This is a genomic window from Pseudomonas sp. G11 (assembly GCF_029457515.1).
GTDB classification, from domain to species: domain Bacteria; phylum Pseudomonadota; class Gammaproteobacteria; order Pseudomonadales; family Pseudomonadaceae; genus Aquipseudomonas; species Aquipseudomonas gorinensis.
Genome location: NZ_CP120377.1, coordinates 857,078 through 972,420 on the forward strand (window position 1 = coordinate 857,078; position 115,343 = coordinate 972,420).

98 protein-coding genes, 2 tRNA genes, 1 pseudogene and 1 riboswitch (2 of these 102 running past the window's edge) are annotated in these 115,343 nt (G+C 61.4%); of the genes and pseudogenes, 73 read left to right on the plus strand and 28 right to left on the minus strand.

Features of this window, described 5'->3' with window-relative positions; all coding sequences use genetic code 11:
• The 14 genes from glnE to P2T68_RS03895 form a co-directional block, all read left to right on the plus strand.
• Window positions 1-1,968: the 3' portion of a bifunctional [glutamate--ammonia ligase]-adenylyl-L-tyrosine phosphorylase/[glutamate--ammonia-ligase] adenylyltransferase gene (glnE, locus tag P2T68_RS03830; protein ID WP_069075122.1), read on the plus strand. It extends 972 nt beyond the left edge of the window; only the last 1,968 of its 2,940 coding nucleotides appear in the window; its start codon lies beyond the left edge, outside the window; it ends in the stop codon at window positions 1,966-1,968.
• 54 nt (window positions 1,969-2,022) lie between these two features.
• Window positions 2,023-3,057 (plus strand): lipopolysaccharide heptosyltransferase II, encoded by a 1,035-nt coding sequence (gene waaF, locus P2T68_RS03835; protein ID WP_024073029.1) that lies wholly within the window; start codon window positions 2,023-2,025, stop codon window positions 3,055-3,057.
• Between the two features lies 1 nt (window position 3,058).
• Window positions 3,059-4,120, plus strand: a complete 1,062-nt coding sequence (gene waaC, locus P2T68_RS03840) for a lipopolysaccharide heptosyltransferase I (protein ID WP_024073030.1) — start codon at window positions 3,059-3,061, stop codon at window positions 4,118-4,120.
• Window positions 4,120-5,244 (plus strand): glycosyltransferase family 4 protein, encoded by a 1,125-nt coding sequence (locus P2T68_RS03845; protein WP_277379077.1) that lies wholly within the window; start codon window positions 4,120-4,122, stop codon window positions 5,242-5,244. The genes waaC and P2T68_RS03845 overlap by 1 nt, the downstream gene beginning before the upstream one ends.
• Window positions 5,241-6,047, plus strand: a complete 807-nt coding sequence (gene rfaP / locus P2T68_RS03850) for a lipopolysaccharide core heptose(I) kinase RfaP (protein WP_024073032.1) — start codon at window positions 5,241-5,243, stop codon at window positions 6,045-6,047. The genes P2T68_RS03845 and rfaP overlap by 4 nt, the downstream gene beginning before the upstream one ends.
• The gene (locus P2T68_RS03855) at window positions 6,047-6,781 is read left to right on the plus strand and encodes a lipopolysaccharide kinase InaA family protein (RefSeq protein ID WP_168232235.1); all 735 of its coding nucleotides are present in this window, start codon (window positions 6,047-6,049) and stop codon (window positions 6,779-6,781) included. The genes rfaP and P2T68_RS03855 overlap by 1 nt, the downstream gene beginning before the upstream one ends.
• Entirely contained in the window at window positions 6,778-7,530 is a 753-nt protein-coding gene (locus tag P2T68_RS03860; RefSeq protein ID WP_069075126.1) for a lipopolysaccharide kinase InaA family protein, read from the plus strand. The genes P2T68_RS03855 and P2T68_RS03860 overlap by 4 nt, the downstream gene beginning before the upstream one ends.
• The gene (locus P2T68_RS03865; protein WP_150292199.1) at window positions 7,530-8,987 is read left to right on the plus strand and encodes a lipopolysaccharide kinase InaA family protein; all 1,458 of its coding nucleotides are present in this window, start codon (window positions 7,530-7,532) and stop codon (window positions 8,985-8,987) included. The genes P2T68_RS03860 and P2T68_RS03865 overlap by 1 nt, the downstream gene beginning before the upstream one ends.
• Before the next feature lie 333 nt (window positions 8,988-9,320).
• Complete coding sequence (locus P2T68_RS03870; protein ID WP_277379078.1) at window positions 9,321-9,677, plus strand: YceK/YidQ family lipoprotein; 357 nt, start codon at window positions 9,321-9,323, stop codon at window positions 9,675-9,677.
• Between the two features lie 153 nt (window positions 9,678-9,830).
• Entirely contained in the window at window positions 9,831-11,588 is a 1,758-nt protein-coding gene (locus P2T68_RS03875) for a carbamoyltransferase (RefSeq protein ID WP_024073039.1), read from the plus strand.
• A complete protein-coding gene (locus P2T68_RS03880; protein WP_069075132.1) occupies window positions 11,589-12,485 on the plus strand; it encodes an antimicrobial resistance protein Mig-14 in 897 nt (298 codons plus the stop codon).
• A complete protein-coding gene (locus P2T68_RS03885) occupies window positions 12,482-13,888 on the plus strand; it encodes a PIG-L family deacetylase (protein WP_024073041.1) in 1,407 nt (468 codons plus the stop codon). Before P2T68_RS03880 ends, P2T68_RS03885 begins: the two co-directional genes overlap by 4 nt.
• 54 nt (window positions 13,889-13,942) lie before the next feature.
• Window positions 13,943-15,091 (plus strand): glycosyltransferase, encoded by a 1,149-nt coding sequence (locus P2T68_RS03890; protein ID WP_024073042.1) that lies wholly within the window; start codon window positions 13,943-13,945, stop codon window positions 15,089-15,091.
• On the plus strand, window positions 15,088-15,969 hold the full coding sequence (locus tag P2T68_RS03895) for a glycosyltransferase (RefSeq protein WP_024073043.1): 882 nt from the start codon (window positions 15,088-15,090) through the stop codon (window positions 15,967-15,969). The genes P2T68_RS03890 and P2T68_RS03895 overlap by 4 nt, the downstream gene beginning before the upstream one ends.
• 55 nt (window positions 15,970-16,024) lie before the next feature.
• Here the strand turns inward: P2T68_RS03895 and P2T68_RS03900 are convergent, their stop codons facing one another.
• Window positions 16,025-17,881 (minus strand): bifunctional O-antigen ligase/aminoglycoside phosphotransferase family protein, encoded by a 1,857-nt coding sequence (locus P2T68_RS03900; RefSeq protein WP_277379079.1) that lies wholly within the window; start codon window positions 17,879-17,881, stop codon window positions 16,025-16,027.
• 157 nt (window positions 17,882-18,038) lie between these two features.
• Here P2T68_RS03900 and msbA point away from each other — a divergent pair, with 157 nt between their 5' ends.
• The 3 genes from msbA to P2T68_RS03915 all read left to right on the plus strand — a co-directional run bounded on the left by msbA (window position 18,039) and on the right by P2T68_RS03915 (window position 22,314).
• Window positions 18,039-19,844 carry a lipid A export permease/ATP-binding protein MsbA gene (gene msbA, locus P2T68_RS03905; protein ID WP_150292205.1) on the plus strand — a complete coding sequence of 602 codons (1,806 nt, stop codon included), beginning with the start codon at window positions 18,039-18,041 and terminating at the stop codon, window positions 19,842-19,844.
• 117 nt (window positions 19,845-19,961) lie between these two features.
• A complete protein-coding gene (gene hldE / locus P2T68_RS03910; RefSeq protein WP_024073046.1) occupies window positions 19,962-21,386 on the plus strand; it encodes a bifunctional D-glycero-beta-D-manno-heptose-7-phosphate kinase/D-glycero-beta-D-manno-heptose 1-phosphate adenylyltransferase HldE in 1,425 nt (474 codons plus the stop codon).
• On the plus strand, window positions 21,379-22,314 hold the full coding sequence (locus tag P2T68_RS03915; RefSeq protein ID WP_069075137.1) for an NAD-dependent epimerase/dehydratase family protein: 936 nt from the start codon (window positions 21,379-21,381) through the stop codon (window positions 22,312-22,314). The genes hldE and P2T68_RS03915 overlap by 8 nt, the downstream gene beginning before the upstream one ends.
• A gap of 73 nt (window positions 22,315-22,387) precedes the next feature.
• Here the strand turns inward: P2T68_RS03915 and P2T68_RS03920 are convergent, their stop codons facing one another.
• The 4 genes from P2T68_RS03920 to P2T68_RS03935 form a co-directional block, all read right to left on the minus strand.
• The gene (locus tag P2T68_RS03920) at window positions 22,388-23,356 is read right to left on the minus strand and encodes a hypothetical protein (protein ID WP_024073048.1); all 969 of its coding nucleotides are present in this window, start codon (window positions 23,354-23,356) and stop codon (window positions 22,388-22,390) included.
• Window positions 23,357-23,397: 41 nt separating this feature from the next.
• Window positions 23,398-24,210, minus strand: a complete 813-nt coding sequence (locus P2T68_RS03925) for an aldo/keto reductase (RefSeq protein ID WP_150053974.1) — start codon at window positions 24,208-24,210, stop codon at window positions 23,398-23,400.
• Entirely contained in the window at window positions 24,207-25,382 is a 1,176-nt protein-coding gene (locus P2T68_RS03930; protein ID WP_024073050.1) for an FAD-dependent oxidoreductase, read from the minus strand. The genes P2T68_RS03925 and P2T68_RS03930 overlap by 4 nt, the downstream gene beginning before the upstream one ends.
• A gap of 86 nt (window positions 25,383-25,468) precedes the next feature.
• Window positions 25,469-25,804 (minus strand): multidrug efflux SMR transporter, encoded by a 336-nt coding sequence (locus P2T68_RS03935; protein WP_024073051.1) that lies wholly within the window; start codon window positions 25,802-25,804, stop codon window positions 25,469-25,471.
• A 103-nt stretch (window positions 25,805-25,907) separates the two neighbouring features.
• Between P2T68_RS03935 and P2T68_RS03940 the strand changes: the two genes are divergently transcribed.
• The gene (locus tag P2T68_RS03940; protein ID WP_024073052.1) at window positions 25,908-26,798 is read left to right on the plus strand and encodes a LysR family transcriptional regulator; all 891 of its coding nucleotides are present in this window, start codon (window positions 25,908-25,910) and stop codon (window positions 26,796-26,798) included.
• 23 nt (window positions 26,799-26,821) lie between these two features.
• Window positions 26,822-28,099 (plus strand): lipid IV(A) 3-deoxy-D-manno-octulosonic acid transferase, encoded by a 1,278-nt coding sequence (waaA, locus tag P2T68_RS03945; RefSeq protein ID WP_277379080.1) that lies wholly within the window; start codon window positions 26,822-26,824, stop codon window positions 28,097-28,099.
• A gap of 123 nt (window positions 28,100-28,222) precedes the next feature.
• On the opposite strand, the gene P2T68_RS03950 is transcribed toward waaA, so the two are convergent.
• The gene (locus tag P2T68_RS03950; RefSeq protein ID WP_024073054.1) at window positions 28,223-29,662 is read right to left on the minus strand and encodes a TolC family outer membrane protein; all 1,440 of its coding nucleotides are present in this window, start codon (window positions 29,660-29,662) and stop codon (window positions 28,223-28,225) included.
• 196 nt (window positions 29,663-29,858) lie between these two features.
• A riboswitch (TPP riboswitch) is annotated at window positions 29,859-29,964 on the plus strand.
• A 148-nt stretch (window positions 29,965-30,112) separates the two neighbouring features.
• On the opposite strand from P2T68_RS03950, the gene thiC reads away from it, so the two are divergent.
• Together thiC and cytX are read left to right on the plus strand one after the other, a co-directional pair.
• On the plus strand, window positions 30,113-32,017 hold the full coding sequence (thiC, locus tag P2T68_RS03955; RefSeq protein ID WP_024073055.1) for a phosphomethylpyrimidine synthase ThiC: 1,905 nt from the start codon (window positions 30,113-30,115) through the stop codon (window positions 32,015-32,017).
• Window positions 32,018-32,197: 180 nt separating this feature from the next.
• Window positions 32,198-33,487 carry a putative hydroxymethylpyrimidine transporter CytX gene (gene cytX / locus P2T68_RS03960; RefSeq protein WP_150292209.1) on the plus strand — a complete coding sequence of 430 codons (1,290 nt, stop codon included), beginning with the start codon at window positions 32,198-32,200 and terminating at the stop codon, window positions 33,485-33,487.
• On the opposite strand, the gene P2T68_RS03965 is transcribed toward cytX, so the two are convergent.
• Window positions 33,456-34,202, minus strand: a complete 747-nt coding sequence (locus tag P2T68_RS03965; protein WP_102623809.1) for an RsiV family protein — start codon at window positions 34,200-34,202, stop codon at window positions 33,456-33,458. The genes cytX and P2T68_RS03965 overlap by 32 nt on opposite strands.
• Before the next feature lie 193 nt (window positions 34,203-34,395).
• Between P2T68_RS03965 and P2T68_RS03970 the strand changes: the two genes are divergently transcribed.
• From P2T68_RS03970 to P2T68_RS04005, 8 genes are all read left to right on the plus strand, one after another.
• Window positions 34,396-35,013 carry an NUDIX domain-containing protein gene (locus P2T68_RS03970; protein ID WP_024073058.1) on the plus strand — a complete coding sequence of 206 codons (618 nt, stop codon included), beginning with the start codon at window positions 34,396-34,398 and terminating at the stop codon, window positions 35,011-35,013.
• The gene (locus tag P2T68_RS03975) at window positions 35,004-35,453 is read left to right on the plus strand and encodes a DUF1249 domain-containing protein (RefSeq protein WP_024073059.1); all 450 of its coding nucleotides are present in this window, start codon (window positions 35,004-35,006) and stop codon (window positions 35,451-35,453) included. The genes P2T68_RS03970 and P2T68_RS03975 overlap by 10 nt, the downstream gene beginning before the upstream one ends.
• A gap of 98 nt (window positions 35,454-35,551) precedes the next feature.
• Entirely contained in the window at window positions 35,552-36,367 is an 816-nt protein-coding gene (gene cpdA / locus P2T68_RS03980) for a 3',5'-cyclic-AMP phosphodiesterase (protein ID WP_277379081.1), read from the plus strand.
• Between the two features lie 111 nt (window positions 36,368-36,478).
• On the plus strand, window positions 36,479-37,087 hold the full coding sequence (locus P2T68_RS03985; RefSeq protein WP_024073061.1) for a YqiA/YcfP family alpha/beta fold hydrolase: 609 nt from the start codon (window positions 36,479-36,481) through the stop codon (window positions 37,085-37,087).
• Between the two features lie 54 nt (window positions 37,088-37,141).
• Window positions 37,142-39,046, plus strand: coding sequence for a DNA topoisomerase IV subunit B (gene parE, locus P2T68_RS03990; RefSeq protein WP_024073062.1), 1,905 nt, complete (start codon window positions 37,142-37,144; stop codon window positions 39,044-39,046).
• Window positions 39,046-40,041: an esterase-like activity of phytase family protein gene (locus tag P2T68_RS03995; protein ID WP_277379082.1), complete on the plus strand. Its 996-nt coding sequence runs from the start codon at window positions 39,046-39,048 to the stop codon at window positions 40,039-40,041. Before parE ends, P2T68_RS03995 begins: the two co-directional genes overlap by 1 nt.
• Before the next feature lie 73 nt (window positions 40,042-40,114).
• A complete protein-coding gene (gene parC / locus P2T68_RS04000) occupies window positions 40,115-42,379 on the plus strand; it encodes a DNA topoisomerase IV subunit A (protein WP_024073064.1) in 2,265 nt (754 codons plus the stop codon).
• A 305-nt stretch (window positions 42,380-42,684) separates the two neighbouring features.
• Entirely contained in the window at window positions 42,685-43,392 is a 708-nt protein-coding gene (locus P2T68_RS04005; protein ID WP_024073065.1) for an ABC-type transport auxiliary lipoprotein family protein, read from the plus strand.
• Between the two features lie 371 nt (window positions 43,393-43,763).
• Here P2T68_RS04005 and P2T68_RS04010 read toward each other — a convergent pair whose 3' ends face one another.
• A complete protein-coding gene (locus P2T68_RS04010; protein ID WP_024073066.1) occupies window positions 43,764-45,278 on the minus strand; it encodes an AhpA/YtjB family protein in 1,515 nt (504 codons plus the stop codon).
• Between the two features lie 133 nt (window positions 45,279-45,411).
• Here P2T68_RS04010 and serB point away from each other — a divergent pair, with 133 nt between their 5' ends.
• Window positions 45,412-46,626 (plus strand): phosphoserine phosphatase SerB, encoded by a 1,215-nt coding sequence (gene serB / locus P2T68_RS04015; protein ID WP_277379083.1) that lies wholly within the window; start codon window positions 45,412-45,414, stop codon window positions 46,624-46,626.
• A 141-nt stretch (window positions 46,627-46,767) separates the two neighbouring features.
• On the opposite strand, the gene asd is transcribed toward serB, so the two are convergent.
• The 3 genes from asd to P2T68_RS04030 are packed head-to-tail and all read right to left on the minus strand — an operon-like array spanning window position 46,768 to window position 50,053.
• On the minus strand, window positions 46,768-47,628 hold the full coding sequence (gene asd / locus P2T68_RS04020) for an archaetidylserine decarboxylase (RefSeq protein WP_277379084.1): 861 nt from the start codon (window positions 47,626-47,628) through the stop codon (window positions 46,768-46,770).
• A 16-nt stretch (window positions 47,629-47,644) separates the two neighbouring features.
• A complete protein-coding gene (locus tag P2T68_RS04025; RefSeq protein WP_024073069.1) occupies window positions 47,645-48,460 on the minus strand; it encodes a rhodanese-like domain-containing protein in 816 nt (271 codons plus the stop codon).
• Window positions 48,461-48,517: 57 nt separating this feature from the next.
• Window positions 48,518-50,053 carry an HDOD domain-containing protein gene (locus P2T68_RS04030; RefSeq protein ID WP_069075147.1) on the minus strand — a complete coding sequence of 512 codons (1,536 nt, stop codon included), beginning with the start codon at window positions 50,051-50,053 and terminating at the stop codon, window positions 48,518-48,520.
• Between the two features lie 167 nt (window positions 50,054-50,220).
• On the opposite strand from P2T68_RS04030, the gene motA reads away from it, so the two are divergent.
• Window positions 50,221-51,072: a flagellar motor stator protein MotA gene (gene motA / locus P2T68_RS04035; RefSeq protein WP_024073071.1), complete on the plus strand. Its 852-nt coding sequence runs from the start codon at window positions 50,221-50,223 to the stop codon at window positions 51,070-51,072.
• Between the two features lie 3 nt (window positions 51,073-51,075).
• Window positions 51,076-52,098 (plus strand): flagellar motor protein MotB, encoded by a 1,023-nt coding sequence (motB, locus tag P2T68_RS04040; RefSeq protein ID WP_277379085.1) that lies wholly within the window; start codon window positions 51,076-51,078, stop codon window positions 52,096-52,098.
• A gap of 277 nt (window positions 52,099-52,375) precedes the next feature.
• Here the strand turns inward: motB and rsgA are convergent, their stop codons facing one another.
• Window positions 52,376-53,407 (minus strand): small ribosomal subunit biogenesis GTPase RsgA, encoded by a 1,032-nt coding sequence (gene rsgA / locus P2T68_RS04045; RefSeq protein ID WP_024073073.1) that lies wholly within the window; start codon window positions 53,405-53,407, stop codon window positions 52,376-52,378.
• A gap of 108 nt (window positions 53,408-53,515) precedes the next feature.
• Between rsgA and orn the strand changes: the two genes are divergently transcribed.
• Together orn and P2T68_RS04055 are read left to right on the plus strand one after the other, a co-directional pair.
• Window positions 53,516-54,058: an oligoribonuclease gene (gene orn / locus P2T68_RS04050; RefSeq protein ID WP_024073074.1), complete on the plus strand. Its 543-nt coding sequence runs from the start codon at window positions 53,516-53,518 to the stop codon at window positions 54,056-54,058.
• A 179-nt stretch (window positions 54,059-54,237) separates the two neighbouring features.
• Entirely contained in the window at window positions 54,238-54,852 is a 615-nt protein-coding gene (locus P2T68_RS04055; protein ID WP_012721908.1) for a trimeric intracellular cation channel family protein, read from the plus strand.
• Here P2T68_RS04055 and queG read toward each other — a convergent pair.
• Complete coding sequence (gene queG / locus P2T68_RS04060) at window positions 54,831-55,913, minus strand: tRNA epoxyqueuosine(34) reductase QueG (protein WP_024073075.1); 1,083 nt, start codon at window positions 55,911-55,913, stop codon at window positions 54,831-54,833. The two genes, P2T68_RS04055 and queG, sit on opposite strands and share 22 nt — an antisense overlap.
• A 63-nt stretch (window positions 55,914-55,976) precedes the next feature.
• Here queG and P2T68_RS04065 point away from each other — a divergent pair, with 63 nt between their 5' ends.
• The 12 genes from P2T68_RS04065 to P2T68_RS04120 all read left to right on the plus strand — a co-directional run bounded on the left by P2T68_RS04065 (window position 55,977) and on the right by P2T68_RS04120 (window position 70,323).
• Window positions 55,977-56,837 carry an NAD(P)H-hydrate dehydratase gene (locus tag P2T68_RS04065; protein ID WP_024073076.1) on the plus strand — a complete coding sequence of 287 codons (861 nt, stop codon included), beginning with the start codon at window positions 55,977-55,979 and terminating at the stop codon, window positions 56,835-56,837.
• Window positions 56,825-57,295 carry a tRNA (adenosine(37)-N6)-threonylcarbamoyltransferase complex ATPase subunit type 1 TsaE gene (gene tsaE / locus P2T68_RS04070; RefSeq protein WP_024073077.1) on the plus strand — a complete coding sequence of 157 codons (471 nt, stop codon included), beginning with the start codon at window positions 56,825-56,827 and terminating at the stop codon, window positions 57,293-57,295. The genes P2T68_RS04065 and tsaE overlap by 13 nt, the downstream gene beginning before the upstream one ends.
• Before the next feature lie 15 nt (window positions 57,296-57,310).
• Window positions 57,311-58,732, plus strand: coding sequence for an N-acetylmuramoyl-L-alanine amidase (locus P2T68_RS04075; RefSeq protein ID WP_034105712.1), 1,422 nt, complete (start codon window positions 57,311-57,313; stop codon window positions 58,730-58,732).
• Entirely contained in the window at window positions 58,732-60,645 is a 1,914-nt protein-coding gene (gene mutL, locus P2T68_RS04080) for a DNA mismatch repair endonuclease MutL (protein ID WP_150053710.1), read from the plus strand. Before P2T68_RS04075 ends, mutL begins: the two co-directional genes overlap by 1 nt.
• Entirely contained in the window at window positions 60,645-61,616 is a 972-nt protein-coding gene (gene miaA / locus P2T68_RS04085; protein WP_069075151.1) for a tRNA (adenosine(37)-N6)-dimethylallyltransferase MiaA, read from the plus strand. Before mutL ends, miaA begins: the two co-directional genes overlap by 1 nt.
• A gap of 94 nt (window positions 61,617-61,710) precedes the next feature.
• Entirely contained in the window at window positions 61,711-61,971 is a 261-nt protein-coding gene (gene hfq, locus P2T68_RS04090) for an RNA chaperone Hfq (protein WP_003171355.1), read from the plus strand.
• A gap of 12 nt (window positions 61,972-61,983) precedes the next feature.
• A complete protein-coding gene (gene hflX / locus P2T68_RS04095; protein ID WP_024073081.1) occupies window positions 61,984-63,285 on the plus strand; it encodes a ribosome rescue GTPase HflX in 1,302 nt (433 codons plus the stop codon).
• A 96-nt stretch (window positions 63,286-63,381) separates the two neighbouring features.
• The gene (gene hflK / locus P2T68_RS04100; protein ID WP_024073082.1) at window positions 63,382-64,557 is read left to right on the plus strand and encodes an FtsH protease activity modulator HflK; all 1,176 of its coding nucleotides are present in this window, start codon (window positions 63,382-63,384) and stop codon (window positions 64,555-64,557) included.
• On the plus strand, window positions 64,557-65,423 hold the full coding sequence (gene hflC / locus P2T68_RS04105; RefSeq protein WP_010213607.1) for a protease modulator HflC: 867 nt from the start codon (window positions 64,557-64,559) through the stop codon (window positions 65,421-65,423). Before hflK ends, hflC begins: the two co-directional genes overlap by 1 nt.
• Window positions 65,424-65,717: 294 nt before the next feature.
• Window positions 65,718-66,905 carry an ATP phosphoribosyltransferase regulatory subunit gene (locus tag P2T68_RS04110; RefSeq protein ID WP_024073083.1) on the plus strand — a complete coding sequence of 396 codons (1,188 nt, stop codon included), beginning with the start codon at window positions 65,718-65,720 and terminating at the stop codon, window positions 66,903-66,905.
• A 54-nt stretch (window positions 66,906-66,959) separates the two neighbouring features.
• A complete protein-coding gene (locus tag P2T68_RS04115; protein WP_024073084.1) occupies window positions 66,960-68,249 on the plus strand; it encodes an adenylosuccinate synthase in 1,290 nt (429 codons plus the stop codon).
• A gap of 139 nt (window positions 68,250-68,388) precedes the next feature.
• Window positions 68,389-70,323 carry a methyl-accepting chemotaxis protein gene (locus P2T68_RS04120; protein WP_024073085.1) on the plus strand — a complete coding sequence of 645 codons (1,935 nt, stop codon included), beginning with the start codon at window positions 68,389-68,391 and terminating at the stop codon, window positions 70,321-70,323.
• A gap of 75 nt (window positions 70,324-70,398) precedes the next feature.
• Here P2T68_RS04120 and P2T68_RS04125 read toward each other — a convergent pair whose 3' ends face one another.
• The 4 genes from P2T68_RS04125 to P2T68_RS04140 all read right to left on the minus strand — a co-directional run bounded on the left by P2T68_RS04125 (window position 70,399) and on the right by P2T68_RS04140 (window position 73,486).
• The gene (locus tag P2T68_RS04125; RefSeq protein WP_277379086.1) at window positions 70,399-71,964 is read right to left on the minus strand and encodes an iron ABC transporter permease; all 1,566 of its coding nucleotides are present in this window, start codon (window positions 71,962-71,964) and stop codon (window positions 70,399-70,401) included.
• On the minus strand, window positions 71,964-72,989 hold the full coding sequence (locus P2T68_RS04130) for an iron ABC transporter substrate-binding protein (RefSeq protein WP_024073087.1): 1,026 nt from the start codon (window positions 72,987-72,989) through the stop codon (window positions 71,964-71,966). The genes P2T68_RS04125 and P2T68_RS04130 overlap by 1 nt, the downstream gene beginning before the upstream one ends.
• A 144-nt stretch (window positions 72,990-73,133) precedes the next feature.
• Window positions 73,134-73,220: transfer RNA gene (locus P2T68_RS04135), tRNA-Leu, on the minus strand.
• Window positions 73,221-73,399: 179 nt separating this feature from the next.
• Window positions 73,400-73,486 (minus strand) — tRNA-Leu (locus P2T68_RS04140).
• Between the two features lie 225 nt (window positions 73,487-73,711).
• Here P2T68_RS04140 and rnr point away from each other — a divergent pair.
• From rnr to P2T68_RS04210, 14 genes are all read left to right on the plus strand, one after another.
• Window positions 73,712-76,348: a ribonuclease R gene (rnr, locus tag P2T68_RS04145; RefSeq protein ID WP_277379087.1), complete on the plus strand. Its 2,637-nt coding sequence runs from the start codon at window positions 73,712-73,714 to the stop codon at window positions 76,346-76,348.
• Window positions 76,345-77,100, plus strand: a complete 756-nt coding sequence (rlmB, locus tag P2T68_RS04150) for a 23S rRNA (guanosine(2251)-2'-O)-methyltransferase RlmB (protein ID WP_024073089.1) — start codon at window positions 76,345-76,347, stop codon at window positions 77,098-77,100. The genes rnr and rlmB overlap by 4 nt, the downstream gene beginning before the upstream one ends.
• Window positions 77,101-77,409: 309 nt before the next feature.
• Window positions 77,410-77,826, plus strand: a complete 417-nt coding sequence (gene rpsF, locus P2T68_RS04155) for a 30S ribosomal protein S6 (RefSeq protein WP_005784250.1) — start codon at window positions 77,410-77,412, stop codon at window positions 77,824-77,826.
• A gap of 28 nt (window positions 77,827-77,854) precedes the next feature.
• Window positions 77,855-78,085 carry a 30S ribosomal protein S18 gene (gene rpsR / locus P2T68_RS04160; protein ID WP_002551829.1) on the plus strand — a complete coding sequence of 77 codons (231 nt, stop codon included), beginning with the start codon at window positions 77,855-77,857 and terminating at the stop codon, window positions 78,083-78,085.
• Window positions 78,086-78,121: 36 nt separating this feature from the next.
• Window positions 78,122-79,015, plus strand: coding sequence for a hypothetical protein (locus tag P2T68_RS04165; protein WP_024073090.1), 894 nt, complete (start codon window positions 78,122-78,124; stop codon window positions 79,013-79,015).
• Window positions 79,016-79,033: 18 nt separating this feature from the next.
• Window positions 79,034-79,480, plus strand: a complete 447-nt coding sequence (rplI, locus tag P2T68_RS04170) for a 50S ribosomal protein L9 (protein WP_010563337.1) — start codon at window positions 79,034-79,036, stop codon at window positions 79,478-79,480.
• A 110-nt stretch (window positions 79,481-79,590) separates the two neighbouring features.
• Entirely contained in the window at window positions 79,591-80,988 is a 1,398-nt protein-coding gene (gene dnaB, locus P2T68_RS04175; protein WP_024073091.1) for a replicative DNA helicase, read from the plus strand.
• Window positions 80,989-81,084: 96 nt separating this feature from the next.
• The gene (locus P2T68_RS04180) at window positions 81,085-83,388 is read left to right on the plus strand and encodes a YgiQ family radical SAM protein (protein WP_024073092.1); all 2,304 of its coding nucleotides are present in this window, start codon (window positions 81,085-81,087) and stop codon (window positions 83,386-83,388) included.
• Window positions 83,389-83,599: 211 nt separating this feature from the next.
• Complete coding sequence (locus P2T68_RS04185) at window positions 83,600-84,520, plus strand: hypothetical protein (RefSeq protein ID WP_024073093.1); 921 nt, start codon at window positions 83,600-83,602, stop codon at window positions 84,518-84,520.
• Window positions 84,517-84,975, plus strand: coding sequence for a hypothetical protein (locus tag P2T68_RS04190; protein WP_024073094.1), 459 nt, complete (start codon window positions 84,517-84,519; stop codon window positions 84,973-84,975). Before P2T68_RS04185 ends, P2T68_RS04190 begins: the two co-directional genes overlap by 4 nt.
• Window positions 84,976-85,025: 50 nt before the next feature.
• Entirely contained in the window at window positions 85,026-85,268 is a 243-nt protein-coding gene (locus P2T68_RS04195) for a hypothetical protein (RefSeq protein ID WP_051448914.1), read from the plus strand.
• Window positions 85,269-85,455: 187 nt separating this feature from the next.
• Window positions 85,456-88,746 (plus strand): transglutaminase family protein, encoded by a 3,291-nt coding sequence (locus P2T68_RS04200; RefSeq protein WP_024073096.1) that lies wholly within the window; start codon window positions 85,456-85,458, stop codon window positions 88,744-88,746.
• A gap of 158 nt (window positions 88,747-88,904) precedes the next feature.
• A complete protein-coding gene (locus P2T68_RS04205) occupies window positions 88,905-91,391 on the plus strand; it encodes a circularly permuted type 2 ATP-grasp protein (protein ID WP_024073097.1) in 2,487 nt (828 codons plus the stop codon).
• On the plus strand, window positions 91,391-92,281 hold the full coding sequence (locus tag P2T68_RS04210; RefSeq protein ID WP_024073098.1) for a transglutaminase family protein: 891 nt from the start codon (window positions 91,391-91,393) through the stop codon (window positions 92,279-92,281). The genes P2T68_RS04205 and P2T68_RS04210 overlap by 1 nt, the downstream gene beginning before the upstream one ends.
• A gap of 46 nt (window positions 92,282-92,327) precedes the next feature.
• On the opposite strand, the gene P2T68_RS04215 is transcribed toward P2T68_RS04210, so the two are convergent.
• Window positions 92,328-92,510, minus strand: a complete 183-nt coding sequence (locus tag P2T68_RS04215) for a hypothetical protein (protein ID WP_024073099.1) — start codon at window positions 92,508-92,510, stop codon at window positions 92,328-92,330.
• A gap of 334 nt (window positions 92,511-92,844) precedes the next feature.
• Between P2T68_RS04215 and azu the strand changes: the two genes are divergently transcribed.
• Complete coding sequence (gene azu / locus P2T68_RS04220; RefSeq protein ID WP_069075154.1) at window positions 92,845-93,291, plus strand: azurin; 447 nt, start codon at window positions 92,845-92,847, stop codon at window positions 93,289-93,291.
• Window positions 93,292-93,415: 124 nt separating this feature from the next.
• Here azu and nadE read toward each other — a convergent pair whose 3' ends face one another.
• From nadE to P2T68_RS04235, 3 genes are all read right to left on the minus strand, one after another.
• Window positions 93,416-94,243: an ammonia-dependent NAD(+) synthetase gene (nadE, locus tag P2T68_RS04225; RefSeq protein ID WP_024073103.1), complete on the minus strand. Its 828-nt coding sequence runs from the start codon at window positions 94,241-94,243 to the stop codon at window positions 93,416-93,418.
• A gap of 3 nt (window positions 94,244-94,246) precedes the next feature.
• On the minus strand, window positions 94,247-95,461 hold the full coding sequence (pncB, locus tag P2T68_RS04230) for a nicotinate phosphoribosyltransferase (RefSeq protein ID WP_024073104.1): 1,215 nt from the start codon (window positions 95,459-95,461) through the stop codon (window positions 94,247-94,249).
• A 206-nt stretch (window positions 95,462-95,667) separates the two neighbouring features.
• The gene (locus tag P2T68_RS04235) at window positions 95,668-96,558 is read right to left on the minus strand and encodes a LysR family transcriptional regulator (protein ID WP_024073105.1); all 891 of its coding nucleotides are present in this window, start codon (window positions 96,556-96,558) and stop codon (window positions 95,668-95,670) included.
• 154 nt (window positions 96,559-96,712) lie between these two features.
• On the opposite strand from P2T68_RS04235, the gene P2T68_RS04240 reads away from it, so the two are divergent.
• From P2T68_RS04240 to P2T68_RS04285, 10 genes and pseudogenes are all read left to right on the plus strand, one after another.
• A complete protein-coding gene (locus P2T68_RS04240; RefSeq protein ID WP_024073106.1) occupies window positions 96,713-98,203 on the plus strand; it encodes an aldehyde dehydrogenase family protein in 1,491 nt (496 codons plus the stop codon).
• A gap of 17 nt (window positions 98,204-98,220) precedes the next feature.
• Window positions 98,221-98,310: pseudogene (locus P2T68_RS04245) on the plus strand (outer membrane lipoprotein carrier protein LolA); the annotation flags it as partial.
• A gap of 50 nt (window positions 98,311-98,360) precedes the next feature.
• Entirely contained in the window at window positions 98,361-99,644 is a 1,284-nt protein-coding gene (locus P2T68_RS04250; RefSeq protein WP_024073107.1) for an FAD-binding oxidoreductase, read from the plus strand.
• Window positions 99,645-100,018: 374 nt separating this feature from the next.
• Window positions 100,019-101,155 (plus strand): branched-chain amino acid ABC transporter substrate-binding protein, encoded by a 1,137-nt coding sequence (locus tag P2T68_RS04255; protein WP_024073108.1) that lies wholly within the window; start codon window positions 100,019-100,021, stop codon window positions 101,153-101,155.
• A 206-nt stretch (window positions 101,156-101,361) separates the two neighbouring features.
• Window positions 101,362-102,276, plus strand: coding sequence for a branched-chain amino acid ABC transporter permease (locus P2T68_RS04260; protein WP_024073109.1), 915 nt, complete (start codon window positions 101,362-101,364; stop codon window positions 102,274-102,276).
• 2 nt (window positions 102,277-102,278) lie between these two features.
• Window positions 102,279-103,556, plus strand: coding sequence for a high-affinity branched-chain amino acid ABC transporter permease LivM (gene livM, locus P2T68_RS04265; RefSeq protein WP_024073110.1), 1,278 nt, complete (start codon window positions 102,279-102,281; stop codon window positions 103,554-103,556).
• On the plus strand, window positions 103,553-104,428 hold the full coding sequence (locus P2T68_RS04270; protein WP_024073111.1) for an ATP-binding cassette domain-containing protein: 876 nt from the start codon (window positions 103,553-103,555) through the stop codon (window positions 104,426-104,428). Before livM ends, P2T68_RS04270 begins: the two co-directional genes overlap by 4 nt.
• Window positions 104,425-105,141 (plus strand): ABC transporter ATP-binding protein, encoded by a 717-nt coding sequence (locus P2T68_RS04275; RefSeq protein WP_024073112.1) that lies wholly within the window; start codon window positions 104,425-104,427, stop codon window positions 105,139-105,141. The genes P2T68_RS04270 and P2T68_RS04275 overlap by 4 nt, the downstream gene beginning before the upstream one ends.
• An 805-nt stretch (window positions 105,142-105,946) precedes the next feature.
• Window positions 105,947-106,714, plus strand: a complete 768-nt coding sequence (locus P2T68_RS04280) for an SDR family oxidoreductase (RefSeq protein ID WP_024073113.1) — start codon at window positions 105,947-105,949, stop codon at window positions 106,712-106,714.
• 217 nt (window positions 106,715-106,931) lie between these two features.
• Window positions 106,932-107,837: a cation diffusion facilitator family transporter gene (locus P2T68_RS04285; RefSeq protein ID WP_041160827.1), complete on the plus strand. Its 906-nt coding sequence runs from the start codon at window positions 106,932-106,934 to the stop codon at window positions 107,835-107,837.
• Between the two features lie 58 nt (window positions 107,838-107,895).
• Here the strand turns inward: P2T68_RS04285 and P2T68_RS04290 are convergent, their stop codons facing one another.
• The 5 genes from P2T68_RS04290 to ureE all read right to left on the minus strand — a co-directional run bounded on the left by P2T68_RS04290 (window position 107,896) and on the right by ureE (window position 111,608).
• Complete coding sequence (locus tag P2T68_RS04290) at window positions 107,896-109,017, minus strand: AGE family epimerase/isomerase (RefSeq protein WP_277379088.1); 1,122 nt, start codon at window positions 109,015-109,017, stop codon at window positions 107,896-107,898.
• A gap of 171 nt (window positions 109,018-109,188) precedes the next feature.
• Window positions 109,189-109,761 carry a HupE/UreJ family protein gene (locus P2T68_RS04295; protein ID WP_024073116.1) on the minus strand — a complete coding sequence of 191 codons (573 nt, stop codon included), beginning with the start codon at window positions 109,759-109,761 and terminating at the stop codon, window positions 109,189-109,191.
• Between the two features lie 21 nt (window positions 109,762-109,782).
• Window positions 109,783-110,397 (minus strand): urease accessory protein UreG, encoded by a 615-nt coding sequence (ureG, locus tag P2T68_RS04300; protein WP_012721947.1) that lies wholly within the window; start codon window positions 110,395-110,397, stop codon window positions 109,783-109,785.
• A 39-nt stretch (window positions 110,398-110,436) separates the two neighbouring features.
• Window positions 110,437-111,111 (minus strand): urease accessory protein UreF, encoded by a 675-nt coding sequence (locus P2T68_RS04305; RefSeq protein ID WP_069075156.1) that lies wholly within the window; start codon window positions 111,109-111,111, stop codon window positions 110,437-110,439.
• Window positions 111,108-111,608: an urease accessory protein UreE gene (gene ureE / locus P2T68_RS04310; RefSeq protein WP_024073118.1), complete on the minus strand. Its 501-nt coding sequence runs from the start codon at window positions 111,606-111,608 to the stop codon at window positions 111,108-111,110. Before ureE ends, P2T68_RS04305 begins: the two co-directional genes overlap by 4 nt.
• A 336-nt stretch (window positions 111,609-111,944) precedes the next feature.
• Between ureE and P2T68_RS04315 the strand changes: the two genes are divergently transcribed.
• Entirely contained in the window at window positions 111,945-112,466 is a 522-nt protein-coding gene (locus tag P2T68_RS04315) for a C40 family peptidase (RefSeq protein ID WP_024073119.1), read from the plus strand.
• Between the two features lie 5 nt (window positions 112,467-112,471).
• Here the strand turns inward: P2T68_RS04315 and P2T68_RS04320 are convergent, their stop codons facing one another.
• Window positions 112,472-113,104 (minus strand): TetR family transcriptional regulator, encoded by a 633-nt coding sequence (locus P2T68_RS04320; RefSeq protein WP_024073120.1) that lies wholly within the window; start codon window positions 113,102-113,104, stop codon window positions 112,472-112,474.
• A 162-nt stretch (window positions 113,105-113,266) separates the two neighbouring features.
• Window positions 113,267-113,710 (minus strand): hypothetical protein, encoded by a 444-nt coding sequence (locus P2T68_RS04325; protein ID WP_168232248.1) that lies wholly within the window; start codon window positions 113,708-113,710, stop codon window positions 113,267-113,269.
• A gap of 358 nt (window positions 113,711-114,068) precedes the next feature.
• On the opposite strand from P2T68_RS04325, the gene P2T68_RS04330 reads away from it, so the two are divergent.
• Window positions 114,069-115,343 carry the 5' portion of an AsmA family protein gene (locus tag P2T68_RS04330; protein WP_024073122.1) on the plus strand. It continues 795 nt past the right edge of the window, so 1,275 of the gene's 2,070 nt are visible here — the first part of the coding sequence; its start codon is at window positions 114,069-114,071; the stop codon falls past the right edge of the window.

The window sequence follows — 115,343 nt, forward strand, 5'->3', positions numbered from 1 at the left end:
GTGCGGCGCAAGGGCATGGCCGAAAACATCAAACTGGGCTCGGGCGGCATCCGTGAAGTGGAGTTTATTGCCCAGGCGTTCCAGTTGATCCACGGTGGTCGCGACCTCAGCCTGCAGCAGCGGCCGTTGCTCAAGGTCCTCGGCACCCTGGAAGGCCAGGGCTACCTGCCACCGGCGGTGATCGCCGAGTTACGCAATGGCTATGAATTCCTGCGTTACACCGAACACGCGATCCAGGCGATTGCCGACCGTCAGACGCAAATGCTTCCGGACAGCCCCGAAGACCAGGCGCGCATTGCCTTTATGCTCGGGTTTTCCGATTGGGCCACCTTCCATGCGCGCTTGATGTATTGGCGTGGTCGCGTGGATTGGCATTTCCGCCAGGTGATTGCCGACCCGGATGAAGAAGAAGGCGAAGAGAGCGAATTGGTCGTCGGCGGAGAATGGCTGCCGCTGTGGGAAGAGTCCCAGGATGAAGATGCCGCCTGCCGCCAGCTCGCCGAAGGCGGTTTCAGCGACGCCCCCAAGGCCCTCAAAGCCTTGGCCGGCCTGCGCGGCAGTCCGCAACTGCGTGCCATGCAGCGCCTGGGTCGCGAGCGCCTGGATGCGTTTATCCCGCGCCTGCTGGCCCAGGCTGTCGAGCACGCCAACCCCGACCTGGTGCTGGAACGTGTACTGCCGCTGGTGGAGGCCGTCGCGCGGCGTTCGGCTTACCTGGTCTTGCTCACGGAAAACCCCGACGCCTTGCGCCGCCTGCTGACCCTGTGCGCCGCCAGCCCGTGGATCGCCGAGCAGATCACGCGCTTTCCGCTGCTATTGGATGAGTTGCTCAATGAAGGTCGCCTGTTCAAGCCGCCCTTGGCGCCCGAACTCGCCGCCGAGCTGCGCGAGCGCCTCACGCGCATTCCCGAGGATGACTTGGAGCAGCAGATGGAAGCCTTGCGCCACTTCAAGCTGGCCCACCGCCTGCGCGTCGCCGCCTCGGAAATCGCCGGCAGCCTGCCCTTGATGAAAGTCAGCGACTACCTGACCTGGCTCGCCGAAGCCATCCTCGAACAGGTGCTGGCCCTGGCCTGGCGCCAGACCGTCGCGCGCCACGGCTCGCCGCAACGGCTGGACGGCACCCTGTGCGATCCTGGGTTCATCATTGTCGGTTATGGGAAAGTCGGCGGTATCGAACTGGGGCATGGTTCGGATCTGGACCTGGTGTTTATCCACGACGGCGACCCGCAGGCCGAAACCGACGGTGCCAAGCCGATCGACGGGGCGCAGTTCTTTACGCGCCTGGGCCAGCGGATCATCCACCTGCTGACCACCCAGACCAACTCCGGCCAACTATATGAAGTAGACATGCGCCTGCGACCGTCCGGCGCATCCGGCCTGCTGGTGAGTTCGCTTGGGGCGTTCGCGCGCTATCAGGAGAACGAAGCCTGGACCTGGGAGCATCAGGCGCTGATACGTGCGCGGGTGCTGGTGGGCAGCCCGGATGTCGGCCAGGCCTTCGAGCAAGTGCGGGCCAAGGTGCTGGGGCGTGAACGGGACCTGGTGAAGCTGCGCCAGGAGGTCAGCGAGATGCGCGCCAAGATGCGTGACAACCTGGGGACCAAGTCGACGGTGGCCGGTACCGGCGCCAATGCCTTCGAACCCACGGTGGTGTTCGACCTCAAGCAGGACGCTGGAGGTATCGTGGATATTGAATTTATGGTGCAATACGCCGCTTTGGCGTGGTCTGCGCAACATCCATCGTTGCTGCGCTACACCGACAATATCCGCATTCTGGAGGGCTTGGAGCAGGTAGGGTTGATGCCTGCCGCCGATGCCCATTTGCTGCGCGAGGTGTATAAAGCCTACCGTTCCGCCGCGCATCGCCAGGCCTTGCAGAACGAGGCCGGCACGGTGACCGGGGATCAGTTCGCCGACGAACGGCGCCAGGTGATGCGAGTCTGGCAGGAGCTGGGGTTGAGCTGAAACACTATTAGGGCGGGGAGGCATAAGCCTCCCCGCATCGTTTGTGGAAACTACATGAATATTCTGATCGTTGGGCCCAGTTGGGTCGGTGACATGGTGATGGCACAGACACTGTTCCAGTGCCTGAAACAACGTCATCCCGACTGCCAAATCGATGTGCTCGCCCCTGAGTGGAGCCGGCCGATCCTCGAGCGCATGCCCGAGGTGCGCAAGGCCCTGAGCTTCCCGCTCGGCCACGGTGCCCTCGAGTTGGCGACTCGCCGTCGTATCGGCAAATCCCTGGCCGGCCAGTATGACCAGGCGATCCTGTTGCCCAACTCGATGAAGTCGGCCCTGGTGCCGTTTTTTGCCGGCATCCCGAAACGTACCGGCTGGCGCGGCGAGTTTCGCTACGGCCTGCTTAACGACGTGCGCAAGCTCGACAAGGCGCGCTACCCCCTGATGATCGAGCGTTTCATGGCCCTGGCCTACGCGCCCGGCGCCGAGTTGCCGACGCCGTACCCGCGCCCGCGCCTGCGGATCGACCCGGTGACCCGCGACGCAGCCCTGGCCAAGTTCGGCCTGGCCCTTGACCGTCCGGTGCTGGCGCTGTGCCCTGGCGCCGAGTTTGGCGAGTCCAAGCGCTGGCCGTCGGAGCACTACGCCAAGGTCGCCGAGATGAAAATTCGCGAAGGCTGGCAGGTGTGGCTGTTCGGTTCGAAAAACGACCATGGGGTGGGCGAAGATATTCGCCAGCGCCTGATCCCCGGCCTGCGCGAGGAAGCGGTGAACCTCAGTGGCGACACGTCGTTGGCCGAGGCCATCGATCTGCTCTCCTGCGCGGATGCCGTGGTGTCCAACGACTCCGGGTTGATGCACGTGGCGGCGGCGCTGAATCGCCCGCTGGTGGCGGTGTATGGTTCTACGTCCCCAGGCTTTACCCCACCGTTGGCCGACCAGGTCGAAGTGGTACGCCTGGGTCTGGATTGCAGCCCGTGCTTTGAGCGCACCTGCCGTTTCGGTCACTACAACTGCCTGCGCCAGTTGCTGCCGCAGCCGGTGAGCGATGCCTTGCAGCGGTTGCAGGGCTCTGTGGTCGAGGTTCACTGAGTTGCGGGTACTGGTAATCAAGACCTCATCCCTGGGCGACGTGATCCACGCCTTGCCGGCATTGACCGACGCTGCGCGGGCGATCCCCGGTATTCAATTCGACTGGGTGGTGGAAGAAGGCTTCGCCGAAATCCCCACCTGGCATCCGGCCGTCGACAAAGTGATCCCGGTGGCGATCCGCCGCTGGCGCAAAAATATCTGGCAGACCCTCAAGAGTGGTGAATGGCGACGCTTCAAACAGCGCATCCAGTCGACCAAATACGACCTGGTGATCGATGCCCAGGGCCTGCTCAAAAGCGCCTGGCTGACCCGTTACGTGCGCGCGCCAGTGGCCGGTTTCGACAAAAACTCCGCCCGTGAACCGATTGCGGCGCGCTTCTATTCCCGGCGCCTGGCCGTGGCCCGCGGGCAGCACGCGGTGGAACGCCTGCGCCAGCTGTTTGCCGTGGCACTCGGTTACGACCTGCCCAAGGGCTTGGGCGACTACGGCCTGAGCGTCGACAAACTGCTCGGCCTGCCGCCGAAAAAACCCTTCGTATTGCTGCTGCACGGCACCACCTGGGACACCAAGCACTGGCCCGAAGCCTACTGGCGTGAGCTGGCCGAGCGCATGGGGCGCCTGGGGGTGGACGTGAAGTTACCCTGGGGCAACGCCATCGAAAAGGCGCGGGCCGAACGCCTGGCCCAGGGCCTGCAACACGCCGAAGTGCTACCCAGGTTGAACCTGGCCGGCGTCGCCCGTGTGTTGGCCAGTGCCCGTGCCTGTGTGGCGGTCGACACCGGCCTCGGTCACCTGGCGGCCGCGCTGGATGTGCCGACCATTTCCCTGTTCGGGCCGACTAATCCCGGCCTGACCGGCGCCTATGGCAAAGGCCAGATTCACCTGGCCAGTGATTTCCCGTGCGCGCCGTGCCTGCAAAAACAATGCACCTATCAACCCACGGCCGACGACCTGCGTCGGTTCGACATCAAGCGCGAGTCGCCCCTGTGCTTCACGCGCCTGAACCCTGAGCGTGTGGCAACCCGGCTAAGCACGTTGTTATTGGCTGAGGAGCTGCACTGATGCAACTGGCTTTTGTTCTGTACAAATATTTCCCCTTCGGCGGCCTGCAACGGGATTTCATGCGCATCGCCCTGGAATGCCAGCAGCGCGGCCACCAGATCCGTGTCTACACGCTGATCTGGGAAGGCGACATCCCACCGGGCTTCGAGGTGCTGGTGGCGCCGGTCAAGGCGTTCTTCAATCATCGGCGCAACGAAAAGCTCAGCGCCTGGATGGAAGCCGACCTGGCCAAGCGCCCGGTAGACCGCCTGATCGGTTTCAACAAGATGCCCGGCCTGGATGTGTATTACGCCGCCGATGGCTGCTTTGAAGACAAGGCACAAAACCTGCGCCATTCGCTGTACCGCAGCTTCGGTCGCTACCGCCACTTTGCCGAGTACGAACGCGCGGTGTTTGCCAAGGATGCCAAGACCGAGATCCTGATGATCTCCGAAGTGCAGCAACCCTTGTTCATCAAGCATTACGACACGCCGCTGCAGCGCTTCCACCTGTTGCCACCGGGCATTGCCCAGGACCGCCGCGCACCGCCGAATGCCGCCGAGATCCGCGCAGGGTTCCGCAAGGAATTCAACCTGACCGATGACGAACTGCTGCTGGTGCAAATTGGCTCCGGCTTCAAGACCAAGGGGGTCGACCGCAGCCTCAAGGCCGTGGCCGCACTGCCGGCAGAGCTGAAAAAACGCACGCGCCTGTTTGTAATCGGCCAGGACGACCCCAAAGTATTCCAATTGCAGAGCGCCACCCTGGGCTTGGGCGACAACGTGCAATTCCTCAAGGGGCGCAGTGATATTCCGCGCTTCCTGCTGGGCGCCGACCTGTTGATCCACCCGGCGTACAACGAAAATACCGGGACCGTGCTGCTCGAAGCCCTGGTGGCCGGGCTGCCGGTGCTGGTCTCGGCGGTGTGTGGTTATGCCCATTACATCGCCGAAGCCGACAGTGGCCTGGTGCTGGATGAGCCGTTTGAACAAGCCCAACTCAACCAGTACCTGGCGCAGATGCTCAGCGATTCTGCACAGCGCATGGCCTGGGGTCGCAACGGGTTGGCGTTCGCCGAGACGGCCGACCTCTACAGCATGCCGCAGCACGCGGCGGATGTGATTCTGGCGGAGCCAAAACGATGAAGTTGATACTTGCCGAACCGTTCAAGACCCTCTGGGCTGGGCGTGACGCCTTCGCCGAAGTCGAGAAACTGCAAGGCCAGGTATTTCGCGAGCTGGCGGCCCGTCGCACGTTGCGCACCGAGGTCGACGGCCGTCCGTATTTCGTGAAAATCCACCGTGGCATTGGCTGGGGGGAGATCTTCAAGAACCTGATCACCGCCAAGTTGCCGGTACTGGGGGCGGGCCTTGAATGGGCCGCCATCCATCGCCTGCAGGCCCTCGGCGTACCGACCATGACCGGCGTAGCCTTCGGCGAAAAAGGCAGCAACCCGGCGGACCAGCATTCGTTCATCATCACCGAAGAACTGGCACCGACCCTCAGCCTGGAAGACCTGACCGTCAACTGGGTCGCCGAACCCCCGGCACCTGCACTGCGTCATGCCCTCACCGCCGAACTGGCGCGGATGGTCGGCGACATGCACCGTGGCGGCGTGAACCATCGCGACTGCTACCTCTGCCATTTCCTGCTGGACACCGCGCAGCCGATTGACGCGCGCAACATCAAGCTTTCCGTCATCGACCTGCACCGTGCCCAACTGCGTGCCCATCTGCCGATGCGCTGGCGCGACAAGGACCTGTCGGCGTTGTATTACTCGGCGCTGGAGATTGGCCTGACGCGGCGTGACAAGCTGCGTTTTCTCAAGGGTTACTTCCGCCAGCCGCTGCGCCAGATCCTGGCTGAGCAATCGGCGTCCCTGAGCCTGATACAGCGCAAGGCCGACAAGCTGTATGCACGCAAACAACGCTACGGGGATGCGCTCTGATGGCGGGTTGGAACCTGGAACCTGCTTACGCCGCCCTGGCGGATGATTTCGGAAGCCTTGCAGCAGTGTTCGCCCTGCAAGGCGAGCGCTTGACCCGCGACCCCCTCTCGGAGGTGATCCGCGTGGAGCGCGGTGGGGTCAATTATTACGTGAAGCGCTATGTCGGGGCCGGCAAGGGCCTGCGGCGCTACCTGGGCAAGCCACGGGTGAAGTCCGAGTGGCAGAACCTCAAGCGCTTCGCCAAGTGGGGCATTCCCACCGCCGACGTGGTGGCCTGGGGCCTGGAACGCAAGGGCCTGGCCTACGCACGGGGGGCGATGATCACCCGCGAGTTGCCCAAGACCGAAGATTTGTCGGCGCTGGCCGAGCGCAACGATGCGCGCCTCAAGGACCCCAAGTGGGTCTATGCCGTGAGTCGCCAGCTCGCCGAATACACGCGCACCATGCATGATCATCGCTTCACCCATAACGACTTGAAGTGGCGCAACCTGCTGATCGACGACCAGCAGACGCTGTATTTGATCGACTGTCCCAACGGTGATTTCTGGCGCGGTTTCTGGCTCAAGTACCGCATCACCAAGGACCTGGCCTGCCTGGATAAGGTGGCCAAATATCACCTGTCGGCCACCCAGCGCCTGCGCTTCTACATGCAATACCGCCAACGCTCGCATCTGACGGCGTCGGATAAACAGCGAATTCGCCATGTGGTGAAGTTTTTCGAGGGACGCGAATGAGTGATTTCCTGGCGGCCGACGACCGCGCTTTACTTGAGCGCAACGGCCTCGCGACTTTCGACGCCCTGTGGGCCAAGCAATTGGACGCGGTGGATGAGCCGAACACCAGCCGGGGCGGCTGGAGCAGCGTGTTTCGCCTGGAGCTCGATGGCCAGGGGTATTACCTCAAGCGCCAGAGCGACTACCTGACGCGCACCCTGCATCGCCCGTTTGGCGAGCCAAGTTTTGCCCGCGAATTTCGCAATATCAGCCGCTATCGCCAGTTGGGGATCCCGGCCCTGCAGGCAGCGTTTTTCGGCCAGCGCAAGGTCAATGGCGAGCATCGCGCGATGTTGCTGACCCGTGCCCTGGACGGCTGGAATGACCTGGAGTCATTGCTGGAGCAGTGGCCTTCACTGAGCGATGCCCAGCACCGCGCCATCCTGCAAGCCAGCGGCCAGTTGGCTCGGCGGCTGCACAGCGTTGGCCAGGTGCACGGCTGTTTTTATCCCAAGCATATTTTCCTGCAGGCGACGGGCGACGGTTACGCCGCGCAGCTGATCGACCTGGAGAAAACCCGCCCGCTGTTGTTCGGCTGGCGGGATCGGGTCAAGGACCTGGAGCCGCTGTTGCGCCGTGCACCGCAGTGGTCGGATGAGCAGGTGCGCCAACTCCTGGCGGCGTACCTCGAACAGCCTGAGGACAGCGCGCTGCTCGCCACCTGGCACCAGCGCTTGACCGCGCGGCGTAGCCACAAGGAGAACCGCTGATGCGTTTGTCCGAGTTGAAAAAAGCCGGGCGTACCCCCGGCCTGCCACTGACTCTTGACCTGGCGGACGCTGCTGGCCCTGGGCAGTTGCAACTGCTGAGCCTGTTGCGTGTATTGCCGGGCGAGCGCTACGTCGGCGCAGCGGTCTGGCGCGGGCGTCCGGTACTGGCCAAGTTGCTGGTAGGCAGTAAGGCCGCGCGACATTTTCAGCGTGAACTCGGCGGCGTGCGCCTGCTCGCCGAACACGGCTTGACCACACCGCTGCTGCTGGCCGATGGGTTGCAGGAAGGCGAGGGCGGCTGGCTGTTGTTCGAGTTTATCGAAGGCGCTGAGAGCCTGGCGGATGCCTGGCACGCGGTCGAAGGCTTGCCGCCGCTGGCGGATGAGCAAACCGCCGTGCTGGCCGAAGCGTTGGGTGCGATTGCCCGGATGCACGCCAAAGGGCTATGGCAGGAAGACCTGCACCTGGACAACCTGCTGCGCCAGGGCGAAAAGCTGTATCTGATTGACGGTGCCGGGATTCGTGCCGAAGAGGCAGGCAAGCCGCTGTCGCGCAACCGGGTGCTGGAGAACCTCGGGGTGTTTTTCGCCCAGTTGCCGAAAAACCTCGAGCCGTTTACCGAGGAACTGCTGGTGTATTACCTGCTGGGCAATGGTGAGCACGCGTTGCCGCTCGAGGCCCTGGAGAAGCAGGTGCGCAAGGTCCGCGCCTGGCGCCTGAAGGACTATTTGAACAAGGTCGGCCGTGAATGCACGCTGTTCAGCGTGGTGCGCGGTGCCTTCGGCCTGCGTGCGATTCGGCGCGAGGAAGAGCCGGCCATGCTGCCGGTGCTGGCACAGGCTGACGCATTGCTGGATCAAGGCCACCTGTACAAGACCGGTGGTGCGGCCAGTGTGGCCAAGGTCGAGGTGGCCGGCCGACCGCTGGTGATCAAACGCTACAACATCAAAGGCTTCACCCATTGGCTCAAGCGCTTCTGGCGCCCGAGCCGCGCCTGGCATTCCTGGCGCGAAGGCAATCGCCTGGCGTTCCTCGGCATTGCCACGCCCACGCCGCTGGCTGTATTGGAAAAGCGTTTTTTCTGGCTGCGCAGCCGGGCTTATCTGGTCACCGAGTACCTGCCGGGGCCGGACATCATCGAGCGTTTCGCACCCTATGTTGAGCACGGCGACGCGCCTGAAAACGAACTGCTGGCGCTGGACCATCTGTTCGCCGAGCTGATTCGCGAGCGCATCAGCCATGGCGATTTCAAAGGCCACAACCTGTTCTGGGATAACGATCGCTGGTCGCTGATCGACCTGGACGCGATGTGTCAGCACAGCTCTGCCGCCAGCTTCGCCCCGGCGTATGCCAAGGACCGTGCGCGGTTTATGCGCAATTGGCCCGAGAGCAGTGCGTTGTATCAGTTGATCGATCAGCGTTTGCCCAAAGGGATCGAGATTGGTGGCTCCCTGTAGCAGGGCGCGAGGGCAATATGAACGTAGATGGGCAACCCGGAAGAGCCTGAAACCTAGGATTGAATATCCCATGGCAGATGAAAAACTAATCCCTCCGCAGTTTCTGCTCTTTGAAAGCGAGAGTGAGGTGGTTCATGAGTCGGCCGGAATCCGTGGCGCTTGGTGTGTAAACGCGCAAAAGGTCGCGAGTTCAGTGAGTCGGGCGATTTTTATCATTTAGGAATCAGCCTACGTTGCAAATCGGTGTTACTACGCTGGGGCTCCAGGTTCGTCGATGTTAGCGTGACCCGCTTCGCCAAATGACAACGGCCGATGGCTTAAAAGGAGTGGTTCGTGAGGATTGCATCGAAAGTCTTGTGGCTGGCCGCCGGGGTGGCGCTGGCCGGTTGCGGAACCATCAATACCGTTTTCCGCCCGGATGTCGTGACCAGCCAGAACCTCAAGGACTCGCGCAGCCACTGCGAAAACGTGCCGCGTATCTACAGTGGGGTGATGTACGGGTTTTGTACCCTCAGTGGCGAACCCAAGCCTGAAAAAAGCCTGAACGACATAAGCCTGATCGACCACGGGCCCGGCGCCGTCCCTGTCATCGCCATCGAATTCGTGGCCTCCGGGGTGCTGGACACGCTGCTGCTGCCCTACACGATCTACCGTCAGTCCAAGGACGGCAGCATCGAGATCTTCCGTTAGCGCGCAGTGACAACCGGTCGCCACATTCCCTAGATCATCCCGCCGCATGTTTACGCTATAATCCCGCCCTTTAGCTGTTTCCTGCCCAGGCGGGAAGCACACTTTTTTCAGGCGCAACCCGCCTGCATGCAGACTAAAAGAGGCTAGACCCCTGTGGCATTGACGATTCTTGGCCTGTCCGGCGCCCTTAGCCATGATCCTTCCGCAGCCCTGTATATCGACGGCAAGCTGATCGCGGCCGCCGAAGAAGAGCGCTTCGTACGCGACAAACATGCAAAGAACCGCATGCCCTACGAGTCGGCGAAGTTCTGCCTGGAACAGGCCGGCATCAAGCCTTCCGACGTTGACGTGGTGGCGATCCCGTTCGCCCCGATCAGCCTGTTCGGCGAGGCGCGCTGGCACTACGCCAAGCGTTACTGGTACGCCCCGGATCGCGCCCTCGACGCGATCCTGATGGGCAACCGTCGCTACAAGCGCTACCGCAACAAGATCGTCTGGTGCCTGGAGCAACTGGGCTTCGATCCGAAGAAAATCAAGATCGAGCCGGTTGAACACCACCTGGCCCACGCTTCCAGCGCCTACCACTGCTCCGGCTTCCAGGAGAAGACCGCGATCCTCGGGATCGACGGCAAGGGTGAGTACGCCACGACGTTCTTCGGCTACGGCGAGAACGGCAAGATCCACAAGATCAAGGAATTCTACGATCCGGACTCCCTCGGTGGCCTGTACGGCGCGATCACCGAGTTCCTCGGTTTCGAGATGCTCGACGGTGAGTTCAAGGTCATGGGCATGGCGCCGTACGGCGACGCCAGCAAATACGATTTCTCGCGGCTGGCCTCGTTTGAAAACGGCGAGCTGGTGATCAACACCGACTACGCCAACGTTATCGGCCTGCGCCGTTACAAAGAGAAGGGCAAGGGCTTCTACTTCTCGCCAAAACTGATCGAGTGGCTGGGCCCCAAGCGCGAAGGCGACATCGCCGACGAGCCGTACATCCACTACGCCGCCAGCATGCAGGCGCTGTTTGAAAAGCTGGCCTTGCAGATGATCGACCATTACCTGGGCGACATCCTCAAGGACACCGGCAAGCTGGCCTTCGCCGGCGGCTGTGCGCTGAACGTCAAGCTGAACCAGAAGATCATTGCCCGTGACGACGTCAAGGAGCTGTTCGTGCAGCCGGCGTCCGGCGATGCCGGCACCGCTGTCGGCGCCGCCGCTTACGTGTCCCACGCCCGTGGTGTACCGGTGGAGAAGATGGAACACGTCTATCTCGGCCCGTCCTACAGCAACGAAGACGTGATCGCAGCCTGTGCCAAGCACGAGAGCAAGCCGAACTGGCGCAGGATCGAAAACATGCCCAAGCGCATCGCCAGGATCATGGTCGACGGCAACCCGGTGGCCTGGTTCCAGGGCCGCATGGAATTTGGCCCGCGCGCCCTGGGCGGTCGTTCGATCATCGGTTGCCCTAGCGCCACGGGCGTGGCTGACCGCATCAACCACCAGATCAAGTTCCGCGAGCGCTGGAGGCCTTTCTGCCCGTCGATGCTCGACACCGTGGCCCCGCAGATGATCAAGGTCGATCACCCGGCGCCGTTCATGACCTTCACCTTTGAAGTGTCGGAAGAGTGGAAGACCCGCGTACCGGAAGTGGTGCATGAAGATGGCACGTCCCGCGCCCAGGTGCTCAAGCGCGAATACAACCCTCGCTACTACGACATGATGAAAGAGCTGGAAGTGCTGACCGGTAACGGCGTGTCCCTGAACACTTCGCTCAACCGTCGTGGCGAAGCGATGATCTGCTCGCCGACCGACGCACTGAACATGTTCTTCGGCTCGGACCTGCAGTACCTGATCATGGAAGATATTCTGGTCGTCAAGGATGGCGTGGACCCTTATGACGCTGTGGTTTAAATGCTGAACCGCTTCCAGGCTTGGCGTGAACGTGGCTGGGCGCCTGTCGAGGCCGAGGTTTACGCCCAGGCCTGGCTGCGGTTTGGTGGCAGCGTGGCGACCCATCCGCAGGTCGTCGAGCGCTTGGCCACGCTGGCGCAGATTCCGGTGCGCTACCTGGGCTGGGAGCAGGACGGCGAGCTCAAGGGGGCGATTGCCACCTGGGGACGCGACCTGGCCCTGTCCAAGGACGTGCTCAAGCGCAGTGGCAAGAAAGGCCTGTTTGACCTGGGCAATGCCGAGATCATCCTGCCCATTGCTGCCGATGCGCAGGTGCCGGTGCGCCATCGTGGGCGCTACCTGTCGGCGCTGAATGAAGGCCGCGTCAGCACCCTCAAGCCCCAGGCCGAGCAACTGGCCATGGCCCGTACCCCCGAAGACCTGTCGAAGAAATTTCGCTACAACCAGCGCCGCGAGCTGCGTCTGCTGGAAGAGGCGGGCGGTGTGGTGCGCGCGGTCAGTGAGTTCTCCAGCAGTGAGCTGGCGGCGATCTACTGCGATCTGTTCCAGCGTCGTTGGGGGTTCCCGGCGACCGGGGCCGAGCGCCTCGCCGAGGTGCTGGCATTGCTCAAGGAGTTCCTGATCGGTTCGGTGTTGTTTCTCAACGATGCCCCCATTGCCGTGCAATTGGTGTATCGCGTCGAATCACCTGAATGGATCAGCATTGAATACGTCAACGGCGGGGTCGACCCTGAAACCCGCGCGTTCAGCCCTGGCAGTGTGTTGAGTTTCCTCAATACGCAAAGTGCCTGGGAGCAGGCCCGGGCCGTGGATAAACCGCTGCGTTTTTCTTTTGGGCGTGCCGACCGTGAATACAAGGAGCGCTGGTGCACGCCAGTGCCGGTGTTCAGCCTATGAGCCGCAAACAGCAACTGCTCAAGCGCCACCGACGCAACAAGCGCATTGCGCTGCTGATGGGCTTGCTGGTGTTGGTCGTGGCCGGTGTGCTGGTGGCCTGGTGGCTGCCGTTGATCCTGGCGGTGCTGCTGTGGGTGGCCCACGAAGCCTGGTTCGCCGACCATTTGTTCTATTCGCCCAAGGATGACTACCAGTACCGCTTTGCTCCCGGTGGCCAGTCGGTCGGTGTGCGCCTGGACGCCGGGCGACTGGTGCCACAAGCGCCTTTGGAACTGGCGGGCGATGAAACACTGATCGTCGAAGTGCAGCTCAAGAGCAGTTGGTTGGGGCGCTTCTTGGATCCAGCGGTTGAATTGTCCGGGGATCGCCAGGCGTTCGAGCGTGGTGTGGCCGGCAAGCGTTACCTCAACCTCACCGGTTCCGCGACGGCACTGGCCGGCGGTGAGCTGCACCTGCGCGGTCGCTATTGCCGCGTGATCGGTCAGCCGGTGCTGTGGGTCTTCCGGCAACCGGACCTGGCCCGCCAGCGAGTGATGGTGATCGCGCCCCATGCCGACGACGCTGAACTGGCTGCATTCGGCCTGTATGGCCAGGCGGACGAAAGCTGGATCGTGACCCTGACCGCCGGCGAAATCGAGGCCGAGCACTATCAGCAGATGGGCCTGCCCAAGGCCGACGCCGCGCGGATCAAAGGACGCCTGCGTGCCTGGGACAGCATTGCCGTACCGCGCTGGGCCGGCGTGCCCGAGGCGCGGTGCGTGCAACTGGGTTACTTCTGCCTGCAACTGCCGGCCATGCGTGACGCTCCCGATCAGCCCCAGGCGTCCCGCGAAGCGCAACTGGACGATACGCGGCTGTTCCGCCAGTTCAATGCCCTGGCGCTGCCCAGTGATGCGGACGGCGCGCCGACCTGGAACAACCTGATTGCCGACCTGCGCGCGGTGTTGCTCAAGGCGCGCCCCGAGGTCATCGTGGTACCGACCCCGGTGCTTGATCCTCACCCGGACCATATCTGTGCCCACGCCGCGGTGGTGCAGGCATTGGAAGGGCTTGAATGGCAGCCGACCACGCTGCTCGGTTATGCCAACCACCTGCATGATAATGACCGCTGGCCCATGGGCGATTCCGGTGCCGGCGTGGCGTTGCCGCCGCAGTTCGATGCGACCCAGGTGCTTGAGCCTTATTGCCGGGTGCTGACCCTCGGCCAACAGCGGGACAAGGCGATGGCGCTGGGCATGATGCATGACCTGCAACCCCGCGCGCCGTTCAAGCGTCGGGTGCGCCGCCTGTTGCAGCAATGGCTGGCCGGTCGTGGTCCATCGCCTTATGGTGAGAATGAATTCTTCCGCAAGGCCGTGCGCCGTCACGAGCTGCTTTGGGTATTGAAGCCGGACCGGGATTGACTATTTTTCGTTGGGCCGCTCGCGCGTAGCGGCCTGATTGCCCCATGGAGTGATATGAAGCCTCGTTTCAAGGTTTTGCAGTTGCAGCCGGACTACAACGTCAAGCTCAATGATTTCGCCGACCTCGGCGAGCAGATCGTCAAGTCGTTGCCGGTCGAGCGTTTCGAGGTCACGTCGGCCTTCCTCAGCGGGCGCCCGCGGCCGGGCCAACCGTTGAGCGTGGCCGCGCACTCCAAGTATTTCGAGTTTCCCGAAAAGGCCCTCAAGGGCATTCGCCTGGGCGCCATGTGGCAAATCTACAAGTACTGCCGCGAGCAGAAGTTCGACGTGGTCATCTGTAACCGTTTCAAGTCGGTGAACATGATGCTGTCGCTCAACCGCTGGTTGAAGATCCCGCTGTGCATCGGCATCTCCCATGGGTTTGGCGAGTACGAGCGGGCTTACCGTCGGCGCCAGACGCGCCGTCTGGTGAGCCCGGCCTGGCGCTTCGTCGGCGTGTCGGCAGCGGTCCGTGACTATCTGGTCGGCCTCAATTGCGGCTTTACCCGCGAGAACACCACCTTCGTCACCAATGCCATCGACATTCCCCAGGCCGAAGCTTTGCAACTGCCGCGCGACCAGGCGCGCCAGGAACTTGGCCTGCCCCTCGATGCACGAATCATCGGCGCCCTGGGGCGCCTGGTGCCGATCAAGGGCCACACGCACCTGTTGCAGGCGTTTGCCCGGCTCAAGGACAAATACCCCAACGCCCAGGTCGGCATCATCGGCTCTGGCCGTGCCGAAGCGGACTTGCGCGCGGACATCGAGCGCCTCGGCCTCACCGGCCGCGCGCACTTGCTGGGCTTTCGTGAAGATGGCCTCAAATACGTGCGTGCCTTCGATATCTGGACCATGCCTTCGTTGCTGGAAGGGCTGGGGCTGGCGCTGCTGGAAGGCATGAGCGGGCGCCTGCCAGTGATTGCCTCCAATGGCCCGGCCATGTTGCCATTGGTGGAGGGGGCGGGTGGTTTGTCCCACGAGCCCGGCAATGTCGAGCAACTGACAGCCGCCTTGGATATCTACCTGGCGATGAGTGACGAACAATTGCGTGCCAAAGGTGAACAGGTGTTCCGCTACCTGGAAGAAAACCACGCCCTGGCCGAATTCCAACAGAAATACCTGGACTTGATCGAAAGCGGTTTAAAGGAAGTAGGAAGAGCATGACTCAGCAGCAACCCCTGGTCTCGGTGATTATCGCGTCCTACAACCATGGCCGGTACATCGAAGAGAGCATCCTCAGCGTGCTCGCCCAGACGTACCCGAATATCGAACTGCTGGTGGTGGACGACGGCTCCAAGGATGACAGTGTCGAACGTATCCAGCGCCTGCAGGCCGAGCACGGCTTTGATTTCCAGGTACAACAGAACCAGGGGCTGACCGCCACGCTCAACGGCGCCATCGCCCGTGCCAAGGGCAGCCTGATCGCACCGTTCGGCTCCGATGACATCATGCTGCCTGATCGTATTGCCATTCAGGTGGCGTACATGCAGGACAAGCCGAAAGTGGGCATCTGCGCCGGCAACATCGAGCTGATCGATGGCGACGGTCACCTGCACCCGGAGAAGAAACAGCGCCGCGACGTCCCGTTTCGCAGCCTGGATTTCGATGATCTGTTCATGGATCGCAAACCCTTCCCGCCGGCGCCGACCATGCTGATTCGTCGCGAAGCGCTGGAGCAAGTGGGCGGCTTCGATCCGCTGATTCCCCTGGAAGATTTGCTGATCCAGTTGAAGATCACTGCCGCGGGCTACACCATCGACGCCCTCGACGTGGTGATGGCGCGCTATCGCCAGCACGCGAGCAACACCTACAAGAACCACCGCTACATGATCCAGAACATCCTCAAGACCTACGCCAAGTTCAGCGAGCACCCGGCTTATGACGCGGTGCGCTACAAATTCCTGAACTCGATGTTCCTCAAGACCGCCGACCGGGACCGGCCGCTGGCGCGGGAGATCCTCAAGCAGATCCCATTGAAGTTCTGGGGGCGCAAGACCTTGCGTGGCCTGGTGCGTCTGTACCTGATGCCCCTCAGGAGCTGAGGCGGCGAGGGGGGTAAAAAAAGGCGACTATCAGCGGTGATAGTCGCCTTTTTTATCAGGCGCTGGGAATCGCCAAAGCCTGCACCTGTGCCCGAATCTTCGCGGTGGCACCTTGGCTGGCAACGGCCGCATAACCTTTGGCCAGCTGTTCGAAGTGAGTCTCGAACAACCAGGCGCGGTCCTGGGGGTAGCGCTGCATATGGCGCAGGTTGCGCTGGCGCAGGGCGTTGCGCAGCGGCGAAGGGAAGATGCGCAGGTCGGCGATATCGATCAGGCCGAACTCACCGTCATCCATCAGCAGCACGTTCCCCAGGTGCAACGAACGGAAGTACACGCCGCGCTCATGCAACTGGGCCATGAACTGGCCGAAGCGCTCGATCAGCGACTCGCGCAGGCTGCTGTCCAGGCTTTGCAGGGCCTGGCGCAGGGTCAGGCCGGGTAGCGGCGAGTAGATCACGGCGCTGCTGCCGTCGTGCAGCCCATACAGGCCAAGAATCTGCGGCGTGGGGATACCCAGGGTACGCAATTGCTCGGCGTTACTGGCAAACCGCTCGGAGTAGGGGTTGAAGCTGCCCGAGGTGTACCAGCGCCGCGGGCGGAAGACCTTGAGGAAACGGCCGTCAGCCAGGCGCAGGACTTTCGGGCCCAGGCCGTCGGCTTCGATGACGTGTGCATGGCTGCACAGTTGCTCGAAGGCGGCTGGCTTGAGGGCTTGTACCGGCATGCGCAGCACGCTGCGACGACGCTGGGCGATGCTCAGGCCGGCGATGAGAGCCAGTGGGATCCACAAGACAAACCAGTGCTCCTTGGGTCGCGACAGGATGCCACCGCCTTCGGTCAGGCCGGCGCCGATGCCGTACATCAACAGGGAAGACGCCAGGATAAACAGCGGCTGCGCACGTTCCTTGAGGCCTTTGTACAGGCCCCAGCCGAGCATGAAGATCCACGGGATAAACCCGATGATGCCGACGTAATACAGCACGCCCAGGGCGAAGCTGTGGGGCTCGCGCAGTTGGTAGCCATCGGCCAGGGTCAGGTACAGCTCCGAATCGTAGCTGTGGCCAATCCACGGGTGTTCGGCGATGCGTTGCAGTGACATGCCCCACAGTTCAAAGCGGAACGAGCTGCCACGGTTGGTGATCAGTTCCGGGTAGAACAGCAGGAGCCCTGCGGCGCCCACGACCATGCCCGCGATCAGCAGTGCCGAGCGGCGATTACGGCTGATAAAGGTCATCCAGAGGATGGCCAGCGTCAGTGCCACCAGTGGCGTGCGCGAGCCGGTGGCCAGGACCGTCGCGGTCATGATAGCCAGGGCGGGTACGCTGAACCACAGCACGCTCAGGCGCTGGGTGGTCATGCAGACATACAGCCAGTAAACGCAGAAGAAGCCGAATACGTGGGAACTGAGCAGGGGGTTATCGAGGGCGCCGCGGCCGCCGATCATGCGCATGCCCGGCTCGAAACCCTTGACGAATGCCACGAGGTTGCACAGGCAGACCACCAGTGCGATCACCGCCGCACTGAAGAAAATCGGCTTGAACAGTTCATTGCGGTAATGCAGCAACAGCCCGCAGCCGGCAAACAGCATGAACGTGTGCAGGGGACGCTTGAACAGGTCCGTGTCCGGGTGTTGCTCCGGGCTCCAGAACAGGCTGATCAGGGCCCAGGCGGAAAACACCAGGAATGCGATCGCCAGCGGCTCGCGCAACAGTTCCTTGAATTCCCGCGGGCGCAGGCACAGCAGCAGCAAGGTCGGCGCACTGAACAGGGCGTAGTAGAACTTGTGCAGCACATTGCGATTGGTGACGAAGAACAACGAGCTCAGCAACAACAACAAGCCAATGGGCAAAATCCAGAGAACCAGAAAGTCGAAAACGCGATTTGAGCCATACATCAGGCGCTTGGAGTGCATACGCAAAGCCATTCCAGATTGAGAAAGCCGACCATCTTAAAGTAGTGGCTATATAATGTCGCCGGTTGGATCCAACCGGGTTGTGGGTCATGCCGGGTGCAAGTACAACAGAGAAGCTGTGCTAAAGTCAGCCTCCTTTTTCAAAACGCCGCGTGATATGACCGACTCCAGTCCGAGCGCAAGCCCTTCGAGCTTGAAAATATACTTCCGCCTGCTCAGTTACGTCAGGCCCTACGCGGGCTTGTTCGCGCTGAGTATCGTCGGATTTCTGATTTTCGCGTCGACCCAGCCAATGCTGGGTTACATCCTCAAGTACTTTGTCGACGGCCTTTCCAATCCGGAAGCTGTGCTGTTCCCCAGCGTGCCGTTCCTGCGTGACCTGCAGTTGCTGCAAGCCGTGCCGCTGCTGATCATCCTGATCGCGGCCTGGCAGGGCCTGGGTTCGTTCCTGGGCAACTACCTGCTGGCCAAGGTGTCACTGGGCCTGGTCCATGACCTGCGCGTGCAGTTGTTCAATAACCTGCTGACCCTGCCCAACCGCTATTTCGACAATCACAATTCCGGGCACCTGATTTCGCGCATCACCTTCAACGTGACCATGGTCACGGGGGCGGCGACCGATGCGATCAAGGTGGTGATACGCGAAGGCATGACGGTGATCTTCCTGTTTGCCTCGCTGCTGTTCATGAACTGGCGCCTGACGCTGGTGATGATCGCCATCCTGCCGCTGATCGCGGTGATGGTCAGCACGGCCAGCAAGAAATTCCGCAAGCAGAGCAAGAAGATCCAGGTTGCCATGGGCGACGTCACCCACGTGGCCTCGGAAACCATCCAGGGCTACCGCGTGGTGCGCAGCTTCGGCGGCGAAGTCTACGAGGAAAAGCGCTTCCTCAAGGCCAGCCAGAGCAACACCAACAAACAGTTGAGCATGACCCGCACCGGGGCGATCTACACCCCGGCCCTGCAACTGGTGATCTACACCGCCATGGCGGTGCTGATGTTCCTGGTTCTTTATCTTCGCGGTGATGCGTCGGCCGGTGACATGGTGGCCTACATCACCTTGGCCGGTTTGCTGCCCAAGCCGATCCGCCAGCTTTCGGAAGTCAGCTCGACCATCCAGAAGGGCGTGGCCGGCGCCGAAAGCATTTTCGAGCAGTTGGACGAAGAAGTTGAAGTCGACCGCGGCACCATCGAGCGTGACCATGTCAATGGGCGCCTGGAAGTGCGCAACCTGAACTTCACCTACCCCGGTACCGAGCGCCATGTCCTCAAGGACATCAGCTTTACCGCCGAACCTGGGCAGATGATCGCCCTGGTCGGGCGCTCGGGCAGCGGCAAGTCGACCCTGGCCAGCCTGATCCCGCGTTTCTACCACCATGAAAGCGGGGAAATCCTGCTGGATGGCGTCGAGATCGAAGACTACAAGCTGCTCAACCTGCGCAAGCATATTGCCCAGGTGACCCAGCATGTGACGCTGTTCAGCGACACGGTGAACAACAACATCGCCTACGGCGACCTGGCCGGCGCGCCCCGGGCCGACGTTGAAGCGGCGGCGGCGGATGCCAATGCCAAGGACTTCATCGACCAGTTGCCCAAGGGCTTCGATACCCAGGTCGGCGAAAATGGCGTGCTGCTGTCCGGTGGTCAACGCCAGCGCCTGGCCATTGCCCGTGCCTTGCTGAAGAACGCGCCGCTGCTGATTCTCGACGAGGCCACCTCGGCCCTCGACACCGAGTCCGAGCGGCATATCCAGGCCGCCTTGGACAAGGTCATGCAAGGCCGCACCACTCTGGTGATCGCGCACCGCTTGTCCACCATCGAGAAGGCCGACCTGATCCTGGTGATGGACGACGGTCGCATTGTCGAGCGTGGCACCCACAGCGAACTGCTCGCGCAGAATGGCTACTACGCCCGCTTGCATGCCATGGGCCTGGATGCGCCGGTTACTGCTGATATCACCTGATCCTGTGGGAGCCGGCTTGCCTCGACAAGCCGGCGCCCACATTGCAACCCTCCCGCAAACCTCCCGCAACCCTGTGCTAATATCGCGCCCCTGTTCATTTTGTATGTGGGTTGCTCCATGAAGTTGTCCATGCCGCGATTCGATCAAGCCCCTGTCTTGGTGGTCGGCGATGTCATGCTCGACCGTTACTGGCATGGCGGTACCTCACGGATTTCCCCTGAGGCGCCGGTACCGGTAGTCAAGGTCGAGCAAATCGAAGACCGTCCAGGCGGCGCTGCCAACGTTGCCCTTAATATTGCCGCCCTCGGCGCCCCAGCTTCTCTGGTGGGTGTGACCGGCGACGACGAAGCCGCCGACAGCCTGGCCAACAGCCTGCGTGGCGCCGGTGTACGCGCGGTGTTCCAACGCATCGCCCATCAGCCGACGATCGTCAAGTTGCGGGTGATGAGTCGTCACCAGCAATTGCTGCGTATCGATTTTGAAGAACCCTTCGCCACCGACGCCCAGGCCCTCAGCAGCCAGGTCGACGCGTTGCTCGAAGGCATCAAGGTGCTGGTGTTGTCCGACTACGGCAAAGGCGCCTTGAGGAACCACCAGGTACTGATCCAGGCCGCCAAGGCCCGCAACATTCCGGTATTGGCCGATCCCAAGGGCAAGGACTTCTCGATCTATCGGGGCGCCAGCCTGATCACCCCGAACCTCAGCGAGTTCGAAGCCATCGTTGGCGGTTGCGCCGACGAACATGAGCTGGTGAGCAAGGGCGCAACGCTGATGGCCGAGCTTGATTTGGGCGCCTTGCTGGTGACCCGTGGCGAGCACGGCATGACCTTGCTGCGCCCCGACCACCCGGCGATGCACCTGCCGGCACGGGCCCGTGAAGTGTTCGACGTCACCGGCGCCGGTGACACCGTGATTTCCACCCTGGCCGCGTCCATTGCGGCCGGCGAGGAACTGCCCCACGCGGTAGCCCTGGCCAACCTGGCGGCGGGCATCGTGGTCGGCAAGCTGGGGACTGCGGCCATCAGCGCGCCTGAATTGCGCCGGGCGATCCAGCGTTCCGAAGGTTCGGAGCGTGGCGTGCTGACGATCGAGCAATTGCTGCTGGCGATCGACGATGCGCGAGCCCACAACGAAAGCATTGTGTTCACCAACGGTTGCTTCGACATCCTGCACGCCGGCCACGTGACCTACCTGGAGCAGGCGCGCGCCCAAGGCGATCGCCTGATCGTCGCGGTCAACGACGACGCTTCGGTCAGCCGTCTCAAAGGCCCTGGTCGTCCGATCAACAGTGTTGACCGGCGCATGGCGGTGCTCGCTGGCCTGGGCGCGGTAGATTGGGTCATCAGCTTCCCGGAAGCCACGCCGGAGAACCTGCTGGCCCAGGTCAAGCCGGACGTGTTGGTCAAGGGCGGTGATTATTCCGTCGACCAGGTCGTGGGAGCCGATATCGTGAGTGCCTACGGCGGTAAGGTCAAAGTGCTGGGTTTGGTCGAGAACAGCTCGACCACGGCCATCGTCGAGAAGATCCGCAACAATGAGTAACGCTGATAAGCGGGTCCTGATTACCGGGGGGGCGGGCTTTATTGGCTCGCACCTGGTCGATGCCTTGCTCGCCAAGGGTTATGCCGTGCGGGTGCTGGATGACCTGTCCACCGGCAAGCGCAGCAACCTGGCGCTGGACAATCCTCGCGTCGAACTGGTTGAGGGCGATGTTGCTGACGCAGCGCTGGTGGCGCGTGCGGCGGTCGGCGTTTGTGCAGTGGTCCACCTGGCTGCCGTGGCCTCGGTCCAGGCGTCGGTGGATGACCCGGTCAGTACGCACCAGAGTAATTTCGTCGGCACCTTGAATGTGTGCGAAGCCATGCGCAAGGCCGGTGTGAAGCGTGTGGTGTTTGCCTCCAGTGCCGCGGTGTATGGCAACAACGGCGAGGGCGCTTCGATTGACGAAGAGACCACCAAGGCACCGCTGACACCCTACGCCTCGGACAAGTTGGCCGGTGAGCACTATTTCGACTTCTACCGCCGCCAGCATGGCCTGGAGCCGGTGATCTTCCGTTTCTTCAATATCTTCGGGCCACGCCAGGATCCGTCCTCGCCGTATTCCGGGGTGATCAGTATCTTCAGTGAGCGTGTGCAACAGGGCGTGCCGATTGCCGTGTTCGGCGACGGTGAGCAAACCCGCGATTTCATGTACGTGGAAGACCTGGTGGACGTGCTGGTGCAGGCTATCGAGGTCGAGGATGCACCGCTGGGGGCGATCAACGTGGGCTGGAACCGCACCACCACGCTCAAGCAGGTGTTGCAGGCGCTGGAAGAGGTGGTTGGCGCGCTGCCGGTTATCACTTACGGGCCGGCGCGCTCGGGGGATATCCGGCATTCGCGGGCGAATAACCAGAGGTTGTTGGCCAACTTCAAACTGCCAGAGCCCACCCCATTGAAGGTAGGACTCGAGCGGCTGCTTAACGGCTGATCTGATCGAATGTGGGGGCTCGAGGGCTCCCATATTCGTCCTGCTCCATGAAGCGTTCTGCGTTCCTTGGGCGCTAGCGACTGGCCTTTTTCTTCGGCACGATCTTGCGCAGCATCTGCCGCGCCTTGCCGGTCAGGGCTTTCAATTTCGACTCTTTTTCAGGTTGTGACAGGCCTTGCTGCCTGAGCCAATCCTTCCAGCGAATGCGCTCGTCACGCACCACCCAGCCCTCCTGCTGAGCGAAGCTTTCGGCCAGGTACAAACCCCGAGTGCTCGCCGGGTACAGTTGGTCTTTCTTGACCGTGTACAGCTCGGGCAGCGGCTGGCCGTCCTTAAGCGGCATGAGGTACAGGTCCGGACGCTGGCGATCCAGGCGTGCGACCAGTTGGTCGCCTTCCAATCGTTCATCCACATGGAACAGGCTCAGGGACTTGGCTTCCTTCGGCACTTCCAGGCGCAAGTCATAGATCAGTTGCAGCGACGCCGTGGGCAGGTGCACGTAGGCTCGTGGGCGTTCGATCAATTGGGTTGTCGCACAGCGCACCGGGCGTGCCGCGCCGGACAGTGGGCTGAGGCGAAACGGCAGGGCTTCGCGGTAGTGCAGGGCTGAGGAGTAGGGGGCCGGTAGCCAGGTATCGTTGAAACGTCCGCTCAGCCAGCCTTCGGGGGTTTCCAGCAGGCATTCTTCGGCAATTTCCTGGATGGCGGTGTGCAGCGGCAGGTTCAGTTCATGGGCGGGGACGTAGCCGGAGATCAGCTTGAGCACCACATCGCCCCGATCCTGGCGGCGCTGGCGCACCAGTACCCAGTAATCCTTGTTTTGCCAATGCAGGGTCAGGCGCACTGATACCCCGAGGTTCGCCAGTTCCAGGACAAAACGCTCGGGGTCTGCCACCTCGACCGGCTTGCGTCGTTGCAGGGTCTGGGCGAAGTTGAGCGGCATGCCGACGCTCTGGTAACTCAAACCTTCGGGGGTCGCTTCGACGTGCAGCGGCAGTGTCTTGAAGTTGCTGGGGTTTTTTCTTATGAGGGTTCGCGGCATGTCGGCTCCTTCCTGCGACGGGGTCGGCCGCGTCGGCGGCATCAGAGTTGACGAATGACCTGGGCAGCGGTCGCCACGTTATGAGCCAGGTGCAGCGGATTAATGGTCCCGACAATAGCACTGGCGACGCCCGTTTGCGCAAACAACAACATGAAACTGGCGCGAACTGGATCCATTCCAGGCTCCAGGCACACGTGGCCGCTGGCCAAGGCTTTTTTCACCAGGATGCCCTTGCCATGGACCGCTGCATAATCAATGACGGCTTTCTCGGCCTGTTCGTTCAGATTGTAGGTGACCATCGCACAATCACCCTGTTCCAGGGCCTTCACACCGCCCTCGACAGTTTTGCCGGAGAAGCCGAAACCACGGATCTTGCCTTCGCGTTTCAGCTCGGCCAGGGTCTGGTAGACCTCGCAGTCGTTGAGGATATGCAGGTCATTGCCGTCGGAATGCACCAGCACCAGGTCGATGAAGTCCGTTTCCAGTCGTTTCAGGCTGCGCTCGACCGACATTCGGGTATGGGCCGCGCTGAAATCGTGCCGGGACACGCCTTCCTCGAACTCTTCGCCGACCTTGCTGACAATCACCCAGTCCTGGCGCTGGCCGCGTAACAGCGGGCCCAGGCGTTCTTCACTGCGGCCGTAGGCGGGGGCGGTGTCGATCAGGTTGATGCCCAGTTGGCGGGCTTGGCGTAGCAGCATCCGCGCTTCGTCATCATCGGGAATCTTGAAGCCGCTGGGGTATTTCACCCCTTGGTCGCGGCCCAGCTTGACGGTGCCCAGGCCCAGCGGCGACACCAGCAGGCCGGTGCTGCCCAGGGGGCGATGCAGGTCGTGCAGGGTGGGCAAGGTCATGGCAGCAGTTGCTCCCAGGCGGGTTGGCCGATGGCGGGCTTGGGCAGGTCGGGCAGCGGGGTGGCCGGGCCTGGGTGGATACCGTCGCGCTCCAGGGCGTGGATCACTCGATCGGCGAAGTCCGGCGCCAGGGCCAGTTTGGTCGGCCAGCCCACCAGCAGGTGGCCTTCTTCGGCGAGGAAGGCGTTGTCGGGGCGGCTCAGGCCCGATTGCAGCGGCTCGGCGCGGTCGACGCGCAGGGTGGCCCACTGGGTCTGGCTCATGTCGATCCACGGCAGCAAATGCGCCAGCTCTTTCTGGGCGGTGGCGATTTGCTCTTCAGGCGTGCGCGCCACGCCATCGGCCTCGGCAATTTCGCCGCCCAGGTACCAGACCCAATTGCCATCGGCGGCCGGGTGGGTGGTGACGGTAACGCGCGGCTTGGTACCGCCGCCCAGGCAGTGGGCGTACAGCGGCTTCAACCCTGGGCCTTTGGCGATGATCATGTGCAACGGGCGTGTCTGCATGGCCGGCTGGCTCAGGCCCAGGGCCGCCAGCAACTCTGCAGTGCCGCCGCCGGCACTCAATACGATGCGCTGGGCGCGGATCTCGCGGCCATCGACTTTCAAGCCGATCAATGTGTCGCCTTCGCGCAGCGGTTCGATGTGTTGCCCGGCGAGCAAGCCATCACCGGCCAGTTGCGCCAGGCGTTCGATCAGGCTGGGAACATCGATGACCAATTCCGCCAGGCGATAGACCTTGCCCTTGAAACGGCGGTCTTGCAGGGCCAGCGGCAGATCGTCGCCCTTGACCTGGTCGACACGGCCGCGCACGGCCTTGCTGGCGAAAAAGCTGGTGAGGTTGCCGGCGAGTGTGCCAGGGGACCAGAGGTAATGGGCTTCAGACAGCAGGCGCACGCCGGACAAGTCCAGCTCGCCGTTGCCCGCGAGCGCTTCGCGCCAGCGGCGCGGCATATCGGAAATCGCCTCGGAGGCGCCGGTGAGGGCGCCGTGCAGGGCGTACTTGGCGCCGCCGTGAATGATCCCCTGAGACTTCACGCTCTGCCCGCCACCGAGGGTGGCGCTTTCCACCACCACCGTGGAAAAACCCTGGCGGCGCAGGCGCGCATTGAGCCAGAGGCCGGCAACCCCGGCGCCGACAATCAGAACGTCGGTGGAAATAACGGATGGCATGGGCAACCTCAGTGTTCAAATCAAGTTGCCAAGTATACAGACTCAACGGATCGATCTTTGCCCGGGATCAATATTGGCAGGGGATCTCAGTGGCCGGCGGTTTTCGAGAACAGCTGAATCACCACTACGCCCAACACGATCAAGCCCATCCCGAGCATTGCCGGCAGATCGAGCTTCTGGCCATAGATGAACAGCGCGGCAATGCTGACCATCACAATGCCCATCCCGGCCCAAACCGCGTAGGCCACACCCACGGGGACGGTACGCACCACCAGGGTCAGCATCCAGAAGGCCACGCCGTAGCCCACGATCACCAGCAACAGCGGGATAGGGGTGCTCCAGCCCTTGATGGCTTTCATGGACACGGTGGCGATCACTTCCGAGCAGATGGCAATGGCCAGGTAGTAGTAGGCAGGGTTCATGGGTAGATCCTCGGTGTAGAGCGCACTTGATGATGTCGGTATTTTAGGGCTTCGCTAGATGGGGTAAAGTCATTACCTATCTGGACTGAAGATAGGTTGAGCCATGGGCGTGCAGTGGAATCTGGAGCAGATGCGCTTGTTTGTCAGGGTGGCCGAGCAGCGCTCGTTTTCGGCGGTGGCGCGGGAGCAGCGCAAGGCGCAGTCGGCGGTCAGCAATGGGATCGCCCTGCTGGAGGCGGACTTGGGCGTGAGCCTGTTCGAGCGCAGCAGTGGCCGCCAGCCGCGCCTGACCGAAGCCGGTACGGTGTTGCTCGAAGAAGCGAAGGAGGTCTTGCGCCAGTGCGAACGCCTCAATGGCCGCGCGATGTCGTTGATGCGTGGCGAGGAAGCTTGTCTGCGCCTGGCCCAGGATGAGGCGATGCTCTATCAGCCGGTTCTGGATAGTCTCGATGCCTTGGCCGGACGCTTTCCCAACCTGGAGGTGCAATTGTCCAGCGCGGCCCAGGGGGATGTCGCCCGCAAGCTGGTGGAGCGCAAGGCCGACCTGGGCATGCTGTTTTATCACGACCAGATCCCGGAAGCGTTGGAGCGGCGGGTGGTGGGCAGTGTGGAGATGGTCACGGTGTGCGGTCGCAACCATCCCCTGGCGGCGCAGGCAACCGTGGACTGCCAGCGCCTGGCGCAATTTCGCCAGTTGCTGATGTCGACCCAGACCAGCGTCTATCCCGGCAGCGAGGCCGCCAGCCCGCAGGTGTGGCGTGCCGACAGCTTCTACGTGCTGGCCGAATGGCTGACCCGTGGCCTGGGCTGGGCGTGGTTGCCCCGGCACGTGGTGCAGTACCCGTCGTACCAGAACCTGATGGTCGAACTGGACAGCGAATGGACGCCACCGGCGTTGGTGGTCGAGCTGGTGTGGCGCCGCGATGAACCCCTCGGCCCCGCCGCGCGCTTTCTCGCCGAACGTTTTGCCGAGTGCTTGCAGGCGATCGACTGAAAAAGCCGATAAACTCCGCCGCCATGAATAGAACTCTCTACAGCTGTCTGTTTTACCTGGCGCTGCCGTTGGTGGCCTTACGTCTGTGGTTGCGTGCGCGCAAGGCGCCGGCCTATGCCCAACGCGTGGCCGAGCGGTTTTCCTATGGCTTGCCGGTGATGCAACCCGGCGGGATCTGGGTGCATGCCGTGTCGGTGGGGGAAAGCATCGCCGCCGCGCCGATGATTCGCGGGCTGTTTGCGCGTTATCCACAGCTGCCCATCACCGTCACCTGCATGACGCCCACCGGGTCCGAGCGCATCCAGGCGTTGTTCGCCAACGAACCGCGCATCCAGCATTGCTACCTGCCTTACGATTTGCCCTGTGCGGCCAAGCGTTTTCTTGATCGCGTGCAGCCGAAGCTGGCCGTGATCATGGAAACCGAGCTGTGGCCCAACCATATCCATGCCTGCGCCCAACGCGGTATTCCGGTGGCGCTGGCCAATGCGCGGTTATCGGCGCGTTCGGCCAAGGGGTATGCGCGTTTCGCCAAGCTGACGGCACCGATGCTGGCGCAGATGAGCCTGTTCGCCGTGCAGACGCACACCGAGGCCCAGCGGTTTCTCAGCCTGGGTGCGCGCCCCGAAACCGTGACGGTGACTGGCTCGATCAAGTTCGACCTGACCGTCGACCCCCAATTGCCGGTGCGTGCCGCTGCCCTGCGCGAGCAGTGGGGCGCCACTGAGCGCCCGGTGTGGATCGCCGCCAGTACCCACGAAGGCGAAGATGAAGTGGTGCTCGCCGCCCATCGCCAACTGCTCGAAAGCTACCCCAACGCGTTGCTGATTCTGGTGCCGCGTCACCAGGAACGCTTCGGCCCGATGTTCGAGCTGTGTGGGCAACAGGGGTTTGCCACGGTGCGGCGCTCCAGCGGTGAGCCGGTCACCGCGCAGACCTCGGTGCTGCTCGGTGACACCATGGGCGAATTGCTGTTTCTGTATGCCTTGGCCGACAGCGCTTTCGTCGGTGGCAGCCTGGTGGCGACCGGTGGGCATAATCCGCTGGAACCGGCGGCGCTGGCCAAGCCGGTGATCATGGGCCCCCACGTGTTCAACTTCCTCGAAATTACCGCGATGATGCGCGAAGCGGGTGCGTTGCGGGAGGTGGATGACGCCGAAGGGTTGGCCGAGGCCGTGCGGCAACTGTTCGAGCTGCCGCAGGACGCCCAGCGGATGGCGCAGGCGGGGCTTAAGGTGATGCAGGCCAACCAGGGCGCTTTGAAGCGATTGTTGGATGGCCTTGATCGCCTGATAACTCACTGACGCACTGGCGAGCCAAATGTGGGAGGGGGCTTGCCCTCGATGACGGAGTGTCAGTCAACATGAGTTCACCTGGTACACCGCTATCGGGGGCAAGCCCCCTCCCACAGGGTTTTTACGGTGTGTTCAATTGCCTGGGCGGGCTTTCAACTGCTCGGCAGCCGCCTTGGCCAGGTCCGGTGGCAGGAAGTCCTTGTCCGGGTTGTAGTCGGCCTTGAGGTAGCGCGCCAGGTCCTGCAGGTCCCCTGGGTTCAACGTGCCCGCCGCCTGTTTCAGGCGCAGGTTGTCGAGGATGTAGTCATAGCGGCTGTTGTTGTAGTTGCGCACCGACGCGTAGAGCTGGCGCTGGGCGTCGAGCACGTCGACGATATTGCGCGTACCCACCTGGTAACCGATTTCCGTGGCTTCCACCGCGCTCTGGTTGGAGATGATCGACTGCCGGCGTGCCTGGACCTGTTCCACATCGGTGTTCACTGCGCGGTGCAGGTTGCGCGTATTTTCCACCACCTGGCGGCGCAGGCCTTCGCGTTGCTGCTCGGTCTGGCCGAGGCGCGAATAGGATTCACGCACTTGCGAGCTGGTCAAGCCGCCGCTGTAGAGCGGGATGTTCAGGCGCAGGCCAATGGTACGTTGCGAGACATCGCCACCATAAGGCGTGCCGAAGGCATTCGGGTTACTGAAGCCCAGCGCGTCGTTATCGCCCTTTTCATACTGCGCCACGGCGTCCAGGGTGGGGGCGTGCCCGGCCTTGCGCTGCTTGAGCGTTTCCTCGGCGGCGGTCACCGCATAGTTGCTGGCAAGCAGGTTGAGGTTCTGGCGGCCGGCGGTCTCGACCCAGGCCTTGGCGTCGTTCGGCAGCGGCGGCAACACCGGCAGCGTATGCACAATGCCCTGGATCGAATTGTATTGACGGTTGGTCAGGGTGATCAGCGCTTCGAAGGCGTCATCTACCTGGCGTTGCGCCACGATCCGGTTGGCTCGCGCGGTGTCGTAGCTGGCCTGGGATTGCAGCACATCGGTTTTGTCCGACAGGCCCACGTCGAAGCGTTCGTTGGACTGGTCCAGTTGGCGCTTGAACGCATTTTCTTCGGCCTTGGTCGAGGCCAGGTTGTCCTGGGCACGCAGCACGGCGAAGTAGTTCTCGGCGCTTTGCAGAATCAGGTTCTGTTCGGTGGCCGAGAGTTGCAGCGCCGCCTGTTCGTTGACGGCTTCGGCGGCTTGCAACTGGAACCAGCGGTCGGCACGGAACAAGGGCTGGCTCAAGGTCGCGCGCCAGGAGTGGGCATCGCGGTTGGCGGTGGCGGCCGGGGTGTCGATCTGGGTGCGCACATTATTGATATCGGCACCGGCCGACAAATTCGGTAGCAGGCCGGCGCGGGCCTGGGGCACCACTTCTTTCTGTGCGCCATATTGGGCGCGGGCAGCAGCGAGGTCGGCGTTGTTGTCTACCGCCTCCTGATAGACGCTGACCAGGTCGGTTCTGGCGGACAAGGGCGCTTCAGCTGCCCAGACCATTCCATTGGTCGCACAAGACACGGCAAGAGCCAGTGAGAGTTTGCGCAGCATGAGGCGATCCCTAGTGTGAATATTACGGCGATAATTTAGCGCCCAAGGCTAAAGCTGGCCATTCCTGGCGTCAAGCGTTGAGGCAGCATCCGAGTGTAGTGGCGCAACCACGGCACAACAATCCCGCAAATGCGCCATTCATCACGCTGAATGCACGGCTATTGGCAATTTGCCCCCACCCTGGTCTAGACTGGCCACGTTCTTGTCGGGGTGCCTTGTTAGAAGGCTGAGATCGGTAAATACCGGATCCCGTTGAACCTGATCAGGTTAGCGCCTGCGTAGGGAACAAGATTTCTCGTCACCCGGCGAGTCCTCTTGTGCTTCGTCCGGGATGTTGTTCGACAATCGAACAGCCTTCGTGCACCAAGCACAGCACTGTTTTCAGTGCGTCCATCCGTCACAGGTTCGCTCCGACAAAAATCCACCGCCTGGATAGTTGGAGAGCCCGTGATGAGCACCGAATTAAAAAGCCAAAAATCAAAAAATACCGTGCACTTGAGTGAGTCGGCCAAAGTCGATTCCGGGTCCGTGCAGCCGTTTACCCGCTCGCAAAAAATCTACGTGCCAGGCACTCGCCCGGACATTCGCGTACCGATGCGCGAAATCAGCCTGGACGTCACACCCACCGATTTCGGCGGTGAAATCAATGCGCCCGTGGTGGTCTACGACACCTCCGGCCCCTACACCGACCCCAACGTCATCATCGACGTGCGCAAAGGCCTGGGCGATGTGCGCTCGCCGTGGATCGAGTCCCGGGGCGATACCGAGCGCCTGTCCGGCCTGAGCTCGCACTTCGGCCAGCAGCGCCTGAACGATGCCGAGCTGACCGCCCTGCGCTTTGCCCACGTGAAGAACCCGCGCCGCGCCAAGGCCGGCGCCAACGTCACCCAGATGCATTACGCGCGCAAAGGCATCATCACCGCCGAGATGGAATACGTCGCCATCCGCGAAAACATGAAGCTTGAAGAAGCCCGCGCCAGTGGCCTGCTCGACCAGCAACACGCCGGCCACAGCTTCGGCGCCAGCGTGCCGAAAATCATCACTCCGGAGTTCGTGCGCGAAGAAATCGCCCGTGGTCGCGCAATCATTCCAGCCAACATCAACCACACCGAACTGGAACCGATGATCATCGGCCGTAACTTCCTGGTGAAGATCAACGGCAACATCGGCAACAGCGCCTTGGGTTCGTCCATCGAAGAAGAAGTGGCGAAACTGACCTGGGGCATTCGCTGGGGCTCGGACACGGTGATGGACTTGTCCACCGGCAAGCACATCCACGAAACCCGCGAATGGATCATTCGCAACTCGCCGGTGCCGATCGGTACCGTGCCGATCTACCAGGCCCTGGAAAAAGTCGGTGGCGCCGCTGAAGACCTGACCTGGGAGCTGTTCCGCGACACCCTGATCGAACAGGCCGAGCAAGGCGTCGACTACTTCACCATCCACGCCGGGGTGTTGCTGCGCTACGTGCCACTGACCGCCAAGCGTGTCACCGGCATCGTCTCCCGTGGCGGTTCGATCATGGCCAAGTGGTGCCTGGCGCACCATAAAGAGAACTTCACCTACACGCATTTTGACGAAATCTGCGAAATCATGAAGGCCTATGACGTCAGCTTCTCCCTGGGCGATGGCTTGCGTCCGGGTTCGATTGCCGACGCCAACGACGCCGCGCAATTCGGCGAGCTGGAGACCCTTGGCGAACTGACCAAGATCGCCTGGAAGCACGATGTGCAAACCATGATCGAAGGCCCCGGCCACGTGCCGATGCAATTGATCAAGGAGAACATGGACAAGCAACTCGAGTGCTGCGACGAGGCGCCGTTCTATACCCTCGGCCCGCTGACCACCGACATCGCACCCGGCTACGACCACATTACATCGGGCATCGGTGCGGCAATGATCGGCTGGTTCGGTTGCGCCATGCTCTGCTACGTCACGCCCAAGGAACACCTGGGCCTGCCGAACAAGGATGATGTGAAGACCGGGATCATCACCTACAAGATCGCCGCCCATGCAGCCGATCTCGCGAAAGGTCATCCGGGTGCGCAAATCCGCGATAACGCCTTGAGCAAGGCGCGCTTCGAGTTCCGTTGGGAAGACCAGTTCAACCTCGGCCTCGATCCGGACACCGCACGGTCCTATCACGATGAAACCCTGCCGAAGGACTCGGCCAAGGTCGCGCATTTCTGCTCGATGTGCGGGCCGAAGTTCTGCTCGATGAAAATCACCCAGGAAGTGCGTGAGTACGCGGCCAACCAGCGCATTGACGCGGTGGATGTGGACGTGGCCAAAGGCCTGGCCGAGCAGGCGGAGCGGTTCAAGCAGGAAGGCAGCCAGCTTTATAAGAAGGTCTGATCCAGAGACGGCGGTGCCTGTACCGCCGTCATCGGGGCGGTGCGACGACTCGACAAGCCCCCTCCCACATATTGACTGAGCCATACACAGTTTTTGTGTTCACAGCCGATCCAATGTGGGAGGGGGCTTGCCCCCGATTGCAATCTCCCTGACAACAAGTGCCCCTCAGAGATAACACCCTTGAGCATTCAACCGAGTACCTATTCCCCGGACATCGCGGTCCCCGCTGACAAGCGCGTGTTCGGCGCCCGCGACCTGTTCTCCTTGTGGTTCTCCCTCGGCATCGGCCTGATGGTCCTGCAAACCGGCGCGTTGCTCGCGCCGGGCCTGGGGTTGTCCGGCGCATTGCTGGCGATTTTTCTCGGCACGCTGGTCGGCGTGCTGTTGCTGGCCGCCGTCGGCGTGATCGGCAGCGACACCGGGCTGTCCGCCATGGCCGCCCTCAAGCTCAGCCTCGGTGCCAAGGGCGCCAGCCTGCCGGCGCTGTTGAACCTGCTGCAACTGATCGGCTGGGGTTCGTTTGAAATCATCGTCATGCGCGATGCCGCGAGCTTGTTGGGTGTGCGGGCTTTCAGCGACGCGAGCCTGCTGGCGAGCCCGTTGCTGTGGACGCTGTTTTTCGGTGGCCTGGCGACCCTGCTGGCCGTCAGCGGCCCGTTGACCTTCGTGCGGCAGATCTTGCGCAAGTGGGGGATCTGGCTGTTGCTCGGCGCGTGCCTGTGGCTGACCTGGAACCTCTTCGCCAAAGCCGACCTTGCCGCCCTCTGGGCCCAGGCCGGTGACGGATCGATGCCGTTTGCCGTGGGCTTTGATATTGCGATCGCCATGCCGTTGTCGTGGCTGCCGCTGATTGCCGATTATTCGCGCTTCGGCAAACGCGCCAAGAGCGTGTTCGGCGGTACGGCGCTGGGTTTCTTCATTGGCAACTTCTGGCTGATGAGCCTCGGTGTGGCCTACACCCTGGCCTTTGCGCCAAGCGGGGAGGTCAACGCACTGCTGCTGGCCTTGGCCGGAGCGGGCCTGGGCATTCCGCTGCTACTGATCCTATTGGATGAGTCGGAAAACGCCTTTGCCGATATTCATTCGGCGGCAGTGTCCAGCGGGATTCTGTTGCGCTTGAAAGTCGAACACCTGGCGCTGGCGATCGGCGTGCTCTGCACCCTGATCGCCTGCTTTGCACCGTTGGCGCAGTACCAGAACTTCCTGCTGTTGATCGGCTCGGTATTCGCGCCGCTCTTTGGCGTGGTACTGGTCGATCATTTCATCCTGCGCCGCCGCGGCCAGGGCGCTGTGGCTTCGCTGCGTTGGCCGGCGTTGTTGGCGTGGCTGGGGGGCATTGCGACTTACCATCTGCTCGCCAACCTGTATCCGGATGTCGGCGCGACCCTGCCGGCGCTGGTGCTGGCAGGGCTGTTGCAGTTCATCCTGGGCCGGGCCTTCAGCGGCGTACGGGCACCAGCTCAGGCTTGAGGATGCCGTCCAGGCGCGAGTAGGGAATCTGCAACTCGACGTGGCCCAGGGCGTACGGCGCGATGGTGGTGGTAGGGTACTTGAGGGTCACGCCGCCGTAGGTCAGCGCCACGTTCGGGGTTTTCTGGAAGGGATAGCTTTTGACGAACTCCGGCTCCAGGCTCAGGCGCGTACTGATCAGCCAGCTGTTGTGGGCCACCTGGGCGGCTTTCCAGAATGCATCTTCCTTGCCTGGCAGCAGCATGTCGGTCAACGTCAGGGCCTTTTGCTGCGGACGCGAATAGTTGATGAACGCGCGGCCCGGTTCGCCGTGGGTGACGCCCTGGTCCAGGTAGCTGGACAACTCGATGATCACCAAGCCGTCATGCTGCTCGCGTACCTTGGCCTGCAAGTACATGTTGTTGCCGGGGGCGGCCGTCTGCAGGAATTGCTCGCTGTACGTCGCCAGGCTCGTCGGCAGCGGGTCGCTGGGCTTGGTACGGGTCATCTCCAGCAGGCGCTGTTCGATCAGCGCATCCAGCTTGGGTTCTTTGGCGAAGTGCACGGTGTCGATGTTCACCAGTGGGCAATCGGCGCTGGCGCAGCCCTGCTTGCTTTGTTCGCTGGCGTCACGGGTGGCTTCCAGCGGGGTCCGATAGCTGGGTTGAAACAGGCTCTGGCAGGCGCCGAGGGTCAAGGCGATACAGGCCACGGAGGCGATTTTTAAAAGCGACATGTATGTTCTTCGTCCGTCGATTAAGAGCGAAATTCGTGGACCTTCGACTACCGGCAGGCCAGTCAGTTCGCCACTAAGATTATTAGAGTGAGTTTGACGCCCGCCGTCTATCCCGGCAACTGGAAAGGGGCTGCACCTACGGGCAGGACCGCGTTAGGATGGCGCGAATTGCACGGGCATAACGAGGAAGGATATGACGGACATCGCGAAATCGACGCCGAGCAAAATCGAAATTGTTCAGCGCGACAATGCTTACCAGGGCTTCTACAAACTCGATCGGGTGCAGTTGCGCCACGAAAAGTTCGACGGTGGCATGAGCCGGGTGATCAATCGCGAAGTTTTCGTGCGCCATGATGCCGTGTGCGTGCTGCCTTACGACCCGCAGCGCGATGAGGTGGTCTTGATCGAGCAGTTTCGCGTCGGCGCCATGGGCCGTACCGACAACCCGTGGCTGGTGGAAATGGTCGCTGGCCTGATCGACAAGGATGAACAGCCGGAGGAGGTTGCACACCGCGAAGCCGAGGAGGAAGCTGGGCTGACATTCTCCTCGTTGTGGCCGATCACCAAATATTTCCCGTCGCCGGGTGGCAGTACCGAATTTGTCCACTTGTACCTGGGCCGTTGCGACAGTGCGGGGGCGGGTGGCGTGCATGGATTGGAAGAAGAGGCAGAAGATATTCGTGTCACCACCTGGGCTTTCGAGGATGCCTTGCAAGCGGTGCGTGATGGCAGGATATCCAATGCGCCCAGCATTATTGCCCTGCAATGGTTAGCGCTCAATCGCGCGGAAGTGAGGGGGTTATGGCAGTAAAGGCACGGGAACGTTATCGAGTTGACCTGATCGGGCTGCAAGCAGCTTGCGAGGCCAACTATGCGCGGCTGATGCGCTTGCTCCCCGATATGCGTCATTCCCCCGAGGCGCGGCGAATCGGCGTGACCCATGGCGACCAGATGCTCGGCGTGCTGGCCCTGGAAGTCATCGTCAACTGCCCGTACACCACCACCCTGCGCGTGCGCCAGGAGCACAGCCTGCCCTGGCTGCCGGTGCCGCAGCTGGAAGTGCAGGTGTACCACGATGCCCGGATGGCCGAAGTGATCAGCGCCGAACATGCGCGGCGCTTTCGCAGCATCTACCCTTACCCCAATGTGTTCATGCACCAGCCCGATGAGAAAGCACAGCTCAATGTGTTCCTCGGTGAATGGTTGAGCCACTGCCTGGCCTTGGGCCATGAGTTCGAAGTCGTGCGATAGATGTGAACTGCGTCTGCTTCCTTAGGTTTCCTCTTTGCGTCCTGCCCCAGCATAATCGCCCCAACTATCCATTCCTGTGATTGCCTTGGGAGAGCGCCTTGCCGAGCGTATCCACCTTGAACCCCGATGCGCCGACGTTGCTGGTGCAGTTGTCCGACAGCCACCTGTTTGCCGAGGCCGACGCTGTGTTGCTGGGCATGAACACCCGCGACAGCTTGCAACGGGTGATCGACTTGATGCGTGAGCAACAGCCCCGGATCGATTTGCTGTTGGCCACCGGGGACCTGTCCCAGGACGGTACGCTGGCGTCCTATCAGCAATTTCGCGAGATGACGGCGCCTTTTGGGGTTCCGGCCCGCTGGATTCCCGGCAACCACGATGAGCCGCAAGTCATGGCCCACGCGGCGGTGCACAGTGATTTACTGGAACCGGTGGTGGATATCGGCCATTGGCGCATCACCCTGCTGGACTCCGCCGTGCCGGGCTCGGTGCCTGGGTACTTGCAGGACCAGCAACTGCAACTATTGGCCCAAGCCTTGAGTGAAGCGCCGAACCGCCATCACCTGGTGTGTTTCCACCATCACCCGGTACCCATCGGTTGTGCGTGGATGGAGCCCATCGGCTTGCGCAACCCCGAGGCTCTGTTTGCCGTGCTCGACCGCTTCCCTCAGGTCAAGGCGGTGCTCTGGGGCCATGTGCACCAGGAAATCGACCGTGAGCGCAATGGCGTGCGCCTGTTGGCGTCACCGTCCACCTGCATCCAGTTCGCGCCGGGCAGCGAGGATTTCAATGTCAGCGAAGAGGCCCCAGGCTATCGCTGGCTGCGCCTGCACGCCGATGGGCGGTTGGAAACCGGGGTGGAGCGGGTGAAAAATTTTGCCTTTACCGTGGATTACGGCAGCAACGGCTATTAAAGGCTGCGAACACTGATCAGACATGTGGGGAGAGGGCTGGATGATCGGCTGCTCACACCACCCCGATCCCTGTAAACTGCGCCTTTTTCGCGCAAGCACGGAGAGCCCGGCATGTCCGCTTCGATCCTGTATATCCACGGCTTCAACAGCGCGCCCGCGTCCAACAAGGCCTGCCAGTTGATCCGCGTGATGGACAACCTCGGCCTGGCCGGCCAACTGCGCGTGCCGGCCCTGCATCACCACCCCCGCCAGGCGATCCCGCAGTTGGAGGCGGCCATCCGCGAACTGGGGCGGCCACTGCTGGTCGGCAGCTCGCTCGGCGGCTACTATGCAACCCATCTTGCCGAACGCCATGGTCTCAAGGCGCTGCTGGTCAACCCGGCGGTCAGCCCTCATCGGATGTTCGACGGTTACCTGGGCACCCAGAAGAACCTCTATACCGATGAAACCTGGGAGCTGACCCACGACCACGTCACGGCGCTGGCCGAGCTTGAGGTCCCGGCGCCCCAGGATGCCGCGCGTTATCAAGTGTGGTTGCAGACCGGGGATGAAACCCTGGATTATCGCCTCGCCCAGCAGTATTACCGGGCGTGTGCCCTGCGCATCCAGGCCGGCGGCGACCATGGTTACCAGGGCTTTGCCCAGCAATTGCCGGCCTTGTTGAGCTTTGCCGGCATTGGCGCAGATCAGTATCAATCCTTCGATTTCGCGGCACTGTAATTGCTTTGGAAATCCCAGGTTACTTTTTAATCGAACGACTCACGACGAGACCCCATGGCCACTCCCAGCGCTAGCTCTTATAACGCCGACGCCATCGAAGTCCTCTCGGGCCTCGACCCGGTGCGCAAACGCCCCGGCATGTACACCGACACCAGTCGGCCGAACCACCTTGCCCAGGAAGTCATCGACAACAGCGTCGACGAAGCCTTGGCCGGGCACGCCAAGTCGGTGCATGTCATTCTCCACGCTGACCACTCCCTGGAAGTGTCCGACGACGGTCGTGGCATGCCGGTGGACATTCACCCGGAAGAGGGTGTGTCGGGCGTAGAACTGATCCTCACCAAGCTGCACGCCGGGGGTAAGTTCTCCAACAAGAACTACCAGTTCTCCGGTGGCTTGCACGGCGTGGGTATTTCCGTGGTCAACGCCTTGTCCACGTTGGTACGGGTCAAGGTCAAGCGCGACGGCAACGAGTACGAGATGACCTTCGCCGATGGCTACAAAGCCAGCGAATTGCAGGTGATTGGCACCGTTGGCAAGCGCAATACCGGCACCAGCGTGTACTTCGCGCCGGACCCGAAATACTTCGATTCGCCAAAATTCTCCATCAGCCGCCTCAAGCACGTGCTCAAGGCCAAGGCCGTGTTGTGCCCGGGCCTGCTGGTCACCTTTGAAGACAAGGGTACCGGCGAGAAAGTCGAGTGGCACTACGAAGACGGCCTGCGTTCCTACCTGGAAGATTCCGTCAGCGATTTCGAACGCCTGCCCAACGAGCCGTTCTGCGGCAGCCTGGCCGGTAATAAAGAAGCCGTCGACTGGGCGCTGCTGTGGTTGCCCGAGGGCGGTGACAGCGTGCAGGAAAGCTACGTCAACCTGATCCCAACCGCCCAGGGCGGCACCCACGTCAACGGTTTGCGCCAAGGCTTGCTGGATGCCATGCGCGAATTCTGCGAATACCGCAGCCTGTTGCCGCGCGGCGTGAAGCTGGCGCCGGAAGACGTGTGGGAGCGCATCGCGTTCGTGCTGTCGATGAAAATGCAGGAGCCGCAATTCTCCGGCCAGACCAAAGAGCGCCTGTCGTCCCGTGAAGCGGCAGCGTTTGTCTCCGGGGTGGTCAAGGATGCCTTCAGCCTGTGGCTCAACGAACACCCGGAATTGGGCCTGGCCCTGGCCGAGCTGGCAATCAACAATGCCGGCCGCCGCCTGAAAGCCAGCAAGAAAGTCGAGCGCAAGCGCATCACCCAAGGCCCGGCACTGCCCGGCAAGTTGGCTGATTGCGCCGGGCAGGACCCGATGCGCTCAGAGCTGTTCCTGGTGGAGGGTGACTCCGCCGGCGGTTCCGCCAAGCAAGCGCGGGATAAGGAATTCCAGGCGATCCTGCCGTTGCGCGGCAAGATCCTCAACACCTGGGAAGTCGATGGCAGTGAAGTCCTGGCCAGCCAGGAAGTACACAACATCGCCGTGGCCATTGGCGTCGATCCGGGCGCGGCGGACATGAGCCAACTGCGCTACGGCAAGATCTGCATCCTCGCCGACGCCGACTCCGACGGTCTGCACATCGCAACCCTGTTGTGCGCGTTGTTTGTGCAGCACTTCCGCCCGTTGGTGGATGCCGGTCACGTCTACGTCGCCATGCCGCCGCTGTACCGGATCGACCAGGGCAAGGAGATTTTCTATGCCCTGGACGAGGCCGAGCGCGATGGCATCCTCGACCGCCTGGTGGCCGAGAAGAAACGCGGCAAGCCACAGGTCACGCGATTCAAGGGCCTGGGTGAAATGAACCCGCCGCAACTGCGTGAAACCACCATGGACCCGAACACCCGGCGCCTGGTGCAGTTGACCCTGGAAGACTTCGACGCCACATCGGAAATGATGGACATGCTGCTGGCGAAGAAACGCGCGCCAGACCGCAAGTCCTGGCTGGAGTCCAAGGGCAACCTGGCCGAGGTGTTGGGCTGATGCGCACAGGTTTCGCCCTGGCGATCCTGATGTTGAGCGGGCTGGCGGCCACCCCGGTGGTGGCTGCGCCTGCGGCTGAGCTCAAGCTGGTGTCCGAACACCCGGTAGAGGGCATGCGCGGCGGTAACCTGTCAGGCCTGGCGTTGTGCGGTACGGCGCTGTGGACGGTTTCCGACCGCGACGACGACCAGATCTACCGCCTCGACATCAGCGCGCCGACCTGGCAGGCCGAAACCGTGAAGATTGACGTGCCGCCAGTGCCCGAGTCCGGCTTGCCCTGGGGCTTGCGCTCGCGCACCAAGGCCGCTTCGTTCATTCGCGGTGGCGACCTGGACTTCGAAGGCATCACCTGCGATGCCGCGGGCAACCGCTACATTGTCAGCGAAGCCCATGCGGCGGTGTTGCAAGTGCCGGTAGCCGGTGAGCCGCAATGGTTGAAAATCGCCCCCGGCATGGTGCGCGAAGCCCGCGCCAGTGGCATGTTGCTGCATTTCAATGCCCTGTTTGAAGGCTTGGCGGTCAACCCGGAAGGCAGCCAGATCTGGTTGGCTGCGGAGCGTGAACGGCGAGGCCTGATTTCCATCAAGCGGCCGCAAAGCCTTTGGGACTGTGACGGCCCCTGCGTGTTGTTGAGCGAGGCTGGCCAGGAAATGCAACCGGCCAAATTCCCCAACGCCAAGGCGGTGTCCAAGGATTTTGCCGACCTGGCGCTATTTGGCGGCAAGCTGTTTACTCTGGAGCGTAATGCGTTCCAGATTTGCCGGCGCGATGCGGTCACGGCCAAGGTCGAGCTGTGCTGGTCATTTGCCGACGAGACTCTGACGCCCGAGCGCCGCTATGCCCAGCCCTACGGCCTGGCCGAAGCCCTGGTGGTGGATACGGACGGTGCGTGGATTGGTATCGACAATAATTTCGGCCCGCGTGCCGATGGTGAAAAACGCCCCGTGGTCTATCGTTTCGCCGCCCCTGCCGGCGGTTGGAGCGCCAAGCCATGAGCCCCCGCTTTTTTGAATTGACCCGGCGCTGCGGCATTTCCGCTGCGCCTTACCAAATATTGATGAGGCCCGCATGAGTGACATCCTCGCAGACAGCTTAGATGGCGTAGAACGCCGGTCGCTGGCTGACTTCACCGAAAATGCCTACCTCAACTACTCCATGTACGTGATCATGGACCGTGCCTTGCCGCATATCGGCGACGGCCTGAAGCCTGTACAGCGGCGCATCATCTACGCCATGAGTGAGTTGGGCCTGGATGCCGATTCCAAGCACAAGAAGTCGGCGCGTACGGTCGGTGACGTGCTCGGTAAGTTCCACCCCCACGGCGACTCGGCATGTTACGAAGCCATGGTGCTGATGGCCCAGCCGTTCAGCTACCGCTACACATTGGTGGACGGCCAGGGTAACTGGGGCGCACCGGATGACCCCAAGTCCTTCGCCGCTATGCGTTACACCGAGGCACGCCTGTCGCGTTATTCGGAAGTGCTGCTCAGCGAGCTGGGCCAGGGCACCGCGAATTGGGGCCCGAACTTTGACGGCACCCTCGACGAACCCCTGGTGTTGCCGGCGCGTTTGCCCAATATCCTGCTCAATGGCACCACGGGTATTGCCGTGGGCATGGCCACGGACGTACCGCCGCATAACCTGCGCGAGGTCGCGACCGCCTGCGTGCGCCTGCTGGATGAACCCAAGGCCACGGTCGAGCAGCTCTGTGAGCATATCCAGGGGCCGGATTACCCCACCGAAGCAGAAATCATCACGCCGCGCGCCGACCTGCTGAAGATGTACGAGACCGGCAAGGGCTCGGTGCGCATGCGTGCGGTGTACCACATCGAGGACGGCGACATTATCGTCACCGCGCTGCCGCACCAGGTGTCCGGTGCCAAGGTGCTGGAGCAGATCGCGGCGCTGATGCAGGCCAAACCATCGAAACTGCCGCAGGTTGCCGACCTGCGCGACGAGTCCGACCACGAAAACCCGTGCCGAATCGTGATCATCCCGACCAATAGCCGGGTCGACCACGAAGTGCTGATGCAGCATTTGTTTGCCAGCACCGACCTGGAGTCCAGCTACCGGGTCAACATCAACATCATCGGCCTGGACGGCAAGCCGCAGCTGAAAAACCTGCGCAACCTGCTGGTGGAGTGGCTGGAGTTCCGGGTGCAGACCGTGCGTCGCCGCCTGCAATTCCGCCTCGACAAGGTTGAGCGCCGCCTGCACCTGTTGGACGGCTTGCTGATTGCCTACCTCAACCTGGATGAAGTGATCCACATCATCCGTACCGCCGAGCACCCGAAAGCCGAACTGATCGCGCGTTTCGAGCTGAGTGAGATCCAGGCCGACTACATCCTCGACACCCGTTTGCGTCAGTTGGCGCGACTGGAAGAAATGAAGCTGCGCGACGAACAGGATGCGTTGCTCAAGGAGCAGGCCAAGCTGCAAGCGCTGCTGGGCAGCGAAGCCAAGTTGAAGAAATTGGTGCGTAGCGAACTGATCAAAGACGCCGAAACCTACGGCGACGACCGTCGTTCGCCGATCGTCGAGCGCGCCGAAGCCAAGGCCCTGACAGAAACCGAGTTGCTCCCAAACGAGAAAATTACCGTCGTTCTGTCGGAAAAGGGTTGGGTTCGTTCCGCCAAGGGGCATGATATTGACGCCACTGGTTTGTCGTACAAGGCCGGTGATGGCTTCAAGACTGCCGCCGCCGGGCGTTCCAACCAGTTTGCGGTGTTTATCGACTCCACCGGGCGCAGTTATTCAGTGCCGGCCCATACCTTGCCGTCCGCACGGGGGCAGGGCGAGCCGCTGACCGGGCGTCTGACGCCGCCACCGGGGGCGAATTTCGAGTGCGTGCTGCTGCCGGACGACGATTCGTTGTATGTCATCGCTTCCGACGCGGGGTACGGGTTCGTGGTCAAGGGTGAAGACCTGCAGGCCAAGAACAAGGCGGGCAAGGCGCTGTTGAGCCTGCCGAACAACGCCAAGGTGATCCTGCCGCGGCCGGTGGACGATCGCGAGAGCAATTGGCTGGCGTCGGTCACCACCGAGGGGCGCTTGCTGGTCTTCAAGATCAGCGATTTGCCACAGTTGGGCAAAGGCAAGGGCAACAAGATCATTGGTATTCCAGGGGAGCGGGTCGCCAGTCGTGAAGAGTATGTGACCGACATCGCGGTGATCCCTGAAGGCTCTACCCTGGTGCTGCAAGCGGGTAAACGCACATTGTCGCTGCGTCCTGACGACCTTGAGCATTACAAGGGCGAACGTGGACGGCGTGGTAACAAACTGCCGCGGGGCTTCCAGCGTGTGGATGCCTTGCTGGTGGAAACGCCTGTTTAAGGCGGCAAGGAGGGCTCGGCGGGGTTCGCCTTGAAGCAGGCCTTGGAAAGGCAAAAACCATTCCCAGCGGCCTGCGCCTTGCCTGACCCGCTTTAAGGTGACAACGCAGTGGGGAAACTCACTGAGAACGCCCTCTGGAGCCGTTGATCTACGATTTAACGCGTAGATCGACGCTTTGGCGCTGGAGTCATGGCGCATATTCACGGATGATATGGCCTTTCCAGCGCCGGCGTGGCCGAGCGTGTTTAGGTTATTTTTAAGTATTACATTGTGGTTCGCCTTGTGGCAGCCACCTGGATGGGATGATGACTGCTCCACGCCTTCCTTTTATTTTGATGCTCGCTGGCCTTCTGGGGCTGGCGGGTTGCAGCACACACCAGCCTGTGTCGCTGTATCAGCTGGACAGCGGAAGTCCGGCCCAGCCCGCACAAACTGCGGGTATGGCAGTTTTACTGGGCCCGGTAGTCGTCGCTGACTACCTGCAACGTGAAACCCTGCTACAGCGTCAGAACGACGGCAGCCTGCAAGGTTCCGTTGATGGTCGTTGGGCCGGCAGCCTATCGTCCGACATCAACCAGCTGATGCTGCGCCAGGTGGCGGGTCAACTGGACAGCCAGCGTGTGGTCCTTGCGCCTGCACCCACTGGCTTTACCCCGGATGTTCAGGTGTTGCTGACCATTACCCGGCTTGATTCCGGTAAATCGCAACCGGCGATTCTCGATGCGCAATGGCGCTTGATCGACCGTCGTGGCCAGGTGCGCGATAACCGAATCGTGCACCTGCAGGAAGAACACACCGGCACCACCGCGTCCCAGGTCCAGGCCCAGGGCGTATTGTTGCAACACCTGGCGCAGCAGTTGTCGGTGGCCCTCAAGCCATTGGCCAACCAGCCGCCAATCGCCGAGGCACCGCGTAAGCAGGCTCCGGTACAGGCCAAGCCCGCAGAGCCGCAGAAACCGAAGATGCCGATGGCGACACCGATTCGCACGGATATGGAAGTGTTCAGGTTCTGATCTGAATCGCAGACAAACAAAAAGGCCCGCTGACTCAGCGGGCCTTTTTGTTTGTGGTGAGATAAGTCACGGCGCAGATCAAGTGTGGGAGGGGGCTTGCTCCCGATAACGGTGGTTCAGTCAATGATGTGCTGACTGATGCTCCGCAATCGGGGGCAAGCCCTAATGCCGTTCAGTTAAGCGTACATCGCCTTTTGTAGGAGCGAGGGGGACGCCTAATTCTTGCTCGCGAAAAACGTCAACGATAACGCGTGTCTCCTGAATGAACGCGGCGCCTGTGAGTTTTTCGCGAGCAAGCTCGCTCCTACAAAAAAGCCTTAACTGAACGGCATTAGGGCAAGCCCCCTCTCACATGAGTCCGGCGGTGTTCTTCAGGGCTTTGTACGGGTCTCATGCATCCGCGCCAACTGCCGTTCCAGCATCGATGGATACGGCTCCATCAAGCGCTCCACACAACTGGCGCCTTCTGGGCTGGCAATGGGGCGAATACGCGCGCGTTGGCGAATCAGCGTGTCTTCGCTGATCTTGCGCTCCACCAGCAGGAGATTGCGGCTGTGTTGGGACAGGGCCAGCGCATCCTGGGCGATCTCGGTCAGCAGCAGGTCGATCTGGCTCATGCCAAACAGGTCGTCACCCACCGTCAGGCCCAGTTGCAGTTGCAAGGTGATGCCGCTGTCGGCCACTTCGATCTGCAATTCATGGCCCAGGGCACGCAGCAGCTCGCCGCAGCAGATGGCGTTGGTCAGGTAGTCTTCGCCGCTGTCTTCGCTGTGGAACAGCATCAACGTGCTGCCGTCGTTCAGGGTGTGCAGCTCGCTTTGATAGAGCGAGGCGGCCTGGTCGAGGCAATCGCGGTAGCGTTCCAGTAATTCGGTCAGGCGGGCGCGGGGCAGGCGGCGCAGTTGGTCCTGGGCGCCCAATTGCACGGCCAGTACGGCGCTGTGCTGGGGCTCGGCGTTCTTCGCTGGCACGGGCTTGGGCGCAACGGCGGTGCTGGCCGAGGTGTCGCGCAGGTCGGCGAATGGGTCTTCGTCGTCCAGCTCGTCTTCTTCGGCCCGGATCACATGGCGTGGCGCTGGTTTCAGGCCGGCTACCGGAGGGCGCTCGTCAAAGCCCGGGTCGCGCAGGTCGTGTACTTCGAACTCGGGTTCGTCGTCGAACTCGGGCTCGGGTTCAATCTCGCGTACCACCGGTTCCGGAGCGAAGCTGGCATGAAGTTGGCGCGCAAGGTCGCCGATTTCGTCCTGGCGATCGGTGGCCGGGGTATGTTCGTCGATATCCCGCAGCCAGATGCGCAGTTGCATCAGTGGCGTCGAGATATGCCGCCCCAGGCGCAGGCTCAAGGCCAGGGCCAGGGCCAGCAGGATCGCGCTGAGGATGCCCATGCTTTGCAGGCTGATGGTCATCGGCTGCTGGAATTGCTGCATGTCCAGGCTGATGCGCAATTGACCCGCCTTCACATCCTGGAACGTGATATTGCTCTGGTACAAGCCTTCGGCTTCGCCCAGCAGGCCGTTTTTCGGGCGTTGCCCGGCTTCGGCCATGATGCGGTTGTCCACGCTGTAGATGGCGGCGTGGGCGACCAACGGGTTCTTGGTCAGGTTGTTGAGCAGCACGTTGAGGCTGAGGATGTCGTTGGACACCAGCAGCTCGGTCGCCGAGGTGGCGGTCTGGGTGGTCAGGCTTTCGCCCAACGCATCGGCTTGCTCATGCATGGCCTGTTTGAACTGCAAACCCATCACGCAGGCGTAGATCACCAGGGCCAGGGCGACCAGGATCACGTTATGGCTGGCGATGCGTAATGCGATCGGTACACGGCGGTGGCGCAGTGCCCGGAAGATCAGCAGGAAGAAGTTGTCGGTTTTTACTGGCGTGGGCCGGTTCACTTGAGCTCGGCTCTTAGTCCGTGAAGTTGACGCGCAGTATAGCGACAGGCCCAAGACCGGCAAAGCGCTGGCTGTGCCCGGTGGTCACTGAAAGTGGGTAGAATGCGGTTTTTTTCCAGCCTGGGGGTAAGCTTTGCGCGAAATTGTCCTGATCAACATCACCGGCGAAGACCGACCGGGTCTCACCGCGGCCATTACCGGCGTTCTGGCCCAGGGTGGTGTAAACATTCTCGACATCGGCCAGGCGGTGATCCACGACACCCTGTCGTTCGGCATCCTGGTGGAAATCCCGAGCACCGAGCAGGCGTCTTCCGTGCTCAAGGACATTCTGTTTACGGCATACAAGCTGGATCAACAGGTACGGTTCACCCCGGTGTCCGAAGAGGATTACCAGCACTGGGTGGCCGGCCAGGGCAAGAAACGCCATATCGTCACCTTGTTGACCCGCAAAGTGACCGCCGAGCAGTTGCAGCGCGTCAGCTCGATCACCGCGCAGTTTGGGTTGAACATCGACCATATCGACCGTCTGTCAGGTCGTATGCCACTGGACACCCCGGCCGACAAGGGCAAGGGCTGCATCGAGTTTTCCGTGCGCGGCGAACCGGCAGACCCGCAGGCCCTGCGCGCTGAATTCCTCAGCGTGGCCCAGGAGCTGAACGTCGATATCGCCTTCCAGGAGGACTCGCTGTTCCGCCGCAACCGCCGCCTGGCGGTGTTCGACATGGACTCGACGCTGATCGAAGCCGAAGTCATCGACGAACTGGCCAAGGCAGCCGGTGTGGGTGAGCAAGTTTCTGAAATCACCGAACGCGCGATGGCCGGTGAGCTGGACTTCCGCGCCAGCTTCAAGGAGCGCCTGGCGTTGCTCAAGGGGCTGGATGTGAGCGTGCTGGACTCCATCGGCGCTTCCCTGCGCCTGACCGAAGGTGCCGAAACCCTGTTCGCCGAGCTCAAGCGCCTGGGTTACAAGACCGCGATCCTGTCCGGTGGCTTTACCTACTTCGCCAAGCAATTGCAGGCCAAGTTGGGCATCGACTATGTGTTCGCCAACGAACTGGAAGTGGTCGACGGCAAGGTGACTGGCGTGGCGGTGGAGCCGATTGTCGACGCACAGCGCAAGGCCGACCTGCTGAAGGAGCTGGCCCACAAGGAAGGTTTGCGTCTGGAGCAGACCATTGCGGTGGGCGACGGTGCGAATGACCTGCCGATGCTGGCAATTGCCGGTTTGGGTGTGGCGTTCCGTGCCAAACCTTTGGTCAAGCAATCGGCCAGGCAGGCGATTTCGACCTTGGGGCTGGATGGTGTGCTGTATCTGCTGGGCTTTCGCGACCGCGACGGTCAGCTCTAATCCGAAGTCACTGTAGGAATACAGTCAACATGTGGGAGGGGGCTTGCCCCCGATGACGGTGGAACAGCCAATATACCTGTGGCTGGACTACCGCTATCGGGGGCAAGCCCCCTTCCACATTGGATCTCTGCTGGTTTTGAATCAGGCTTTCGGCAGTGCGATGCCCTGGCCCATCTGCACCGGCGAACCGGCCACCAGTTCTTCAGCCCACTTCACCTGGTCCGGTCCGAACAGCACGATCGCGGTGGAGCCCAACTTGAAGCGACCCAGCTCCGCACCCTTCTCCAGGTGAATCGGCGCGCGTGCCGATTCGTCATAGCGGAAGGTTTTCAGCTCGCGCTTGGGCGGCGTGACCAGCCCGGCCCACACGGTTTCAATCGAGGCGACGATCATCGCGCCGACCAACACCACGGCCATCGGGCCGCGTTCGGTGTCAAACAGGCAGACCACACGCTCGTTACGGGCAAACAGTTCCGGCACGTTTTCGGCGGTGGTCTGGTTGACCGAGAAAATCCGCCCAGGCACGTAGACCATTTCGCGCAGGGTACCGGCCAGCGGCATATGCACGCGGTGGTAGTCCTTCGGCGACAGGTAGATGGTGGCAAAATCGCCGCCCATGAAAGGCGCTGCCACGGCAGCATCGCCGCCCAGCAACTCCAGCACGCTGAAGCTGTGGCCCTTGGCCTGGAATATACGGCCATGCTCGATCGGGCCGAGCTGGCTGACCGCACCATCAGCCGGGCTCAGTACGGCGCCAGGGGTCGGGTCCAGTGGGCGCGCGCCGTCTTTCAAGGCGCGGGTGAAGAAGGCGTTGAAGTGCTCGTAGGCGGTCACGTCTTCCACCAGGGCTTGGGACATGTCCACTTGATAGCGCTTGGCAAACCACGTGGTGAAGGCATTCTTGAACCAGCGTACGCGGCACTCGGCAATGCAGCCGGCCAGCCGCGACAGCAGGTGATGCGGCAGCAAGTACTGGCTGAGGATAAACAACTGCTTTTTCATTAACTGTCCTTAAACCTTAAATCTCAACGGGGGTGTCGGGGTGGTTGCCCCATTCGCCCCAGGAACCGGCATAACCTTTGACTCGCGGATAACCGAGCGCCTTGGCCACCAGGTAGGTGAAGCCAGAGCGGTGGTGAGTCTGGCAGTGGGTGATGATTTCTTTATCGGGGGTCAGCCCGAGGCTTTCGAGGATCTGCGGCATGTCGCGGCGGATGCGCAGGTTGCGTGCCTTGTCCATGCCGGCGGTCCATTCGAAGTTCACAGCGCCGGGGATGTGGCCCCCCTTGGCGGCGAGGACTTTCTCGCCGGAATACTCCAGCGGGCCGCGTGCGTCCCAGATACCCAGGTCCGCCGCGCCGAGGCGGCTTTGCAGGTATTCGCGGGTTGCGGTGGGGCCCTCGTGCAGCGTGAGGCTGACGGGGCCACCGACGGGGGCGGGTACGTCGGTGGACACTGGGTGCTGCTCAGCCAGCCAGGCCAGCAGGCCGCCATCGAGGTAGTGGTATTTCTGATGGCCGATCACGTCGAGCATCCAGATAAAACGGCCAGCCCAGCCACCGCCTTCGTCGTCGTAGACCACGTAGGTTGCGTCCGGGGTGTGGCCCAGTTCGCCGAACAGTTTTTCCAGGTCGGCTTTGTTGGGCAGCAGGCCGGGTGCCGGCGGCTGGCCCAGTTGGGTGCGCTTGGGGTCAACGAAATGCGCGCCGGGGATATGCCCTTCGGCGTAGCGGGCGGCACTGGTGAGATCCACCAGAATCAGGTGTTCGGCATCAAGGCGACCGAGCAGGTCGCTGGATTCGATCACCAGCGGCAAGCCAGAGAAGTCAGGCATGTGAGGTCTCCTGGGCACAAATGTTGGCGATAAAGGACCGCGATTGTAGCGCAAGCATCAGGCGCTGCGGTTGGTAAAGCTGTGCAGGGCTTTCTCGATGCACTGGGCGGTTTTGCCGAAGGCCTGCACGGTGGTTTCCGAAAATGGCCCGCCGCCCTGGTCGGCCACCATCAACATCACCACGCGGCCATTGCAGCTCAGCGAACGCAGCAACAGGTGTTCCCCGGTGAACAGGCGACGCAGGATCGGCGGCAACAGGGCCGAGAACTGTGCGTGGTTGTCGGGCGTCAGGCGCACCTGGGCGGATTTTTCCAGCATGCGTTGCAGCAGCGTGCTGTGGACCACATCCAGGCTCAGGTTCGCGGCGTCCTTCGGCAGGCCATCGGCCTGATGCACGCGCAAGGTGCTCAGGGCGCGATCCGCCATAAACAGCAACACTCGTTGCATGCCACTGGCGACCAGCGCTTCCTTGGCGCACGTGGTCAAGTGCATGGCATTGGCAAAGCGGCTCGGCTCCACCAGCAACTCCGTGCAACGCTTGCGCCAGATGGCCAGGGACTCTGCGGTAGGTGGCGGCGCGGGCAGCAGGCCGCGATGGATCTTCTGCACATTCCATGGCCAGATCAGCGACAGCGCCGGGTGCCAAAGGTCGGGCATCAGCGTCGTACGGGCGCTGGTGACGGCTTGCTGGTGGGACTGTTGCTGTACTTCGCTCAATGGCTGTTGCAGGTACAGGGCCGTGAGGTACTGCCAGCGTTTGGTGTGCGGGCAGGTCCATGACTCTTGCGCCGACATCGCCAGACCGTTGGCCAGCAGCACGGTATTGGCGGGTTGGTTCAACCAGCGGCGCAGGCTGGGGTCGGCATCGAGCAATTGCTGATGGCGCAGCGGGTCATCTTCCCGGGCGATGTGCAATGCCTTGACCAGCAGGCGTTGTTCCTTCAGCAGCAGGTTATAACCCTGGGACACCCAGATGGGCAGGTGCCAGGTTTCAGTCAGGCCGAGGCACAGGTCCAGCAGGCGGACGCCAAATAACTCCTGTTCGACCTGACGTGCCGACTGGCCTTTGTGGATAACTCGCAGTTCCCACTCTTCCAGGAGCTTGGGGTAGGCAACCGCCATCGGCCACAGCGGCGATAGAAACAGCAAGCTGCCCCAGTGAATGTCTTGCCACAGCCGCGCCAGGCGGCTGGCGAACAGGCCGTTGGCCTGCTGGGAAGCGTGTTGGCTCACCAGCAGCAGTTGGCGCAAGGCGACGGGAATCTCATTGGCAGGCACTGAAGGCAGGCGCGCGAGCAACTCTTCGGCGCGTTTGAGGCCGAGGCGGTTGAGCGCCACTTCGAGGTTTTCCGCCGGTTCCGCCAGGCTGCCATGGGTGTGGCTGTTGGCTTCGCGCATCACGCTGAGCACCAGCGCGGGGCTGTCTTGCATCAGTTCGGCAATATCTCGCAACGAACTGCGGCTGTCGCGGATGGCTTTGCACACGCGCTCGTGGTTCGCCTGGGGAACGGGCAGTCGCACTTCGTCCAGACGCTTGATCCAAGCAGCGAGGGTGGTGGGTTTTACAGTGGGTACGGTCGTTTCATTAGCCATGATTGGGGCGCGATCATCACTTGCGGTCAACACGCCCAGAGCGGGCCGAACTGGCTTTTCGCCTTAACGGCCTATAGTCTGGCGCAGTTTTGCCGATAAGTAGAACAAGAGTTTTGCAGTTCCTCCAAATATGTCCATGAACCTCACGGCGCAAGTACACATCCCCTATGGCTAAAATAATCGGCATCATCGTCGTCATCGCAAGCGTGCTCGGTGGGTACGTCCTGTCCCACGGTAAGATCGCTGCGTTGATCCAGCCCTTTGAAGTGCTGATTATTGGTGGTGCGGCGTTCGGCGCATTCTTGCAGGCCAACCCCGGCTACATGACCATGCATGTGATCAAGAAGTCGCTGGGCATGTTCAGCTCGCGCTTTTCCCACACCTTCTACCTGGAAGTGCTGGGGCTGATCTACGAGATCCTCAACAAGAGCCGCCGTGAAGGCATGATGGCCATCGAAGGCGACATCGAAGATGCCGCGGCCAGCCCGATTTTCGCCAAGTACCCGGCCGTGCTCAAAGATGAGCGCATGACCGCGTATATCTGTGACTACCTGCGCATCATGTCCTCGGGCAACATGGCGCCCCATGAGCTGGAAGGCCTGTTCGACATGGAGCTGTTCAGCCTCAAGGAAGAGCTGGAGCATCCTTCCCACGCGGTGACCGGTGTTGCCGACGGTATGCCTGGTTTCGGTATCGTCGCGGCGGTACTGGGTATCGTGGTGACCATGGCGTCCCTCGGCGAGGGCGACCAGAAAGCTATCGGTATGCACGTAGGTGCGGCCCTCGTGGGTACCTTCTTCGGTATTCTTGCGGCCTATGGTTTCTTCGGCCCGCTCGCCACCTCCCTGGCCCACGATGCCAAGGAAGAAATCAATCTGTATGAAGCGATCAAGGCCAGCCTGGTCGCTTCGGCATCGGGCATGCCGCCTTCGCTGGCGGTGGAATTCGGTCGCAAGGTGCTGTACCCGAAACATCGCCCGAGTTTTGCCGAGTTGGAACAAGCGGTTCGCGGTCGCTAAGCCATGGAAAACAACCAGCCGATAATCATCAAGCGCGTCAAGCGCTTCGCCGCGGGGCACCATGGTGGCGCCTGGAAAATCGCCTTCGCCGACTTCGCGACGGCGATGATGGCGTTCTTCCTGGTGCTGTGGCTGATGTCCACGGCCACGCCCGAGCAGAAGATCGCCATCGCCGGTTACTTCAAGGACCCTATTGGCTTCTCGGAAAGTGGTACCCCCTTTGTAATCGACCTTGGCGGTTCGCCGCAGTTGGCGCCTGAGCGCACCATCAACCCGGAGGTCAAGACCGAGGCGCCCCAGGAAAAAATTCCGATCGAGCGCGATACCGTCGAGAGCATGGCTGAGCAGGTCGAGCAGGAACGCCTTGAATTGCTGCTGCAGGAATTGCAGACCAAGGTCGAGGAAAACCCTCAACTGCTGAAGTTCAAGGATCAGATTTCCTTCGAGATTACCCCGGAAGGCTTGCGTATCCAGATCACTGACGCCGCGAACCGGCCGATGTTCGACTCCGGCAGCGCGCGCTTGAAGCCGTATTTCGAAGATATCCTGCTGGCCATGGCCGACACCATCAAGGCCGTGCCGAACAAGATCAGTATCAGCGGCCACACCGATGCCAAGCCGTATGCGGGGCAGGGCGACTTCGGCAACTGGGAGCTTTCGGCCAACCGTGCCAACGCTGCTCGCCGTGCACTGGTGGCCGGCAGCTACCCGGACGCGCAAGTGGCACGAGTGGTCGGCTTTGCCTCTTCCCAATTGTTTGATCCGAAAGACCCGTTCAACCCGATCAACCGTCGCATCGATATCGTTGTGCTGACTAAAAAGGCCCAGCGAGCGATTGAAGGCGATCAGCCACCGCCACCGCCGCCGCCGACATCCGGCGCAGGCGCGCCAGGTGAAACCCCGGCCGATCCGAATGCGATTGCGCCGGGGCAGGAGCCATTGCCGGCGCATGAGCTGCGGCAGAAGCTGAACCTGTTTGATGACGGCGGGGTGAAGGATCCTACGGTGCCTGCGACGGGCTCGTAGCCACACCGGATATTTGTGGTGAACGAGCCTGTTGTGGGGGAGGGTGCGGGCTTGTTGTGGGATGCGGGCGTGCCCTGATGCCTGTCAGTTAAGGCGGAACACTGTAACTGTGGCGAGCGGGCTTGCCCCGCGTTGGGCTGCGAAGCAGCCCCAGAACCCGCCGCAGAGGAGTGCCTGATACTCCGCATTCCGATTGATTGGGGCCGCTTCGCAACCCAACGCGGGGCAAGCCCGCTCACCACGACAGGCTTGCTCGCCAGATATTGCGTGGGGTGGTCTAGTAACTGCTTTCGGGCAAGCTCGCAATAATCGACCGATAGCTGTTCATCCGCTGCTGCTGCACGCGGCCATCCTCCAGCGCCTTGAGCAAGGCGCAACCGGGTTCGCGGTCGTGTTTGCAATCGCGGAAGCGGCAAGTGCCGATCAGGTCGTTGAATTCGATAAAGCCGGCTTCTACATCGCTGCGGCTGACGTGGCCGAGGCCGAATTCTCGAATACCTGGGGAGTCGATCAGCTCACCGCCACCGGGGAAGTGGAACAATCGCGCGGTGGTGGTGGTGTGGGTGCCCTGGCCGGACAGTTCCGACAGCGGGCCGACACGGGTGTCGACTTCCGGTAGCAGGCTGTTGACCAGCGACGACTTGCCCACGCCGGACTGGCCGACAAACACGCTGATACGCCCATTCAGCTGCTGTTGCAGCTGTTCCATGCCGTTGCCGTGATGCGCCGAGACTTCCAGCACCGGGTAACCCAGGGTGCGGTAGACCGCCAGCAACGCATTGAGCGCCGGAGCGTTCTGCTCGTCGATCAGGTCGAATTTGTTCAGCAGCAGCAACGGACGAATGCCGGCATGTTCGGCCGCCACCAGGTAGCGGTCGATCAGGTTGGCATGAGGCTCGGGCAGCGGCGCGAACACGATCACGATCATGTCGACGTTGGCCGCTACCGGCTTGAGCTGGCCACGGCTGTCGGGGCGACGCAATTCGGTGGTACGTGGCAACTGGGCGACGATCACGCCGATACCCTGGTTGCCGGCACGCCAGACCACTTTGTCGCCAGTGACCAGTGCCGGCAGGTTGGCGCGCAGGTGGCAACGGGAAACCGAACCTGCGAATTCGCCCTCCAGCGCCTCGACTTCGACCTGCACACCAAAGTGTGCGATCACCAGGCCGGTTTGTTCGGGGCCCAGGTCGCCGCCCTCGAGCGCTTCCACGGCGGAGGATTCACGTTTGGCGGCGCGAGCGGCGCGTTCACCTTGAATCTTTTCGATGCGCCAGTTTTGGCGACGATTGAGCTGGCGTTTGGCCATTGGTGTTCCGTGTCGATAATGCGAAGGTTGGGTAAAACGGTCGCGAGTCTAGCACGCCCCTGCCTGCTAAACTGCGCAGCTACGCCAAGGTGCCAAGAGAATCAAGCCATGCAAAACCCACAAAACCTGATTTGGATCGATCTGGAAATGACCGGTCTGAACCCCGACACCGACGTCATCATCGAGATGGCGACCATTGTCACCGACAGCAACCTCAACACCTTGGCCGAAGGTCCGGTGATCGCCATCCACCACAGCGATGCCGTACTCGCCACCATGGACGAGTGGAATACTCGTACCCACGGCAACTCGGGTCTGACCCAGCGCGTGCGTGACAGCCGCATCAGCATGGCGGAGGCTGAGGCCGAAACCATCGCTTTCCTGGAGCAGTGGGTGCCGAAGGGCAAGTCGCCGATCTGCGGCAATAGCATCTGCCAGGACCGTCGCTTCCTTTATACCCATATGAAGGCGCTGGAAAGCTACTTCCACTACCGCAACCTGGATGTGTCGACCCTCAAGGAGCTGGCGGCACGCTGGGCGCCGGAAGTCAAAGACAGCTTCCATAAAGGCAGCACCCACCTGGCGCTGGATGATATTCGCGAGTCGATCGCCGAGCTGCAGCATTACCGCAAGCATTTCATCAAGGCTTGAATTCCTTCAAGGGTGAGCCGGTTTTTTGTGGCGAGCGGGCTTGTCCCGCGTTGGGCTGCGAAGCAGCCCTAATACTGCCAACACACCTCTCCAAACAGATATCATTGCCGGCTTTGGGGCTGCTGCGCAGCCCAACGCGGGGCTAGCCCGCTCGCCACAGTTTTGCAAGGATCGCCCTCATGCTGCTGATGCTCTACCTCATCGCCATCACTGCCGAAGCCATGACCGGTGCGCTGTCGGCTGGGCGGCGGGGCATGGACTGGTTTGGCGTCGTGCTGATCGCCTGTGTGACGGCGCTGGGTGGCGGTTCGGTGCGCGATGTATTGCTCGGTCACTACCCGCTGACGTGGGTCAAGCACCCGGAGTACCTGGTGCTGACCTCGGTTGCCGCGTTGGTGACGATCTTTATCGCGCCGCTGATGCGCCACCTGCGGTCGCTGTTCCTGGCGCTGGATGCGGTGGGGCTGGTGGCCTTCACCCTGATCGGCTGCATGACCGCCCTGGAAATGGGCCACGGCATGTTGGTGGCTTCAGTCAGCGGCGTGATCACCGGGGTTTTTGGCGGCATTCTGCGGGATATCTTCTGTAACGATATCCCGCTCATCTTTCGTCGCGAGCTGTACGCCAGTGTGTCGTTCCTCGCCGCTTGGTTCTACCTGCTGTGCCTCTACCTGGAGCTGCCCAGTGAACAAGCGATTCTGCTGACGTTGTTCAGCGGCTTTCTGCTGCGGTTGCTGGCCATCCGTTTTCACTGGGAAATGCCCAAGTTCGTCTATAACGACGACGTGCATTGACGCTCGGCGTGCTGCTTGAGTGCCCACTCCACATGTTCACGCACCAGCTCCGAGGGGTAATCGCGGCGCGCCTTCAAGGCTTCCAGCACCGGAATGCTCGACGGCGCATTACCCAGGCCCACCGCCAGGTTGCGCAGCCAGCGCTCATAGCCGGCGCGGCGCAACGGTGAACCTTCGGTGCTGCTCAGGAATGTGTCCTCGTCCCACATAAACAGTTCGGCCAGCTCTGCGTTGTCCAGATTGTGCCGTGGCTTGAAATCGCCTTCCGTGGTGGGGCGCGCGAAACGATTCCACGGGCAAACGATCTGACAATCATCGCAGCCGAATACCCGGTTGCCGATCAGTGGGCGCAAGTCTTCTGGGATGGCGCTCTTGAGTTCGATGGTCAGGTAGGAAATGCAGCGCCGGGCATCCAGCACGTAAGGGCCGACGAAGGCGTTGGTGGGGCAGATGTCCAGGCACGCGGTGCAGCGGCCGCAGTGTTCGGTGCTGTGCGGCGGATCAACCGGCAATGGCAGGTCGACAAACAGTTCGCTTAGGAAGAAATAACTGCCGGCCTTGCGATTGAGTACAAGGGTATTTTTGCCGATCCAGCCCAGGCCAGCCTGTTCGGCGATGGCTTTTTCCAGCACCGGTGCGCTGTCGACAAAGGCGCGAAAGCCAAATGGGCCGATCTGTGCCTGAATACGGTCAGCCAATTGTTGGACGCGTTTGCGGATCAGCTTGTGGTAGTCGCGGCCGAGGGCGTAGCGCGAGATGTAGGCTTTTTCCGGTTTGGCCAGCAGTTGTGCCATCTGGGTATCGCCGGGCAGGTAATCCATGCGTAGCGAGACCACGCGCAAGGTGCCGGGCACCAGTTCGTCCGGGTGGGATCGCTTGCTGCCATGGGCGCCCATGTACTCCATCTCGCCGTGGTAACCCGCGTCGAGCCAGCGTTGCAGGTGTTGTTCATGCTCGGCCAGGTCGAGGCCGCTGATGCCGACTTGTTGGAAGCCCAGCTCGCGGCCCCAGTCTTTGATCGATTGGGCGAGGGCGGGCAGGTCGTAGGTAATAGCAGGCATGAGACACGGGAAACCACGGGTTAGATGGGTATAATTCTGCCAGACATCGGAGCTTGAAGACGCATGCCGCAGACAAAACACGCAATAACCGACGTTCAGCCCCTGTTGCCCGGCCATTTGCCGCAACTGGCTGCACGTTCTCCGGACGCCCATAAGGGCCAGTTCGGCCACCTGCTGGTCATCGGTGGCGACCACGGCTTTGGCGGCGCCGCGTTGCTGAGCAGCGAAAGCGCCTTGCGCAGCGGTGCCGGCATGGTTTCCCTGGCGACTCGCGTCGAGCATGTGCCGGCTGCCTTGGCGCGCTTGCCCGAAGTCATGACCGTTGGGGTGAGTTCGGCCAACCAACTGATGGGCTTGCTGGAAAAAATCTCGGTCATCGTCATTGGTCCGGGCCTGGGCGGTGCCGCCTGGGGCAAAAGCCTGTTATCGGTCGCCGCCAACGCCAAACAGCCACAAGTCTGGGATGCCGATGCCTTGAATCAGCTGGCGACCGGCCGCGTAGCGCTTCCGGCTGACTGCGTGATCACCCCGCATCCCGGCGAAGCGGCGCGTTTGTTGGGGATATCGACAGCCGAGGTTCAGGCGGATCGTCTTAAGGTGGCGCGCGCGTTGAGTCAGAAATTCAATGCAGTGGCTATCCTCAAGGGGGCTGGCAGTTTGATCGCCAGCCCGGATGGGCGCGTTTCCCGGTGTGACCAGGGCCACCCGGCCATGGCGACGGCCGGGCTCGGCGATGTGTTGGCCGGTCTGGTGGGCGCACTGCTTGCCCAGGGGATGCCAGCCTTTGACGCCAGTTGCCTGGCCGTGTGGTTGCACGCGACGGCGGGAGATCGCCAGGGCACCTTGGGTCGCGGGTTGGCTGCCAGTGACCTGATACCTGCCATTCGTCAATTGTTGGAGGAGCAGTCGCCGTGCCTGAAGTAAACCGTTTCCTGGCCGATGAAGAGGCCATGGTGCAGTTCGGCCATTGCCTAGCACGGGTCACGAAAGGCGCGGGGCTGATCTTTCTCGAAGGTGACCTGGGGGCGGGCAAGACCACGCTGTCCCGGGGGATTATTCGCGGGTTGGGCCACGAGGGGGCGGTGAAAAGTCCGACCTTTACCCTGGTCGAACCTTATGAGATCGGGGCGATAAGAGCCTTCCACTTCGATCTCTATCGCCTGGTGGACCCTGAAGAGCTGGAGTACATGGGCATCCGTGACTACTTCGACGAAGATGCGTTGTGCCTGATCGAGTGGCCAGATAAAGGCACAGGCTTTTTGCCAAAGCCGGACCTGACCATTACCATTACGCCGCATGAGCATGGACGTCTGCTGAAGTTGTTGCCCCAGAGCGCGCGCGGTGAGTCGTGGTGCGCCGCTCTGGCATTGGAATTCAAATAATTGGTGGGGTTAGGTATGCGCTTTCGCGCGTTGGTTGCTGTCGTAGGGGTGTTGCTTGCGGCAATGACTGTCAATGCTCTGGCTGCTTCACAGGTGAAGAGTGTTCGCCTGTGGCGAGCGCCGGATAACACGCGACTGGTGTTCGACCTGTCTGGCCCTGTCCAGCACAGCGTCTTTACCCTGACGGCGCCTGATCGCCTGGTGATCGATATCAACGGTGCGACCCTGGCCGCGCCGTTGAAAGTCTCCACCGCCAATACGCCGATTACCGCCATGCGCTCGGCCCAACGTACGCCGACCGACCTGCGTGTAGTGATCGACCTGAAAAAGGTCGTGACCCCGAAAAGCTTCTCCCTGGCACCCAACGCCCAGTACGGCAACCGGCTGGTGGTCGACCTGTTCGACAATGCCGCCGATGCTGCACCGCCGCCTGCGCCGACGCCGAGCGTGGCGACCGTGCCGGCGGTGCCGGTCAATCCGTCGCAACCACAGGTTAAATTGCCACCGCCACCTCCTGCCCCGGCGGGCAAGCGCGACATTATTGTCGTGATCGATGCCGGCCATGGCGGTGAAGACCCGGGCGCCTCCGGTTCACGCGGCCAGCATGAAAAAGACGTGGTACTGGCTATCGCCCGCGAGTTGCAGCGCCAGGTCAACGGCATGAAAGGCTATCGCGCCGAGCTGACCCGTACCGGCGACTACTTCATCCCGCTGCGCGGTCGTACCGAAATCGCCCGCAAGAAAGGCGCCGACCTGTTCGTGTCGATCCACGCCGATGCCGCACCTTCGGCTGCCGCCTTCGGCGCCTCGGTGTTTGCCCTGTCGGATCGCGGCGCCACCTCCGAGACCGCCCGCTGGCTGGCCGACAGTGAAAACCGCTCCGACTTGATCGGTGGGGCCGGTAACGTGTCCCTCGATGACAAGGACAAGATGCTCGCCGGTGTGCTGCTCGACCTGTCGATGACCGCTTCATTGACCTCCAGCCTGAACGTCGGCCAGAAAGTCCTGAGCAACATCGGCCGCGTGACCTCGCTGCACAAGCAGCGTGTGGAGCAGGCCGGATTCATGGTGCTGAAGTCGCCGGATATTCCATCGATCCTGGTGGAAACCGGGTTCATCTCCAACTCCAACGAAGCCTCCAAGCTGGCCAGCGCCAGCCACCAGCAGGCGTTGGCACGCTCCATCAGTGCCGGCGTGCGTCAGTTCTTCCAGCAGAACCCGCCACCGGGCACCTACATCGCCTGGCTGCGCGACTCCGGGAAAATCGCCCAGGGCCCGCGTGACCATCGCGTGCAGCCTGGCGACACCCTGGCCATGCTGGCTGTCCGCTTCCAGGTGTCGGCCGCGACCTTGCGCAGCGCCAACAACCTGAAGACCGATGAGTTGAAAGTCGGCCAGGTGTTGACCATCCCTGGCACTGAATTGGCGGCACAGTAATGAGTGAATCAATCTTGCACAGCGGATCGCGCATCGAGCTGCTCAGCCCACGCCTTGCCAACCAGATTGCCGCGGGTGAGGTGGTCGAGCGGCCCGCCTCGGTTATCAAGGAACTGCTGGAAAACAGCATCGATTCCGGCGCCAAGCGCATCGATGTCGACGTGGAGCAGGGCGGTGTCAAGCTGCTGCGGGTTCGTGACGATGGCAGCGGTATCTCCGCGGACGACCTGCCGCTGGCCCTGGCCCGTCACGCCACCAGCAAGATTCGTGACCTGGAAGACCTTGAGCGGGTGATGAGCCTGGGCTTTCGCGGTGAGGCCCTGGCCTCCATCAGCTCCGTGGCCCGCCTGACCCTGACTTCCCGCACCCGCAGCGCCGACCAGGCCTGGCAGGTGGAAACCGAAGGCCGCGACATGGCGCCTCGGGTCCAGCCGGCGGCGCACCCGGTGGGCACCTCGGTAGAGGTGCGCGACCTGTTCTTCAACACTCCGGCGCGGCGCAAATTCCTCAAGGCTGAAAAAACCGAATTCGATCACCTGCAAGAAGTCATCAAGCGCCTGGCCCTGGCGCGTTTCGACGTGGCGTTTCATTTGCGTCACAACGGCAAGACCATCCTCAGCCTGCACGAAGCCAATGACGACGCTGCACGTGCTCGCCGGGTAGCGGCGGTGTGCGGCGCGGGGTTCCTGGAGCAGGCGTTGCCGATTGAAATCGAACGCAATGGCCTGCGCCTGTGGGGTTGGGTGGGGTTGCCGACCTTCTCCCGCAGCCAGGCGGACTTGCAGTATTTCTTTGTGAACGGTCGGGCCGTACGCGACAAACTGGTGGCCCACGCGGTGCGCCAGGCCTATCGCGATGTGCTGTTCAATGGGCGGCACCCGACCTTTGTGCTGTTTTTCGAGGTCGACCCTGCGGTGGTCGACGTCAATGTGCATCCGACTAAACACGAAGTGCGTTTCCGTGACGGCCGCATGGTGCATGACTTCCTCTACGGCACCTTGCACCGCGCCCTGGGCGATGTGCGCCCGGATGACCAGTTGTCGGCACCGATTGTCACGGCGGTGGTCCGGCCCAGCGGCCCGCAAGCCGGTGAGTTCGGCCCCCAGGAGGAAATGAGCCTGGCGGGTAACCTGTTGCAATCGCCGCAACCGCAGCCGACTTATTCGGCACCGGGTTCCGGTTCCGGGGCGGGATACCAGTATCAATACACCCCACGTCCGCAATCGGCCGTGCCGGTGGCCGAGGCCCAGGCGGCCTACCGTGAGTTCTTTGCGCCGCTGCCGGGGGCTGAGCCTGGTGCGGTCGCCTTGCCGGAAGGCGGGGGGGATATTCCTCCGCTGGGCTACGCATTGGCACAGCTCAAAGGCATCTACATCCTCGCGGAAAATGCCCATGGCCTGGTGCTGGTCGACATGCACGCCGCCCATGAGCGGATCATGTACGAACGCTTGAAGATCGCCATGGCCAGCGAAGGCCTCAGTGGCCAGCCGCTGTTGGTGCCGGAGTCTCTGGCAGTCAGCCAGCGCGAGGCCGATTGCGCCGAAGAACACCACAGCGTGTTCCAGAAACTGGGCTTCGAATTGCAGCGCCTGGGCCCGGAAACCCTGGCGATCCGCCAGATTCCCGCGCTGCTCAAGCAGGCCGAGGCCAACCGGCTGGTAGCCGATGTACTGGCAGACCTGATGGAGTACGGCACCAGTGATCGTATCCAGGCACACATCAACGAACTGCTCGGCACCATGGCCTGCCACGGCGCTATCCGCGCCAATCGCCGCCTGGCCTTGCCGGAAATGAACGGCCTGCTGCGCGACATGGAAAATACCGAGCGCAGTGGCCAGTGCAATCATGGCCGACCGACCTGGACCCAGATGGGCCTGGACGACCTGGACAAACTGTTCTTGCGCGGTCGTTGATGAGTGCCTTGCCCCCCGCGATCTTCCTGATGGGCCCGACGGCCGCAGGCAAGACCGACCTGGCCATCGAGCTGACCAAGGTGCTGCCCTGCGAGCTGATCAGTGTTGACTCTGCGCTGGTTTATCGGGGCATGGACATCGGCACCGCCAAGCCTTCCAAGCAGATGCTGGCGCAATATCCGCACCGATTGATCGACATCATCGACCCGGCCGAGAGCTATTCCGCCGCGGATTTTCGCGCTGATGCGCTGGCGGCGATGGCCGATATCACTGCGCGCGGCAATATCCCACTGCTGGTGGGCGGCACGATGCTCTACTACAAGGCATTGCAGGAAGGGTTGGCCGATATGCCGCCCGCCGACGCCCAGGTGCGCGCGGAGCTTGAGGAGCAGGCTGCACGCCTTGGCTGGCAAGCCCTGCATGATCAGTTGGCGGCTGTCGATCCGGTGTCCGCCGCTCGTATTCACCCCAATGACCCTCAGCGGCTCAGTCGGGCCCTGGAAGTCTGGCGTGTGAGCGGCCAGACCATGACCGAGCATCGGCAGCGACAATCTGCGCAAAGTGCTGACGCAGGCGCATCGGGGCAGTCACAATTGCCCTATACTGTGGCGAATCTGGCCATCGCTCCGGCAAATCGCCAGGTGCTGCATGAACGAATTGCACAAAGATTCACAATTATGTTGGAACAGGGGTTTGTGGAGGAGGTCGTAGCACTGCGTTCAAGAGGTGACCTGCATCCAGGGTTGCCTTCGATACGTGCAGTAGGCTACCGCCAAGTCTGGGATCATCTGGATGGCAAGCTGACGTCAGCTGAGATGCAGGAGCGCGGCATCATTGCCACGCGCCAATTGGCGAAGCGCCAGTTCACCTGGCTGCGCAGCTGGAGCGATTTGCACTGGTTGGACAGCCTGGACAGCGACAATCTGTCACGCGCCTTGAAATACCTGGGAACGGTCTCCATATTGAGCTGAGTCCTTGCAATTGCCGTCTATCCTTGGGGGTGTGACGGCCATAAGCTATCTATTTTCCGATTTTTTATTATTGATCCTTAAAGGAGTGCGGCACATGTCAAAAGGGCATTCGCTACAAGACCCTTACTTGAATACTTTACGTAAAGAGAAAGTGGGGGTTTCCATCTATCTGGTCAACGGTATCAAGCTGCAAGGCACGATCGAGTCGTTCGACCAGTTCGTGATCCTGCTGAAAAACACCGTCAGCCAGATGGTTTACAAGCACGCTATCTCGACAGTGGTTCCAGTTCGTCCAATCCGTCTGCCTAGCGCAGCGGGTGATGATGCAGCTGACGCTGAGCCAGGTAACGCCTGATAGGAGTCTCCTTTGTTCTTTGAGCGCCACGGTGGTGGTGAACGAGTGATCCTCGTTCACTTGGATGGACAGGACCCTGAGGCGCGCGAAGATCCGCAGGAGTTTCAGGAGTTGGCAAATTCGGCCGGCGCCGAGACCGTTGCGTTTTTTAACGTGCCGCGTCATCGGCCAACCGCCAAATTCCTGATTGGCAGCGGCAAGGTCGAGGAACTGCGCGACCTGGTCCATGCTCAAGAAGCCGATCTGGTGATCTTCAATCACATCCTCACGCCCAGTCAGGAACGTAACCTCGAACGTGTCTTCGAGTGTCGCGTGATCGACCGCACCGGCCTGATCCTCGATATTTTCGCCCAACGCGCCCGTACCCATGAAGGCAAGCTCCAGGTTGAACTGGCCCAGCTTGATCACATGAGTACCCGACTGGTGCGTGGCTGGACTCACCTTGAGCGCCAGGGTGGCGGTATCGGCATGCGTGGCCCGGGTGAGACCCAGCTCGAAACCGACCGGCGTCTGTTGCGGGTTCGCCTGCGCCAGATCAAGGGCCGGCTGGAAAAAGTCCGCAGCCAGCGCGAGCAGTCGCGACGTGGCCGTTCTCGGGCCGATATCCCTACCGTTTCCCTGGTGGGCTATACCAACGCCGGTAAATCCACGCTGTTCAACAACGTGACGAAATCGGACGTGTACGCGGCCGACCAACTGTTCGCGACCCTCGACCCGACCCTGCGTCGCCTGGAATTGGCTGACCTGGGGCCGATTGTCCTGGCCGATACCGTGGGTTTCATTCGTCACCTGCCCCACAAGCTGGTCGAGGCATTTCGGTCTACGCTCGAGGAATCGAGCAATTCCGACCTGTTGTTGCACGTGATCGATGCGGCCGAACCGGATCGCATGCTGCAGATTGAACAGGTGATGGTGGTGCTGGGCGAGATTGGCGCCCAGGACTTGCCGATCCTCGAGGTCTATAACAAACTCGATTTGCTTGAAGGCGTTGAGCCACAAATCCAACGCGATGAAGATGGCAAGCCCCAGCGGGTCTGGCTGTCGGCACGTGATGGCAGTGGCCTGGAATTACTTGAACAAGCCATTGCCGAGTTGCTGGGCAACGATTTGTTTGTCGGCACCTTGCGCTTGCCGCAACGTTTTGCTCGACTGCGTGCACAGTTTTTCGAATTGGGCGCGGTACAGAAAGAAGAACACGACGAAGAAGGGGTCAGCTTGCTGGCCGTTCGATTGCCGCGCTCGGAACTCAATCGGCTGGTCAGCCGCGAGGGTGTCGTACCGACCGAGTTCATCGAACAACACACTTTGCAATAAAAGCCTGAGAAAGCGGTTGTGCCGCGGTAGCAGGCATTCTGTAGCATTGGTCGGCGCGCCGTGGGTGCGTCTTTGCTTTATCAGATGGAGAGCGCTATGGCTTGGAATGAGCCGGGTGGCAACTCGAATAATCAGGATCCTTGGGGTGGAAAGCGCCGCAATAATGGCGACCGCAAGGGGCCACCGGATCTCGACGAGGCCTTCCGAAAGCTGCAGGAAAGCCTGAATGGGTTGTTCGGTGGTGGGAAAAAACGTGGTGGTGACGAAGGCGGTCGCCCAAGCAAGGGTGGCGGCTACGGCCTGCTGGGCCTGGGTCTTGTCGTGCTGGCGGCCGTATGGCTGTACAGCGCGGTCTACGTGGTGGACGAGCAGGAACAGGCCGTGGTGCTGCGTTTCGGCAAGTACTACGAGACAGTCGGCCCTGGCCTGAACATCTACTTCCCGCCGATCGACAAGAAGTACATGGAGAACGTCACGCGTGAGCGTGCCTACACCAAGCAGGGCCAGATGCTGACCGAAGACGAGAACATCGTCGAAGTGCCGCTGACCGTGCAGTACAAGATCAGCAACCTGCAGGACTTCGTGCTGAACGTCGATCAGCCGGAAATCAGCCTGCAACACGCGACCGAAAGCGCGCTGCGCCACGTGGTGGGTTCGACCGCCATGGACCAGGTGCTGACCGAAGGTCGTGAATTGATGGCCAGCGAGATCAAGGAGCGCCTGCAACGGTTCCTCGACACCTATCGCACCGGTATCACCGTGACCCAGGTGAACGTACAGAGCGCAGCGGCACCGCGCGAAGTGCAGGAAGCCTTTGATGACGTGATCCGCGCCCGTGAAGACGAGCAGCGTTCGCGCAACCAGGCTGAAACCTACGCCAACGGCGTCGTGCCGGAAGCTCGCGGTCAGGCCCAGCGCATCCTCGAGGATGCGAACGGTTACCGCGACGAAGTGGTCTCCCGTGCCAAGGGTGAGGCGGATCGCTTTACCAAGCTGGTCGCCGAGTACCGCAAGGCCCCGGAAGTCACGCGTGAACGTCTGTACCTGGACACCATGCAGGAAGTCTTCAGCAACACCAGCAAGGTTCTCGTGACCGGCAGCAAGGGTGGGCAGAACAACCTGCTGTACCTGCCGCTGGACAAGATGATCGAAGGTGGTCGTAGTAGCACCAGCGCGCCGTCCACCGGTTCCAATGCTGCTGCCAACGAAGCGAGCGCCCGTGCGGCCGCTGACTTGCTGCAACAGCAAACACGTACCAGGGAGAGTCGTTGATGAGCAATAAATCGCTGACCGCCCTGATTGTGGGCGTCGTCGTGGTCATCGCTGCCTGGAACTGCTTCTACATCGTGGCTCAGACCGAGCGTGCGGTGCTACTGCAATTCGGTCGCGTGGTTCAGGCGGATGTCCAGCCGGGCCTGCATGTGAAAGTCCCCTACGTCAATCAGGTGCGCAAGTTCGACGCGCGCCTGATGACCCTGGATGCTCCCACACAGCGCTTCCTGACCCTGGAAAAGAAAGCCGTGATGGTAGACGCCTACGCCAAGTGGCGCGTCAAGGATGCCGAGCGCTTCTACACCGCGACCTCCGGCCTCAAGCAGATTGCCGACGAGCGTTTGTCGCGCCGCCTGGAATCGGGCCTGCGTGACCAGTTTGGTAAACGCACCCTGCACGAGGTGGTATCCGGTGAACGTGATGCGCTGATGGCGGATATCACCCGTTCGCTGAACACGATGGCAGAAAAAGAGCTGGGCATTGAAGTTGTCGATGTTCGGGTCAAGGCCATCGACCTGCCGAAGGAAGTCAACCGCAGCGTGTTCGAGCGGATGAGCACAGAGCGTGAGCGTGAGGCTCGTGAGCACCGTGCCAAGGGTAACGAGTTGGCTGAAGGTATCCGTGCGGATGCCGACCGTCAGCGTCGCGTACTATTGGCAGAGGCCTATCGTGAGTCTGAAGAGGCCCGTGGTGATGGCGATGCTCAAGCGGCGGCGATCTACGCCAAGGCTTACGGCCAGGACCAGGAGTTCTACGCGTTCTACCGCAGCCTGCGTGCCTACCGTGAAAGCTTCGCGAACAAAACCGACGTCATGGTGCTGGACCCAAGCAGCGACTTCTTCCGCTACCTGGAAAAGTCCAAGTAACCAGCCTGTGATTCTGCAGGGCTCACTTCCGTCGGGCGGCTAAAACGCCTGGCGGGGTGATCCTTTCAGAAAACGGGTGTATGATGCGGCAGCCGGGAAATTCCCGGCTTTTTTGCGTCTGCATGTTTGATTCGGCAGGCGTGACAGGTTTTTCGAGGAAAGTGCCCGACGAGGCCGCTTGCAGGTCGTTCGTCACGTCGCTCTTGCGCGTGGTTTATGCAGGGGGCGGGTATTTTCTGCTTCACTCAAGGCTCGGCCGAGGGCTGGCCGCCCGGATCATAGGGGAATGGCGTAATGGCAACGGTAGACCGCTGGCTGCTGCCAGATGGCATCGAAGAAGTACTGCCACCAGAAGCTGCGCGCATTGAAGTAGCGCGTCGCCAGGTGTTGGATCTGTTCCAGAGCTGGGGTTACGAGTTTGTCGTGACCCCCCATATCGAGTACCTGGAATCCCTGCTGACCGGCGCGGGCCAGGACTTGGATCTGCGCACCTTCAAGGTTATCGATCCGCAATCGGGCCGGCAGATGGGCTTTCGTGCCGACATCACGCCGCAAGTGGCGCGCATCGATGCGCACACCCTGCGCCGCGAAGGCCCGAGCCGCCTGTGCTACGCCGGCAGCGTGCTGCATGCTCAACCGCGTGCCTTGTCGTCTTCCCGTAGCCCGATCCAGTTGGGCGCCGAGTTGTATGGCGACGCCAGCCCGAGCAGTGACGTGGAAGTGATCAGCTTGATGCTGGCCATGTTGCAACTGGCTGACGTGCCGGATGTCCACATGGACCTGGGTCACGTCGGCATCTATCGTGGCCTGGCCCGTGCGGCCGGTTTGTCCGGCGAAGTCGAGCAACAGTTGTTCGATGCCCTGCAGCGCAAGGCCATCGATGAAGTCATCGCCCTCACCGAGGGTGTGCCTGCCGATCTGGCCGGCATGCTGCGTGCGCTGGTTGGCCTGTGCGGCGGCCGTGAAGTACTGGCGGCTGCGCGTGAACGCCTGGCCCATGCGCCAGCGCCGGTATTGGCTGCGCTGGATGATGTGGTCGCCATTGCCGACCAGCTGTCGGCGCGGTTCCCGCAGGTGCCGTTGTACTTTGATCTGGGCGAGTTGCGTGGCTATCACTACCACACCGGCGTGGTGTTCGCGGTGTTTGTGCCGGGTGTTGGCCAGGCCATCGCCCAGGGTGGTCGCTACGACGACATCGGCGCCGACTTCGGTCGTGCGCGTCCGGCCACTGGCTTTTCCACTGATTTGAAAACCCTGGTGACCCTGGGGCGTGCTGAGGTCGAGCTGCCGTCTGGTGGCATTTGGATGCCCGACAGTACGGACGCAGCACTCTGGCAGCAGGTTTGCCAGTTGCGCAGTGAGGGTCAGCGTGTCGTTCAGGCCTTGCCTGGGCAGCCATTGGCCGCCGCCCGTGAAGCGGACTGCGACCGGCAATTGATTCTGCAGAACGGGCTTTGGCAAGTATCGCCACTGGCTTCTTGAGTTTTCCTGCCGGCCATCGCCGGCACCAAGTTTGCGCGAATGAGGACAAGTGTTATGGGTAAGAATGTCGTAGTCCTGGGCACCCAATGGGGTGATGAGGGCAAAGGCAAGATCGTTGATCTGCTGACCGAACATGCTGCCGCCGTAGTGCGCTACCAAGGCGGCCACAATGCTGGCCACACCCTGGTCATCGATGGCGAAAAAACCGTCTTGCACCTGATCCCATCGGGCGTACTGCGTGAAGGCGTGCAGTGCCTGATTGGCAACGGCGTGGTGGTTGCACCGGATGCCTTGCTGCGCGAGATCACCAAGCTGGAAGAGAAAGGCGTGCCAGTGCGCGAGCGCCTGCGTATCAGCCCTTCTTGCCCGCTGATCCTGTCTTTCCACGTAGCGCTGGACCAGGCTCGTGAAAAGGCCCGTGGCGAGCTGAAGATCGGTACTACCGGTCGCGGCATCGGCCCGGCCTACGAAGACAAAGTTGCACGTCGTGGCCTGCGTGTGGGCGACCTGCTCAACATGCCGCGTTTTGAAGACAAGCTGCGTGAGCTGGTGGATTACCACAACTTCATGCTGGTGGGTTACTACAAAGAGCCGGCCATCGAATTCGACAAGACCCTGGCCGAATGCAAGGAATACGCGGAGCTGCTCAAGCCGCTGATGCTGGACGTGACTGCCGAGTTGCATGACCTGCGTCGCGCGGGCAAAGACATCATGTTCGAAGGCGCCCAAGGTTCGCTGCTGGACATCGACCATGGTACCTACCCGTACGTGACCAGCTCCAACACCACCGCTGGCGGCGTTGCCACCGGTTCGGGTGTTGGCCCTATGTTCCTGGACTACATCCTGGGCATCACCAAGGCTTACACCACTCGCGTAGGTTCGGGTCCATTCCCGACTGAACTGTTCGACGCAGTAGGGGCGCACCTGGCGAAGCAAGGTCACGAGTTCGGTGCGACCACCGGCCGTGCCCGTCGTTGTGGTTGGTTCGACGCCGTTATCCTGCGTCGTGCTATCGATGTGAACAGCATCTCGGGCATCTGCCTGACCAAGCTGGACGTGCTCGACGGCCTGGAAACCATCAACATCTGCGTCGGCTACAAAGATGCAGAGGGTCAGGACGTTGCTCCGACGGATGCTGACAGCTACGTGGGCCTGCAGCCTGTGTACGAAGAGGTGCCAGGCTGGGCCGAATCGACCGTGGGTGCCAAGACCCTGGAAGAGCTGCCAGCCAACGCTCGAGCCTACATCAAGCGCGTTGAAGAGCTGATCGGCGCACCGATCGACATTATTTCGACGGGCCCGGACCGCAACGAAACCATCGTTTTGCGTCATCCGTTCGCTTAATAAGTTATTGATGTAAAAAGCAAAGGGCTCCTTCGGGAGCCCTTTGTCGTTTCAGTTCGCCAAGCGGCACGACCCTTGCTGTGTTTCTTTCTTTCGCGGTGCTATCAAATTAATGGCACCCGTGGTGGAGGGATTCCCGATGTCTGCCGTTCTCTCATTGTTACAAAGCCGTCTGTTGCGGCCGGTGTTCGTTACCCTAGGTATCGCTCTTTTGGTGCAAGTGCTGGTGGCGGTCGCTCTGACCCGGAGCACGGTCACGGCACTTGAAGCTGATTTGGGCAGTCGCCTGGGCGTCGATAGTCAGAAGCTCTCTGGCGAACTGGCGCAGGCCGGCAAGGAAGTCACATCCAGCCTGGACAGCTTGTCCAGCAGTACCCGTCAGCGTCTGACCGCCGGGCTTTCCGAGCGCCTGCAGGCAGAACAGAAGCAATTGCGGGCGACCCTGGAAAAAGACCTGCAAGACTCCGCCAATGATATGGCGCAACTGCTGGCCTCGGTGGCGCCCCGCGCCATGTGGGACAGTGATGTGCCCACGTTGTCTGAGTTTGCCCGGCGTGCCCAGCGCAATCCCAACGTGTTGTTCGTGGTCTACGACGACGCCGCCGGTGAGCATTTGACTCGCTACCTGAACCGCGAAAACCCGATCAACCAGGTGTTGCTGGCAAAGGGCGCAGGTGATCGCGCGCTGGATAAAGTGCTGGATGCGGCCAAGACCGACCCTTCTGTGTACTACGTCGAAGCGTCCATCAGCCCCAATGGTGTCGAGATTGGCAAAGTGCGCATGGGGGTTTCGACGGCATCGGTAGAAGCCGACCTGCAGGCGTTGGACAAGCGTTTTGCCGCCTTGATTGCCAGCGGTGATCAGTTGGTCGGCGATAGCCTCAAAGGGGCGGCAGCAGACAGCGCGACTGCCATGGGCGCGCGCCTGCAATCGGCGCAAACCACCGCCACCCAAATGACCGCCAATACCACCAGCGCTGTGCAGGAAGCCGCCGGCACCTTGCGCTGGCGCATCGGCATGGGGCTCGCAGGGGTTGGCTTTGGCGTGTTGCTGCTGATCGCCGTGGTGCTTGGGCGCCGTGTGGTCAATCGCCTGAAGTTGCTGATTGCGGCCATGGATGACCTGGCGGCGGGCGAGGGCGACCTGACCAAGCGCGTGCAGATCAATAGCCAGGACGAAATCGGCGACATGGCCTCGGCGGTCAATCGCTTTGTGGATAAGTTGCAGCCCATCGTGCGTGAGGCGGGTGATGTGGCTCAGCGGACCGGCGTGGAGATCGGTGCCATGACCTTGCGCAATGCCGGTGCCGATGCGGCCGCTGGCCTGCAGCGTGATGAGGTGGCCGAGAGCTTGCGCGCACTCTCGCAAATGGCTGATGAAGCCCAGGCCGAGAGCCATGCGATGCAGGCAGCGTTGCAGCAGGTGGTGGATATTCGTCAGGCCACCGATGAGAACGCGCGTACCTCGGCTGAAGTGGGGAGCCTGATTGAAGCGCTGGCGGGGCAGGTCGAGGCGGGGTCCAAGGTGATCGAGCGACTGGCGCAGCAAAGTGAGCAGATCGAGGTGGTGCTGACCGTGATTCACGGCATTGCCGAGCAAACCAACCTGCTTGCCCTGAACGCCGCGATCGAAGCGGCACGCGCCGGTGAGACGGGCCGTGGCTTCGCCGTGGTGGCGGATGAGGTGCGGGCGCTGGCCAGCAAGACCCAAAGCTCTACCGGCGATATCCAGGCGCATATCGTGGCGCTGCAGCAGGGCGCGCGTGAGGCGGTGGAAACCATAGGCAAGGCCGGGCGCCAGGCCAGCGAAGGGTTGCTGGTGCTGCGCGACAGCGTGCGCTTGCAGCAGACCGTGCAGGCTTCGGTGGAGCAGGTGCATGCCGCGATCGGCCTGGCCACGCGCGCAGCCGAGCATCAGGCCCAGGGTGCCCATGCAGTGCGGGGGCGGGTCGAGGTGATCCATGCCCAGGCCGAACGTGCGGCGCAGGCGGTGGTGGAGACGACGGCCAGTGGTAAGGTGCTGGATGGTTTGGCGGCGCAGTTGAAGGCGAGCCTGGGGCAGTTTCGGGCTTAGCCTCGCCTGGACTGGCCCCCTCCCACGGGTTGAAATGCATTCAAATGTGGGAGGGGGCTTGCCCAGATAGCGGTTTCAGCGACTCAGATACATCCGTGTCGTCAGCAAATACACCGGCAACCCCGACACCAATATCAACAGCGCCGCATAAGGCGCCGCCGCCGCGAATTCCACATTCGAGGTATGCGCCCACACCGCCGTCGCCAAGGTATTCAGCCCGGTTGGGCTGAGCAGCAACGTCGCCGTCAATTCCTTCATTGCGTCCAGGAACACCAGCGCAAACGCCGCGCCCAATGCCGGGAAGATAATCGGCAAGGTTACCCGGCAAAACGCGCTGAACGATGACGCGCCCAGTGTGCGCGCGGCTTCTTCCAGTTGTGGCGCGGCTTTGTTCAAGGCGGTACGAACCGGCGCCTGGGCCAGCGGCAAAAACAGTAGCGCATAGGCAATCAGCAACAGCGCTGATGTCTGGTACAGCACTGGCACGTAATGCAGGGCGAAATACACCAGGGTCAGCGCAATCACCAGGCCGGGCAGGGCGTGCAGCAAGTACGGCAGGCGTTCGGCCCAGATCGCCAGTTGGCCCTTGTAGCGCACCACCAGCAACCCCACCGGCACGGCCAGCACCAGGCACAGCGCCGCGCCACCCAGCGACAGCGCCAGGGACGATAGCAGCGCCTCACTGATCTCGGCCACCGGGAACGCCGCCGACGAGCCCACCGCCAGCCAGTAACCCAGCATGCCCAGGGGAATGCCGCTGCCGATGATTGCCAGCGCAAGGCAATAGACTTGGCCCAAGAGCGCCCACCTGCCCAGGCGAACCTGTTCGGCATGCCGCGCAGCCCCTTGGCCGATGCGTACGTGTCGGCCCTTGCCGCGCACGCGCAGCTCCAGCCACAGCAGGGTGAGGCACATCACCAGCAGCACCGCCGATAACATCGCGGCGTTGGCATTGCTGAACTCCAGTTCGAACTGCTGGTAGATCGCCGTGGTAAAGGTCTGCAGGCCGATGATCGACAGTGCGCCGAATTCCACCAGCATATGCAACGCGATCAACAGCGCCCCGGCCAGCAGGGACGGCCACAGCAGGGGCAGGGTAATGCGAAAGAATACTCCCCAGCGATTGAGCCCCAGGGTGCGGGCTGATTCCTCCAGGGACGGGTCCAGATTGCGCAGGGTCGCCGCCACCGGTAGGAACACCAGCGGGTACTTGGACAGGGTCATGACCAGGATCGCCCCGCCGAGTCCTTCGAAGTTGGCGCTCAGCGACACCCAGGTGAAGCTGCTGACAAACGCCGGTACCGCAAACGGCAGGCACAGAATCACGCCCCAGATGCGTCGCCCTGGCAAGTTGCTGCGCTCCAGCAGCCAGGCCAGGGACAAGCCGATCACACCACACGCCAGCGTTACCCCGACCATCAAGGCGAGGGTATTGCGCAACAAGCCAAAGACGTAGGGCCGCCATAGCAGATGCAGCGCCTGCGCCCATCCCGCTTGCCAGGCTTTGAGCCCGACGTAGGCCAGCGGCAACAGGCTCAAGCCCACCAGGAGCAGTACGGGCAGCAACAGCCAGATCGACGGGCGCTTGCGCCGTGGGCTGAACCCCCCGTGTACCACGGGGGCGGGTGGCGATGGGTTCATCAGTTCAGGCCAACGTCACGTTCCAGCTCGAGGGCTTCTTCGGCGTTGCCCAAGTCAGCCGGGGTGACTTTCGGCGGTTGCAGTTCGCTGAAAGGCTTGAGGCCACGATTGGATTGCATGCCCTTGCGCAGCGGGTATTCGGCCGAGGTGTTGGTGATTACACGCTGGCCTTCTTCGCTGGCCATGAATGCCAGCAGTTGCTGGGCCTCTTTGGGATGCTTGCTGGATTTCAGTGCCGCCGCCGAGGAGACCGTGATCAGGCCGCCGGCATCGCCATCGGTGAAGTAGTGCAGTTGGGAGTCCAGGTTGGTTTTTTCCTTCTTCAGGGCAAACCAGTAGTAGTTGTTGACCAGTACGGTGGCGACTTCGCCATTTTCCACGGCTTTGAGGGCAACCATGTTGTTGCTGTACACCTTGCCGAACGCGCGCAGGCCGGTCAGCCATTCTTCGGCGGCTTCGCGACCGTGCAGCTTGATGATTGCCACGGCTTGTTCCTGGAAGGCGCCGCTGGTTGGTACAAAGCCGACCTTGCCTTGCCACTCGGGGCCGGCGAAATCCAGAACCGATTTGGGCAGGTCTTTTTCGGCGATCAGTTTCGGGTTGAAGGCCACGACGCGGGTGCGTGCGGTCACGCCCATCCAGTCGCCGTTGCTGCCCACATAGTCCTTGGGCAATACATTCAGGGTGCTGGCATCGATCTTGGCCAGCAGGCCTTGTTCGCCGAGTTTGTTCAGTGGCGGCGATTCTTCGGTGTAAATCACGTCGGCAGGGGAGCGGTCACCTTCTTCCACGACCTGGCTGGCCAGCTGGTTGCTGCTGCCTTTGCGTACGTTGACGTGAATGCCGGTCTTGGCTTCGAAGGCCTTGGCGAGTTCATCGCCGACCTCTTTGTGTTGGCCGTTGTACAAGGTCAGGGAGACTTTATCGGCGCAATAGGCGGCAGGCGAAAGCAGGGCGAGTCCGAGTAGAGTGAGGGTCATGCCACGCAGAAGGGATGTTTTGAGACGGGTATCGCGGATCATCATCCAGGGTTTTCCTCGCTTGTGTGCAACAAATCATTGCAAGGATAAACGATAAAACTTCTCAAGTGCGGATGAGGGGCAAATAGCTGGGGAAGTTTTCAAGCCCCGGAAACGAAAAAACCCGCTTTCGCGGGTTTGATCTGAATTTGGTGCCCAGGAGAAGACTCGAACTTCCACGACCTTGCGATCACCAGCACCTGAAGCTGGCGTGTCTACCAATTTCACCACCTGGGCATTCTCAAGCAGCGTTGCCGCTGTTGATGGGGCGAACTATACGGCGGGCTTTTTGATCTGTAAACCCCTGATTCGAAAAATATAAATCAAAATTCTCGTTAAAAATCAAAGGCCTGAAACGCAAAAACCCGCTTTCGCGGGTTTTTGGAGACTCAAGGTTGAAATCTTGAGTTTGAAATTGGTGCCCAGGAGAAGACTCGAACTTCCACGACCTTGCGATCACCAGCACCTGAAGCTGGCGTGTCTACCAATTTCACCACCTGGGCAGCATCAACAACGTTGCCGTCGTCGATGGCGCGCACTATACGGAGAGGATTTTTGGCTGTAAACCCCCGCTATCAAAAAAAACCTGGAAAATGTCACCAGTGGTCGTGCAAGGTGCTTTCCGAGGGGCGCAAAGGGCTTTTAAACGCTTGTTGATGCCTGAAATTTCCCGTTTCAATACGCGTATGCCAAACTAACCCGCATATAGACAAGGTGAAAACTCTCTAATGGCCGATTGGCAGTCCCTCGATCCCGAGGCCGCTCGTGAAGCGGAAAAATATGAAAACCCTATCCCTAGCCGCGAACTGATCCTGGCGCATCTCGCCGATCGGGGTTCGCCTGCTAGCCGTGAGCAGTTGGTCGAAGAATTCGGTCTGACCACCGAAGACCAGCTCGAAGCCCTGCGCCGCCGTTTGCGTGCCATGGAGCGCGATGCTCAACTGATCTACACCCGTCGTGGCACCTACGCGCCTGTGGACAAGCTCGACCTGATCCTCGGCCGCATTGCCGGTCATCGTGACGGCTTCGGCTTCCTGATCCCGGATGACGGCAGCGACGACCTGTTTATGTGCCCTGCGCAAATGCGCCTGGTGTTCGATGGCGACCGTGCCTTGGCGCGTGTTTCCGGCCTGGACCGTCGCGGTCGCCGTGAAGGGGTGATCGTCGAAGTGGTGTCCCGTGCCCACGAGTCCATCGTCGGCCGCTACTTCGAAGAAGGCGGTATCGGCTTCGTTGTGCCGGATAACCCTAAGGTCCAGCAGGAAGTGCTGATTACCCCGGGCCGCAATGGTGCCGCCAAGGTCGGTCAGTTCGTCGAGGTGAAAATCACCCACTGGCCCACTGCGCGCTTCCAGCCGCAAGGCGATATCGTTGAAGTGGTCGGCAACTACATGGCGCCGGGCATGGAAATCGACGTTGCGCTGCGCACCTACGATATTCCTCACGTCTGGCCTGAAGCTGTGCTCAAGGAAGCCGCCAAGCTCAAGCCGGAAGTCGAAGAGAAAGACAAAGAAAAGCGCATCGACCTGCGCCATCTACCGTTCGTCACCATCGATGGTGAAGACGCCCGCGACTTCGACGATGCGGTCTATTGCGAAGCCCGGCCTGGAAAACTGCGCCTGTTCTCCGGCGGCTGGAAGTTGTTCGTCGCGATTGCCGACGTGTCCAGCTATGTGAAGATCGGTTCGGCCCTGGATAACGAAGCCCAGGTGCGCGGCAACTCCGTGTACTTCCCTGAGCGCGTGATCCCGATGCTGCCTGAGCAGCTGTCCAACGGCCTGTGCTCCCTGAACCCTCTAGTCGACCGTTTGGCCATGGTGTGCGAGATGACTATCTCGAAAACCGGCGAAATGACCGACTATCAGTTCTACGAGGCGGTGATCCACTCCCAGGCCCGCCTGACCTACAACAAGGTCAGCACTATCCTGGAACAGCCGAAAACCAGCGAGGCTAAGGCCTTGCGTGGTGAGTACGGCCATGTCGTGCCGCATCTCAAGCAGCTCTATGCACTTTACAAGGTGCTGCTGGGGGCCCGTCATGTGCGTGGCGCGATCGATTTTGAAACGCAGGAAACCCGAATTGTCTTCGGTTCCGAGCGCAAGATCGCCGCAATCACCCCGACTACCCGTAACGATGCGCACAAGCTGATCGAGGAATGCATGCTGGCGGCCAACGTGGCCACGGCTGAATTCCTGAAGAAGCACGAGATCCCTGCGCTGTACCGCGTGCACGACGGCCCGCCGCCGGAGCGTCTGGAAAAACTGCGCGCTTTCCTCGGCGAGCTGGGCCTGTCCCTGCATAAAGGCAAGGACGGCCCGACGCCGAAGGACTACCAGGCGCTGCTGGCCAGCATCAAGGACCGTCCCGATTACCATGTGATCCAGACCGTGATGCTGCGCTCCCTGAGCCAGGCGGTGTACAGCGCCGACAACCAGGGTCACTTCGGCCTGAATTACGAGGCGTACACCCACTTCACCTCGCCGATTCGCCGTTATCCGGACTTGCTCACGCACCGTGCAATCCGCAGCGTGATCCATTCCAAGCAGAACACCCCGCACGTCAAGCGTGCCGGTGCCATGACCATTCCGAAGGCACGGATCTATCCGTACGACGAAGCGGCCCTGGAACAGTTGGGCGAGCAGTGCTCCATGAGCGAACGCCGCGCCGACGAAGCCACGCGCGACGTGGTGAACTGGCTCAAGTGCGAGTTCATGAAGGATCGCGTGGGCGAGTCGTTCCCAGGTGTGATCACGGCCGTGACCGGCTTTGGTCTGTTTGTCGAACTGACCGACATCTATGTCGAAGGCCTGGTGCACGTCACCGCCTTGCCGGGTGACTACTACCACTTCGATCCTGTGCATCACCGCCTGGCGGGTGAGCGTACCGGTCGCAGCTTCCGTTTGGGCGATACCGTGGAAGTGCAGGTCATGCGCGTCGATCTCGACGAGCGCAAGATCGACTTTGGCATGCCTGACAAGCCCGCCGAATCGCCAACTGGCCGTAAAAAGCGTGGCAACGAGACGACTGCGCCTGCCAGCAAAGGCAAAGGCGCTCCCGTGAAAGCGGCAGTTGCAGAGCCCGCTCCAGCCAAAGCCGGGCGCCGTCCTGCAGCCAAGGACAAAGTGCCCGAGGCTTACCGCCCAAGCGATGCTGCGGCGAAAAACGCTGAACTGCGCAAAAGCCGTGAATTGAAGCAGCAGTTGCTCAATGAAGCCAAAAGCGGTGGTAAAGCGGCGTCTGGGGGAAAGTCCCAAGGGGCGGAAAAACCGTCGAGCAAACCCAGTAAACACCGTAAAGGCCCGCCTAAAGCGGGTTCGGCCCCCTCGAAAAGCGGCGGGTCGCGCAAACCTAAGGCCAAGCCATGAGTCTGGAAAAAATCTACGGCGTGCACGCCGTAGAAGCACTGCTGCGTCACCATCCCAAGCGCGTCAAGCAGGTTTGGCTGGCGGAAGGTCGCAGCGAGCCGCGCGTACAGGCGCTGGTCGAGTTGGCCAACCAGAATAAAGTTGCCATCGGCCAGGCCGAGCGTCGTGAGATGGACGTGTGGGTCGAAGGCGTTCACCAAGGCGTGGTTGCGGATGTAAGTCCAAGCCAGGTCTGGGGCGAGGCGATGCTCGACGAGCTGCTCGACCGTACTGAAGGCGCTCCGTTGTTGCTGGTGCTGGACGGCGTAACCGATCCGCACAACCTCGGTGCCTGCCTGCGTTCAGCGGATGCGGCCGGTGCGCTGGCGGTGATCGTGCCCAAGGACAAGTCGGCAACCTTGACCCCGGTCGTGCGTAAAGTCGCCTGTGGCGCTGCGGAAGTGATTCCGCTGGTGGCCGTGACCAACCTTGCGCGAACCCTGGAGAAGCTCCAGCAGCGCGGCCTTTGGGTCGTGGGCACGGCAGGGGAGGCCGAGGTCAGTATCTATGACCAGGACCTCACCGGCCCAACCATCCTGATCATGGGGGCCGAAGGCAAAGGCATGCGCCGCCTGACCCGTGAGCATTGTGACTACCTGGTGCACCTGCCGATGGCTGGTAGCGTCAGCAGTCTCAATGTGTCGGTGGCGACGGGCGTGTGCCTGTTCGAGGCTCAGCGTCAGCGCGGTGCCAAGGTCAAGGCCAAGAAGTAATTCTGAGCCTGGCATAGATGCAAAATGTGCGAGGGGGCTTGCCCCCGATAGCGGTAGATCAGTTACAGATGATGTGGCTGGCCCACCGCAATCGGGGGCAAGCCCTCTCCCACATTTGCTGTGTGGTGTTTGGAAGGTTGTTCAAATAATCACCAATTGCCTTGCGCCCATTCTCCCCCTTCTCTACAATTGCGCCCCTTGCCTTCCTGGCAGGCACCGATGTGCCTCCCTGCGGCAAGATCCATAAGTGTCATTCACTCCTTGTCTGACCGTTTTTGAGCGGCAGGCTACAACCCGTAAGGAGCATTCATGCGTCATTACGAAATCATCTTTTTGGTCCACCCGGATCAAAGCGAGCAAGTCGGCGGCATGGTTGAGCGTTACACCAAGCTGATCGAAGAAGACGGCGGCAAAATCCACCGTCTGGAAGATTGGGGTCGTCGTCAACTGGCCTACGCAATCAACAATGTTCACAAGGCTCACTACGTGATGCTGAACGTTGAGTGCACTGGCAAGGCCCTGGCCGAGCTGGAAGACAACTTCCGCTACAACGATGCAGTGATCCGTAACCTGGTCATCCGTCGCGAAGAAGCCGTTACCGGCCAATCCGAGATGCTCAAGGCTGAAGAAAACCGCAGTGAGCGCCGTGAGCGTCGCGACCGTCCTGAAGAAGGCGCTGATGATAGCGCTGATGACAGTGACAACAGCGATAACGCTGACGAGTAATCCACGGACCTTTTAAGGAGCCTATCAAATGGCACGTTTCTTCCGTCGTCGTAAATTCTGCCGTTTCACCGCTGAAGACGTGAAAGAGATCGATTACAAAGATCTCAACACTCTGAAAGCCTACGTATCCGAGACCGGCAAAATCGTTCCAAGCCGTATCACCGGTACCAAAGCACGTTATCAGCGTCAGCTGGCCACCGCTATCAAGCGCGCCCGCTTCCTGGCCCTGCTGGCCTACACCGACAGCCACGGCCGCTGAGACCGGGCAGTCGACAAGTAGTAAGGGATTGAATGCATGCGCGCCTTAGCTGAGTTCATCATGCGCGGTCGTGTGCAGGCCACTCTGGTAGTGGCTGGATGTGCAGCATTGCCGTTGTTGTATTGGTTGGGTGCTGCCGCGGGATGCCTTGTGCTCCTGCGGCGCGGTTTGCAGGACGCCGTGGGTGTCCTGGCCCTGGGATTGCTGGCCGCCTTGATCTGGTGGCTGCAATTGGGCGAACCCAAGGTGCTGATGGTGCTGTTGGGGTCGTCGAGCCTTGCGTTGGTTTTACGCGCAAGTGAGTCCTGGGTCCGCACGCTGCTGGTCAGCGTGGCATTGGGGTTGGTGTTTTCAGTGTTGCTCGGCGCGGCTTTCCACCCGCAAATCGAGGCGCTGGCGCAAGAGATCGTCAAGGTCCTGCCGCTGGCTCTCGGGGATCTCTACCAGCAGTTATCGGTAGATGAGCGAGCGCGCCTTGCGGCGCTGATAGCACCGGCCCTGATCGGCCTGATGGCGGTAGTGTTGCAGATTGTCAGTGTGCTGAGCCTGATGCTTGGGCGTTACTGGCAGGCGTTGTTGTACAACCCGGGTGGTTTTGGTCGCGAATTTCGCAGTATCAGGATTCCCGCGGGCCCGGCGATGTTGTTGCTGGCAGGCATGGTGGTGGGGCCGAACTTCGGTCCACAAGCTGCCTTGTTATTGCTGTTTTGCAGCGTACCGCTGGTGTTTTCCGGGCTGGCCCTGATTCATGGGCTGGTGGCGCAGAAGCGCCTGGCCAGGTTCTGGCTGGTGGGGTTGTACGTCACGCTGATGCTGTTCATGCAACTGATCTATCCGTTACTCGTGGTTTTGGCCATTGTCGACGGCCTGATTGATTTTCGCGGTCGTCTGGCGCCGAAAGACGCCGATAACGCGAACGGTGAAGGTTAAAAGTTAGAGGATTTTCACATGCAACTGATCCTTCTGGAAAAAGTCGCCAACCTGGGCAACCTGGGCGACAAAGTGAACGTTAAGGCCGGCTACGGTCGTAACTACCTGCTGCCATACGGCAAAGCCACCGCTGCAACCGCTGCCAACCTGGCTGCGTTTGAAGAGCGTCGTGCTGAGCTGGAAAAAGCAGCAGCAGACAAAAAAGCTTCGGCCGAAACTCGCGCTGCCCAACTGGCTGAGCTGGAAGTGACTATCACTGCCACCGCCGGTGACGAAGGCAAGCTGTTCGGTTCGATCGGCACCCACGACATCGCTGATGCACTGACCGCCTCCGGCGTTGAAGTTGCGAAAAGCGAAGTTCGTCTGCCGAACGGCACTATCCGTAACGTAGGTGAATTCGACGTAGCCGTGCACCTGCACGCCGAAGTTGAAGCCACCGTACGCGTTGTCGTGGTAGCAGCTTAAGCAGTACCTAACTGACTGGCACCTCGCGTGTCAGCCAGTTAACATCGGGCACGATCCTGTTTACAGGTCGTGCCTTTTGTTTTTCTACACACCCCTAATTCCAAGTGGCCATGAACGATATTTCAGCTCCTGAGCAATACGATCTGCAAACCGCTGCCCTGAAGGTGCCGCCGCATTCCATCGAGGCCGAACAGGCCGTGCTCGGTGGCTTGATGCTGGATAACAACGCCTGGGAGCGCGTGCTGGATCAAGTCTCGGACGGTGATTTCTATCGTCATGACCACCGCCTGATCTTCCGCGCCATTGCCAAGCTGGCCGACCAGAACTCGCCGATCGACGTGGTGACCCTGGCCGAGCAACTGGACAAGGAAGGCCAGACCTCCCAGGTCGGCGGTCTCGGTTACCTCGGTGAGCTGGCGAAAAACACGCCATCCGTCGCCAACATCAAGGCCTATGCCCAGATCGTCCGTGAGCGCGCCACCCTGCGCCAGTTGATCGGCATCAGTACTGAAATCGCCGACAGCGCCTTCAACCCGGAAGGCCGCACCGCCGCCGAGATCCTCGACGAAGCCGAACGACAGATCTTCCAGATCGCCGAAGCCCGCCCTAAAACCGGCGGGCCGGTCAGCGTCAACGACCTGCTGACCAAAGCGATCGATCGTATCGATACGCTGTTCAACACCGACAACTCCATCACGGGTATTTCCACCGGCTACACCGACCTCGATGAGAAGACCAGCGGTCTGCAACCGGCCGACTTGATCATCGTCGCCGGGCGTCCATCCATGGGTAAGACCACCTTTGCGATGAACCTGGTGGAAAACGCCGTGTTGCGCAGTGACAAGACGGTGCTGGTGTATTCCCTGGAGATGCCAGGTGAATCGCTGATCATGCGGATGCTCTCGTCCTTGGGCCGTATTGACCAGACCAAGGTGCGTGCCGGTCGCCTGGAAGATGACGATTGGCCAAGGTTGACCTCCGCGGTCAACCTGCTCAACGATCGCAAGCTGTTCATCGATGACACCGCGGGTATCAGCCCGTCCGAGATGCGTGCACGGACCCGTCGCCTGGTGCGTGAACATGGCGATATCGCCCTGATCATGATCGACTACCTGCAACTGATGCAGATCCCGGGCTCCAGCGGTGACAACCGGACCAACGAAATTTCCGAAATCTCCCGGTCCTTGAAAGCCCTGGCCAAGGAATTCAACTGCCCGGTGGTGGCGTTGTCCCAGCTCAACCGTTCCTTGGAACAACGTCCCAACAAGCGCCCGGTCAACTCCGACTTGCGGGAATCCGGAGCGATCGAGCAGGATGCTGACGTGATCATGTTCGTATACCGCGACGAGGTATATCACCCCGAGACCGAGCACAAGGGGATTGCCGAGATCATTATCGGCAAGCAGCGGAACGGGCCGATTGGCTTTATCCGCCTGGCATTCATCGGTAAGTACACCCGTTTCGAGAACCTTGCGCCGGGTAGCTACAACTTCGACGACGACGAATAACCCTCGCGTTCAATTCCGACCATTACCGTCGGAATTGGTCAAAATTTGTGCTATATTCCGCGCCCGCGATTTTTCATCTCAACACCGGTCACCGTCATGCAAACAGCCAAGCCGTTATTTGACTATCCCAAGTACTGGGCCGAATGTTTCGGTCCTGCGCCATTCCTGCCGATGAGCAGGGAGGAGATGGATCAGCTTGGCTGGGATTCGTGTGACATCATCATCGTCACCGGTGATGCGTACGTGGACCACCCGTCGTTTGGCATGGCCATCATCGGCCGGCTGCTGGAGTCCCAGGGCTTCCGCGTCGGGATCATCGCGCAGCCGAACTGGCAGTCCAAAGACGACTTCATGAAGCTCGGCGAGCCGAACCTGTTCTTCGGCGTCGCGGCCGGCAACATGGACTCGATGATCAACCGCTACACCGCCGACAAGAAAATCCGCTCCGACGACGCCTACACCCCTGGCGGCATGGCCGGCAAACGCCCGGATCGCGCCAGCCTGGTGTACAGCCAGCGTTGCAAGGAAGCCTACAAGAACGTACCGATCGTACTTGGCGGCATCGAAGCCTCCTTGCGCCGCATTGCCCACTACGACTACTGGCAGGACCGGGTGCGCAACTCGATCCTGATCGACGCCACCGCCGACATCCTGCTGTACGGCAACGCCGAGCGGGCCATCGTCGAGGTTGCCCAGCGCCTGTCGTGGGGCCACAAGATCGAAGACATCACCGACGTGCGCGGCACCGCGTTCATCCGTCGCGACACGCCAGCCGGTTGGTACGAAGTGGACTCCACCCGTATCGACCGTCCGGGCAAGGTCGACAAGATCATCAACCCGTACGTGAATACCCAGGACACCCAGGCCTGCGCCATCGAGCAGGAAAAGGGGCCCGTTGATGATCCGCAGGAAGCCAAGGTCGTGCAGATCCTGGCCAGCCCGCGCATGACCCGCGACAAGACCGTGATCCGCTTGCCATCGGTGGAAAAGGTCCGTGGCGACGCCGTGCTCTATGCCCACGCCAACCGCGTGCTGCACCTGGAAACCAACCCAGGCAACGCCCGCGCCCTGGTGCAGAAGCACGGTGAAGTGGACGTGTGGTTCAATCCGCCGCCCATCCCGATGACCACCGAAGAAATGGACTACGTGTTTGGCATGCCATACGCGCGTGTCCCGCACCCGGCGTATGGCAAGGAAAAAATCCCGGCCTACGACATGATCCGTTTCTCGGTGAACATCATGCGTGGCTGCTTCGGCGGCTGCACCTTCTGCTCGATCACCGAGCACGAAGGCCGGATCATCCAGAACCGTTCCGAAGAGTCGATTATTCGCGAGATCGAAGAGATCCGTGACAAGGTCCCAGGTTTCACCGGGGTGATCTCCGACCTCGGCGGCCCGACCGCCAACATGTACCGCATTGCCTGCAAGAGCCCGGAAATCGAATCCGCGTGCCGCAAGCCGTCATGCGTGTTCCCCGGCATCTGCCCGAACCTGAACACCGACCACTCGTCGCTGATCCAGCTGTATCGCAGCGCCCGGGCATTGCCGGGTGTGAAGAAGATCCTGATCGCTTCCGGCCTGCGCTACGACCTCGCGGTCGAGTCGCCGGAATACGTCAAAGAGCTGGTCACCCACCACGTCGGTGGCTACCTGAAGATCGCCCCGGAACACACCGAGGAAGGTCCGCTCAACCAGATGATGAAGCCGGGCATTGGCAGCTATGACAAGTTCAAGCGCATGTTCGAGAAGTACACCAAGGAAGCGGGCAAGGAGCAGTACCTGATCCCGTACTTTATCGCGGCCCACCCCGGCACCACCGATGAAGACATGATGAACCTGGCCCTGTGGCTCAAGGGCAACGGCTTCCGCGCCGACCAGGTGCAGGCGTTCTATCCGTCGCCGATGGCCACCGCCACCGCGATGTATCACTCGGGCAAGAACCCGCTGCGCAAGGTCACCTACAAGAGTGACGCGGTGACCATCGTCAAGAGCGAAGAACAGCGCCGCCTGCACAAGGCGTTCCTGCGTTACCACGACCCGAAAGGTTGGCCGATGCTGCGTGAAGCGCTGACCCGCATGGGCCGCGCCGACTTGATCGGGCCGGGCAAGGATCAATTGATCCCCTTGCACCAGCCCGCCACCGACAGCTACCAGAGCGCGCGTCGCAAGAACTCGACTCCGGCCGGCAGCCATAAGGTCGCCAAGGAAACCACCACCCGGATCCTCACCCAACACACCGGCCTGCCACCCCGTGGCAGTGACGGCAGCAACCCGTGGGACAAGCGCGAGCAAGCCAAGGCCGCGGCCATGGCGCGCAACAAGCAGGCGGCCAAGGAGCGCGCTGATGCGGCCAAGGGCAAGGGCGGCAAGCCAGCCCGCAAGCCGGTCGTGCCGCGTTGATCGCCGCGTGAATATGCAAAACGCCAGCCTCGTGCTGGCGTTTTGCTTTCTAGGCGGTGGGGAGTCTGTTTGTTAAGGTGGCGGCCATTAAATCGCTATCGGGGGCAAGCTCCCTCCCACATTTTGAATGTATTCACACATCAAGTGTGGGAGGGGGCTTGCCCCCGATAGCGTCACTCCAGTTACCACCTCTTCAAGGAAGAACACCCCCATGGGCAACCCCCTGCTCGGCATCGGCATGGACTCCAACCGCTCCCAGTTCATGGCGCGCCAGCGCATCGAAAGCCAGATCAACCTGCAGCGCCTGTTCGCCGCCATCGACGCCGACCCCGGTATCGTCGGCGCGGGGGTGGTGTATGTCGACGCTGACTTCAATGTCATTACCCTGCGCGAATTCAAGCCCATCTGCAGCATCAAGCCCAAGCGCATCATTTTGCGTGAAGCGCAGAAGTACATTGCGCCAACACAGTTTGCTCAACATGTCGTGAGCAATCCTCGAGAATCGCGACTGATTGGCGAAGCCGTGAATACCGGAATCTCCTGCTTGGGGGCGGTCATCAGTTGGGCTGCGATCGCCAGTGGAACAATTCTGGTGCCTTTCAGCGCTGGAGCCAGTTCCGTCATCGTTGTAGTGGGGTATGCGGCTGCCGGCGCAAGTACGCTTCAGTGTTTCAACGGCATTGCCCGAACAGCGCTGGAAGTCGCCAAACCTGAGGTCAAGGATTCGCTCGACAGTGAAGGCTGGTACCAGAATGCGTCCATCGTGCTGGACGCCGTATCACTGGCAGGCGTGGGCGCTTCGGCCCTGACGACGGTCAAGCTGGTCAGGGCCGCCAAAGCATCGACGGGCAAGAGCCTGCGTGATGTGCTTCGCGGTTTGAATCGCCAGGAAAGAGCGAAGCTGACGAAAGAGCTGCTGAGCATCAACCATCCCAGCTTGACCGCGAAGATGATCAAATTGAGGCAGGCGTCGGGCGAACTCACCAAGCGTTTCACCCCTACGCAGCTCAAGCACAGCACCACTACCCAGATCAAAGACGTCCTGGGCGCAAGCGTTGGGTTTGGCGGGAGTGCCTACTCCGGAAACGTCAACACCATCGCGATTGGACTGTACGAGGAGGTAAGCGAATGAGCGAATTGATGACGCTACGCGACTTTTTCAGACAATACTTTCTGACGTTTATGGGCGGTGTATTTGCTGCGTGTTTTTCTTTGGCGTTGGCTGTGGCGCTGGCGTTCATCACCTATTTTCGTGATGCGCCGATGGCTCAAGTGGGGCTCAAGATCATGTCTGCCGGGGCGCTGCTCATTCTGTTGACGGTCCATAGCAACTTTATGATTTTGCGGGGCCGACCCTCCTGGGTGTGGGTAATGGTCGGTATCTATGTCGCCTGTCTACTGTTTGTAGTTCCGATGGTTCAATTCCAGCCTCACAAAGTCCTTTATGGGTTGGCGCTGTTATTCCCATTGCTTGGATTATTGACACTTAACAGCAAGGTTCAACGAGAGATGCGCACGAAACTCGTGGGAATCCGTCGCATTCGGCAGGCGGTTAAATCAACCGTCAGATCGAGTAGTCGCATGTGAAGGCGCCGCCTTCGATAAACGGTTTCCTCGCGCGCTATTTCCCGGTTTTCATGGGGACGATTTTCATGGCGATCTTCTCCGGCTCAGCCTCGTTTTCCATGGCTGGCGTGACCTATTTGCGCGGTCTTGATCCCGCGCTCAAGGCCAACTATTCAGTAGGCGCGATCCTGGTGCTGTTTCCGTTGCTGGGCTTGCTGTTGCTCAACAGCAAGCGCCACCGCGAAATGCGCCAAAAGCTGCTGGAAATTCGCCGCCTTAAAGAAGCCGTGATCGCCAAGCACAAGGCTCGCTGACTGGGTAGATTCACCACCCCTCCTCACACGGGCGCCACAAATATGTGCAACCCTCGCACCAGGGCGCACACGTTGGCGCCGTTTTGGTGCTGTACTGCACCGGGTCTTACGATAAAGCGCAATGACCGCCGCTCTGGCATAAGTCTTGCGCGCGTTGTGTCCATGCCCTGGCTCGCAGGAGGCCGCCGTGTCGATTCATGTCGCGTTGCACCATGTTACGCATTACCGCTACGACCGCGCGGTCGAACTCGGCCCACAGATCGTGCGTCTGCGCCCGGCTGCCCATAGCCGCACGCGGATTTTGTCCTACGCTCTCAAAGTGCTGCCCGAGCAGCATTTCATCAATTGGCAGCAGGACCCCCAGGGCAATTACCTGGCGCGCCTGGTGTTCCCGGAAAAAACCGATGAACTGCGCATCGAAGTCGACCTGGTCGCCGAGATGGCGGTGTTCAACCCGTTCGACTTTTTCCTCGAGCCCTACGCCGAAAAAATCCCCTTCAGCTACGCCGCCGATGAGCAACGTGAGCTGGCGCCGTACCTGGAAACCTTGCCGCTGACGCCGAAGTTTGCCGCCTACTTGGCGGGTATCGACCGCACGCCGCTGCCGGCCGTTGATTTCCTGGTGGGCCTCAACCAGCGCCTGGCCGCCGACATCGGCTACCTGATCCGCATGGAACCGGGTGTGCAAACCCCGGAATTCACCCTGGAAAACGCTTCCGGCTCCTGCCGTGATTCGGCCTGGCTGCTGGTGCAACTGTTGCGCAACCTCGGTTTGGCGGCGCGGTTTGTGTCCGGTTATCTGATCCAGCTGACCGCCGACGTCAAAGCCCTCGACGGCCCCTCCGGCACCGAAGTCGACTTCACCGACCTGCACGCCTGGTGCGAAGTGTATTTGCCCGGTGCCGGCTGGATCGGCCTGGATGCCACCTCCGGGTTGTTCGCCGGTGAAGGGCATATCCCATTGGCCTGTAGTCCTGATCCATCGTCTGCTGCGCCGATCAGCGGGCTGGTGGAACCCTGCGAGTGCGAATTCACCCATGAAATGTCGGTGGAGCGCATCTGGGAAGCGCCGCGGGTGACCAAGCCCTACACCGAAGAGCAATGGCTGGCGATCCAGGCCTTGGGCCGGCAGATCGATGGCGACCTGCTCAAGGATGATGTGCGCCTGACCATGGGCGGCGAGCCGACCTTCGTTTCTATCGACGATCCTGATGGCGCCGAGTGGAACACCGCGGCTCTCGGGCCGGACAAGCGTCGCTTGTCCGCCGAACTGTTCCAGCGCATGCGCAAGCACTACGCACCCAAGGGGCTGGTGCACTTCGGCCAGGGCAAGTGGTACCCCGGCGAGCAATTGCCGCGCTGGTCGCTGAACTGCTATTGGCGCCGTGACGGCGTGCCCATCTGGCACAACAGCGCGCTGATTGCCGACGAACAACAGGACTACGGCGCCGATGGCGCATTGGCTGGGCGCTTCCTCGCCAGTGTCGCCGAACGCCTCAAGCTGCCGGCACGCTTTGTGTTCCCGGCCTATGAAGACAACTTCTACTACCTGTGGCGCGAAGGTGCGTTGCCGCAAAACGTCACCGCCCAGGACCCGCGCCTGAGCGACGACCTGGAGCGCGAACGCCTGCGCAAGGTGTTCAGCCAGGGCCTGGATAAAGTCATCGGCCAAGTGCTGCCGCTGGCGCGCACGGCGGCCAATGACCGCTGGCAGAGCGGGCGCTGGTACCTGCGCGATAACCATTGCCGCCTGGTGCCGGGGGATTCGCCGTTGGGCTATCGCCTGCCGCTGGCCTCGCAGCCGTGGGTGACGGCGGCGGAGTATCCGTTCGTGCACCCGACTGACCCGAACCAGGATCAGCCGGAGTTGCCGACCAGCGCCCAACTGCAAAGCCATGGCGAACCGGCGCCGAGCGACGAGCGCGTGCCGAAGATCGATGAGTCTGCCGACTGGCTGACCCGCACCGCTCTGTGCGCCGAAGCGCGGGAAGGGCGCCTGTACCTGTTCATGCCGCCATTGGAGCGGGTCGAGGACTACCTGGAGTTGGTCGCCGCCATTGAAGCCACCGCCGAAGAGCTGCATTGTCCGGTGTTGCTGGAAGGCTACGAGCCACCGTTCGATATGCGCCTGAGCAACTTCCGCGTCACGCCGGACCCGGGTGTGATTGAGGTCAACGTGCAGCCGTCCGCCACTTGGGACGAACTGGTGGAACGTACCGAATTCCTCTACGAGGAGGCGCGGCAAACCCGCCTGACCACCGAGAAGTTCATGATCGACGGCCGCCACACCGGCACCGGCGGTGGCAACCATTTTGTACTGGGCGGCGCGACGCCCAAGGATTCGCCGTTCCTGCGCCGGCCCGACCTGCTACGCAGCCTGATCAGCTACTGGCATAACCACCCCTCGCTGTCGTACCTGTTTTCCGGCCTGTTTATCGGTCCGACTTCCCAGGCACCGCGGGTGGATGAAGCGCGCAACGATGCGCTGTATGAGCTGGAAATCGCCTTCGCCCAAATGCCCCAGCCCGGTGAAGAATGCCCGCCGTGGTTGGTGGACCGCCTGCTGCGCAACCTGTTGATCGACGTGACGGGCAACACCCACCGCGCCGAATTCTGTATCGACAAGCTCTACTCGCCGGACGGTGCCACTGGCCGCCTGGGCCTGCTGGAATTGCGCGCCTTTGAAATGCCGCCCCACGCACGCATGAGCCTGACCCAGCAATTGCTGCTGCGGGCCTTGGTGGCGCGTTTCTGGCGTGAACCCTATGCGCCGCCGAAACTGGCGCGCTGGGGCACTGAGTTGCATGACCGTTTCCTGTTGCCGCACTTTATCGAGCAGGATTTTGCCGACGTGATCGTCGAGTTGAACGCCGCCGGTTACCCGTTGCGGGCCGAATGGTTCGCCGCGCACCTGGAGTTCCGCTTCCCCAAGGTCGGCGATTACGCCGTCAGCGGGATCGAACTGGAACTGCGCCAGGCCTTGGAACCCTGGCATGTGCTGGGCGAAGAGGGCGCGGCGGGCGGCACGGTGCGTTATGTGGACTCGTCCCTTGAGCGCCTGCAGGTCAAACTGACCGGGCTGGCGCCGCAACGCTACCTGCTGACCTGCAATGGCATTCCGGTGCCGTTGCAAGCCACCGGACGGGTGGGTGAGTTTGTCGCCGGCGTGCGTTACCGCGCCTGGCAACCGGCCAACTGCCTGCAACCGACCATCCCGGTGCATGCGCCGTTGGTGTTCGACCTGCTCGACACCTGGATGCAGCGCTCGCTGGGCGGCTGCCAGTACCATGTCGCGCATCCGGGCGGGCGTAACTACGACAGCTTGCCGGTGAATGCCAATGAGGCGGAGAGCCGGCGCATGGCGCGGTTCTTCCGTCTCGGCCATACACCAGGAAAGCTCCCCGTGCCGAGTGTTGTGATCAATGACGAATTCCCGATGACCTTGGATCTGCGGCGTCACCCCAATAATAATGACTGAATGCGATCCAAATATGAGGGGACCTTGCTCCCGATTGTGGTGAGTCAGCCGATACCTAGGTTGACTGACCCACCGCGATCGGGAGCAAGCTCCCTCCCACAGGGATTTGCAGTGTTTGTTAGGTTAATCTGAGCCCCCTTGCCTCTGCCGAGCGTTCCATGCCCGATTTGCTCGACCAATACCCGCTGACTGCGGGCACTTATCACGAACTCCTGGATGACAGCGGCGCGGTGCGTGCCCATTGGCGGCGCCTGCTTGATCACCTGCAACGCAGTACGCCCGCGCAGTTGGCCCAGCGCCAGGCGCTGCTGACCCGGCAGATCCAGGAAAACGGCGTGACCTACAACGTCTACGCCGACCCCAAGGGTGCCGATCGCCCGTGGGAGCTGGACCTGCTGCCCCATGTACTGGCGGCTGATGAATGGCAGCACTTGTCGGCCGGTATCGCCCAGCGTGCACGCCTTCTCAATGCGGTGCTGGCCGATCTGTATGGCCCGCAACGCCTGATCAAGGAAGGCCTGCTGCCGGCCGAGCTGGTGTTCGGGCATAACAACTTCCTGTGGCCGTGCCAGGGCATCCAGCCGCCCGACGGTGCGTTCCTGCACCTGTATGCCGTGGACCTGGCGCGAACCCCGGATGGCCGCTGGTGGGTCACCGCCGACCGTACGCAGGCACCCTCGGGTGCCGGTTATGCGCTGGAAAACCGCACCATTGTGTCCCGCGCTTTCCCGGATCTGTACCGCGACTTGCAGGTGCAGCACCTCACGGGCTTCTTCCGTACGCTCCAGGAAACCCTGGCGCGCCAGGCGCCGAGTGACAGCCAGCCGCCGCTGATCGTGCTGCTCACCCCAGGCCGGTTCAACGAAAGCTATTTTGAACACTTGTACCTGGCGCGCCAGCTGGGCTATCCATTGGTGGAAGGCGGCGACCTCACGGTGCGCGACAGCACGGTGTTCCTCAAAACCCTCAGCGGCCTGCGCCGGGTACACGCGATCATGCGTCGTCTCGATGACGATTTCTGCGACCCGCTGGAGCTGCGCACCGACTCTGCCCTTGGCGTGCCCGGCCTGCTCGACGCCGTGCGTCAGGGCAATGTACTGGTGGCCAATGCCTTGGGCAGTGGTGTGCTGGAGTCGCCGGGTCTGCTTGGCTTCCTGCCGAAGATCAATGAATTTCTGTTCGGTGAAGAACTGATCCTGCCGTCCATCGCCACGTGGTGGTGCGGGGAGGCGCCCGTGCTGGCCGAAGCCTTGGAGAAGCTGCCCGAGCTGCTGATCAAGCCGGCGTTTCCATCGCAGAGTTTTGCCCCGGTCTTCGGTCGCGACCTGGACGACGAACAACGCCAGGCCCTGGCCGAACGCATGCGCGCGAGGCCTTATGCGTATGTCGCCCAGGAGCTGGCGCAATTGTCCCAGGCGCCGGTATGGCACACCGTGGATGACCACCTGCAACACCGCGCCATCGGCATGCGTGTGTATGCCGTCGCCAGCGAAGACGGCTACCGCGTGCTGCCGGGTGGCCTGACCCGCGTGGCTGCCGAGGCCGATGCCGAAGTGGTCTCGATGCAGCGCGGTGGCGCGAGCAAGGACACCTGGGTGCTCGGTGAGCGCGCTGCTGGTGGCGAACATTGGCGCGCCCAACGCGCCATTGGTGCCCATGACCTGGTTCGCCGCGATCCGTACCTGCCCTCGCGTGTGGTGGAAAACCTGTTCTGGTTCGGCCGCTATTGCGAGCGCTGCGATGACAGCGCGCGCTGGTTGCGTATCGTGTTGGCGCGCTATGTCGACGGCGACGATCCGCTGGCGCTGCGGGCGGCGGTTGAGTTGGGTGAGAACCTGCACCTGCTGCCGGAGGAGGGCGAACTGCCCGAGCGTTTGCAGGCGGCCTTGCTCGGCGATGATTGGCCATCGAGCCTGCGCGCCAACCTGCAACGCTTGCAGTGGGCGGCGTCTCAGGTGCGCGGCAAGTTGTCCCGGGAAAACTGGCAGGCGCTGGTGGAGTTGCAGCGCGAAGCCCTGGAGCTGGAAAGCGAGAGCCCTGACTTTGGTGAGTTGCTGGATTTCCTCAACCGCCTGGTGATGTCCCTGGCGGCGCTGTCCGGGTTTGCCCTGGACGACATGACCCGCGACGAAGGTTGGCGTTTCTTGATGATGGGCCGGCGCATCGAGCGCCTGCAATTTCTCAGCAGCAGCCTGGCCGCGTTCCTGCGTGGCGTGGCGGTGTTCGATCAGGCGGGGCTGGAATGGTTGCTGGAACTGGGCAACAGCAGCATCACCTATCGCTCGCGCTACCTGGCGGTGCCGCAGCTGATCCCGGTGCTGGACTTGTTGCTGCTGGACGAGCAGAACCCCCATGCGGTGCTGTTCCAACTGAAACTGGTCAGCCGCACCTTGCGTCGCCTCAACGACGACTTCGGCGTACCCCGGGAAACCGGTCTGGCACCCTTGGTGGAGCGCCTCGCGCGGTTCGACCTGAGCTGCCTGGAGAACCCGCTGTTTGGCGAGCCCAGCGTGCGTGCCGCGCTGGATGGCCTGGCCGACCTGCTGCAAGCGGTGGCCGATGAGAGTGGGCAAGTGTCGGATCGCATGGCCTTGCGCCATTTTGCCCATGTAGATGATGTCAGCCAGCAAACGGTGTCGGTGTGATGAGTGCGCGCTATCAGATTTTCCACGATACCCATTACCACTACGACAGCCCGGTGTCCCTGGCCCAGCAGCTGGCGCACCTGTGGCCCCGGCCCTGCGCCTGGCAGCGTTGCAGCGCGCAGCAGTTGGACATCAGCCCGGAGCCGACGTCGCGGCGCGATGAGTTGGACGTGTTCGGCAACCCGATCACCCGCCTGGCCTTCGAGCGCCCCCACGATGAATTGCTGGTGAACGCCTCGCTGACCGTCGAAGTGCTGGCGCGGCCGGTGCTGGATTTCCAGGCGTCGCCGGCCTGGGACCAGACCCGCGACAGCTTGACCTACAGCAGCCAGCCGCTGTCCGGGGAGTTGATTGAAGCCTGCCGCTATCGCTTCGAATCGCCCTACGTGCATTTGAAAAAAACCTTCGTCGAGTTTTCCGAAAGCTGCTTTCCGCCGGGCCAGCCATTGCTACTGGGCGTGCAGGCGCTGATGGAAAAGATCTTCGATGAATTCACTTTCGATGCCGAAGCGACCCAGGTCGCCACGCCGCTGGTGGAAGTGCTGGAGCGCCGACGCGGCGTGTGCCAGGACTTCGCCCACCTGATGCTCGCCTGCCTACGCTCACGGGGCCTGGCGGCGCGCTACATCAGCGGCTACCTGCTGACCCAGCCGCCACCCGGCCAGCCACGGCTGATCGGCGCCGATGCGTCCCACGCGTGGGTTTCGGTGTATTGCCCGGTTTCGGGCTGGGTGGATTTTGACCCGACCAACAATGTGCAGCCGGCACTGGAGCACATCACCCTGGCCTGGGGCCGGGATTTCTCCGATGTGTCGCCGTTGCGGGGAGTGATTCTGGGGGGAGGGAGCCATGACCCGGAAGTGCGGGTGACGGTGATGCCGCTGGAGTAACAGTGGAGTGTGGTGAGACAGGGGGGCCTGCTCACCACAACAGAAATTATTCAGCCGGGTCTTTCGGCGTTTCAGTCTCGTCTGCTGCCACTTCGCTTTCCGCGTCCGGATTCAGTGCGCCCGCTTCTTCATCGACAGCGGCTTTCTTGCGTTGCAGCTTTTCCTCTTTCTTCTGTTCCTTGGCCAAGTCTCTCTGACGTTTGGCGAAGGAGTAATTAGGTTTGGCCATGGGCGATCCTCTAAGGTCGAAGGTGAGGGTGGGCGGCGCGCAGCTGCCTTGGGTCGCTATGGTAGCAGCTTAGCGGCGCGCTTGGCCCTCACTTACCGCAGGCGTACGCGGCCAACAGGCCATTGAACAGTTGATTGAGATGCATGGCTGGCGCTCCATAAGGGGGATGGGGCGATCATAGGGCGCGTGTGACACTTTGGCTGGTTGATTGTGTCGATAGGTCTGATAGCCTAAAGTTGTATACAATTTGTTGATTCAGGTCATAAGCCTTTATGCCTGGTTCAGGCACCCTTGTCGCACTACGCGTTTTTTAAACCCTGCCTTGGAGATCCACATGTTTGCCAAACTCGTTGCTGTTTCCCTGCTGACTCTGGCCAGTGGCCAGTTGCTTGCTGCAGAGTGCAAGGTCACCGTCGACTCCACCGATCAGATGTCCTACGACACCAAGGAAATCACGATCGACAAGAGCTGCAAGACGTTCACCGTAGAGTTGACTCACTCCGGCAGCTTGCCGAAAAACGTCATGGGCCATAACTGGGTGCTGACCAGCGCCGCCGACATGCAGCCGGTCGCGACCGATGGCATGGCCGCCGGCCTCGACAAAAACTACCTGAAAGAAGGCGACGAACGCATCATCGCCCACACCAAAGTCATTGGTGCTGGCGAGAAAGATTCGGTGAGCTTCGATGTGTCCAAGCTGAAAGCGGGCACTGACTATGCGTTCTTCTGCTCGTTCCCAGGCCACATCTCGATGATGAAAGGCACTGTGGTCGTCAAGTAAGACCGCGTTATCGTTCATCGGGGGCAAGCCCCTCCCACATTTGAATGTGTTCACAAATCAAGTGTGGGAGGGGGCTTGCCCCCGATGGCTGCCTGAGCCTCAATACAACGCTCTCTGGCTCACCTCACGGCGCAAACGGCATCACCCGCTTGTGCTCAGTCTTGCGGTACGTATCGCAGATAATCCTGAACGCCTCTTCCCGCACCGGCTCCCCGTGCAGGAACGCATCGATCTCGGCGTAAGTCACGCCATGTGACGCTTCGTCTGGCTTGCCTGGCGACAGGTCTTCCAGGTCCGCCGTCGGCACCTTCTCCACCAACGACTCCGGCGCCCCAAAGTGCCGTGCGATCGCGCGTACCTGGTTTTTCACCAGCCCGCTCAACGGTGCCAGGTCGCAGGCGCCATCGCCGAACTTGGTGAAAAAGCCCATCACCGCTTCCGCCGCATGGTCGGTGCCGATCACCAGGCCACCGGCCGCGCCGGCGATGGTGTACTGCGCCACCATGCGCATGCGCGCCTTGGTGTTGCCGAGCACGAAATCGCGGGACACCGCCGCCTTGCCTTCAAACGCCGCCACTTCATTGGCCAGGGATTTAACCGCCGGGCCGATGTTCACGGTATGGCGTTCGTCCGGTTCGATAAAGTCCACCGCCGCCTGGGCGTCGATTTCATCGAACTGGGTTTCGTAGGGCAGGCGCACGGCGATAAAACGGTAGGCCTCGTCACCCGTGCTGGAACGCAGTTCCTGCATCGCACGCTGGGCCAACAGGCCAGCGGTCAGGGAGTCGACGCCACCGCTGATGCCCAGCACCAATGTCTTGAGCCCGGCATTGCGCAGGCAGTCCTGGATAAAGGCCACGCGTCGGGCGACCTCGGCCTCAAGGGCGGCCTGGTCTTTGAACGGCGCTTGGACCTTGAGCTGCTGTGCAATCTCACGCTGTACGGCTTGCATGATTCACTCCTTGCTGGAAAGGGCAGGTACTTTGAAAACGTGACGCAAATAGGCGACGAAATTCGGGTCGGTGCAGTGGGTCTTGCCCGCTTCATCGGAGATTTTCGCGACGGGCTGGCCATTGCACGCGGTCATTTTAAGCACGATGCTCATCGGTTCCACACCTGGAATATCGCAGGTCAGGTTGGTGCCGATACCGAAGCTGACATTAATGCGCCCCCGCAGCGCACGGAATATCTCCAAGGCCTTGGGCAGCGACAGGCTGTCGGAAAACACCAGGGTCTTGCTCATCGGCTCGATGCCCAGCTTGTGGTAGTGGGCGATGGCTTTCTCTGCCCATTGCACCGGGTCGCCGGAGTCGTGGCGCAGGCCGTCGAACAGCTTGGCGAAGTACAAGTCGAAATCGCTGAGAAAAGCGTCAGTGGTGATGCAGTCGGTCAGCGCGATACCCAGCAGGCCACGGTATTCGCGGACCCAGCAGTCGAGGGCGGCAATCTGGCTGTCGATCAGGCGCGGGCCGAGTTGCTGGTGGGCCATGATCCATTCGTGGGCCATGGTGCCCAGTGGCTTCATATCGAACTCGCGCGCCAGGTGCACGTTGCTGGTGCCGACAAAACGGCCGGGGAAGTCATGCTTGAGCACGCTGACCACTTCTTCCTGCACGCGGTACGAGAAACGTCGGCGCGTGCCGAAGTCGGCCACTTGCAGCTCGGACAGTTCGTCGCTGCTGGCGTTGGCGGTCAACCAGTCGAACTTGCGGTACAGCTGCTCGCGGGCCTGTTCGAGGATCACGGTCTGGTAACGGTAGCGGTTGCGCACTTCGCTGACGATGGCCAGCATCGGCACTTCAAACAGGATCACATGCAGCCACGGCCCGCGCAGGCGGATAAACAGCTCGCCGTTCTCGATACCGGTCTGCACATAACGCAGGTTGAAACGAAACAGCCCGAGGAAGCGCAAAAAATCCGGCTTCATAAAGCTGATGCGCTCCAGGAAACCCAGTTGGTCCGGGCTCAGGCTCAGCTCGGCGAGGCGCTCGATCTGGTAGCGGATCTCCGCCAGGTACGGGCGCAGGTCTTCGCTGTTACGGCAACGAAACTCCCATTCAACTTCCACATTGGGGTAGTTGTGCAGCACCGCCTGCATCATGGTCAGCTTGTAGAAGTCGGTGTCGAGCAAGTTCTGCACGATGCGATCGGCAAACACACTCTCGCTCATAACGGGAATCTCCAGACAGGTCGGCGATGGGCGACGACCTTTACGCACAATTAAGGAAGGGGGCTAGTGGCGCATAGACCTGTGGGGTTTTGCCAGTGATTTTTTTCGGCCAGGCCACTGGCCTCATCGGGGGCAAGCCCCCTCCCACATCAGGAACGCACTCCAAGTGGGGAGGGGGCTTGCCCCCGATAGCGCGATTTCAGGCACTAAATAACCTGCTCCATCATCCACTTTACAAACTCGCGCACCTTGGGCACTTCTGCCGAATGCTCGGGGTAGGCCAGGTAATACGCATCCTGGCTTGGCATCGCGTGCTGCCAAGGGATCACCAGCTTGCCCTCGGCCAGTTCCTCCTCCACCAGGAACCGCGGCAGCAGCGCCACGCCGCACCCCACCTGCGCCGCACGAATGCACATATAAAAGGTATCGAAGCGCGGCCCATGGTAGCTGTGCTCGGTGTGGAAGCCCTGGTCGGCAAACCAGTCATGCCAGCCTTGGGGCCGCGAGGCGTTTTGCAGCAGCACCAGGTTGCTCAGTTGCGTGGGGTCGGTGAACGGCTGCGCGGGCAGGCTCTCCGGGGCGCATACCGGGATCAGTTCTTCGCTGAACAGCTTCAGGCTCTCCGTGCCGGGGCGCGCGCCCTGGCCGAAGTAGAACGCCATGTCGGCCTTGCCTTGCAGCAGTTCATCCGGCGCCTGTTCGTTGCACAGGTCCAGGTGAATCTGTGGGTGACGCAGGCGCCAGCCCTTGAGGCGCGGTACCAGCCAGCGCGCGCCAAACGTGTAGGGCGTGGACACGCGCAACACTTCGGTCTCGCCGCCATAGGAGCGCAGGTAATGGGTGGACATCTCCACCTGGGTGAGGATCTTGCGCACTTCCACCAGATACAGGTCGCCCGCCGGGGTCATCTGCAGGCGGCGGCGTACCCGGCGAAACAACAGGTGTTGCAGTAATTCTTCCAGCTGCGCGACCTGTTTGCTCACCGCGCTTTGCGTGAGGTTCAACTCCTCGGCGGCGCGGGTGAAGCTCAGGTGGCGGGTGGCGGCTTCGAAGCACTGCAGGGCAGTGATCGAGGGCAAATGTCTTTTGTTCAGCACGGCACGCCTCTTTTTATTCTTTGCATGAATAAACGGAATGATATCTCGCCTAATCGTCGTTTGTTGGCAAGTCTTGGGCCAGCTACAAATAAGGTCCGGATCGCCGTGTGGGCCGCGGCGCAATTTTTTTGTTGGTAGATTGAAGGAGTGACCCATGGTTGCCGCATTGCTTGATCGTCTCGGGGTAAACCCGGCGCTGTACCAGTCGGGTAAACAGCCCGTGCATTCGCCGATTGATGGCAGCCGTATCGGCAGCGTGCACTGGGAAGGTGCCGCCGAGGTGGAGCAACAGGTCAGTCGCGCCGAGCATGCATTCGAGGCCTGGCGCAAAGTGCCAGCGCCACGCCGTGGTGAGCTGGTACGCCAATTCGGCGACGTGTTGCGTGAATACAAGGCCGACCTGGGCGAGCTGGTGTCCTGGGAAGCCGGCAAGATCACCCAGGAAGGCTTGGGTGAAGTGCAGGAAATGATCGATATCTGCGACTTCGCCGTCGGCCTGTCGCGCCAGCTGTACGGTTTGACCATCGCCTCTGAGCGCCCCGGCCACCATATGCGTGAAACCTGGCACCCGTTGGGCGTGGTCGGCGTGATCAGTGCTTTCAACTTCCCGGTGGCCGTATGGGCGTGGAACACCACCCTGGCCCTGGTGTGCGGCAACGCCGTCATCTGGAAGCCTTCGGAAAAGACCCCGCTCACTGCCCTGGCCTGCCAGGCGCTGTTCGAGCGCGTACTGAAGAACTTCAAGGATGCCCCGCAGTACCTGAGCCAAGTGATCATCGGTGGTCGTGACGCCGGTGCCGCACTGGTGGATGACCCGCGTGTCGCCCTGATCAGCGCCACCGGCAGCACGCGTATGGGCCGCGAAGTCGCGCCGAAAGTCGCCGCGCGTTTCGCCCGCAGCATCCTTGAACTGGGCGGTAACAACGCAATGATCCTCGGCCCGAGCGCCGACCTGGACATGGCCGTGCGCGCGATCCTGTTCAGCGCCGTCGGCACCGCCGGCCAGCGTTGCACCACCCTGCGCCGCCTGATTGCCCACGAGTCGGTCAAGGAAGAAATTGTCACCCGCCTCAAGGCGGCCTATTCCAAGGTGCGCATCGGCCACCCGCTGGAAGGCAACCTGATTGGCCCGCTGATCGACAAGCACGGCTTCGACAATATGCAGGACGCCTTGGAGCAAGCCCTGAGTGAAGGCGGCAAGGTGTTTGGCGGTAAGCGTCAGTTGGAAGACAAGTTCCCGAATGCCTACTACGTGTCGCCAGCGATCGTGGAAATGCCTGAGCAGAGCGACGTGGTGTGCACCGAGACCTTCGCACCGATTCTCTACGTGGTCGGCTACACCGACTTTGCCGAAGCCCTGCGCCTGAACAACGCGGTGCCGCAAGGCTTGTCGTCGTGCATCTTCACCACCGATGTGCGCGAAGCCGAGCAGTTCATGTCGGCAGTGGGCAGTGACTGCGGTATTGCCAACGTCAACATCGGCCCGAGCGGCGCCGAAATCGGCGGCGCGTTTGGCGGTGAGAAAGAGACCGGCGGCGGTCGTGAGTCGGGTTCGGATGCATGGCGCGGTTACATGCGTCGCCAGACCAATACCGTGAACTACTCGCTGGAGTTGCCATTGGCCCAGGGCATTACCTTCGACTGATTTCTGTAGGAGCGAGCTTGCTCGCGAAGATCGTCAACGATCAGGCGGGCAACCTGAATGAGCGCGATGTCCTTGCGTTTTTCGCGAGCAAGCTCGCTCCTACAGTGATGGTGTTGAACAAGAAAAATTGTTTGTTAGGTCTCATCGGAGTCTGGCAATGGCACTGCGCGAAACATGTTTGTGGGAACACCTCACCCCCGGCCGGCCGGATCGCGCCGCGCTCAAGGGCGAGGTCAAGGTGGATGTGTGCGTGATCGGTGCCGGGATCACCGGTTTGTCCGCGGCCATTCACTTGTTGGAACAGGGTAAAAGCGTCGCCGTGCTGGAAGCCCATCGCACCGGTCATGGCGGTTCGGGGCGCAACGTCGGGTTGGTCAATGCCGGCCTGTGGATTCCCCCGGACGAGATCGAAGCCGGTTTCGGCGAGGCGGTGGGCAGCCAGCTCAACCGCATGCTGGGTGCGGCACCGTCCCTGGTGTTCAGCCTGGTCGACAAATACAACATCGATTGCCAATTACGCCGCGAAGGCACCTTGCACATGGCGCACAACGCCCGTGGCGAAGCGGATCTGCGCAGTCGTGAAGAACAATGGAAGCGCCGTGGCGCGCCGGTCGAGCTGCTCACCGGCCAGGCCTGCGAGCAGGCCACCGGCACCCAAAAAATCGCCGCAGCCTTGCTCGACCGGCGCGCGGGCACCTTGAACCCGATGGCTTACACCAGTGGTTTGGCGAATGCGGCGGTCGGGCTGGGCGGGCAATTGTTCGACCATTCCCCGGTGACCCAGCTGGAACGCCAGGGTTCGCACTGGTCGGTGCAGACGGCCAACGGTGCGGTGCAGGCTGCACAAGTCGTGATCGCCTCCAATGCCTACACCGAAGGCGAATGGACCGAGTTGCGGCGCAATTTCTTCCCCGGTTACTACTATCAGGTGGCTTCCGCCCCATTGACCGACGCCGCGGCCCAGCAAATCCTCCCCGGTGGCCAAGGTTCGTGGGACACGCGCCAGGTCTTGAGCAGCATCCGCCGCGATGCCGATGGCCGCCTGTTGCTCGGCAGCCTGGGCAATGGCAGCCAGAAACCGACGTGGTTCCTCAAGGCGTGGGCCGATCGGGTGCAGCAGCATTACTTCCCGTACCTCAAATCGGTGCAATGGGAATACACCTGGACCGGTTGCATCGCGTTCACGCCCGATCACCTGATGCGCCTGTTCGAACCTGCCCCCGGCCTGGTCGCGGTAACGGGCTACAACGGGCGTGGCGTGACCACCGGCAGCGTGGTGGGCAAGGCATTCGCCGACTATTTGTGTCACCAGAATCCCCAGGCCCTGCCGATTCCGTTTACGCCAATGCAACCACTGGCCGCGGTGGGCCTGCGCAGCTGCCTTTATGAGGCCGGATTCTCGCTGTATCACGCAGGGCAATGCTTGAGGATCGTGATCTGATCAGCGAGATACCGCTCAGAAGCCTGCGTTTTCTGAGTAGGCTACTAATCTGTATTGGTGCAAGTCGTAGCAGTCGCGCACTGTAAATGTGCAGTTCCGTTACGCAGTCGGTTACAGCTGTAGGAACTGTCGTTTATCGCTTTGGTTGCAGGTGCGACCCGCCAGGGTTGTACTTTTTTGGCTGTAGGGTTGCACCTCTTGATACTAGAGGGTTGCACGTCCTGGCGAGCGGAGTCGAAACATCTGAAATAACAATGACACCGTGTCTTTTTGAAGAATAAAAACGTAATGGCACGAGGCTTGCTCAGGGCTTTCAGTGAAAGGTTTGAACGCAAGTTGTCGTGCCAAAAATCAAAAATATCGGAGCACCACTCATGTCCCAGACGTTTTACAAGAAAGGTTTTCTGGCCCTCGCCGTTGCAGCGGCACTGGGTGTTTCTACGTTTGTTCAAGCTGATGTGAAGATCGGCGTAGCGGGGCCCATGACCGGCGCCAACGCGTCGTTCGGTGAGCAGTACATGAAAGGTGCCCAGGCGGCAGCCGAGGTGATCAACAAGGCCGGCGGTATCAACGGCGAGAAGGTCGTGCTGGTTGCCGGTGACGATGCGTGTGAGCCGAAGCAGGCTGTGGCCGTGGCCAACCGCCTGGCGGACCAGGACAAAGTGATTGGCGTGGTCGGGCACTTCTGCTCGTCGAACACCATCCCGGCCTCCGAGGTTTACGACGAAGCGGGCATCATCGCGATCACCCCTGGCTCTACCAACCCACAAGTGACCGAACGCGGCCTGGGCGCCATGTTCCGTATGTGCGGCCGTGACGACCAGCAAGGCATCGTCGCCGGCGATTACATCGTCGACGTGCTCAAGGGCAAGAAAGTCGCGGTCATCAACGACAAGGACACCTACGGCAAAGGCCTGGCCGACGCCACCTCCGCCCAGTTGACCAAGCGCGGCGTCAAGCCGGTGCTGGAAGAGGGCCTGACCCGTGGCGAGAAAGACTTCAGCGCCCTGGTCACCAAAATCCGCTCCCTGGGCGCCGACGTCGTGTACTTCGGTGGCCTGCACCCGGAAGCCGGTCCGCTGGTCCGCCAGATTCGTGAAGCGGGCCTCAAAGACGTCAAGTTCATGTCCGATGACGGCGTGGTGACCGATGAACTGGTGGCCACCGCTGGCGGCGCGCAATACGTCGATGGCGTGTACATGACCTTTGGTGCCGACCCGCGCCTGCTGCCAGACAGCAAGGCCGTCGTGGAAGAGTTCCGCAAGGCCGGTTATGAGCCAGAAGGCTACACCCTGTACGCCTACGCCTCGCTGCAGGCCCTGGCCGCCGGTTTCAACGGCGCCAAGTCCAACAAGGGCGAAGACGCCGCCAAATGGCTGAAAGCGCACCCGGTCAAAACCGTGATGGGCGAGAAGACCTGGGACGCGAAGGGCGACTTGAAAGTCTCCGACTACGTGGTTTACCAGTGGGATAAAGACGGCAAATACCACCAGCTGGAAAAGCAGAAGTAATCCAACTGACTGCATGAGTTCTCTGTAGGCGCGAGCTTGCTCGCGAAGAACGTCCACGATGACGCAGGCATCCTGAATGCACGCGGCGTTCTCAGGTTTTTCGCGAGCAAGCTCGCTCCTACAGGGGGCCTTGCTAAGCCTCTGTTTTCCTCCAGAAGCGCCGCACACCTACTGGTGTGCAGGTGCTCACCGCGTGAGATTGCGTTATGGATGGTATTTTCCTGCAGCAACTGGTCAACGGCCTGACCCTCGGGTCGGTCTATGGCCTGATCGCCATCGGCTACACAATGGTCTATGGCATCATTGGCATGATCAACTTCGCCCATGGCGAGGTTTATATGATTTCCGCTTACCTCGCGGCGATCAGTCTGGCACTGCTGGCTTACTTCGGCATCGAATCCTTCCCACTGCTCATTCTCGGCACCCTGATCTTCACCGTGGTCGTCACTGGCGTTTACGGTTGGGTCATTGAACGTGTCGCCTACAAACCGCTGCGCAACTCCACCCGACTGGCACCGCTGATCAGCGCCATCGGGATCTCCCTGATCCTGCAGAACTACGCGCAGATCGCCCAGGGTGCGAAACAACAAGGCATTCCAACCCTGCTGGCCGGCGCCTGGCGCGTCGACATCGGCAGTGGGTTCGTCCAGCTCACGTACACCAAGATCTTCATCCTCGTGGCGGCGTTTGCCGGCATGGCGTTGCTCACCTACATCATCAAGTACACCAAGCTCGGCCGCATGTGCCGCGCCACCCAGCAAGACCGCAAGATGGCCTCGATCCTGGGGATCAACACCGACCGCGTGATCTCCTACGTGTTTATCATCGGTGCCGCCATGGCGGCCCTGGCCGGCGTGCTGATCACCCTCAACTACGGCACGTTCGACTTCTACGCCGGCTTCATCATCGGCATCAAGGCGTTTACCGCAGCGGTACTCGGCGGCATCGGTTCCCTGCCTGGGGCCATGCTCGGCGGGATCATCCTGGGTATTTCCGAGTCGTTGTTCTCGGGGTTGATCAACTCTGACTACAAAGACGTGTTCAGTTTCTCCCTGTTGGTGGTGATTCTGATTTTCCGTCCTCAGGGCCTGCTTGGTCGCCCACTCGTGGCGAAGGTGTAAACATGTCTGCTGCCAAACCTATCGATATCAAGAAAAGTGTGGTCGATACGATCCTTGCCGGGCTTATTTCGCTGATCGTATTCGGTCCGATCGTCGGCGTGGTCCTCGACGGCTACAGCTTCAACCTGGAACCTGCGCGCGTGGCCACCTTGGTCGCCATCGTGATGGCCGGCCGCTTTGCCCTCAGCCTGTTCCTGCAAACCCCCAAGGGCCTGAAGATTCTGCAAGGCTTCGAAAGCAGTGGCTCCGGCGTGCACGTACTGCCACCGGACTACAAGTCGCGGCTGCGCTGGATCATCCCGGTGTTGATCGTGATCGCCATCGTGTTCCCGATCTTCGCCAACAAATACCTGCTGACCGTGGTGATCCTCGGGTTGATCTATGTGTTGCTGGGCCTGGGCCTGAACATCGTGGTCGGCCTGGCCGGCTTGCTCGACCTGGGTTACGTGGCGTTCTACGCCATCGGTGCCTACGGCCTGGCGCTGGGCTACCAGTACCTCGGCCTGGGCTTCTGGACGGTGCTGCCCCTGGCAGCCATCTGTGCGGCGCTGGCGGGGTGCATACTCGGATTCCCGGTGTTGCGAATGCACGGTGACTACCTGGCCATCGTGACCCTGGGCTTCGGTGAAATCATCCGGTTGGTGCTGAACAACTGGCTGTCATTTACCGGCGGCCCGAACGGTATGCCGGTGCCTTCGCCAACCTTCCTCGGCCTGGAGTTCGGGCGCAAGGCGAAGGATGGCGGGATTCCGTTCCATGAGTTCTTCGGCATCGATTACAACCCCAACATCAAGTTCATGTTCATCTACATCGTGCTGTTCCTGGTGGTGCTGGCTGTGCTGTACATCAAGCACCGCCTGACCCGCATGCCTGTAGGTCGTGCCTGGGAGGCCTTGCGCGAAGATGAGATCGCCTGCCGTTCCATGGGCCTGAACCATGTATTGGTCAAGCTCTCGGCGTTCACCATTGGCGCTTCCACTGCCGGCCTGGCCGGGGTGTTCTTTGCCAGCTACCAGGGCTTCGTCAACCCGTCGTCGTTCACCTTCTTCGAGTCGGCGCTGATCCTGGCCATCGTCGTACTGGGCGGCATGGGCTCGACGGTTGGCGTGGTGATTGCGGCATTTGTATTGACCGTCGCCCCGGAACTGCTGCGCAGCTTCTCCGAATACCGCGTGCTGCTGTTTGGCGTGTTGATGGTGGTGATGATGATCTGGCGACCGCGTGGGCTGATCCGCATCAGCCGTACCGGCGTGACCCCACGTAAAGGAGTGGCGCCATGAGCAAGGAAATCGTCCTCAGCGTGGAACACCTGATGATGCACTTCGGTGGCATCAAGGCCTTGAGCGATGTGAGCCTCAAGGTCGAACGCAACTCGATCTTCGCCCTGATCGGCCCCAACGGCGCGGGCAAGACCACCGTGTTCAACTGCCTCACCGGCTTCTACAAAGCCAGCGGTGGCAAGATCGAGCTCAACGTACGCGGCAAGCAGACCAACGTGATCCAGTTGCTCGGCGAGCGCTTCAAGGCCGTCGACTTCGTCTCGCCGAAAAGCTTCTTCAGCCGGGTGTTCTACAAGATGTTCGGCGGTACTCACCTGGTCAACCGTGCCGGCCTGGCCCGCACGTTCCAGAACATCCGCCTGTTCAAGGAAATGTCGGTGCTGGAAAACCTGCTGGTGGCCCAGCACATGTGGGTCAACCGCAACATGCTGGCGGGCATCCTCAACACCAAGGGCTACCGCAAGGCCGAAAGCGATGCACTCGACCATGCGTTCTACTGGCTCGAAGTAGTCGACCTGGTGGACTGCGCCAACCGCCTCGCCGGCGAACTTTCCTATGGCCAGCAACGCCGTCTGGAAATCGCCCGCGCCATGTGCACGCGACCGCAGATCATCTGCCTCGACGAGCCCGCGGCGGGCCTCAACCCCCAGGAAACCGAAGCCCTCAGCGCGATGATTCGCCTGCTGCGCGACGAACACGACCTCACGGTGGTGCTGATCGAACACGACATGGGCATGGTGATGAGTATTTCCGACCACATCGTGGTGCTCGACCACGGCAACGTGATCGCCGAAGGCGGGCCGGAAGCGATCCGCAACGACCCGAAAGTGATTGCCGCCTACCTGGGTGCTGACGAAGAGGAGCTGGTATGAGTGCGCCTATCCTCGAAATGAAGGACCTGGATGTGTTCTACGGCCCGATCCAGGCCCTGAAGAAAGTCTCGCTGCACATCAACGAAGGCGAGACCGTCAGCCTGATCGGCTCCAACGGCGCGGGTAAATCCACGCTGCTGATGTCGATCTTCGGCCAGCCACGGGCGGAGTCGGGGCAGATTCTCTATAACGGTGTCGACATTACCCACAAGTCGTCCCACTACATCGCCTCCAACGGTATTGCGCAGTCGCCGGAAGGGCGGCGGGTGTTCCCCGACATGACCGTCGAGGAAAACCTGCTGATGGGCACCATCCCTATCGGTGACAAGTTCGCCCAGGAAGACATGCAGCGCATGTTCGAGCTGTTCCCGCGGCTCAAGGAGCGGCGTAACCAGAGGGCCATGACCATGTCCGGTGGCGAGCAGCAAATGCTCGCCATTGCCCGCGCGCTGATGAGCCGTCCCAAGTTGCTGTTGCTGGATGAACCGAGCCTGGGCCTGGCGCCGATTGTGGTGAAGCAGATCTTTTCCACCCTGCGCGAACTGGCCTCCACCGGGATGACCATCTTCCTGGTGGAGCAGAACGCCAACCACGCACTGCGCTTGTCGGACCGGGCGTATGTGATGGTGAACGGCGAGATTCGCCTCACAGGCACCGGCAAGGAGCTGCTGGTGAACGAGGAAGTGCGCAACGCCTACCTCGGCGGCCACTGATCCAAATAACAATGCAGTCCCCCTGTGGGAGGGGGCTTGCCCCCGATGGCGGTGTATCAGTCGGCACATCTGATACTGACCCACCGCTATCGGGGGCAAGTCGAATCGTCGCACCGCCCCTCCCACATTTGGTTTTATGGTGCCCACAAGGGCGATCCCAAATTGTGGAAAACAAATCCAGCCTCCCTCCAAAGCGCGACATATAGCCGCCGCAAATCCCTGTTTTGTCACAGTTTTGACTTGTCCCCATCCACTGTGGAACCGGCTGTGGGTAACGTGGGAGTAGCTGGCTGAACGCCTTTAAAACCGTGGCTTCCAGCTGTGTGGTTGTTTTTTGATCAGTGGCTTTTTTGCGGCCGATCGAGGGGTTTGTCAACCTGTTTAAAGACACAGGTATATGACTGAAATATGTCCCGCCAGCCTGTGGATAAGTCTGTGATTAAACTCTGGAAAGACTGCCGCAGAGGCCGAAATGACTGGCCTGGAGCCATCGTTCGATTTTCCCCGCTGCCTATGGGGCTACATACGCCTGCGCTCAGGTCAAGCAAAAAACTTTCTAAAATCGCCTGAAAGCCTTGTACACAGCGGCCTGAAGCGTTTTGCACTTGCCCCCAAAGACTGTGGGCGCAGCTGTGGATAACCTGCGTGCATATGGCTGCAAGCCACGGCTCATAAGGCTTTGCTCGTTATGGTTAAAAAATGACCAGGCGTGAGTGAGGTGATGTGCATAGCGGTTGCCGCAACCGCGGCGTAAAGGCATTCTGCTGGCTGATTTTTTTTCCCCGATGCCCGCAAGGAGAACACCATGTCCAACACGCTGTTTATTACTGGCGCCACCTCAGGTTTCGGCGAAGCCTGCGCCCGTCGGTTTGCCGAAGCCGGCTGGAAACTGGTGCTCACCGGTCGTCGTGCCGAGCGTTTGAACGCGTTGGTCGAAGAGCTTTCCAAGCAGACCGAAGTGCATGGCCTGGTGGTGGACGTCCGTGACCGCAAGGGCATGGAGGATGCCATCGCCAACCTGCCACCATCGTTCGCCACGCTGCGCGGCTTGATCAACAACGCCGGGCTGGCCGTGGGCACTGACCCTGCACCCAAGTGCAACCTCGACGACTGGGAAACCATGGTCGACACCAATATCAAGGGCCTGCTGACCACCACCAGCCTGCTGCTGCCGCGCCTGATCGCCCATGGGCGTGGTGCCGGGATCATCAACCTGGGCTCCATTGCCGGCAGCTACCCGTATCCAGGCAGCCACGTGTATGGCGGCTCCAAGGCGTTCGTGAAGCAGTTCTCGCTGAACCTGCGTTGCGACCTGCAAGGCACAGGCGTGCGCGTGACCAATATCGAGCCGGGCTTGTGCGAGAGTGAGTTCTCCCTGGTGCGCTTCGGTGGTGACCAGGCGCGCTACGACGCCACCTACGCCGGCGCCGAGCCCATCCAGCCGCAGGACATTGCCGACACCATCTTTTGGGTGCTGAACACCCCTGCGCACGTCAACATCAACCGGTTGGAACTGATGCCGGTGAGCCAGACCTGGGCTGGGTTTGCGATTGAGCGTGGGGCTAAGGCCTAAGCCGCTTACGCCATACACTGTAGGAGCGAGCTTGCTCGCGAAAAACGTCAACGATGACGCGTGCATTCTGACTGCACGTGGCGCCCTCGGGTTTTTCGCGAGCAAGCTCGCTCCTACAATAAATGGCGGCAAATCGGTCAAAACAGGCCATAAGGTACACTCCACTCCTGAAAACCCCACCGCATCCAGCGGTTCAAAGGTTTTGACGGGAGGAATTGTGAGTAACCGAGGTGAGCAGTCGCTGCTCAAACAATCGACGATCCTGATGTTCGCTGTCGCGATCGCCGGGATTGTCACGGGTGTGGTTTCTGGCGCCCAATCCATTTTATTCGACGGCTTTTTCTCGCTGATCGCCACCGCCATCAAGGTGTTGATGCTGATCACGGCCAAGCTGATCGCCAAGAAAAGCAATGAGCGTTTCCAGTTCGGCTACTGGCACTTGGAGCCGATGGTATTGCTGATCGAAGGCAGCTTCCTGCTGCTGATCGCCATCTATGCGTTCCTTAACGGTGTGTTCGGCATTATCAATGGCGGGCGCGAGATCGAGTTGGGCCTGGTGATTATCTATGCCGCGGTATTTACCGTGGTCGAGTTCGCCTATTTCTTCTATGTGCGCTACCGCAACCGCAGGCTCAAGTCATCGCTGATCCAGTTCGACAACATCAGTTGGCTGGTGGACGCGATGCTTTCGGTGGGCTTGCTGGTCAGCTTTCTCGCCGCGCTGTTGCTTAAGTCCCAGGGCTATGGCGAGTGGGCGGTGTATGTCGACCCGTTGATCCTGATCCTGCTGGCCCTGAGCATGCTGGCGCCGGCCTTCAAGATCCTGCGCCCGGCCTTGCGCGAGGTGTTGGGGATTGCCCCGGACCACTTGGACGACAAGGTGCGTGAAGTGATGGACGCCGCCCAGGCCAGGCATGGTTTCGAAGACTACGTGTCCTACGTGCAAAAGCACGGACGGGCGCGGTTTATCGAGATTCATGTGGTGTTGCCGGCGGACTACCCGGTGGATAGCGTCGCGACCCTCGACGGGCTGCGCGAAGAGATATCCACAGGGCTGGGCAAACCGGATGCGGCGCGCTGGTTGACGATCAGCTTTACCGGGGATCGCAAGTGGATTGCTTGATGGTCAGTTAGACCGAGTCGTCTGCATCGGGGGCTTGCCCCCGATGAGGCCCTGAAGGTCACCCGAGATGCTGGATCAAACCCTGATAACAGGTCGCCAAATGATAAGGCGTGGTCGACGGCATATCCCGCCGGCTCACGTCGCCTTTGGCATCCAGGCATTCATGCCAGCCTTTTTCATGCAGGAAATGCTGTTGCAGCGCGAGCAATTGGCGCTGCAGCACGGCCTCACTGCCAGGCCGCAAGGTCAGTGCCCGCAGGTATTCCGCCTGGGCCCAGATACGCTGGGTGCCGTCGCGCACCGTACCGTCGAGTGCCAGCATGCCGCTGACCGCCCCGGTCGCGCTATCCACACCCTTGTGCTCTGCGTAGGCAAACGCCCGCGTCAGTGACCCATGCAGTGGAGTGCCGTGCAGCACGGGCGACGATTCCAGCAAAAAGAACCACTCGAACTGGTGCCCCGGCTCAAACCAGTTATCCACAGCGCCCAGCGGTTTTTCCATCATCACGCCATGCTGACGTTCGATAAAGCGCTGCTGCATGGCCGTCGCCAGGCTCAGCAGGGCCGCTTGCACGCCGGTATCCTCACGCACCGCCAGGGTGGCGAGGAAGCCTTCGGCCAGGTGCATCAGCGGGTTTTGCAGCGGGCCGGACTTGAGTGATGACCAGTTGCGCTCCAACACCGCCTCGTACAGGCCATCGCCGTTGGCGAAGCGCTCGGCCACCACTTCCAGGGCGGCATTCAATACCGACTCCACCAGCGGCTCACGCACCTTGGCCCAGTAGTGGGCGCAGGCAAAGATGATGAAGGCGTGGGTGTAGAGGTCCTTGCGTTTGTCCAGTGGCTGGCCGGCAGGGTCGATGCTGTAGAACCAGCCGCCATGTTCGGCATCGTGGAAATGCCGTTGCAGGGAGCGAAACAGCGCCGCTGCGCGTTCTTCGGCAAAGGCGGCACCGGGTACGCCGATCAGGCTGGCGAACAGGTACAACTGCCGTGCGCAAGCCATGGCGCGGTAGCGTTGCGGGGGCAAGGGCCGGTGATCGGCGTCCAGCGCCTCATAGGGTAACGTCAGCTCGGCATTCCAGCCCGGGCCCTGCCAGAGCGGCACGATCACGTCATGGAAGTGCGAGAGCACGGCATTCAAGGAAGACTGGGGGGTGGAGCTTGGAACGGTGGGCATCGGCTGGCGTCGTCACGGCAGGGGTGTAGGCGCGCATGGTAGCAGGCTTGGGATCAGTGGTGTCTGCGCCACCGCTATCGGGAGCAAGCTCCCTCCCACATTTGGATTTGTGAACACAGTCAAATGTGGGAGGGGGCTTGCCCCCGATGAGGCCCTTACAAACGGCGCAAATCAGCCCGCCAGCAACCACACCCCAGTCGCCGCCGAAGCCGCCCCGGCAACCCGCACCAACGGCGCCGCCGCAGCCGGCAGCCAGCGCACCAGCGCATACCCGGCGGCGTGCAGTGCAGCGGTCGCGCCGACAAACCCTGCGGCATACGCCCAAGGGCTCGACATGTCTGGCAGCTCAAGGCCATGGGCAACCCCGTGGAACAAGGCAAACACCGCCGTCGCCGCCACCGCCACGAACAACGGCGGACGCACTGCCAGCGCCACCGCCAGGCCCAGTGCCAGCACCGACGCGGCAATCCCGCTTTCCAGTGCCGGCAACCCCAGGCCCTCAAAACCCAGCACGCCGCCTATCAGCATGGTGCCCACAAACGTGCAAGGCAGGGCCCAACGCGCCGCGCCTTTTTGCTGCGCGGCCCACAGGCCTACCGCCACCATGGCCAGCAGGTGGTCGATACCGCCCAATGGATGGCTGATACCGGCCACCAGGCCGTTGTCGCCATGGCCGGGGTGAGCGAAGGCCAGGGCAGGGGTGAGCAGCAGGGCGGCGGCGCCGAAGAGTTTTTTCAGGCTCATGGACAGGTTCCTTAGGGTTGATCAGGCCGCGGTCAACAGACCTTGGCGTTCGATAAAGGCGACGATTTCTTCCAGGCCGACACCGGTTTTCTGATTGCTGAACACGAAGGGTTTGCCGTTGCGCATGCGCTGGGTGTCGCTGTTCATCAGTTCCAGCGAGGCGCCGACCAGCGGTGCCAGGTCGATCTTGTTGATCACCAGCAGGTCGGATTTGCAAATACCGGGCCCACCCTTGCGGGGCAGCTTGTCGCCGGCCGACACATCGATCACGTAGATGGTCAGGTCCGACAGCTCCGGGCTGAAGGTGGCCGACAGGTTGTCGCCGCCGGACTCCACCAGGATCAGGTCCAGGCCAGGGAAGCGGCGGTTGAGCTGGTCCACCGCTTCCAGGTTGATCGAGGCGTCTTCGCGGATCGCCGTGTGCGGGCAGCCACCGGTTTCCACGCCGATGATGCGCTCGGGCGCCAGGGCCTGGTTGCGCACCAGGAAGTCGGCGTCTTCGCGGGTATAGATGTCATTGGTGACCACCGCCAGGTTGTAGCGATCACGCAGCGCCAGGCACAGGGCCAGGGTCAGGGCGGTCTTGCCGGAGCCCACCGGACCGCCGATGCCGACGCGCAGAGGTTGTGTGTTCATGTGCTTCTCCAAAATAAAAGGCCTCCGACGTAAAAGGACCTATGAACGGAACAGGCGGCTGTACTGGCGCTCATGGGCCATGCATGCCAAGGACAGGCCGAAGGCGGCACTGCCAAAATGGTTGGGGTCGATGCGACCGGCGTCCTGTTGGGCCTGTTGCAGCAGCGGCAGCAGTTCGCTGGTCAGGCGCTGGGCGGCTTGCTGGCCGAGGGGCAGGGTTTTCATCAACACCGCCAATTGGTTTTCCAGCCAGCTCCACAGCCAGGCAGCCAGGGCATCGTCGGGGCTGATGCGCCAGGCGCGGGCGGCCAGGGCCCAACCGAGGGCCAGGTGGGGTTCGGTGTGTTGATCGAGCACTTCGCGAGCGTCAGCGTCGAGCTCGGGCAAGCCGTTGAGCAGTTGTTGCAGGGAGTAGCCCATCTGCCGGCTTTCCTGATACAGCTCGCGCGTCTCACGACTGGCGCGGTGTTCTGCGCACAACTGCGCCAACTGCGGCCAATCCTCGTCCGCGGCAGCACGGCAATGGGCAAGCAGCAGCGGGGCTTCGAAGCGTGCAAGGTTGAGCAGCAACTGGTCGCTGATCCAGCGTCGGGCGCTGTCGGCATCACTCACGCGGCCATTTTCCACGGCCATTTCCAGCCCCTGTGAATAGCTGTAGCCGCCAATCGGCAGTTGCGGACTGGCCAGACGCAACAGCGCCCAGGCTGGGTTCATAACCGTACGCCGAACTGGTGCAGCTTGGGCGGGTAGTTGAAATCTTCGTCGCCATGGCGCGAATGATGATGGCCGCCGCCATAGGCGCCATGTTCCGGCTGGAAGGGCGCTTCGATGGTTTGCGTGGTGGCACCCAGTTGATCGAGCATCGCCTTGAGCACGTAGTCGTCCAACAAGCGCAACCAGCCATCGCCGACCTGCAGGGCGACATGGCGATTGCCCAGGTGATAGGCGGCACGGGTCAGTTCAAACGCGCTGCTACAGGTGACATGCAGCAGTTGTTCAGGACGCGCGCAGACGCGTACGACACGTCCGTCTTCAGCTTGTAGGAATTCGCCATCGTGCAGCGGCGGTTGGCCACGCTCCAGAAACAGGCCGACATCTTCGCCGTCGGCACTGAAACAGCGCAGGCGACTTTTGCTGCGCGCTTCGAAATTCAGCAGCAATTCAGCGGCCCAGAGGGCCTGCGGGGCGATTCGGCGGTGGATCACCAGCATCAGGAAACTTCCAGCTATGAGCGATGCAAGAGCTAGAGCAAGGGCCTTGCCAATCATGCCGTGGAGTAGGAATTGCCTGTAGGTGCGTGGCAGTGCTGCCGAATAGGGCGTCAGAAAACTTCGCCAATGTTTCAAATTGGTGCGTCGTCCTGTTTATGGCACCAAATATGTGCGCTTCTCCTTGGGGCGGACGGGGGCTGCAGGAAATCTCTTTCATCTTTTTTATCGCTGAATTTTTTCGGATTTGTCCTACGTGCTCACAGGAATAGGAGTTCATCGGATTACCTGATCGTTGATTAGGATTTGCGCCGTGCTCAATCCACGACGGGTTCCACCATGTTCAAATCAATTGTGTGTGTATTCATTTTCGGCCTTTTCCTGGTCACCACGTCTTCATCGGCCAATATCCAGAAGCGCGCTGTCGCCCCTCTCAAGGTCGACACTGCCCTGCCAGCCCTGTCACGCAAACCGTCCATCGACGATGTGATCGATCGCGCTCATGAGTTACTCGGTACGCCCTATAAATGGGGTGGGAATTCAGTCGAGCAGGGCTTCGATTGCAGCAGCTTCCTGGTGTACCTGTTCAAGACCCAGGCCAATATCCACCTGCCGCGTACCACGGCGGCGATGCATGGTTCGAAGGCCGCCACGATCAAGCGCAACGCCTTGAAGCCTGGCGACGCGGTATTTTTCAAAGGTAACGGGCGCGGGCGGGTGAGCCATGTCGGCCTCTACATAGGCGAGGGCAAATTTATCCATTCGCCACGGGCGGGCAAAACCGTGCGTATCGACTCGCTGAGCAACCGTTACTGGGACCGTAATTTCACCACCGCCAAGCGTTTCCACGCCGCGGGCTGAGGGACTTACTCCGTGCTGCCCAGGCCCTGCCAATGCTTGAGGCCGATAAAGATAAAGCGCAGTTGCTGGGTGATTTTCGCCTGGGGCGTGAGGTGGGCCGGGAGGGCCTGGGCGGGAGGGTCGATGATGTCGGGCAGGGTGGCGAACACGCTCTTGACGATCAGGTCGGCCATCACGTGCAAACCGTCGGCATCCAGGTGCTGGAGCTTGGGCATGTGGGTGAGGTCCGCCGCGAGGTCGCGGGTGATGTCTTCGCGCAGGGCACCGATGGCCTGGCGCACCGCCAGGCAGCCGCCATATTGTTCGCGGGCGAGGAACAAAAACTGCGAACGGTTGGCCGAGACCACATCGAGGAAGATCCGCACGGACGCATCGATGATGCCGCCCATCACGAATTCGTTATGGCGCACCAGGCGAATGGTGGCGCGGAAGGTCTGGCCGACTTCGCTGACCAGCACCAGGCCCAGCTGATCCATATCGGCAAAATGTCGATAGAACCCGGTCGGTACAATTCCGGCCGTCTTGGCCACTTCGCGCAGGCTCAGGCTGCCAAACCCACGGCCACACTCCATCAGATGGCGGGCTGCGTCCATCAAGGCGAGGCGGGTCTGTTGCTTCTGTTCGGCGCGGGGCAGCATGTGGGGGCGGGCTTTGTCGGCAAGTACAGCGACGCACTCTAGCAAAACAACTTCGTTGACGTCGAACTTGACGGCGAGGTGTGCAGGGGGAGATGTGACGCAGGCTACATAAAGTCAAAAGCCCGATCGGCTGATCGGGCTTTTTTCTGGGCCATCACAGGCTTAGCTCTGTGCTTGATGCAGTTCTTGCAGACGGTCAGCACCGCCTTCGGCAACGGTGTTGCGTTCTTGCAGACGGTCAGCACCGCCTTCGGCAATGGTGTTGCGTTCCTGCAGACGGTCAGCACCACCTTCAACCAGGCCTTTCTCTTCCAGGCGATTACGGCCATTTTCAGCGACGCCTTGGGTGTAGGCACGGTCGTTGGCTTGTTCAGCGCCGCCCTCTACCAGGCCTTTCTCTTCCAGGCGATTACGGCCATTCTCAGCAACGGCGCCTTTGGCGTAGTCGCGGTTTTCATCTTCTTGCGAACCGCTGCGAGCCAGGGTTTGGCTGGATTGAACGGCTTGGGCTTTATTCTGTGGGGTGGCCTGTTCCGCAGCTGGCAGGGCAAAGGCACTGGAGGCCAGGACAGACATCAGGACGGTAGCAAGGACTTGGCGTTTCATGATGGGTTGCTCCTTGGGAGGGCGATAAAGTGGGTACGGAGCTAATGCTACTCTCGATAAGTCGATATAAAAGTTCATAAACACAATGGTAATAATCAACAGAATTGATTGTTCTCGGCGGAGGCTCTAGAACGAGCCTCTCAAGCCCGCGGTTTTGCACCGGTGTGGGTATTTTCGACACGAACCTGGGTAACAATGGTGCGCCGTTGAAGATCAAATTTGCCTGGTCGGTCAGGAAAGCCGGTATCCGCGGGTTAAATCGTGCATCGGGTTAAACCCCCGTGTGGTTTACCAGTCGTAGTTTTATAGGCTGCTCTATAGGGGTAGCTCAGCCAGTCGTATTCAGGAGTCCTGTGCAATGACGCGCACTCGTAAAATCGTCGCTTGGAGCTGCGCCAGCTTCGTTCTATTAATTGCCATTGTGGCTCTGGTCCTGGTGTTCTTTGACTGGAATCGCATCAAACCCCCGCTCAATGCCAAGGTCTCCGAAGAGCTGCATCGTCCGTTCGCCATCAATGGCAACCTCGCGGTGGTGTGGCAGCGTGAGCCAGACGAAGGCGGTTGGCGTGCCTGGGTGCCGTGGCCCCATGTGATTGCCGAAGACCTGACCCTGGGTAACCCTGACTGGTCGAAAAAACCGCAGATGGTCACGCTCAAGCGCGTTGAACTGCGTATCTCTCTCCTGGCCTTGCTGGCCCAGCGTGTGGTGATCCCGCGCATCGACCTCACTGAGCCGAGCGCCGAGTTGCAGCGCCTCGCCGATGGCCGCGCCAACTGGACCTTCACGTTCGACCCCAAGGACCCCAGCGCCGAACCTTCCAGCTGGGTGGTGGACATCGGCACCATCGGCTTCGACAAAGGCCATGTGACCCTTGACGATCAAACCCTCAAGACCCAACTCGATGTGATCATCGACCCGCTGGGCCAGCCCATTCCGTTTGCTGAAATCGTCGGTGACGCCGATGCCAGGAAGGCCCTGGAAAAAGGCGCGGCCCCCCAGGACTACGCGTTTGGCCTCAAGGTCAAAGGCCAGTACCACGGCCAGAAACTCGACGGCACCGGCAAGATCGGCGGCCTGCTTGCCTTGCAGGACGCGGCCAAGCCGTTCCCTCTACAGGCCCAGGTGGACATCGCCGACACCCGTATCGCCCTGGCCGGCACCCTGACCGACCCACTCAACCTGGGCGCCCTCGACCTGCGCCTGAAACTTGCCGGCAGCAGCCTGGGCAACCTGTACCCATTGACCGGCGTCACCTTGCCGGATTCACCGGCCTACTCCACAGACGGACATCTGATCGCCAAGCTGCACGAGGCCAATGGCGCGTCGTTCCGCTACGAAAACTTCAACGGCAAGATCGGCAACAGTGACATCCACGGCGACCTGGCCTATGTCGCCAGCCAGCCACGCCCCAAGCTCAGCGGCACGTTGGTCTCCAACCAACTGCTGATGACGGACCTCGCGCCCTTGATCGGCGCCGACTCCAACGCCAAGCAAAAGGCCCGTGGTGGGATGAGCAAGCAACCGGCGAACAAAGTGCTGCCGGTGGAAGAGTTCCGCACCGAGCGCTGGCGTGTGATGGATGCCGATGTCGAATTCACCGGCAAACGCATTGTGCACAGCGCCGACTTGCCG

Excerpts from the sequence above, each read along its gene's own strand:
- P2T68_RS04005 (WP_024073065.1), top strand. The coding sequence starts at position 42,685 with ATGACTGCTCCACGCCTTCCTTTTATTTTGATGCTCGCTGGCCTTCTG.
- P2T68_RS04275 (WP_024073112.1), top strand. The coding sequence starts at position 104,425 with ATGAGTGCGCCTATCCTCGAAATGAAGGACCTGGATGTGTTCTACGGC.
- rsgA (WP_024073073.1), bottom strand. The coding sequence starts at position 53,407 with ATGGCCAAACGCCAGCTCAATCGTCGCCAAAACTGGCGCATCGAAAAG.
- mutL (WP_150053710.1), top strand. The coding sequence starts at position 58,732 with ATGAGTGAATCAATCTTGCACAGCGGATCGCGCATCGAGCTGCTCAGC.
- P2T68_RS03975 (WP_024073059.1), top strand. The coding sequence starts at position 35,004 with ATGGCAGTAAAGGCACGGGAACGTTATCGAGTTGACCTGATCGGGCTG.
- rpsF (WP_005784250.1), top strand. The coding sequence starts at position 77,410 with ATGCGTCATTACGAAATCATCTTTTTGGTCCACCCGGATCAAAGCGAG.
- ureG (WP_012721947.1), bottom strand. The coding sequence starts at position 110,397 with ATGAACACACAACCTCTGCGCGTCGGCATCGGCGGTCCGGTGGGCTCC.
- P2T68_RS04165 (WP_024073090.1), top strand. The coding sequence starts at position 78,122 with ATGCGCGCCTTAGCTGAGTTCATCATGCGCGGTCGTGTGCAGGCCACT.
- P2T68_RS04305 (WP_069075156.1), bottom strand. The coding sequence starts at position 111,111 with ATGAACCCAGCCTGGGCGCTGTTGCGTCTGGCCAGTCCGCAACTGCCG.
- msbA (WP_150292205.1), top strand. The coding sequence starts at position 18,039 with ATGACCGACTCCAGTCCGAGCGCAAGCCCTTCGAGCTTGAAAATATAC.
- P2T68_RS03940 (WP_024073052.1), top strand. The coding sequence starts at position 25,908 with ATGGGCGTGCAGTGGAATCTGGAGCAGATGCGCTTGTTTGTCAGGGTG.
- P2T68_RS04110 (WP_024073083.1), top strand. The coding sequence starts at position 65,718 with ATGGCAACGGTAGACCGCTGGCTGCTGCCAGATGGCATCGAAGAAGTA.
- livM (WP_024073110.1), top strand. The coding sequence starts at position 102,279 with ATGTCTGCTGCCAAACCTATCGATATCAAGAAAAGTGTGGTCGATACG.
- asd (WP_277379084.1), bottom strand. The coding sequence starts at position 47,628 with ATGAAAAAGCAGTTGTTTATCCTCAGCCAGTACTTGCTGCCGCATCAC.
- P2T68_RS04320 (WP_024073120.1), bottom strand. The coding sequence starts at position 113,104 with ATGCTGCCCCGCGCCGAACAGAAGCAACAGACCCGCCTCGCCTTGATG.
- P2T68_RS04325 (WP_168232248.1), bottom strand. The coding sequence starts at position 113,710 with ATGAAACGCCAAGTCCTTGCTACCGTCCTGATGTCTGTCCTGGCCTCC.
- P2T68_RS04270 (WP_024073111.1), top strand. The coding sequence starts at position 103,553 with ATGAGCAAGGAAATCGTCCTCAGCGTGGAACACCTGATGATGCACTTC.
- P2T68_RS03915 (WP_069075137.1), top strand. The coding sequence starts at position 21,379 with ATGAGTAACGCTGATAAGCGGGTCCTGATTACCGGGGGGGCGGGCTTT.
- P2T68_RS03885 (WP_024073041.1), top strand. The coding sequence starts at position 12,482 with ATGAGCCGCAAACAGCAACTGCTCAAGCGCCACCGACGCAACAAGCGC.
- P2T68_RS03965 (WP_102623809.1), bottom strand. The coding sequence starts at position 34,202 with ATGTCGCTTTTAAAAATCGCCTCCGTGGCCTGTATCGCCTTGACCCTC.
- P2T68_RS04250 (WP_024073107.1), top strand. The coding sequence starts at position 98,361 with ATGGCACTGCGCGAAACATGTTTGTGGGAACACCTCACCCCCGGCCGG.
- nadE (WP_024073103.1), bottom strand. The coding sequence starts at position 94,243 with ATGCAAGCCGTACAGCGTGAGATTGCACAGCAGCTCAAGGTCCAAGCG.
- parC (WP_024073064.1), top strand. The coding sequence starts at position 40,115 with ATGAGTGACATCCTCGCAGACAGCTTAGATGGCGTAGAACGCCGGTCG.
- P2T68_RS03995 (WP_277379082.1), top strand. The coding sequence starts at position 39,046 with ATGCGCACAGGTTTCGCCCTGGCGATCCTGATGTTGAGCGGGCTGGCG.
- P2T68_RS04210 (WP_024073098.1), top strand. The coding sequence starts at position 91,391 with ATGAGTGCGCGCTATCAGATTTTCCACGATACCCATTACCACTACGAC.
- rpsR (WP_002551829.1), top strand. The coding sequence starts at position 77,855 with ATGGCACGTTTCTTCCGTCGTCGTAAATTCTGCCGTTTCACCGCTGAA.
- P2T68_RS04025 (WP_024073069.1), bottom strand. The coding sequence starts at position 48,460 with ATGCCTGACTTCTCTGGCTTGCCGCTGGTGATCGAATCCAGCGACCTG.
- P2T68_RS03895 (WP_024073043.1), top strand. The coding sequence starts at position 15,088 with ATGACTCAGCAGCAACCCCTGGTCTCGGTGATTATCGCGTCCTACAAC.
- P2T68_RS04195 (WP_051448914.1), top strand. The coding sequence starts at position 85,026 with ATGGGGACGATTTTCATGGCGATCTTCTCCGGCTCAGCCTCGTTTTCC.
- P2T68_RS03890 (WP_024073042.1), top strand. The coding sequence starts at position 13,943 with ATGAAGCCTCGTTTCAAGGTTTTGCAGTTGCAGCCGGACTACAACGTC.
- hflK (WP_024073082.1), top strand. The coding sequence starts at position 63,382 with ATGGCTTGGAATGAGCCGGGTGGCAACTCGAATAATCAGGATCCTTGG.
- P2T68_RS04130 (WP_024073087.1), bottom strand. The coding sequence starts at position 72,989 with ATGATGATCCGCGATACCCGTCTCAAAACATCCCTTCTGCGTGGCATG.
- P2T68_RS03925 (WP_150053974.1), bottom strand. The coding sequence starts at position 24,210 with ATGACCTTGCCCACCCTGCACGACCTGCATCGCCCCCTGGGCAGCACC.
- rplI (WP_010563337.1), top strand. The coding sequence starts at position 79,034 with ATGCAACTGATCCTTCTGGAAAAAGTCGCCAACCTGGGCAACCTGGGC.
- P2T68_RS03865 (WP_150292199.1), top strand. The coding sequence starts at position 7,530 with ATGCGTTTGTCCGAGTTGAAAAAAGCCGGGCGTACCCCCGGCCTGCCA.
- pncB (WP_024073104.1), bottom strand. The coding sequence starts at position 95,461 with ATGAGCGAGAGTGTGTTTGCCGATCGCATCGTGCAGAACTTGCTCGAC.
- hfq (WP_003171355.1), top strand. The coding sequence starts at position 61,711 with ATGTCAAAAGGGCATTCGCTACAAGACCCTTACTTGAATACTTTACGT.
- P2T68_RS04255 (WP_024073108.1), top strand. The coding sequence starts at position 100,019 with ATGTCCCAGACGTTTTACAAGAAAGGTTTTCTGGCCCTCGCCGTTGCA.
- P2T68_RS04205 (WP_024073097.1), top strand. The coding sequence starts at position 88,905 with ATGCCCGATTTGCTCGACCAATACCCGCTGACTGCGGGCACTTATCAC.
- ureE (WP_024073118.1), bottom strand. The coding sequence starts at position 111,608 with ATGCTGGTGATCCACCGCCGAATCGCCCCGCAGGCCCTCTGGGCCGCT.
- waaF (WP_024073029.1), top strand. The coding sequence starts at position 2,023 with ATGAATATTCTGATCGTTGGGCCCAGTTGGGTCGGTGACATGGTGATG.
- motA (WP_024073071.1), top strand. The coding sequence starts at position 50,221 with ATGGCTAAAATAATCGGCATCATCGTCGTCATCGCAAGCGTGCTCGGT.
- P2T68_RS04030 (WP_069075147.1), bottom strand. The coding sequence starts at position 50,053 with ATGGCTAATGAAACGACCGTACCCACTGTAAAACCCACCACCCTCGCT.
- P2T68_RS04115 (WP_024073084.1), top strand. The coding sequence starts at position 66,960 with ATGGGTAAGAATGTCGTAGTCCTGGGCACCCAATGGGGTGATGAGGGC.
- P2T68_RS04075 (WP_034105712.1), top strand. The coding sequence starts at position 57,311 with ATGCGCTTTCGCGCGTTGGTTGCTGTCGTAGGGGTGTTGCTTGCGGCA.
- P2T68_RS04215 (WP_024073099.1), bottom strand. The coding sequence starts at position 92,510 with ATGGCCAAACCTAATTACTCCTTCGCCAAACGTCAGAGAGACTTGGCC.
- P2T68_RS04260 (WP_024073109.1), top strand. The coding sequence starts at position 101,362 with ATGGATGGTATTTTCCTGCAGCAACTGGTCAACGGCCTGACCCTCGGG.
- P2T68_RS03985 (WP_024073061.1), top strand. The coding sequence starts at position 36,479 with ATGTCCGCTTCGATCCTGTATATCCACGGCTTCAACAGCGCGCCCGCG.
- P2T68_RS04280 (WP_024073113.1), top strand. The coding sequence starts at position 105,947 with ATGTCCAACACGCTGTTTATTACTGGCGCCACCTCAGGTTTCGGCGAA.
- P2T68_RS03900 (WP_277379079.1), bottom strand. The coding sequence starts at position 17,881 with ATGCACTCCAAGCGCCTGATGTATGGCTCAAATCGCGTTTTCGACTTT.
- motB (WP_277379085.1), top strand. The coding sequence starts at position 51,076 with ATGGAAAACAACCAGCCGATAATCATCAAGCGCGTCAAGCGCTTCGCC.
- P2T68_RS03970 (WP_024073058.1), top strand. The coding sequence starts at position 34,396 with ATGACGGACATCGCGAAATCGACGCCGAGCAAAATCGAAATTGTTCAG.
- miaA (WP_069075151.1), top strand. The coding sequence starts at position 60,645 with ATGAGTGCCTTGCCCCCCGCGATCTTCCTGATGGGCCCGACGGCCGCA.
- orn (WP_024073074.1), top strand. The coding sequence starts at position 53,516 with ATGCAAAACCCACAAAACCTGATTTGGATCGATCTGGAAATGACCGGT.
- rfaP (WP_024073032.1), top strand. The coding sequence starts at position 5,241 with ATGAAGTTGATACTTGCCGAACCGTTCAAGACCCTCTGGGCTGGGCGT.
- P2T68_RS03950 (WP_024073054.1), bottom strand. The coding sequence starts at position 29,662 with ATGCTGCGCAAACTCTCACTGGCTCTTGCCGTGTCTTGTGCGACCAAT.
- P2T68_RS04295 (WP_024073116.1), bottom strand. The coding sequence starts at position 109,761 with ATGAGCCTGAAAAAACTCTTCGGCGCCGCCGCCCTGCTGCTCACCCCT.
- dnaB (WP_024073091.1), top strand. The coding sequence starts at position 79,591 with ATGAACGATATTTCAGCTCCTGAGCAATACGATCTGCAAACCGCTGCC.
- hflC (WP_010213607.1), top strand. The coding sequence starts at position 64,557 with ATGAGCAATAAATCGCTGACCGCCCTGATTGTGGGCGTCGTCGTGGTC.
- thiC (WP_024073055.1), top strand. The coding sequence starts at position 30,113 with ATGAGCACCGAATTAAAAAGCCAAAAATCAAAAAATACCGTGCACTTG.
- P2T68_RS04120 (WP_024073085.1), top strand. The coding sequence starts at position 68,389 with ATGTCTGCCGTTCTCTCATTGTTACAAAGCCGTCTGTTGCGGCCGGTG.
- rlmB (WP_024073089.1), top strand. The coding sequence starts at position 76,345 with ATGAGTCTGGAAAAAATCTACGGCGTGCACGCCGTAGAAGCACTGCTG.
- P2T68_RS04125 (WP_277379086.1), bottom strand. The coding sequence starts at position 71,964 with ATGAACCCATCGCCACCCGCCCCCGTGGTACACGGGGGGTTCAGCCCA.
- azu (WP_069075154.1), top strand. The coding sequence starts at position 92,845 with ATGTTTGCCAAACTCGTTGCTGTTTCCCTGCTGACTCTGGCCAGTGGC.
- parE (WP_024073062.1), top strand. The coding sequence starts at position 37,142 with ATGGCCACTCCCAGCGCTAGCTCTTATAACGCCGACGCCATCGAAGTC.
- hldE (WP_024073046.1), top strand. The coding sequence starts at position 19,962 with ATGAAGTTGTCCATGCCGCGATTCGATCAAGCCCCTGTCTTGGTGGTC.
- P2T68_RS03880 (WP_069075132.1), top strand. The coding sequence starts at position 11,589 with ATGCTGAACCGCTTCCAGGCTTGGCGTGAACGTGGCTGGGCGCCTGTC.
- P2T68_RS03855 (WP_168232235.1), top strand. The coding sequence starts at position 6,047 with ATGGCGGGTTGGAACCTGGAACCTGCTTACGCCGCCCTGGCGGATGAT.
- rnr (WP_277379087.1), top strand. The coding sequence starts at position 73,712 with ATGGCCGATTGGCAGTCCCTCGATCCCGAGGCCGCTCGTGAAGCGGAA.
- P2T68_RS03845 (WP_277379077.1), top strand. The coding sequence starts at position 4,120 with ATGCAACTGGCTTTTGTTCTGTACAAATATTTCCCCTTCGGCGGCCTG.
- P2T68_RS04185 (WP_024073093.1), top strand. The coding sequence starts at position 83,600 with ATGGGCAACCCCCTGCTCGGCATCGGCATGGACTCCAACCGCTCCCAG.
- P2T68_RS03935 (WP_024073051.1), bottom strand. The coding sequence starts at position 25,804 with ATGAACCCTGCCTACTACTACCTGGCCATTGCCATCTGCTCGGAAGTG.
- P2T68_RS04315 (WP_024073119.1), top strand. The coding sequence starts at position 111,945 with ATGTTCAAATCAATTGTGTGTGTATTCATTTTCGGCCTTTTCCTGGTC.
- P2T68_RS03930 (WP_024073050.1), bottom strand. The coding sequence starts at position 25,382 with ATGCCATCCGTTATTTCCACCGACGTTCTGATTGTCGGCGCCGGGGTT.
- P2T68_RS03920 (WP_024073048.1), bottom strand. The coding sequence starts at position 23,356 with ATGCCGCGAACCCTCATAAGAAAAAACCCCAGCAACTTCAAGACACTG.
- P2T68_RS04190 (WP_024073094.1), top strand. The coding sequence starts at position 84,517 with ATGAGCGAATTGATGACGCTACGCGACTTTTTCAGACAATACTTTCTG.
- P2T68_RS04180 (WP_024073092.1), top strand. The coding sequence starts at position 81,085 with ATGCAAACAGCCAAGCCGTTATTTGACTATCCCAAGTACTGGGCCGAA.
- queG (WP_024073075.1), bottom strand. The coding sequence starts at position 55,913 with ATGCCTGCTATTACCTACGACCTGCCCGCCCTCGCCCAATCGATCAAA.
- waaA (WP_277379080.1), top strand. The coding sequence starts at position 26,822 with ATGAATAGAACTCTCTACAGCTGTCTGTTTTACCTGGCGCTGCCGTTG.
- P2T68_RS04240 (WP_024073106.1), top strand. The coding sequence starts at position 96,713 with ATGGTTGCCGCATTGCTTGATCGTCTCGGGGTAAACCCGGCGCTGTAC.
- P2T68_RS04055 (WP_012721908.1), top strand. The coding sequence starts at position 54,238 with ATGCTGCTGATGCTCTACCTCATCGCCATCACTGCCGAAGCCATGACC.
- P2T68_RS04065 (WP_024073076.1), top strand. The coding sequence starts at position 55,977 with ATGCCGCAGACAAAACACGCAATAACCGACGTTCAGCCCCTGTTGCCC.
- P2T68_RS04290 (WP_277379088.1), bottom strand. The coding sequence starts at position 109,017 with ATGCCCACCGTTCCAAGCTCCACCCCCCAGTCTTCCTTGAATGCCGTG.
- P2T68_RS03860 (WP_069075126.1), top strand. The coding sequence starts at position 6,778 with ATGAGTGATTTCCTGGCGGCCGACGACCGCGCTTTACTTGAGCGCAAC.